The 113377-nt window shown below is 66.2% G+C and carries 100 protein-coding genes, 8 tRNA genes and 2 pseudogenes (1 of these 110 running past the window's edge); 70 read left to right on the forward strand and 40 right to left on the reverse strand.

What is annotated here, in order from left to right; all coding sequences use genetic code 11:
- Positions 1–12 precede the first annotated feature (12 nt).
- Together fdx and iscX are read left to right on the forward strand one after the other, a co-directional pair.
- Complete coding sequence (gene fdx, locus DIE11_RS06365) at positions 13–354, forward strand: ISC system 2Fe-2S type ferredoxin (protein WP_059464189.1); 342 nt, start codon at positions 13–15, stop codon at positions 352–354.
- A gap of 44 nt (positions 355–398) precedes the next feature.
- The gene (gene iscX, locus DIE11_RS06370) at positions 399–608 is read left to right on the forward strand and encodes a Fe-S cluster assembly protein IscX (RefSeq protein ID WP_059608404.1); all 210 of its coding nucleotides are present in this window, start codon (positions 399–401) and stop codon (positions 606–608) included.
- A gap of 128 nt (positions 609–736) precedes the next feature.
- Here the strand turns inward: iscX and DIE11_RS06375 are convergent, their stop codons facing one another.
- The 5 genes from DIE11_RS06375 to DIE11_RS06395 all read right to left on the reverse strand — a co-directional run bounded on the left by DIE11_RS06375 (position 737) and on the right by DIE11_RS06395 (position 7475).
- Entirely contained in the window at positions 737–1480 is a 744-nt protein-coding gene (locus tag DIE11_RS06375) for a glycine zipper 2TM domain-containing protein (RefSeq protein ID WP_124622326.1), read from the reverse strand.
- Between the two features lie 340 nt (positions 1481–1820).
- Positions 1821–3347, reverse strand: coding sequence for a lysine--tRNA ligase (lysS, locus tag DIE11_RS06380; protein ID WP_124622328.1), 1527 nt, complete (start codon positions 3345–3347; stop codon positions 1821–1823).
- 75 nt (positions 3348–3422) lie between these two features.
- Positions 3423–4527 (reverse strand): peptide chain release factor 2 gene (prfB, locus tag DIE11_RS06385; RefSeq protein ID WP_105787638.1). Its coding sequence is split into 2 segments (ribosomal slippage): positions 3423–4445 and positions 4447–4527, totalling 1104 coding nucleotides; the frame shifts between segments, so codons are not numbered across the junction.
- Positions 4528–4690: 163 nt separating this feature from the next.
- A complete protein-coding gene (gene recJ, locus DIE11_RS06390) occupies positions 4691–6388 on the reverse strand; it encodes a single-stranded-DNA-specific exonuclease RecJ (RefSeq protein WP_059608402.1) in 1698 nt (565 codons plus the stop codon).
- A 10-nt stretch (positions 6389–6398) separates the two neighbouring features.
- Complete coding sequence (locus DIE11_RS06395) at positions 6399–7475, reverse strand: regulator (protein WP_185633730.1); 1077 nt, start codon at positions 7473–7475, stop codon at positions 6399–6401.
- A 152-nt stretch (positions 7476–7627) separates the two neighbouring features.
- On the opposite strand from DIE11_RS06395, the gene DIE11_RS06400 reads away from it, so the two are divergent.
- The 9 genes from DIE11_RS06400 (at position 7628) to ftsB (ending at position 18545) form a co-directional block, all read left to right on the forward strand.
- Entirely contained in the window at positions 7628–8881 is a 1254-nt protein-coding gene (locus DIE11_RS06400; protein WP_059608400.1) for a lipoprotein-releasing ABC transporter permease subunit, read from the forward strand.
- A 55-nt stretch (positions 8882–8936) separates the two neighbouring features.
- Positions 8937–9632: a lipoprotein-releasing ABC transporter ATP-binding protein LolD gene (lolD, locus tag DIE11_RS06405; protein WP_059608399.1), complete on the forward strand. Its 696-nt coding sequence runs from the start codon at positions 8937–8939 to the stop codon at positions 9630–9632.
- Between the two features lie 64 nt (positions 9633–9696).
- A complete protein-coding gene (locus DIE11_RS06410) occupies positions 9697–10485 on the forward strand; it encodes a TatD family hydrolase (RefSeq protein ID WP_059608398.1) in 789 nt (262 codons plus the stop codon).
- Positions 10486–10539: 54 nt separating this feature from the next.
- A complete protein-coding gene (locus DIE11_RS06415) occupies positions 10540–13032 on the forward strand; it encodes a DNA internalization-related competence protein ComEC/Rec2 (protein ID WP_124622332.1) in 2493 nt (830 codons plus the stop codon).
- Between the two features lie 85 nt (positions 13033–13117).
- Complete coding sequence (locus DIE11_RS06420) at positions 13118–13963, forward strand: alpha/beta fold hydrolase (protein WP_124622334.1); 846 nt, start codon at positions 13118–13120, stop codon at positions 13961–13963.
- A 174-nt stretch (positions 13964–14137) separates the two neighbouring features.
- Entirely contained in the window at positions 14138–15796 is a 1659-nt protein-coding gene (locus DIE11_RS06425; protein ID WP_059464180.1) for a CTP synthase, read from the forward strand.
- Entirely contained in the window at positions 15793–16647 is an 855-nt protein-coding gene (gene kdsA, locus DIE11_RS06430) for a 3-deoxy-8-phosphooctulonate synthase (RefSeq protein WP_044848177.1), read from the forward strand. Before DIE11_RS06425 ends, kdsA begins: the two co-directional genes overlap by 4 nt.
- A 106-nt stretch (positions 16648–16753) precedes the next feature.
- Positions 16754–18037, forward strand: a complete 1284-nt coding sequence (gene eno, locus DIE11_RS06435) for a phosphopyruvate hydratase (RefSeq protein ID WP_011885396.1) — start codon at positions 16754–16756, stop codon at positions 18035–18037.
- 82 nt (positions 18038–18119) lie between these two features.
- Entirely contained in the window at positions 18120–18545 is a 426-nt protein-coding gene (ftsB, locus tag DIE11_RS06440; protein WP_124622336.1) for a cell division protein FtsB, read from the forward strand.
- 95 nt (positions 18546–18640) lie between these two features.
- Here ftsB and DIE11_RS06445 read toward each other — a convergent pair whose 3' ends face one another.
- The 3 genes from DIE11_RS06445 to DIE11_RS06455 all read right to left on the reverse strand — a co-directional run bounded on the left by DIE11_RS06445 (position 18641) and on the right by DIE11_RS06455 (position 20640).
- The gene (locus DIE11_RS06445; protein ID WP_059817823.1) at positions 18641–19000 is read right to left on the reverse strand and encodes a hypothetical protein; all 360 of its coding nucleotides are present in this window, start codon (positions 18998–19000) and stop codon (positions 18641–18643) included.
- Positions 19001–19139: 139 nt separating this feature from the next.
- Entirely contained in the window at positions 19140–20090 is a 951-nt protein-coding gene (hslO, locus tag DIE11_RS06450) for an Hsp33 family molecular chaperone HslO (RefSeq protein ID WP_124622338.1), read from the reverse strand.
- Positions 20091–20115: 25 nt separating this feature from the next.
- Positions 20116–20640 (reverse strand): gamma carbonic anhydrase family protein, encoded by a 525-nt coding sequence (locus DIE11_RS06455; RefSeq protein ID WP_059608392.1) that lies wholly within the window; start codon positions 20638–20640, stop codon positions 20116–20118.
- Between the two features lie 130 nt (positions 20641–20770).
- On the opposite strand from DIE11_RS06455, the gene DIE11_RS06460 reads away from it, so the two are divergent.
- The 10 genes from DIE11_RS06460 to DIE11_RS06505 all read left to right on the forward strand — a co-directional run bounded on the left by DIE11_RS06460 (position 20771) and on the right by DIE11_RS06505 (position 29856).
- Positions 20771–21628: a ferritin-like domain-containing protein gene (locus tag DIE11_RS06460; protein WP_124622340.1), complete on the forward strand. Its 858-nt coding sequence runs from the start codon at positions 20771–20773 to the stop codon at positions 21626–21628.
- A gap of 202 nt (positions 21629–21830) precedes the next feature.
- Positions 21831–22721: an alpha/beta fold hydrolase gene (locus DIE11_RS06465; RefSeq protein ID WP_124622342.1), complete on the forward strand. Its 891-nt coding sequence runs from the start codon at positions 21831–21833 to the stop codon at positions 22719–22721.
- An 80-nt stretch (positions 22722–22801) separates the two neighbouring features.
- On the forward strand, positions 22802–23632 hold the full coding sequence (locus tag DIE11_RS06470; RefSeq protein WP_059608389.1) for a 3',5'-nucleoside bisphosphate phosphatase: 831 nt from the start codon (positions 22802–22804) through the stop codon (positions 23630–23632).
- A 72-nt stretch (positions 23633–23704) separates the two neighbouring features.
- Complete coding sequence (locus tag DIE11_RS06475) at positions 23705–24337, forward strand: L-threonylcarbamoyladenylate synthase (protein WP_059535812.1); 633 nt, start codon at positions 23705–23707, stop codon at positions 24335–24337.
- A gap of 45 nt (positions 24338–24382) precedes the next feature.
- Entirely contained in the window at positions 24383–25045 is a 663-nt protein-coding gene (locus tag DIE11_RS06480) for a site-2 protease family protein (RefSeq protein WP_059608387.1), read from the forward strand.
- An 8-nt stretch (positions 25046–25053) separates the two neighbouring features.
- Positions 25054–26256, forward strand: a complete 1203-nt coding sequence (locus DIE11_RS06485) for a tryptophan--tRNA ligase (protein WP_124622344.1) — start codon at positions 25054–25056, stop codon at positions 26254–26256.
- A gap of 9 nt (positions 26257–26265) precedes the next feature.
- Positions 26266–26868 (forward strand): bifunctional 2-polyprenyl-6-hydroxyphenol methylase/3-demethylubiquinol 3-O-methyltransferase UbiG, encoded by a 603-nt coding sequence (locus tag DIE11_RS06490; RefSeq protein WP_059608386.1) that lies wholly within the window; start codon positions 26266–26268, stop codon positions 26866–26868.
- 47 nt (positions 26869–26915) lie between these two features.
- Complete coding sequence (dapA, locus tag DIE11_RS06495; RefSeq protein WP_124622346.1) at positions 26916–27818, forward strand: 4-hydroxy-tetrahydrodipicolinate synthase; 903 nt, start codon at positions 26916–26918, stop codon at positions 27816–27818.
- A gap of 111 nt (positions 27819–27929) precedes the next feature.
- The gene (gene bamC / locus DIE11_RS06500) at positions 27930–29075 is read left to right on the forward strand and encodes an outer membrane protein assembly factor BamC (protein ID WP_124622348.1); all 1146 of its coding nucleotides are present in this window, start codon (positions 27930–27932) and stop codon (positions 29073–29075) included.
- 4 nt (positions 29076–29079) lie between these two features.
- Positions 29080–29856 carry an MBL fold metallo-hydrolase gene (locus DIE11_RS06505; RefSeq protein ID WP_059608383.1) on the forward strand — a complete coding sequence of 259 codons (777 nt, stop codon included), beginning with the start codon at positions 29080–29082 and terminating at the stop codon, positions 29854–29856.
- Between the two features lie 319 nt (positions 29857–30175).
- Here DIE11_RS06505 and DIE11_RS37510 read toward each other — a convergent pair whose 3' ends face one another.
- Both DIE11_RS37510 and DIE11_RS06520 read right to left on the reverse strand, forming a co-directional pair.
- Positions 30176–30421 carry a hypothetical protein gene (locus DIE11_RS37510; RefSeq protein WP_011657350.1) on the reverse strand — a complete coding sequence of 82 codons (246 nt, stop codon included), beginning with the start codon at positions 30419–30421 and terminating at the stop codon, positions 30176–30178.
- Positions 30422–30475: 54 nt separating this feature from the next.
- Entirely contained in the window at positions 30476–31696 is a 1221-nt protein-coding gene (locus DIE11_RS06520) for a cupin domain-containing protein (RefSeq protein WP_124622350.1), read from the reverse strand.
- 32 nt (positions 31697–31728) lie between these two features.
- On the opposite strand from DIE11_RS06520, the gene DIE11_RS06525 reads away from it, so the two are divergent.
- Complete coding sequence (locus DIE11_RS06525) at positions 31729–32277, forward strand: peptidylprolyl isomerase (protein ID WP_059608381.1); 549 nt, start codon at positions 31729–31731, stop codon at positions 32275–32277.
- On the opposite strand, the gene DIE11_RS06530 is transcribed toward DIE11_RS06525, so the two are convergent.
- From DIE11_RS06530 to DIE11_RS06540, 3 genes are all read right to left on the reverse strand, one after another.
- Positions 32257–33528: a hypothetical protein gene (locus DIE11_RS06530; RefSeq protein ID WP_124622352.1), complete on the reverse strand. Its 1272-nt coding sequence runs from the start codon at positions 33526–33528 to the stop codon at positions 32257–32259. The two genes, DIE11_RS06525 and DIE11_RS06530, sit on opposite strands and share 21 nt — an antisense overlap.
- Entirely contained in the window at positions 33509–36166 is a 2658-nt protein-coding gene (gene mutS / locus DIE11_RS06535; RefSeq protein ID WP_124622354.1) for a DNA mismatch repair protein MutS, read from the reverse strand. The genes DIE11_RS06530 and mutS overlap by 20 nt, the downstream gene beginning before the upstream one ends.
- A gap of 236 nt (positions 36167–36402) precedes the next feature.
- Positions 36403–37320, reverse strand: coding sequence for a LysR family transcriptional regulator (locus tag DIE11_RS06540; RefSeq protein ID WP_124622355.1), 918 nt, complete (start codon positions 37318–37320; stop codon positions 36403–36405).
- A 141-nt stretch (positions 37321–37461) separates the two neighbouring features.
- Here DIE11_RS06540 and DIE11_RS06545 point away from each other — a divergent pair, with 141 nt between their 5' ends.
- The 4 genes from DIE11_RS06545 (at position 37462) to DIE11_RS06560 (ending at position 43029) form a co-directional block, all read left to right on the forward strand.
- Positions 37462–38226 carry an SDR family NAD(P)-dependent oxidoreductase gene (locus DIE11_RS06545; protein WP_124622357.1) on the forward strand — a complete coding sequence of 255 codons (765 nt, stop codon included), beginning with the start codon at positions 37462–37464 and terminating at the stop codon, positions 38224–38226.
- An 842-nt stretch (positions 38227–39068) separates the two neighbouring features.
- Positions 39069–39626, forward strand: coding sequence for a hypothetical protein (locus DIE11_RS06550; protein WP_124622359.1), 558 nt, complete (start codon positions 39069–39071; stop codon positions 39624–39626).
- A gap of 725 nt (positions 39627–40351) precedes the next feature.
- On the forward strand, positions 40352–41347 hold the full coding sequence (locus tag DIE11_RS06555; protein WP_124622361.1) for a hypothetical protein: 996 nt from the start codon (positions 40352–40354) through the stop codon (positions 41345–41347).
- Between the two features lie 791 nt (positions 41348–42138).
- Positions 42139–43029, forward strand: a complete 891-nt coding sequence (locus DIE11_RS06560) for an amino acid ABC transporter substrate-binding protein (RefSeq protein WP_124622363.1) — start codon at positions 42139–42141, stop codon at positions 43027–43029.
- Positions 43030–43145: 116 nt separating this feature from the next.
- Here DIE11_RS06560 and DIE11_RS06565 read toward each other — a convergent pair whose 3' ends face one another.
- From DIE11_RS06565 to DIE11_RS06575, 3 genes are all read right to left on the reverse strand, one after another.
- Entirely contained in the window at positions 43146–44051 is a 906-nt protein-coding gene (locus DIE11_RS06565; protein WP_124622364.1) for an AraC family transcriptional regulator, read from the reverse strand.
- Between the two features lie 237 nt (positions 44052–44288).
- Positions 44289–45911, reverse strand: a complete 1623-nt coding sequence (locus DIE11_RS06570) for an NAD(P)/FAD-dependent oxidoreductase (RefSeq protein WP_124622366.1) — start codon at positions 45909–45911, stop codon at positions 44289–44291.
- Positions 45912–46021: 110 nt separating this feature from the next.
- Positions 46022–46825 carry an inositol monophosphatase family protein gene (locus DIE11_RS06575; RefSeq protein WP_059607917.1) on the reverse strand — a complete coding sequence of 268 codons (804 nt, stop codon included), beginning with the start codon at positions 46823–46825 and terminating at the stop codon, positions 46022–46024.
- 279 nt (positions 46826–47104) lie between these two features.
- Between DIE11_RS06575 and DIE11_RS06580 the strand changes: the two genes are divergently transcribed.
- Positions 47105–47929, forward strand: coding sequence for an RNA methyltransferase (locus tag DIE11_RS06580; RefSeq protein WP_124622368.1), 825 nt, complete (start codon positions 47105–47107; stop codon positions 47927–47929).
- Positions 47930–48240: 311 nt separating this feature from the next.
- A complete protein-coding gene (gene cysE / locus DIE11_RS06585; RefSeq protein ID WP_124622370.1) occupies positions 48241–49014 on the forward strand; it encodes a serine O-acetyltransferase in 774 nt (257 codons plus the stop codon).
- A 39-nt stretch (positions 49015–49053) separates the two neighbouring features.
- Here the strand turns inward: cysE and DIE11_RS06590 are convergent, their stop codons facing one another.
- From DIE11_RS06590 to DIE11_RS06605, 4 genes are all read right to left on the reverse strand, one after another.
- Positions 49054–49854 (reverse strand): UDP-2,3-diacylglucosamine diphosphatase, encoded by an 801-nt coding sequence (locus DIE11_RS06590; protein ID WP_059607914.1) that lies wholly within the window; start codon positions 49852–49854, stop codon positions 49054–49056.
- Positions 49855–49881: 27 nt separating this feature from the next.
- Complete coding sequence (locus DIE11_RS06595; protein ID WP_006483987.1) at positions 49882–50373, reverse strand: peptidylprolyl isomerase; 492 nt, start codon at positions 50371–50373, stop codon at positions 49882–49884.
- A gap of 89 nt (positions 50374–50462) precedes the next feature.
- On the reverse strand, positions 50463–51038 hold the full coding sequence (locus DIE11_RS06600) for a peptidylprolyl isomerase (RefSeq protein ID WP_012364186.1): 576 nt from the start codon (positions 51036–51038) through the stop codon (positions 50463–50465).
- Between the two features lie 39 nt (positions 51039–51077).
- A complete protein-coding gene (locus tag DIE11_RS06605; protein ID WP_170296462.1) occupies positions 51078–51800 on the reverse strand; it encodes a tetratricopeptide repeat protein in 723 nt (240 codons plus the stop codon).
- Positions 51801–52034: 234 nt separating this feature from the next.
- Here DIE11_RS06605 and cysS point away from each other — a divergent pair, with 234 nt between their 5' ends.
- From cysS to tilS, 4 genes are all read left to right on the forward strand, one after another.
- Complete coding sequence (gene cysS, locus DIE11_RS06615; RefSeq protein WP_124622372.1) at positions 52035–53432, forward strand: cysteine--tRNA ligase; 1398 nt, start codon at positions 52035–52037, stop codon at positions 53430–53432.
- 43 nt (positions 53433–53475) lie between these two features.
- Positions 53476–54345, forward strand: a complete 870-nt coding sequence (locus DIE11_RS06620) for a DNA-3-methyladenine glycosylase (protein ID WP_124622374.1) — start codon at positions 53476–53478, stop codon at positions 54343–54345.
- 99 nt (positions 54346–54444) lie between these two features.
- Complete coding sequence (locus DIE11_RS06625) at positions 54445–55416, forward strand: acetyl-CoA carboxylase carboxyltransferase subunit alpha (RefSeq protein WP_059607910.1); 972 nt, start codon at positions 54445–54447, stop codon at positions 55414–55416.
- Positions 55417–55459: 43 nt separating this feature from the next.
- Positions 55460–56866, forward strand: a complete 1407-nt coding sequence (tilS, locus tag DIE11_RS06630) for a tRNA lysidine(34) synthetase TilS (RefSeq protein ID WP_124622375.1) — start codon at positions 55460–55462, stop codon at positions 56864–56866.
- Positions 56867–56988: 122 nt separating this feature from the next.
- On the opposite strand, the pseudogene DIE11_RS37515 reads toward tilS, so the two are convergent.
- Positions 56989–57226, reverse strand: a pseudogene (locus DIE11_RS37515) (hypothetical protein); the annotation flags it as partial.
- Here DIE11_RS37515 and DIE11_RS06635 point away from each other — a divergent pair.
- From DIE11_RS06635 to DIE11_RS06645, 3 genes are all read left to right on the forward strand, one after another.
- Positions 57209–58462, forward strand: a complete 1254-nt coding sequence (locus DIE11_RS06635) for an aspartate kinase (protein ID WP_040144529.1) — start codon at positions 57209–57211, stop codon at positions 58460–58462. The pseudogene DIE11_RS37515 and the gene DIE11_RS06635 overlap by 18 nt on opposite strands.
- Positions 58463–58572: 110 nt before the next feature.
- A tRNA-Ser gene (locus tag DIE11_RS06640) sits at positions 58573–58666 on the forward strand.
- A 185-nt stretch (positions 58667–58851) separates the two neighbouring features.
- The gene (locus DIE11_RS06645) at positions 58852–60225 is read left to right on the forward strand and encodes a hypothetical protein (RefSeq protein WP_124622377.1); all 1374 of its coding nucleotides are present in this window, start codon (positions 58852–58854) and stop codon (positions 60223–60225) included.
- A gap of 217 nt (positions 60226–60442) precedes the next feature.
- On the opposite strand, the gene DIE11_RS06650 is transcribed toward DIE11_RS06645, so the two are convergent.
- Entirely contained in the window at positions 60443–60676 is a 234-nt protein-coding gene (locus tag DIE11_RS06650) for a hypothetical protein (protein ID WP_124622379.1), read from the reverse strand.
- Here DIE11_RS06650 and DIE11_RS06655 point away from each other — a divergent pair.
- The gene (locus DIE11_RS06655; protein ID WP_124622381.1) at positions 60675–62201 is read left to right on the forward strand and encodes an NADH-quinone oxidoreductase subunit M; all 1527 of its coding nucleotides are present in this window, start codon (positions 60675–60677) and stop codon (positions 62199–62201) included. The two genes, DIE11_RS06650 and DIE11_RS06655, sit on opposite strands and share 2 nt — an antisense overlap.
- 229 nt (positions 62202–62430) lie before the next feature.
- Here the strand turns inward: DIE11_RS06655 and DIE11_RS36825 are convergent, their stop codons facing one another.
- Positions 62431–62634 carry a hypothetical protein gene (locus DIE11_RS36825; protein WP_260437097.1) on the reverse strand — a complete coding sequence of 68 codons (204 nt, stop codon included), beginning with the start codon at positions 62632–62634 and terminating at the stop codon, positions 62431–62433.
- Here DIE11_RS36825 and cyoA point away from each other — a divergent pair.
- Genes cyoA through cyoD form a run of 4 tightly spaced genes read left to right on the forward strand, consistent with a single transcriptional unit; the run spans position 62534 to position 66291 of the window.
- On the forward strand, positions 62534–63340 hold the full coding sequence (cyoA, locus tag DIE11_RS06660) for a ubiquinol oxidase subunit II (RefSeq protein ID WP_260437095.1): 807 nt from the start codon (positions 62534–62536) through the stop codon (positions 63338–63340). The two genes, DIE11_RS36825 and cyoA, sit on opposite strands and share 101 nt — an antisense overlap.
- Positions 63341–63343: 3 nt before the next feature.
- Positions 63344–65350, forward strand: coding sequence for a cytochrome o ubiquinol oxidase subunit I (gene cyoB, locus DIE11_RS06665; protein WP_124622385.1), 2007 nt, complete (start codon positions 63344–63346; stop codon positions 65348–65350).
- Positions 65350–65958, forward strand: coding sequence for a cytochrome o ubiquinol oxidase subunit III (cyoC, locus tag DIE11_RS06670; protein ID WP_059599484.1), 609 nt, complete (start codon positions 65350–65352; stop codon positions 65956–65958). Before cyoB ends, cyoC begins: the two co-directional genes overlap by 1 nt.
- Positions 65959–66291, forward strand: coding sequence for a cytochrome o ubiquinol oxidase subunit IV (cyoD, locus tag DIE11_RS06675; protein WP_006759069.1), 333 nt, complete (start codon positions 65959–65961; stop codon positions 66289–66291).
- A 179-nt stretch (positions 66292–66470) separates the two neighbouring features.
- On the opposite strand, the pseudogene DIE11_RS37520 reads toward cyoD, so the two are convergent.
- Positions 66471–66599 (reverse strand): annotated as a pseudogene (locus tag DIE11_RS37520) (efflux RND transporter permease subunit); the annotation flags it as partial.
- A gap of 250 nt (positions 66600–66849) precedes the next feature.
- On the opposite strand from DIE11_RS37520, the gene DIE11_RS06685 reads away from it, so the two are divergent.
- From DIE11_RS06685 to DIE11_RS06710, 6 genes are all read left to right on the forward strand, one after another.
- Positions 66850–67212: a hypothetical protein gene (locus DIE11_RS06685; protein WP_059599493.1), complete on the forward strand. Its 363-nt coding sequence runs from the start codon at positions 66850–66852 to the stop codon at positions 67210–67212.
- A 181-nt stretch (positions 67213–67393) separates the two neighbouring features.
- On the forward strand, positions 67394–69277 hold the full coding sequence (locus DIE11_RS06690; protein WP_124622390.1) for an extracellular solute-binding protein: 1884 nt from the start codon (positions 67394–67396) through the stop codon (positions 69275–69277).
- 54 nt (positions 69278–69331) lie between these two features.
- Entirely contained in the window at positions 69332–70375 is a 1044-nt protein-coding gene (locus DIE11_RS06695; RefSeq protein WP_124622392.1) for a microcin C ABC transporter permease YejB, read from the forward strand.
- 75 nt (positions 70376–70450) lie between these two features.
- Complete coding sequence (locus DIE11_RS06700) at positions 70451–71548, forward strand: ABC transporter permease (protein WP_059599480.1); 1098 nt, start codon at positions 70451–70453, stop codon at positions 71546–71548.
- Positions 71545–73167, forward strand: a complete 1623-nt coding sequence (locus DIE11_RS06705; protein WP_059599479.1) for an ABC transporter ATP-binding protein — start codon at positions 71545–71547, stop codon at positions 73165–73167. The genes DIE11_RS06700 and DIE11_RS06705 overlap by 4 nt, the downstream gene beginning before the upstream one ends.
- Before the next feature lie 128 nt (positions 73168–73295).
- On the forward strand, positions 73296–73970 hold the full coding sequence (locus DIE11_RS06710) for a C40 family peptidase (protein WP_124622394.1): 675 nt from the start codon (positions 73296–73298) through the stop codon (positions 73968–73970).
- A gap of 143 nt (positions 73971–74113) precedes the next feature.
- Here the strand turns inward: DIE11_RS06710 and DIE11_RS06715 are convergent, their stop codons facing one another.
- On the reverse strand, positions 74114–75040 hold the full coding sequence (locus DIE11_RS06715) for a patatin-like phospholipase family protein (protein ID WP_059679314.1): 927 nt from the start codon (positions 75038–75040) through the stop codon (positions 74114–74116).
- Positions 75041–75320: 280 nt separating this feature from the next.
- Between DIE11_RS06715 and gltX the strand changes: the two genes are divergently transcribed.
- The 9 genes from gltX to DIE11_RS06760 all read left to right on the forward strand — a co-directional run bounded on the left by gltX (position 75321) and on the right by DIE11_RS06760 (position 78684).
- On the forward strand, positions 75321–76730 hold the full coding sequence (gene gltX, locus DIE11_RS06720; protein WP_124622396.1) for a glutamate--tRNA ligase: 1410 nt from the start codon (positions 75321–75323) through the stop codon (positions 76728–76730).
- A 127-nt stretch (positions 76731–76857) separates the two neighbouring features.
- Positions 76858–76933, forward strand: a tRNA-Ala gene (locus DIE11_RS06725).
- 137 nt (positions 76934–77070) lie between these two features.
- Positions 77071–77146 (forward strand) — tRNA-Glu (locus DIE11_RS06730).
- 82 nt (positions 77147–77228) lie between these two features.
- Positions 77229–77305: transfer RNA gene (locus DIE11_RS06735), tRNA-Asp, on the forward strand.
- Between the two features lie 63 nt (positions 77306–77368).
- Positions 77369–77444: transfer RNA gene (locus DIE11_RS06740), tRNA-Glu, on the forward strand.
- Positions 77445–77526: 82 nt separating this feature from the next.
- Positions 77527–77603, forward strand: a tRNA-Asp gene (locus DIE11_RS06745).
- 65 nt (positions 77604–77668) lie between these two features.
- A tRNA-Glu gene (locus tag DIE11_RS06750) sits at positions 77669–77744 on the forward strand.
- Between the two features lie 82 nt (positions 77745–77826).
- A tRNA-Asp gene (locus tag DIE11_RS06755) sits at positions 77827–77903 on the forward strand.
- Positions 77904–78219: 316 nt separating this feature from the next.
- The gene (locus DIE11_RS06760; protein ID WP_124622689.1) at positions 78220–78684 is read left to right on the forward strand and encodes an N-acetyltransferase; all 465 of its coding nucleotides are present in this window, start codon (positions 78220–78222) and stop codon (positions 78682–78684) included.
- Between the two features lie 39 nt (positions 78685–78723).
- Here DIE11_RS06760 and DIE11_RS06765 read toward each other — a convergent pair whose 3' ends face one another.
- Complete coding sequence (locus DIE11_RS06765) at positions 78724–79602, reverse strand: helix-turn-helix domain-containing protein (RefSeq protein WP_124622398.1); 879 nt, start codon at positions 79600–79602, stop codon at positions 78724–78726.
- Positions 79603–79918: 316 nt separating this feature from the next.
- On the opposite strand from DIE11_RS06765, the gene DIE11_RS06770 reads away from it, so the two are divergent.
- The gene (locus tag DIE11_RS06770) at positions 79919–80332 is read left to right on the forward strand and encodes a gamma-glutamylcyclotransferase (RefSeq protein ID WP_124622400.1); all 414 of its coding nucleotides are present in this window, start codon (positions 79919–79921) and stop codon (positions 80330–80332) included.
- Between the two features lie 128 nt (positions 80333–80460).
- Here DIE11_RS06770 and aceB read toward each other — a convergent pair whose 3' ends face one another.
- Positions 80461–82053, reverse strand: a complete 1593-nt coding sequence (gene aceB / locus DIE11_RS06775) for a malate synthase A (RefSeq protein ID WP_124622402.1) — start codon at positions 82051–82053, stop codon at positions 80461–80463.
- A gap of 67 nt (positions 82054–82120) precedes the next feature.
- On the reverse strand, positions 82121–82882 hold the full coding sequence (locus DIE11_RS06780; RefSeq protein ID WP_124622404.1) for a haloacid dehalogenase type II: 762 nt from the start codon (positions 82880–82882) through the stop codon (positions 82121–82123).
- A 153-nt stretch (positions 82883–83035) separates the two neighbouring features.
- Between DIE11_RS06780 and DIE11_RS06785 the strand changes: the two genes are divergently transcribed.
- On the forward strand, positions 83036–83941 hold the full coding sequence (locus DIE11_RS06785; RefSeq protein ID WP_124622406.1) for a LysR family transcriptional regulator: 906 nt from the start codon (positions 83036–83038) through the stop codon (positions 83939–83941).
- A 159-nt stretch (positions 83942–84100) separates the two neighbouring features.
- Entirely contained in the window at positions 84101–84535 is a 435-nt protein-coding gene (locus DIE11_RS06790) for a universal stress protein (protein ID WP_057929788.1), read from the forward strand.
- A 222-nt stretch (positions 84536–84757) separates the two neighbouring features.
- Here the strand turns inward: DIE11_RS06790 and aceA are convergent, their stop codons facing one another.
- The 3 genes from aceA to DIE11_RS06805 form a co-directional block, all read right to left on the reverse strand.
- The gene (gene aceA, locus DIE11_RS06795) at positions 84758–86065 is read right to left on the reverse strand and encodes an isocitrate lyase (protein ID WP_059599902.1); all 1308 of its coding nucleotides are present in this window, start codon (positions 86063–86065) and stop codon (positions 84758–84760) included.
- A gap of 379 nt (positions 86066–86444) precedes the next feature.
- Entirely contained in the window at positions 86445–87986 is a 1542-nt protein-coding gene (locus tag DIE11_RS06800; RefSeq protein WP_124622408.1) for a DEAD/DEAH box helicase, read from the reverse strand.
- A 359-nt stretch (positions 87987–88345) separates the two neighbouring features.
- Positions 88346–88615 (reverse strand): acyl-CoA-binding protein, encoded by a 270-nt coding sequence (locus DIE11_RS06805; protein WP_124622410.1) that lies wholly within the window; start codon positions 88613–88615, stop codon positions 88346–88348.
- A gap of 147 nt (positions 88616–88762) precedes the next feature.
- On the opposite strand from DIE11_RS06805, the gene tsaB reads away from it, so the two are divergent.
- Genes tsaB through DIE11_RS06825 form a run of 4 tightly spaced genes read left to right on the forward strand, consistent with a single transcriptional unit; the run spans position 88763 to position 92016 of the window.
- Positions 88763–89530 carry a tRNA (adenosine(37)-N6)-threonylcarbamoyltransferase complex dimerization subunit type 1 TsaB gene (gene tsaB / locus DIE11_RS06810; RefSeq protein WP_124622412.1) on the forward strand — a complete coding sequence of 256 codons (768 nt, stop codon included), beginning with the start codon at positions 88763–88765 and terminating at the stop codon, positions 89528–89530.
- Complete coding sequence (gene rimI, locus DIE11_RS06815; RefSeq protein ID WP_059681917.1) at positions 89527–90027, forward strand: ribosomal protein S18-alanine N-acetyltransferase; 501 nt, start codon at positions 89527–89529, stop codon at positions 90025–90027. Before tsaB ends, rimI begins: the two co-directional genes overlap by 4 nt.
- Complete coding sequence (locus tag DIE11_RS06820) at positions 90014–91060, forward strand: uracil-DNA glycosylase (RefSeq protein ID WP_124622414.1); 1047 nt, start codon at positions 90014–90016, stop codon at positions 91058–91060. The genes rimI and DIE11_RS06820 overlap by 14 nt, the downstream gene beginning before the upstream one ends.
- Positions 91057–92016, forward strand: coding sequence for a DUF1853 family protein (locus DIE11_RS06825; RefSeq protein ID WP_124622416.1), 960 nt, complete (start codon positions 91057–91059; stop codon positions 92014–92016). Before DIE11_RS06820 ends, DIE11_RS06825 begins: the two co-directional genes overlap by 4 nt.
- 18 nt (positions 92017–92034) lie before the next feature.
- Here DIE11_RS06825 and thiD read toward each other — a convergent pair whose 3' ends face one another.
- Together thiD and lplT are read right to left on the reverse strand one after the other, a co-directional pair.
- On the reverse strand, positions 92035–92844 hold the full coding sequence (gene thiD / locus DIE11_RS06830; protein WP_059599908.1) for a bifunctional hydroxymethylpyrimidine kinase/phosphomethylpyrimidine kinase: 810 nt from the start codon (positions 92842–92844) through the stop codon (positions 92035–92037).
- Between the two features lie 58 nt (positions 92845–92902).
- Positions 92903–94210 carry a lysophospholipid transporter LplT gene (gene lplT, locus DIE11_RS06835; RefSeq protein ID WP_124622418.1) on the reverse strand — a complete coding sequence of 436 codons (1308 nt, stop codon included), beginning with the start codon at positions 94208–94210 and terminating at the stop codon, positions 92903–92905.
- 218 nt (positions 94211–94428) lie between these two features.
- Here lplT and alr point away from each other — a divergent pair, with 218 nt between their 5' ends.
- The 3 genes from alr to DIE11_RS06850 all read left to right on the forward strand — a co-directional run bounded on the left by alr (position 94429) and on the right by DIE11_RS06850 (position 97303).
- Positions 94429–95499, forward strand: coding sequence for an alanine racemase (gene alr / locus DIE11_RS06840; RefSeq protein ID WP_124622420.1), 1071 nt, complete (start codon positions 94429–94431; stop codon positions 95497–95499).
- A gap of 11 nt (positions 95500–95510) precedes the next feature.
- Positions 95511–96887, forward strand: coding sequence for a DNA repair protein RadA (gene radA / locus DIE11_RS06845; protein ID WP_124622422.1), 1377 nt, complete (start codon positions 95511–95513; stop codon positions 96885–96887).
- A gap of 149 nt (positions 96888–97036) precedes the next feature.
- On the forward strand, positions 97037–97303 hold the full coding sequence (locus DIE11_RS06850) for a DUF2866 domain-containing protein (protein WP_059599911.1): 267 nt from the start codon (positions 97037–97039) through the stop codon (positions 97301–97303).
- A 202-nt stretch (positions 97304–97505) separates the two neighbouring features.
- On the opposite strand, the gene DIE11_RS06855 is transcribed toward DIE11_RS06850, so the two are convergent.
- Positions 97506–99437 (reverse strand): ATP-binding cassette domain-containing protein, encoded by a 1932-nt coding sequence (locus DIE11_RS06855; protein WP_124622424.1) that lies wholly within the window; start codon positions 99435–99437, stop codon positions 97506–97508.
- Positions 99438–99573: 136 nt separating this feature from the next.
- Here DIE11_RS06855 and DIE11_RS06860 point away from each other — a divergent pair, with 136 nt between their 5' ends.
- On the forward strand, positions 99574–100053 hold the full coding sequence (locus DIE11_RS06860; protein WP_124622425.1) for a glutathione peroxidase: 480 nt from the start codon (positions 99574–99576) through the stop codon (positions 100051–100053).
- A 120-nt stretch (positions 100054–100173) separates the two neighbouring features.
- Here the strand turns inward: DIE11_RS06860 and cls are convergent, their stop codons facing one another.
- The 6 genes from cls to dapC all read right to left on the reverse strand — a co-directional run bounded on the left by cls (position 100174) and on the right by dapC (position 106347).
- Positions 100174–101613, reverse strand: a complete 1440-nt coding sequence (cls, locus tag DIE11_RS06865) for a cardiolipin synthase (protein WP_124622427.1) — start codon at positions 101611–101613, stop codon at positions 100174–100176.
- A gap of 113 nt (positions 101614–101726) precedes the next feature.
- Entirely contained in the window at positions 101727–102635 is a 909-nt protein-coding gene (gene prmB, locus DIE11_RS06870) for a 50S ribosomal protein L3 N(5)-glutamine methyltransferase (RefSeq protein ID WP_124622429.1), read from the reverse strand.
- A gap of 11 nt (positions 102636–102646) precedes the next feature.
- Complete coding sequence (gene dapE, locus DIE11_RS06875; RefSeq protein WP_059529300.1) at positions 102647–103786, reverse strand: succinyl-diaminopimelate desuccinylase; 1140 nt, start codon at positions 103784–103786, stop codon at positions 102647–102649.
- 88 nt (positions 103787–103874) lie between these two features.
- On the reverse strand, positions 103875–104243 hold the full coding sequence (locus DIE11_RS06880) for an ArsC family reductase (protein ID WP_044847939.1): 369 nt from the start codon (positions 104241–104243) through the stop codon (positions 103875–103877).
- On the reverse strand, positions 104243–105070 hold the full coding sequence (gene dapD, locus DIE11_RS06885; RefSeq protein WP_006478479.1) for a 2,3,4,5-tetrahydropyridine-2,6-dicarboxylate N-succinyltransferase: 828 nt from the start codon (positions 105068–105070) through the stop codon (positions 104243–104245). The genes DIE11_RS06880 and dapD overlap by 1 nt, the downstream gene beginning before the upstream one ends.
- A 44-nt stretch (positions 105071–105114) precedes the next feature.
- On the reverse strand, positions 105115–106347 hold the full coding sequence (dapC, locus tag DIE11_RS06890; RefSeq protein WP_124622430.1) for a succinyldiaminopimelate transaminase: 1233 nt from the start codon (positions 106345–106347) through the stop codon (positions 105115–105117).
- 157 nt (positions 106348–106504) lie between these two features.
- Here dapC and DIE11_RS06895 point away from each other — a divergent pair, with 157 nt between their 5' ends.
- From DIE11_RS06895 to ligA, 4 genes are all read left to right on the forward strand, one after another.
- Positions 106505–107446 carry a DMT family transporter gene (locus tag DIE11_RS06895; protein ID WP_124622432.1) on the forward strand — a complete coding sequence of 314 codons (942 nt, stop codon included), beginning with the start codon at positions 106505–106507 and terminating at the stop codon, positions 107444–107446.
- Positions 107447–107585: 139 nt separating this feature from the next.
- A complete protein-coding gene (smc, locus tag DIE11_RS06900) occupies positions 107586–111098 on the forward strand; it encodes a chromosome segregation protein SMC (protein WP_124622434.1) in 3513 nt (1170 codons plus the stop codon).
- An 85-nt stretch (positions 111099–111183) separates the two neighbouring features.
- Positions 111184–112479 (forward strand): cell division protein ZipA C-terminal FtsZ-binding domain-containing protein, encoded by a 1296-nt coding sequence (locus tag DIE11_RS06905; RefSeq protein ID WP_124622436.1) that lies wholly within the window; start codon positions 111184–111186, stop codon positions 112477–112479.
- Positions 112480–112650: 171 nt separating this feature from the next.
- Positions 112651–113377, forward strand: partial view of an NAD-dependent DNA ligase LigA gene (gene ligA, locus DIE11_RS06910; protein WP_124622438.1) — the beginning only. It continues 1349 nt past the right edge of the window; only the first 727 of its 2076 coding nucleotides appear in the window; its start codon is at positions 112651–112653; its stop codon lies off the right edge, out of view.

Here is a 113377-nt window from a genome sequence, read left to right on the forward strand (position 1 = left end):
GACGGAACGGACATGCCTCAACTGGTGGTGCTGCCTCACGTCGAACTGTGCCCGGACGGCGCAGTGATCGACGCGACGCCCGGCAAGAGTATTTGCGACAACCTGCTCGACAACGGGATCGAGATCGAGCATGCATGCGAGAAGTCGTGCGCATGCACGACCTGCCACGTGGTGATCCGCGAGGGCTTCAACGATCTCGATCCGTCCGACGAGGACGAAGACGACCTGCTCGACAAGGCATGGGGCCTCGAGCCGACGTCGCGCCTGTCGTGCCAGGCAATCGTGAAGGAAGATTCGGACCTGGTGGTCGAGATCCCGAAGTACTCGATCAACCACGCTAAGGAAAATCACTGACGGACCGGCGGGCCGGACTCGCCGCGTACACGGGAGAGCAAGTCATGAAATGGACCGATTCGCGCGAAATTGCCATCGCGCTGGCAGACAAGCATCCGGACGTCGATCCGCAGAAGATCAATTTCGTCGACCTGCGCCAATGGGTCATCGATCTGGATGGCTTCACCGACGACCCGGCGCACTCGGGCGAGAAGATCCTCGAAGCGATCCAGGCCCACTGGATCGATGAATCCGACTTCGACGACGAAGACTGAGGTTCGCGCTGGCGCTCCGCGCCATGTGGCTCCGGCAAGGCTCCCGCAAAAAGAAAAGGCTCGTGATGCTTCACGAGCCTTTTTCATTTCCGGCACGGTGCAAGGGCTGTCCGGCGATGCGTCGGGCGTCAAGCGCCGACCAGCGTCCCGTTCTCGATCCGCACGCGCTGACCCTGGCCGAACGGCGGCGGGTTGTGGTACGTGAACGTGCGCGTCGCGCCGCTTTCCATCTGGACCTGTACCTGGTAGTCGGTTTCCGCGCGCACCTGCTTCTCGACCTGGTTGCCGGCGAGACCGCCGCCGAGCGCGCCGATGATCGTCATCGCGGTGCGGCCGTTGCCGTGACCGAACTGGTTGCCGAGCAGGCCGCCGGCCGCTGCGCCGCCGACCGCACCGATCCCCGAACTCTGACCCGGCGTACGCGTCTGCGTGATCGCGACGACCGTGCCGCAGGTCTGGCAATAGGCCGGCTGTGCGGGCGCGGACGGCTGCTGCGCGTATTGCGGCGGTTGCGGCGCCGGCGTATGGCGGCGGTGCGTGGCTGCCGGGCGCGGCGCGGGCTTCGGTTCGACCTGGGCTGCCGCTGCCTTCTCGGCAGCCGCCTTCTGCTGCGCGGCCTGTTCGGCTGCCTGCTGTTGCGCCTGCGCGGCGAGCGCGGCGCTGGCTGCAGCGGCCGTATCGACGGCCGGCTGCGACGCGATCAGCGCGGCCTGGGTCTGGCCGTTCTGCGCGTTATTGCTGTTGGCCTTCGGGAAGATACCCGTGATCGCTGCGGTGGCCGCGAGGCTCGCGACGATCACGGCGCCTGCCGCGGTCGCGATAAGCGGGTGGAGGCGTTGCTTTTGCGGGGTGGTTTGATTCTGGTTGTCCATTTTGTTCTCCGGTGTCGACCCGGCTTCGCACGTTGGCGCTGGCCGGATCCCACGCTCGGGAGCGAGCAGACTTGGCGTTCCGGCGCCGTGTTCTGGTCCCGTGGTCATGCGTGGTGACGCAACAGGAGTGTCGTCCACGGGCGAGGGTCGCACCGTATCAAGGTGTAACGAATTGCAGCGGGAAGCGGGCGGGCGTTATCGGGAAAACCCGGAGAGGGCCGTCGCGACGAGGGGATAAAACGGGGGAGGATCGAAAGCCGACGAACGCCGGCGTGCGGGATTTACGCGTGGTTACAAAGCTGACGCGTGCGCCGCGGGGCGCGGCGCACGCGGGGGGCCGTCAGTCTTCGCGGCGCAGGTGCGGGAACAGCAGCACGTCGCGAATCGTCGGGCTGTCGGTCAGCAGCATCACGAGACGGTCGATGCCAATCCCGCAACCACCCGTCGGCGGCATTCCGTGTTCGAGCGCGCGGATGTAGTCGGCGTCGAAGAACATCGCTTCCTCGTCGCCTGCATCCTTCTGCTCGACCTGCTTCTTGAAGCGCGCGGCCTGGTCTTCCGGATCGTTCAGCTCCGAGAAGCCGTTCGCGATCTCGCGGCCGGTCATGAACAGTTCGAAACGCTCGGTAATGCCCGGCACCGTATCCGATGCGCGTGCGAGCGGCGACACCTCGACCGGGTAGTCGATGATGTAGGTCGGCTCCCACAGCTGCGATTCGGCGGTTTCCTCGAACAGCGCGAGCTGCAGCGCGCCGATGCCGGCGTTCAGGAAGGCCGGCTGCGACACGTCCACGCCGAGGCGCTTCAGTTCGGAGCGCAGGAACGCGTCGTCCGACAGCTGGCCGTCGGTGTACTGCGGCGCGTACTTCTGGATCGCCTGCGTGATCGTCAGGCGGTGGAACGGCTTCGCGAGGTCGAGCTCGCGCCCCTGGTACTGGATCGTCGCGGTGCCGAGCGCATCGATCGCCGCCTGGCGGATCAACTGCTCGGTGAAGTCCATCAGCCAGCGGTAGTCGGTGTACGCGGCGTAGAACTCCATCATCGTGAATTCCGGGTTGTGGCGCGGCGACACGCCTTCATTCCGGAAGTTGCGGTTGATCTCGAACACGCGCTCGAAGCCGCCGACGATCAGGCGCTTCAGGTACAGCTCCGGCGCGATACGCAGGAACATCTGCATGTCGAGCGCGTTGTGGTGCGTGACGAACGGCTTCGCCGCGGCACCGCCCGGGATCGGGTGCAGCATCGGCGTTTCGACTTCCATGAAGTCGGCGTTGTCCATGAACTTGCGGATCGACGCAATGGTCTTGGTGCGCGCACGGAACGTGTCGCGCGTTTCCGGCGTGACGATCAGGTCGACGTAGCGCTGGCGGTAGCGCATTTCCTGGTCGGCGAGGCCGTGGAACTTGTCCGGCAGCGGACGCAGCGCCTTCGACAGCAGGCGCAGCTCCTTGCACTGGACCGACAGCTCGCCCTTGTTGGTGCGGAACAGCACGCCGCGTGCGGCGACGATGTCGCCGAGGTCCCACTTCTTGAATGCGTCGTAGGTTTCCGTTCCGACGTCGTTCGGCGTCACGAAGAACTGGATCTGGCCCGAACCGTCCTGCACCGTCGCGAAGCTCGCCTTGCCCATCACGCGCTTGAGCATCATGCGGCCGGCGACCGACACCTCGACCGGGTTCGCCTCGAGCGCGGCCTTGTCCGAGTCGGCGAATTTCGCCTGGAGATCGGCGGCGTGATGCGTCGGCCGGAAATCGTTCGGATAGGCGACGCCTTGCTCGCGCAATGCGCGCAGCTTCTCGCGGCGCTCGGCGATGATCTGGTTTTCGTCCGCCGCGACGGCGGGCTGCGTTTGGGTCGGTTCGGTCATGATGGTCGGAATTCGGAGTGGGTGCGGCAACGCAACGGGAAGGGCGGCGCGACCGGAGAGGCCGCGCCGCGGCGCTTACACGCCCTGTTTGAGGCTCGCGCTGATGAAGTCGTCGAGATCGCCGTCGAGCACGGCTCGCGTGTTGCTCATTTCGACGTTCGTACGGAGGTCCTTCACGCGGCTCTGGTCGAGCACGTACGAGCGGATCTGGTGGCCCCAGCCCACATCGGTCTTGCTCGATTCGAGCTTGTCCTGCTCGGCCTGGCGCTTGCGCATTTCGGCTTCGTACAGGCGCGACTTCAGCATGGCCATCGCTTCGGCACGGTTGCGGTGCTGCGAGCGGTCGTTCTGGCACTGCACGACAATGCCGGTCGGCATGTGCGTGATCCGCACGGCCGAGTCGGTCTTGTTGATGTGCTGGCCGCCGGCGCCCGAGGCGCGGTACGTGTCGATGCGCAGGTCGGCCGGGTTGACTTCGACTTCGATCGAGTCGTCGATTTCCGGATACACGAACACCGACGAGAACGACGTGTGGCGGCCGCCCGACGAGTCGAACGGCGACTTGCGCACGAGGCGGTGAATGCCCGTTTCGGTGCGCAGGAAGCCGTATGCGTATTCGCCCGTGACCTTGACCGTCGCGTTTTTGATGCCGGCGACGTCGCCGTCGGATTCTTCGAGCACTTCGGCCTTGAAGCCCTTGCGCTCGCAGTAGCGCAGGTACTGGCGCAGCAGCATCGAAGCCCAGTCGCACGCCTCGGTGCCGCCGGCGCCGGCCTGGATGTCGATGAAGCAGTTGTTCGGGTCGGCCGGGTTCGAGAACATCCGGCGGAATTCGATGTCGCCGACGCGCGCTTCGAGCTTCTTCGCGTCGTCTTCGGATGCGATGAGGGTGTCTTCGTCGCCTTCCTCGCGTGCCAGCTCGAACAGGTCGAGCGCATCGCGCAGGTCGCTATCGAGTGCCGTCAGCGTCGTGACGACGCCTTCGAGCAGCTTCTTCTCGCGGCCGAGTGCCTGGGCGTTCTTCGAATCGTTCCAGACGTTCGGGTCTTCGAGTTCCTTGTTGACTTCGGTCAGACGCGCAGATTTGGCGTCGTAGTCAAAGATACCCCCGAAGCTCGCCCGCGCGCGTGCGCAGGTCGAGCAGGGAGCTTTCGATCGCGTTGAGACGTTCCGCTTCCATGATCGTTCGCTATTCTTGCTTCGTAAAAAAGCGGAATTATAGCCGATCGGCGGGGTTTCCCGGTGACGCGGAACGTGCTTGCATGTGCGCCGCAGCCGCGCGTTCGGCGCGGCGCGCATGCGGCCCGCGAGTGCCGCGGGCCGGTTGGCCGGGCGGGCGGCGTTCAGCCGGCCGCGTGTTCGACGATCAGCTGGACGCGCGTCACGCCGTTCCACGTGTCGGCCACGAGGCGGTACGCGATCAGCGCGCTCGCCGGCAGCGGCTCGGTGTGATTGAACCAGATCGCGTTGAAGCGCTGGCGGCCGCGCGCCAACTGCAGCTTCAGGTGCTTTTCCTTCACGAGCGACTGCGACACGACGTCGAATTCCCCGGAGAAAAGCGGGGCCGGAAAACCCTGGCCCCAGACGGCTTCGTCGAGCAGCCCGACGAACTGCGGCGTGAAATACGCTTCCTCGAGTTCGCCGTCGGTCTCGATCACGCGCGCCAGCGCGTCGTCGGACAACCACTCGCGCGCGACGGCCTCGAACGCGGCCGCGAAGCGCGGCACGTTGCCGGTGTCGAGCGTGAGGCCGGCCGCCATCGCGTGGCCGCCGAACGCGACGATCAGGTCGGGTTCGCGCTTCGACACCAGGTCGAGTGCATCGCGCAGGTGGAAGCCGGGAATCGAGCGGCCCGAACCTTTGACCCGCGTGCCGGCTTCGTCCGCATGCGCGAACGTGAACGACGGGCGATGGAACTTCTCCTTGAGCCGCCCGGCGACGATGCCGATCACGCCCTGGTGCCATTCGGGATTGAACAGCGTGATCGTGCATGCGTCGGCCGGATCAACGTCGGCGAGATCGGCGAGCGCCTGCTGCTGCATACCGGCCTCGATCTCGCGGCGCTCGCGGTTCATCGTGTCGAGCTGTTGCGCGAGGTCCCATGCGCGGCCGATGTCGTCGGTGATCAGGCACTCGATGCCGAGCGACATGTCCGACAGCCGCCCGGCGGCGTTCAGGCGCGGGCCGAGGCCAAAGCCGAGGTCGAAGCCCGACGCGGTGCGCGCCTCGCGGCCGGCCGCGCGGAACAGCGCGGCGATGCCCGGCTGCATGCGGCCGTTGCGGATGCGCTGCAGCCCCTGCGCGACGAGCACGCGGTTGTTGCCGTCGAGCCGCACCACGTCGGCGACGGTGCCGAGCGCGACGAGGTCGAGCAGTCCGTCGAGGCGGGGTTCGGCCTCCTTGCTCGCGAACGCGCCGCGGCGGCGCAGCTCGGCGCGCAGCGCGAGCAGCACGTAGAACATCACGCCGACGCCGGCGATGTGCTTGCTCGGGAACGCGCAGCCGGGCTGGTTCGGGTTGACGATCGCGCGCGCGGCGGGCAGCGCGTCGCCGGGCAGATGGTGGTCGGTGACGAGCACATCGATGCCGCGCGCGTTCGCGGCTTCGACACCCGCGACGCTCGCGATCCCGTTGTCGACGGTGATCAGCAGGTCGGGCTTGCGCGCGGCCGCGAGTTCGACGATTTCAGGCGTGAGCCCGTAGCCGTATTCGAAGCGGTTCGGCACCAGGTAGTCGATCTGCGCGCCGAACATCCGCAGGCCACGCACCGCGACTGCGCAGGCGGTTGCGCCGTCGCAGTCGTAGTCGGCGACGACCAGCAGGCGCCGCTTGTCGGCAATCGCGTCGGCGAGCAGCGCCGCGGCGTCCGCGCAGCCTTTCAGTTCGGTGGGCGGGACGAGGCGCGCGAGGGCCGTCTCGATGTCGGTCGGGGACTGCACGCCGCGCGACGCATACAGTCGTGCGAGGACGGGATGCAGTCCGTGGCGCGCGAGCGCTTCGGCGTCGGCGGGCGCGACGGGGCGGGTAACGATCCGGGTCATACAGGTCGGGTTATTCGAACAGGGATACCAGCGCGCGGCGGCGCCAGAACTTGCGCAGGTCGCCGCGCGTCGCGTGCAGCGTCACGGAGCTGGTGTCGCCGCACAGCGTGAAATCGACGCCGGCCAGCTCGCCGTTCTGCAGCGCGGCAAGGGACGGCGCGAACCAGTCGCGCTCGAGCGCGGCGAGCGCATCGTGCCAGCGTGACCAGTCCTGCTCGATGTACGGGGCGGACAGCGTGGGCAGCTCGACGAGCGACGCGCCGGCGGCGGCGGGCAGTGCGTCGAATGCGGCCGGCACGGCGCCGGCTTCGGTTTGCGCCGCGCGTGCGAGGCCGAGCGCCGCGGGCGACGCGGACAGCACGCGCGCGAACGGCTTGCCGACCGGCTTCAGCGTGCCTTGCGCATGGAACCAGATCGAATTGACGGCGGGCAACCCGCGCGCTTCGCGCGCTTCGTTCACCGGATGCTGGAACCATGCCATCTGCACTTCGTTCTGCAGCTTCATCCACATCCGCGAGCGTTCGCCGGTGTGCGCCTCGTGCGGCAGCCAGATCTCGATGTTGCGGCCGCTCGCGCGCAGCGGCGCTGCGCCGGCGAGGCGGGCGAACTGCTCGCTGGACAGGTACCAGCGCGCTGGCTGCGGCGCCTCCAGTCGCACGCCGAGCTCCTCGATCAGCGGGCGCGCGACTGCCAGCAAGGCAGCTGCGTCGCCGTCGTCGAGCGCGAGGCTCGCCGGGTCGACGAGCACAAGGTGATCGTGCGCGATTTCGACATGGACGGGCTCGACGCACGCCCAGGCCTGGGTACCCGGGTCGCCGCCGTCCGCCAGCAGCATGTAGGGTGCGAGCGGCGCCTCGTCGGCGGCGTTGCCCTGGGTCGCGCCGAACTGGCGGGCCAGCCAGCGCTCGTGCGGCAGCGTGCGCTGGAAGTCCTCGCCTGCCACGCGCTCGACGAGGTTGGCGCGGGCGAGCAACTTTTCGAGCGCGGGGCTGTCCAGCGTGTGCAGGGACGAGGCCGCATCGGCCGCCGACGGCAGCGCGAACGGAACGAGAAAATGGAGGCGTCGGTCGTGCATGATGGTGCGCATTGTATGGCAAACTGCGCGCGTGATCGGGCCGGCGGACGGCCCGATTGCGTCCGGCGACCGTTTTTTCGGCCGTGCCCGGGCGGCCGGCCGCCGCCGGACGGCGCTCCGGCCACGGGCCGCCATCCCCGCCGTAACCAGCAGAAAGGATTCGCTTGAAACTTCCGTACGAATGGCAGATCGGCTGGCGCTACACGCGCGCCGGCAAACGCACGACCGGCAACGGCTTCATTTCCTTCATCGCACTGGTGTCGATGCTCGGGATCGCGCTTGGCGTCGCGGCGCTGATCGTCGTGCTGTCCGTGATGAACGGCTTCCAGAAGGAAGTGCGCGACCGCATGCTGTCGGTGCTCGCGCACGTCGAGGTGTTCTCGCCGACCGGCTCGATGCCCGACTGGCAACTGACCGCGCAGGAAGCGCGGCGCAATACTTCGGTGGTCGGCGCGGCGCCGTACGTCGACGCGCAGGCGCTGCTCACGCGCCAGGACGCGGTGAGTGGCGTGATGCTGCGCGGCGTCGAGCCGTCGCTCGAACCGCAGGTGTCGGACATCGGCAAGGACATGAAGGCAGGCCAGCTCGCCGCGCTCGTGCCCGGCCAGTTCGGCATCGTGCTCGGCGACGCGCTCGCCGGCAACCTCGGCGTGACGGTCGGCGACAAGGTCACGCTTGTCGCGCCCGAAGGGACGATCACGCCGGCCGGGATGATGCCGCGACTCAAGCAGTTCACGGTGGTCGGCGTGTTCGAGTCGGGCCACTACGAATACGACAGCACGCTCGCGATGATCAACATCCGCGACGCGGAGGCACTGTTCCGGATGTCCGCGCCGACCGGCGTGCGGCTGCGGCTCACCGACATGCAGAAGGCGCCGCAGGTCGCGGTCGAGCTGTCGCATACGCTGTCGGGCAGCCTGTACATTCGCGACTGGACCCAGCAGAACAAGACATGGTTCTCGGCCGTGCAGATCGAGAAGCGGATGATGTTCATCATCCTCACGCTGATCATCGCGGTGGCCGCATTCAACCTCGTGTCGTCGCTGGTGATGACGGTGACCAACAAGCAGGCCGACATCGCGATCCTGCGCACGCTCGGCGCGCAGCCCGGCTCGATCATGAAGATCTTCGTCGTGCAGGGCGTGACGATCGGCTTCGTCGGCACCGCGTCGGGCGTCGCGCTCGGCTGCCTGATCGCGTGGAGCATTCCGTGGCTGATCCCGATGATCGAGCATCTGTTCGGCGTGCAGTTCCTGCCGCCGTCGGTGTACTTCATCAGCGAGCTGCCGTCGGAGCTCGTCGCGGGCGACGTCATCAAGATCGGCCTGATCGCGTTCGTGCTGTCGGCGGTCGCCACGCTCTATCCGAGCTGGCGCGGCGCAAAGGTGAAGCCGGCGGAGGCGCTGCGCTATGAATGATCGCGCGACCGCATTGGCGGATTCACGACAACCCCTCAGACAGGATTCGGCAGGTATGCAGGAATACGTGCTTCAGGCGCGCGGGATCACAAAGGCGTTCGTGCAGGGCGGCTTCAACGTGCAGGTGCTCAACAACGCCGAATTGACGGTGCGGCGCGGCGAGAAGCTCGCGATCGTCGGCGCGTCGGGCTCCGGCAAGAGCACGCTGCTGCACGTGCTGGGCGGCCTCGACGAACCGAGCGCGGGCGAAGTGTCGCTGCTCGGCAAGCCGTTTACGCAACTCGCCGAGCGCGAACGCAACGAGCTGCGCAATCGCGCGCTCGGCTTCGTCTACCAGTTCCATCACCTGCTGCCGGAATTCACCGCGCTCGACAACGTCGCGATGCCGCTGCGCATCCGCCGGATGACGACCGAGGACGCGCGCGCGCAGGCACAGGCGATGCTCGAACGCGTCGGTCTCGGCCCGCGTGCGAAGCACCGGCCGGGCGAGCTGTCGGGCGGCGAGCGGCAACGCGTGGCGATCGCGCGCGCGCTGGTGACGAAGCCCGCGTGCGTACTCGCCGACGAGCCGACCGGCAACCTCGACGGCACGACCGCCGACACGGTGTTCAACCTGATGCTCGAACTGTCCGAGACGCTCGAAACGAGCTTCGTGATCGTCACGCACGATCCCGAGCTCGCGGCGCGCTGCGACCGCATCATGCGCCTGCGCGACGGCGTGCTGCATGAGGAGCCGGCGCTGCCGGTGTGAACGAACGCCCCGCCGTGCCGCCGGGCGAGTCCCGGTACGGCGGCGAGGGCGCAGGAAAGCCGCCATGTGGATCGATACGCATTGCCATCTCGATGCTGCCGAGTTCGACACCGACCGCGACGTCGTCGTGCATGCGGCGCGCGCGGCCGGCGTGTCGCGCATCGTGATCCCAAGCGTCGGGCGCGACAATTTCACGACCGTGCGCGAACTGGCCCAGCGCACGCCAGGTGCGGTCTATGCGCTCGGCATCCATCCGATGTATACGCCGCACGCGCGCGACGAGGATCTCGACCGCCTGCGCATGGAGATCGAGGCGAGCCTCGATGATCCGCGCTTCGTCGCGATCGGCGAGATCGGTCTCGACTACTTCGTGCCGGGGCTCGACGAGGACCGCCAGCAATTCTTCTATCAGGGGCAGCTCAAGCTCGCGCGCGAATTCGACCTGCCGGTGCTGTGCCACGTGCGCAAGTCGCAGGACCGCGTGCTCGCCGGGCTGCGCCGCTTCGGCGTGCGGCGCGGCATCGCACATGCGTTCAACGGCAGTTTCCAGCAGGCCGACGCGTATCTCGCACAGGGGCTGCATCTCGGTTTCGGCGGCAACGTGACGTTCGGACGGGCGTTGCAGATCCGGCGGCTCGCCGCACAGTTGCCGCTCGACGCGATCGTCGTCGAGACGGATGCGCCCGACATCGCACCCGAGTGGGCGTACAAGTCCCGCAACGCGCCCGACCAGGTGCCGCGCATCGGCGGCGTGCTCGCCGAACTGCGCGGGATCGACGCGCACGCGCTGTCCCTATCCACAACGGCTAACGCGCTCGCCGCGCTGCCGCGCCTCGCACTTTCGTCCGCATAATCGTTGCCGGAGGGTGCCGCATCGACGGCGGCGCCAGGTCGACGAGGAGGTGCGATGCGCGTGTGGTGGATCGCGTTTGCGCTCGGCGTCGTCGTGCTGCAGCGGCAGGCGGCGTTGCCGGGCATGGGCGGCTGGGTAGGCGGCGCGGTCGTGCTGGCCGGTTGCGGTGCGCTGCTCGCATGGTGTGCACGGCGCCGTCGAACCCGCTCGATCGTCGCGCTCCGGTGGATGCTGTGCGCCTGCGCCGCCTGCGCGATCGGATTCGGCTATGCGGCCGCACGCGCGGAATGGCGGCTGCGTGACGGCCTGCCTGTCGAGCGGGAAGGGCGCGACATCGTCGTCACGGGCGTGATCAGCGGGTTGCCGGTGATCGACGACACCGGCGCGCGACTGCTGTTGGCCGTCGAATCGAACGATGCGGGGCTGGCCCGTTTCCCTCCGCTGATCCGGTTGTCGTGGCGCACCTACGGCGCGCCCGCCGCACGCAACGCGATGCCCGATTTGCGCGCCGCGCAGCGCTGGCGCCTCGTCGTGCGCCTGAAACGCCCGCATGCCGAGGCGAATCCCGGCGTGCGCGACAGCGAGGCGGCGTGGCTCGCCGCGGGCATTCGTGCGATCGGCTATGTGGTCGCGCCCGAGCGGGCGGAACTGCTCGACGCACGTGCATCGGGGTGGCGCGCGTCGATCGATCGGCTGCGCGACGCGCTGCGCAACGGTATCGGTGACGCGCTCGGCAGCGACGCGCGCCATCGCGGCATCGTGACCGCGCTCGCGGTCGGCGATCAATCCGGCATCGGCGACGACGCGTGGCGCGTGCTGCGCAATACGGGTACGAGTCATCTGGTCGCGATTTCGGGCCTGCACGTCGGACTCGTCGGCGCGATCGCGGGCGGGATCGTATCGTGGGTCTGGCGACGTCTGCGCTGGCGCGGACATGCCGCGGCGCTCGTGATGCCGGCGCCCTATGCGGCTTCGATGGCGGCGCTGACGGCCGCCGCCGGCTACGCGTCGCTTGCCGGCTTCAACGTGCCGGCGCAGCGCGCGTGGTGGATGATCGCGGCCGGGGCGGCTGCCTGTCTTGCCGGACGCAGCGTGCCGACGTCCGCCGTGTTGTGCGCGGCGCTCGGCGGCGTGCTGCTTGTCGATCCGTGGGCGGTGGTGTCGGCCGGGTTCTGGCTGTCTTTTGGCGCGGTCGCCGTAATCCTGATGTCCGTGGCGGGCTGGGGCGCGGTGCGCGAATTCGACGGCGGTGACGACCGTGGGACGGACGGTACTGCCCCGGTCGACCGCCGCCGCAGGCTGCGCGCTTGGTGCAAGCGTGCCGGGCACCGTGTCGCGCAGGCGACGCGCGTGCAGTACGCGGTGACGATCGGTCTTGCGCCGCTGACGGCCGCGTGGTTCGCTCAGATCTCGGTATCGGGCCCGTTCGGCAATGCGTTTGCGATCCCGTGGGTCAGCGCCGTCGTGACGCCGATCGTGCTCGCCGGGATCGGGTTGCCCGCGCCGCTGGACGCGTATGCGTTCCGGCTCGCGCATGCGGCGCTCGAACCGATGATGGCGCTGCTCCGGCACCTCGCCGACTGGCCGGCCGGCGTGTTCTGGCTGCGCATGCCCGACTGGCCGGTTCTGGCGCTTGCGTGCGTGGGTGTCGCATGGGTCTTGATGCCGCGCGGCTGGCCGCTGCGCTGGGCGGCGCCGATGACATGGCTGCCGCTGGTCGCGCCGGCACCCGATGCGCCGCCGCCTGGCGGCTTCCGGCTGACCGTGCTCGATGTCGGGCAGGGCGCGTCGGTGCTGGTGGAGACCGCGCGCCGGACCTTGCTGTTCGATGCGGGGCCGGGCGCGGAGTCGACCCATGCCGGTGCGCGGATCGTCGCACCGGCATTGCGTGCCCGCGGAATCCGTACCGTCGATTCGCTCGTCCTGAGTCATGCGGACGCCGATCACGCGGGCGGCGCGGCGGCCGTCTATGCGGCCGCCGAGGTCCGCCAGCTGCTCGCCGGCATTGCGCCGCAGCACCGGCTGTGGCGTGACGCGCGGGCGGCCGGCGTGGCCGATCGGCTGCCGTGCGCGGCCGGGCAGCGGTGGACCTGGGACGGCGTCGTATTCACGATGTTGTGGCCGCCGGGTGTTGCCGGCGCTGGTTCCTCGAACGAACAATCGTGCGTGCTGCGCATCGACGCGGGCGACACGTCGGCGCTGCTGACGGGCGACATCGAGGCACGCGCCGAGCGCCGGCTGGTGGACGATGCGCGCGACGCGCTGGCCGCGCAGATCCTCGTTGTGCCGCACCACGGCAGCCGCACGTCGTCGGTCGAGCCTTTCCTCGATTCGGTCGGGCCGCGCGTCGCGGTATTTCCTGTAGGCTATCGCAATCGATTCGGACATCCGCACCGGACGGTCCTTGCGCGCTACGAAATGCGCGGGATTCCGCTGCCGCGCACCGATCGCGACGGGGCCGTGAGGTTCGACGTCGCCCCGACGGGCGGCGGTTTCGCGTTTGAGCGTCATCGCGATGCGCAGCGGCGGTACTGGATGGACCGGTGAGCGTCGCGATGGCGCGGGTCAAGAATGAGGAGGCCGGAGGAAGTGCTGAAGCACTGACTCCCGCCGGCAAAGGAGACATCGGCGTTTGAAGGACATCCTCCATTTCTCGCATGCGAACGGTTTTCCGGCATCGACGTACCGGACGATCTTCGCCGAGCTGGCAGACGACTACGAGCTGCGCTACATCGAGCGCATCGGTCACGACCGCCGCTACCCGGTGACGCGCGACTGGCCGCATCTCGTCGAGCAACTGCTCGACGACATTGGCAGCCGCTACGAGCGCCCGGTCTGGCTCGTCGGCCATTCGCTCGGCGGCTACCTGTCGCTGATGGCTGCGCTGAAGAAGCCGCACTGGGTGCGCGGCGTGGTGATGATCGATTCGCCGATCATCGCGGGATGGCGCGCCGGCGCATTGCGCGCGAGCCAGTGGGCCGGGCTCGACGAGCGGCTGTCGCCGGCGGCCGCGACGCGCAATCGGCGTACGCGCTGGGTGAGCCGCGACGAAGCCTGGCGGCACTTTCACGAGAAACCCGCGTTCGCGCGCTGGGACGAGCGGATGCTGTCCGACTACATCGACTACGGCATTCCGCAGGCGGGCGCCGACGGCGAACGCGTCCTCGCGTTCGACCGGCAGGTCGAATACCTGATCTACCGGACGCTGCCGCATACGCTCGGCCCGCGGCTCGCGCACGGCGCGCCGGTGCCGCTCGGCTTTCTCGCCGGTACGCGCTCGCGCGAAGTGCGGCAGGTCGGGCTCGATGCGACGCGTCGCGCGGCGCGCGGGCGCATCGAATGGCTCGAGGGTAGCCACCTGTTCCCGATGGAGCGGCCGATCGAGACGGCCCGCGCATTGCAGCGGATGCTGAGTTCGCTGAAGATGGCGGAGGGTGGCGTGCCGCGCGACAGTGCGGCGCTCGCGAAAAGCGCCTGACGCATCGGTCCGGTGCACCGCGCCGGCGTGCGCGGTTGCACCGACCGGCCGGCCGGTTCGCCCCGGCGCGCACGGTTGGCGCGGCACAGCGCGAAAGGGCAGGATCATCGCGTCAATTGCTGAGAGAAGGGCGGGCTTTACGGTATAATCCGTTTTTCCCGCGAGCATTCAGCGATGACCAAATATGTTTTCGTCACCGGCGGCGTAGTTTCTTCCCTCGGCAAGGGTATTGCCGCCGCCTCCCTCGCCGCGATCCTCGAATCGCGCGGTCTGAAAGTCACCCTCCTCAAACTCGATCCCTACATCAACGTCGACCCCGGCACGATGAGCCCGTTCCAGCACGGCGAAGTGTTCGTGACGGAAGACGGAGCGGAGACCGACCTCGACCTCGGCCACTATGAGCGCTTCATCAGCACGAAGATGCGCAAGGCCAACAACTTCACGACCGGCCAGATCTACGAATCGGTGATCCGCAAGGAACGCCGCGGCGACTATCTCGGCAAGACCGTGCAGGTGATTCCGCACATCACGAACGAAATCCAGGCGTTCATCGAGCGCGGGGCGGCATCTGCCACCTGCGGCGAGCCGGACGTCGCGATCGTCGAGATCGGCGGCACGGTCGGCGACATCGAGTCGCTGCCGTTCCTCGAGGCCGCGCGCCAGATGAGCCTGCGCCTCGGCCGCAACAGCGCGTGCTTCGTGCACCTGACGCTCGTGCCGTACGTCGCGACGGCCGGCGAGCTGAAGACGAAGCCGACCCAGCACAGCGTGCAGAAGCTGCGCGAGATCGGCATCCTGCCGCACGTGCTGCTGTGCCGTGCGGATCGCCGCATCCCCGACGACGAATCGAAGAAGATCTCGATGTTCTCGAACGTGCCGGAAGACGCCGTGATCTCGGTGTGGGACGCCGACAGCATCTACAAGATTCCGCAGATGCTGCACGACCAGGGCCTCGACCGGATCATCTGCGAAGAGCTGAAGCTGTCGCCGAAGGACGCCGACCTGAGCATGTGGTCGGCGCTCGTCGAGAAGCTGGAAAACCCGAAGCACGAAGTCACGATCGGCATGGTCGGCAAGTATGTCGACCTGACCGAGTCGTACAAGTCGCTGATCGAGGCGCTGCGCCACGCATCGCTGCACACGTCGACCAAGGTCAACATCGAGTACATCGACTCGGAAGAGATCGAGACGAATGGTGTCGATAGCCTGAAGCATCTCGACGCCGTGCTGGTGCCGGGCGGTTTCGGCCGTCGTGGCACGGAAGGCAAGATCGCGGCGATCCGCTACGCGCGCGAGTCGAAGGTGCCGTACCTCGGCATCTGCCTCGGCATGCAGCTTGCGGTGATCGAATTCGCACGCGACGTCGTCGGCCTGAAGCAGGCGAACAGCACGGAATTCGATCCGGATACGCCGGAACGCGTGGTCGCGCTGATTACCGAGTGGTACGACCGCGAAGGCAAGGTCGAGACGCGCACCGAGGAATCCGATCTCGGCGGCACGATGCGCCTCGGCTCGCAACGTTGCCCGATCAAGCCCGGCACGATGGCCGAAGAGATCTATGGCAAGGACGTGAACGAGCGTCACCGCCACCGTTATGAAGTCAATAACCGCTTCGTGCCCCAGCTCGAAGCCGGCGGCCTTATCATCAGCGCCCGTACCCCGAGCGAGGATCTGCCGGAAATGATGGAGCTGCCGCGTTCGATGCACCCGTGGTTCGTCGGCGTCCAGTTCCACCCGGAATTCACGTCCACGCCGCGTGACGGTCATCCCCTGTTCAAGTCGTTCGTCGAAGCCGCGCTCGCCAACAAGCAAGCGCGTGGAGTGCAAGCATGAAGCTGTGCGATTTCGAGGTCGGTCTCGACCAGCCTTTCTTCCTGATCGCGGGTACCTGCGTCGTCGAATCGGAGCAAATGACGATCGACACGGCGGGCCGCCTGAAGGAGATCTGCGAGAAGCTGAACGTTCCGTTCATCTACAAGTCGTCCTACGACAAGGCGAATCGCAGCTCGGGCAAGTCGTTTCGCGGTCTCGGAATGGACGAAGGGCTGCGGATCCTCGGCGAGGTGAAGCGTCAGCTCGGCCTGCCGGTGCTGACCGACGTGCATTCGATCGAAGAGATCGAGCAGGTCGCGTCGGTCGTCGACGTGCTGCAAACGCCCGCATTCCTGTGCCGCCAGACCGACTTCATCCACGCGTGCGCGCGCTCGGGCAAGCCCGTCAACATCAAGAAGGGTCAGTTCCTCGCGCCGCACGACATGAAGAACGTGATCGACAAGGCGCGCGACGCGGCGCGTGAAGCCGGTCTGTCGGAAGACCGCTTCATGGCGTGCGAGCGTGGAGTCTCGTTCGGCTACAACAACCTTGTGTCCGACATGCGTTCGCTCGCGATCATGCGCGAGACGAACGCGCCGGTCGTGTTCGACGCGACCCACTCGGTGCAGCTGCCGGGCGGGCAGGGCACGAGCTCGGGCGGCCAGCGCGAATTCGTGCCGGTGCTCGCGCGTGCGGCGGTCGCGACGGGCGTCGCGGGTCTCTTCATGGAGACGCACCCGAATCCGGCCGAGGCGAAGTCGGACGGCCCGAACGCGGTGCCGCTGAACCGGATGGGTGCGCTGCTGGAGACGCTCGTCACGCTCGATCAGGCGGTGAAGCGCAATCCGTTCCTGGAAAACGATTTCAATTAAAGATCGAATGAACCTTGTGACGGCTTCGCGCGTCAGTAGCGAAAGCGGTTCAGGCGCGCGCGCCGTCGCAGTTTGAAGAATCCATCGTCATTCTCAGAGGAAACCCATGAGTGCAATCGTAGATATCATCGGCCGCGAGATTCTGGATTCGCGCGGCAACCCCACCGTCGAATGCGACGTGCTGCTCGAATCGGGCACGATGGGCCGCGCGGCGGTGCCGTCGGGCGCGTCCACCGGCTCGCGTGAAGCGATCGAACTGCGCGACGGCGAAGCCGGCCGCTACAACGGCAAGGGCGTGCTGAAGGCAGTCGAGCACATCAACACCGAAATCTCCGAAGCCATCATGGGCCTCGACGCGTCGGAACAGGCGTTCCTCGACAAGACGCTGCTCGAGCTGGACGGCACCGACAACAAGTCGCGCCTCGGCGCGAACGCGATGCTGGCCGTGTCGATGGCCGTCGCGAAGGCAGCCGCTGAAGAAGCCGGCCTGCCGCTGTACCGCTACTTCGGCGGCTCGGGCGCGATGCAGCTGCCCGTCCCGATGATGAACATCGTCAACGGCGGCGCGCACGCGAACAACAGCCTCGACATCCAGGAATTCATGATCGTCCCGGTGAGCCAGCCGACGTTCCGTGAAGCTCTGCGTTGCGGCGCGGAAGTGTTCCACGCACTGAAGAAGATCCTGAGCGACCGCGGCATGAGCACGGCAGTCGGCGACGAAGGCGGCTTCGCGCCGAACTTCGGCAGCAACGACGAGTGCCTGTCGACGATCCTGCAGGCGATCGAGAAGGCCGGCTACCGTGCGGGCGAAGACGTGCTGCTCGCGCTCGACTGCGCGGCATCCGAGTTCTACCACGACGGCAAGTACCAGCTCGCGGGCGAAGGCCTGCAACTGTCGTCGGCCGAATTCACCGACTACCTCGCGACGCTCGCCGACAAGTTCCCGATCGTGTCGATCGAGGACGGCATGCACGAAGGCGACTGGGACGGCTGGAAGCTGTTGACCGAGCGCCTCGGCAAGAAGGTGCAGCTCGTCGGTGACGACCTGTTCGTCACGAACACGCGCATCCTGAAGGAAGGCATCGAGAAGGGTATCGCGAACTCGATCCTCATCAAGATCAACCAGATCGGTACGCTGACCGAAACGTTCGCGGCAATCGAAATGGCGAAGCGCGCGGGCTACACGGCCGTGATCTCGCACCGCTCGGGCGAAACGGAAGATTCGACGATCGCGGACATCGCGGTCGGCTTGAACGCCGGTCAGATCAAGACGGGTTCGCTGTCGCGCAGCGACCGCATCTCGAAGTACAACCAGCTGCTGCGCATCGAGGAAGACCTCGGCGATATCGCGAGCTACCCGGGCAAATCGGCTTTCTATAACCTGCGCTAACGCGCTACTATCGGGTTCGTCATCTCGACGCCGCTCTGTGCATGTCGCGCGGAGCGGCGCTTCTTATATCTGCGTCTTCTACATGCGGCTTGTCACTGTCGTCCTGATTGCCTTGCTGGCGCTCATTCAGTACCCCCTATGGTGGGGACACGGCGGCTGGTTGCGGGTGCATGAATTGCGCCAGCAACTCGGCGATCAACTGCAGAAGAACGCGGACGAGAAGCTGCGCAATGAACGGATCGCGGGCGAAGTGCAGGATCTGCAGGGCGGTACCGCGGCCATCGAGGAGCGCGCGCGCTACGAGATGGGCATGGTGAAGGACGGCGAAGTATTCGTGCAGTTCGTGTCGCCGAATGCGCCGGCGGCGCCGCTGAACAACGCGCCTTCGAGCATGTCGACGCGCGGTACCGTTTCCGCCGCGCCCGTGCGTGTCGTGCCGAACCCGCAGTCGATCGCGAAGCCGTCGCGGCATCATGGCGGCGAGAAGGGCAAGGCCGCGCATCACTGAGCGCGGGAGTCCGAACCATTGAAAAAGCGCGGGAAATGCCGCGCTTTTTTATTTCCTGTCAGTCGTCAATCGAATCGGTCGACGCGGATCACGCATCACCACCACCAGCCCGGGTAACCGTAGCCATATCCGATGCCGGTGCCCCACCGGTTTCCCCAACCGCCGCCGTAATAGCCGCCGTAGACGGTCACGGGGGGCGGCGAGTAATACGCCCACGCGCGCGCGGCGGCCTCCGCCGCCATCGCGTCGTTCTGCTCGCGCAGCACTTGCCGGTCGATCTCGTCGTAGCGTTTGCGCTCCGCGCTCGACAGTGCGGGCGGCTGGCCGCCCGAAGCGCCCGGTTCGGGCAGGCGGCTCAGGATCGTCGACGAAGGCGGCTGCACCGCGCAGCCGGCGAGGGCCAGTGTGCCGGCTGCGACACTGGTCAGGACGAGAGTGCGGAACGGGCGATTCATGTGTTTCTCCAGCAGCGCGCCGACAGCGGAAAGCGGTTTGTGCCGAAGGCGGACCTCCGGCGCCTGGGCCGTTGCGTGCGACGCTCGTGCGTCATTATGCACCCGCGCCGTGCATGGCCGGCACGGGCGCGCCGCTCGCTCAGTGACGCTGATCGGTCGCGGGCGTGATGCCGGTCGCGAGTTCCGGCGCGGCGAACAGCTGCGCGACGTCGACGGGATCGAACTCGTAGCGCTGGTTGCAGAACTCGCAGTGGATCTCGACGTGACCGCGCTCGACGATCACGCTCTCGACTTCGTCGCGCCCGAGCATGCGCAGCATCGCGCCGACCTTCTCGCGCGAGCACGAGCACTGGAAGCGCGTACCGGCCGGGTCGAAGTGCTGCACGTTTTCCTGCCAGAAGAGCCGACGGAACACGACTTCCGGTTCGACCTCGAGCAATTCCTTCGCGGACAGCGTGCCGCCGAGCGTGCAGACGCGCTCCCACGTGTCGGCGTCGGTCTCGGCGTTGCGCGGCACGATGCCGCCGTCGCCCGGCAGCTTCTGCAGCAGCATGCCGACCGCGCGGTCGCGATCGGCCGCGAGCCACAGCCGCGTGTCGAGCTGCTCCGAGTGATGCATGTAATGCTCGAGCACTTGCGATACCGATTCGAGCGGACCGTCGACGCCGTTCAGCGGCACGATGCCTTGGTACGGCTGCTGGCCCGGCAGCTTCTCGGCCGGGTCGAGCGTGATCACGCATCGGCCGTGGCCGCTCGCGTTGACGAGCGACGCGAAGTGCGTGTCGTCGCCGATCGTCTGCGCGACGTCGCCGGCGAACTTGGCCGTGGCGCGCATCGACAGGTCCGAGCCGCACTGGACGACCAGCATCTGGACCGGCCCGTCGCCGAAGATCTGCATGATCAGGGTGCCGTGAAATTTCAGGTTCGCGGACAGCAGCGCACACGCAGCCATCATCTCGCCGAGCACCGTGCGCACCGGGGCAGGGTAGTCACGGCGGGAAAGCACCTCTTGCCACGTGTTGCGCAGCGACACGATCTCGCCGCGCACGGGTGCCGAATTGAACATGAATTTCTGTAACTGGTCGCTCACTCTTCTTCCTTGAAATCCGCGCGAATCAGCCGATCCGCACGAGTTGCTCCTTGAAATGCGCGCGTCGTTCGACGTACGTCTTCGCATTTGCGCGCAGCCGCGCGATGTCGTCTGCCGACAGCTCGCGCACGACTTTCGCCGGGGCGCCGAGAATCAGCGAGTTGTCCGGGAACGTCTTGCCTTCTGTCACGACCGCGCCGGCACCAACCAGACAGTTGCGGCCGATGACCGCTCCATTCAAGACCACCGCCTGAATCCCGATCAGCGAACCTTCCCCGATCGTGCATCCGTGCAGCATCGCCTGGTGCCCGATCGTCACGTTTTCGGCAATCGTCAGAGGAAATCCGGGGTCCGTATGCAGGACCGCGCCTTCCTGGACGTTGCTGCCGGCACCGACCGAGATCGTCTCGTTGTCGCCGCGAATCGTCGCACCGAACCATACGCTCGCGTTTTCCTCGAGCACGACCTTGCCGATGATGGCCGCCGTATCGGCGACGAATACGCTTTCGTGGATCGTCGGGGCCGTCTCGCCCAGTTTGTAGATCGTCACGGAGTCTCCTGGTCTCTTCGATGATGGGCGCCGGTAGAATGGCGCGTCTGGCGTGCCGGGTGCATTGCGTGACGGCACAAACGTACATTGTAAACCGTCGCGTGCATGCGCACTGGCGGTGCCCAGTTTGATGAACATGGAGCCTTCTTCTTTCATGGCTGCGCCACACTGCGTGCGTCGCGCCGCGCTGGACGCCCTGCGGATGTCCGAGCCGGCCGCGAAGGCCGCTCGGGTCCGCGCGCTGCATGACGCGCTGCTGGCCGGGCAGGCCACGATCGCACCGACGCTCGATCTGGACGAACCGACCGACCTGCCCGGCCGTCCGGCTCGCCCGCCGCTCGTCGAGCCGCGCGAGCTCGAGCGCCGCAGCATGCGCTCGCCCGCGGGGCGCGCGGTGCTGCTGCACGCCCTCGCGCATATCGAATTCAACGCGATCAACCTCGCGCTCGACGCCGTGTGGCGCTTCGCCGGGATGCCCGACGCATTCTATGCGGACTGGCTGAAGGTCGCGGCCGAGGAGGCTCATCACTTCACGCTGTTGTCCGGGCGGCTCGCCGAGTTCGGGCATGCGTACGGGGATTTTCCCGCGCACAACGGGCTGTGGGAGATGTGCGAGCGGACCAAGGCCGATCCGCTCGCGCGGATGGCGCTCGTGCCGCGCACGCTCGAGGCGCGCGGACTCGACGCGTCGCCGTCGATCCGGGCGCGGCTCGTGCAGGCGGGCGACGATGCGTCCGCGGCGATCCTCGACGTGATCCTGCGCGACGAGATCGGCCACGTCGCGATCGGGAATCGCTGGTTCCGGTATCTGTGCGACGAGGCCGGCCGCGATCCGGTGCCGGCCTATCGCGAGCTCGCCGAGCAGTACCATGCGCCGCGGCTGCGCGGCCCGTTCAATTTCGACGCGCGCCGCACCGCGGGATTCGAGCAGGCGGAGCTGGACGAGCTCGCCGCGCAGGACGCGGCGGACGGCAACGCGGCCGGTTAGCACGTCCGGGCGCCGCCGGCTCCCGGCGGGCGGGCGAAGGCTGTCGCTGCGTCGGCCTCGCGGATCGTTCGGCGGCATGTCCGCGGCGTCCGACAGGCCGATTCCGCACGCCGCGTCGCTAGAGAGCCGCCTCGACTGCCAGGCGCCGGAATGGAGGCGTCATCGCTATAATCGAACGATCATTCTTTTTTTGGCGGCTGCAATGAGTGCCTCGAGTTCTGTTTCCGATTTCGTCACGGTGCGCGGCGTCAAGCTGCATGTGGGGCGCTGGGGCCGGCCCGATGCGCCGACGCTGTTCATGCTGCATGGCTGGATGGACGTCGCGGCATCGTTCCAGTTCGTCGTCGACGCGCTCGCGGGCGACTGGCAGGTGATCGCGCCGGATGCACGCGGCTTCGGCCTGTCCGACTGGCCGGTCGCGAGGCAGGGCGGCGGTCATTACTGGTTCCACGAGTACCTGGGCGACCTCGATGCGCTCGTCGATCACTATGCACCCACCGGCGAAGTCAATCTGGTCGGGCACAGCATGGGGGCCAACGTCGTGTGCCTGTACGCGGGCGCGCGCCCGGAGCGCGTGCGGCGCGTGGTCGACCTCGAAGGGTTCGGGCTCGCCCCCGCGCGGGCCGAGCAGGCGCCGCGCCGGCTGCGCGGCTGGCTCGACGAGCTGCGCGAGCCGCCGGTGTTGCGCCCGTATGCGTCGCTCGACGACGTGGCGGCCCGGCTGATCAAGACCAATCCGCGGCTCGATCCGCACCGCGCCGCGTTCCTCGCCGCGCACTGGTCGAAGCGTGGCGATGACGGCCTCTACCACCTGCTGGCGGACCCCGCGCACAAGATGGCGGGCCCGCAGCTGTACCGGCTCGACGAGGTGATGGCCGTCTGGAAGCAGGTGCGCGCGAAGGTGCTGCACGTCGAGGCCGTCAATTCGCCGACGCTCGCGTATCTCGCCGGCGACATCCCGCTGCCGGAGTTCAAGGCGCGCTTCGGCGCGTTCCCCGACTGGCGCGAAAAGCTCGTCGAGGATGCCGGCCACATGGTTCATCACGACCAGCCGGAGCAGATCGCGGCGCTGATCGAGGCGTTCTGCGCGTAGGCTGGCGGCGGCGCGGGAGGCAGGCGGGCGGCGCAATTGCCGCATTGCAGTAGAATGAAGCTTCACCTGCCATATCGACAATGAACGCTGATCTCCACTGCCATTCGAATGTTTCCGACGGGTTGCTGTCGCCTGCCGACGTCGCGCGCCGCGCCCATGCCGGCGGCGTGACCCTGTGGGCGCTGACCGACCACGACGAGATCGGCGGCCAGGCGGCGGCACGCAGCGAGGCGGAGGCGCTGGGGATGCGCTACCTGAGCGGCGTCGAGATTTCGGTCACGTGGGCGTCGCGCACCGTGCACATCGTCGGGCTGAACATCGATCCGTCGAACCCGACGCTCGTCGATGGCCTCTACCGCACGCGCCACGGCCGCGCCGCGCGTGCGCGGGCGATTGCCGCGCAGCTCGAGACGCTCGGCATTCCCGGCGCGTACGAAGGCGCGCTGAAGTACGTATCGAATCCCGACCTGATCTCGCGCACCCACTTCGCGCGCTTCCTGGTCGAGAACGGCCATGCCGAATCGACCTCCGATGTGTTCGACCGCCTGCTCGGCGACGGCAAGCCCGGGTTCGTCCCGCACCGCTGGGCGACGTTGTCCGACGCCGTTGCATGGATTCGCGCGGCGGGCGGCGAGGCCGTGGTCGCGCACCCGGGCCGCTACCGCTACACGCCGGTCGAATTCGATGCGTTTTTCGGTGAATTCATCGATCTCGGCGGCCGCGCGATCGAGGTCATTACGGGCAGCCACACGCCCGACCAGTACCGCGAATACGCGGACGTCGCGCGCCGCTTCGGCTTCGAGGTGTCGCGCGGCTCGGATTTCCATGCGCCGGGCGAGGGTCGCATCGAGCTCGGCAGCCTGCCGCCTTTGCCGCCCGACCTGAAACCGCTCTGGGAGCGCTGGCTCTGACGTACCGCGGCCGCTTGCCGCTGGCGCTGCCGCCGAGGCGCGCATCCGACTTCTCCCTCTTTACGTGTCCCCATGTCCCAGTTCTTCAGGATTCATCCGGATAATCCGCAGCCGCGCCTGATCAAGCAGGCCGCGGACATCGTCAGCAAGGGCGGCGTGATCGCGATGCCGACCGATTCGAGCTACGCGCTCGCGTGCCACCTCGATGACAAGGATGCAGTCGAGCGCGTGCGCCGCATCCGCGGCCTCGACGAGAAGCAGCACCTGTCGCTGCTCGTGCGCGACCTGTCGGAACTGGCCAACTTCGCGATGGTGGACAATCGTCAGTATCGGCAGATCAAGTCGGTGACGCCGGGCCCGTACGTGTTCATCCTGCAGGCGACGAAGGAAGTGCCGCGTCGTCTGTCGCACCCGTCGCGCAAGACGATCGGGCTGCGCGTGCCCGATCACGCGATCACGCTCGCGCTGCTCGAATCGCTCGGCCAGCCGCTGCTTGGCACGACGCTGATCCTGCCGCCGGACGACGAGCCGCTCAACGATCCCGACGACATCCGCGCGCGGCTCGAGAAGCAGGTCGATCTCGTGATCGACGGTGGTGCGTGTCCGCGCGAACCGTCGACGGTGATCGATCTGACGGGCGACGAGCCGCAGCTCGTGCGTGCCGGGCGCGGTGCGCTCGAACCGTTCGGGCTTTCGGCCGCGTAAGCGCCATTCATTTTTGCGCGAGTGCGCTTGTTACAATAACGCGATATGGACGCTTCCCTGATACAGACCATCGCCGTCTACGCACTGCCCGTGATCTTCGCGATCACGTTGCACGAGGCTGCGCACGGCTATGCCGCGCGCCTGCTCGGCGACAACACCGCCTACATGATGGGGCGCGTGTCGTTCAACCCGATGCGCCACATCGATCCGCTCGGCACGATCGCGATCCCGCTCGCGATGTATTTCCTGACGGGCGGCGCGTTCCTGTTTGGCTATGCGAAACCGGTGCCGGTATCGTTCGGCAACCTGCGCGATCCGCGCTGGGGCAGCCTGTGGGTGTCGCTGGCTGGCCCGGCCTGCAACTTCGTGCAGGCACTGATCTGGGGCGTGCTGACCATCGTACTGCCCGCTGCCGGCATCGACGAGCCGTTCTTCACGCGGATGGCCTACGCAGGCGTCAGCGCGAACCTGGTGCTCGGCGTGCTGAACCTGTTTCCGCTGCCGCCGCTCGACGGCGGCCGCATCCTGGCGGCGCTGCTGCCGCCGAAGCAATCGATCGCGCTGTCGCGAATCGAGCCGTACGGTTTCATCATCGTCCTCGTGCTGGTCTCGACGGGCGTGCTGACGAACTTCTGGCTGCGGCCGCTCGTGAATGCCGCGGCCGGCGTGCTGAGCGCCATCCTGTCTCCCTTCGCCTCGCTTTTCTAACGACAATCATGTTCCCAGATCGTATTTTCTCCGGCATGCGACCCACCGGGTCGCTGCACCTCGGCCACTACCACGGCGTGCTGAAAAACTGGGTGAAGCTGCAGTCCGAGTACCCGTGCTTCTTCTGCGTGGTTGACTGGCATGCGCTGACGACGCACTACGAAACACCCGAGGTCATCGAGAAGAACGTGTGGGACGTGCTGATCGACTGGCTCGCGTCGGGTATCGATCCGGCGCAGGCGACGCTGTTCATCCAGAGCAAGGTGCCCGAACATGCGGAACTCGCGTTGCTGCTCGGCATGAGCACGCCGCTCGGCTGGCTCGAACGCGTGCCGACCTACAAGGAGCAGATGGAGAAGCTGAAGGACAAGGACCTGTCGACTTACGGCTTCCTCGGCTACCCGGTGCTGATGGCGGCCGACATCCTGCTGTACCGCGGCTCGCTCGTGCCGGTCGGCGAGGATCAGGTGCCGCACGTCGAGATGACGCGCGAGATCGCACGCCGCTTCAACTACTTGTACGGCCGCGAGCCGAGCTTCGAGGAGAAGGCGCTCGAAGCCGCGAAGAAGCTCGGCGGCAAGCGCGCGAAGCTTTATCACGAGCTGCGCAACGCGTACCAGCAGGAAGGCGACGACGAGGCGCTCGAACAGGCGCGCGCGATGCTGCAGGAATCGCAGAGCCTGTCGATGAGCGACCGCGAGCGCCTGTTCGGCTATCTCGAAGGCGCGCGCAAGATCATCCTGGTCGAGCCGCAGGCGCTTTTGACCGAAGCGTCCCGGATGCCGGGTCTCGACGGCCAGAAGATGTCGAAGTCGTACGGCAATACGATCGGCCTGCGCGAGGACGCGGAGACGATCACGAAGAAGGTCCGCACGATGCCGACCGATCCGGCACGCGTGCGCCGCACCGATCCGGGCGATCCGGACAAGTGCCCGGTGTGGCAGCTGCATCAGGTCTATACGGACGAAGCGACGCACCAGTGGGTGCAGAGCGGCTGCCGCTCGGCGGGCATCGGCTGCCTCGACTGCAAGCAGCCGGTCGTTGAAGGGATCCTGCGCGAACAGCAGCCGATGCTCGAGCGCGCACAGAAGTACATGGACGATCCGTCGCTGCTGCGCGCGATCGTCGCGGACGGCTGCGACAAGGCGCGCAAGCACGCGGTCGAGACGATGCGCGACGTGCGCGAGGCGATGGGCCTGTCGTACACCTGACCTGACGGCATGCGCGAACCTGTCATTGCCGCCGCGGGCGGCCACGTGGCCCAGACCGAACCGTCGCGCTGGGTCGCCCGCTGGTCGCGGCTCGTCCCGGCGAGCGGCACGGTGCTCGACGTCGCCGCGGGCGGTGGTCGCCATGCACGCTGGTTTGCGTCGCACGGGCATCCAGTCGTCGCGCTCGACCGCGATGCGGCCGCGCTGGCCGCTTTGCGCGCGATTCCTGGTGTCGATGTGCGCGACGCCGATCTCGAGGGCGCGCCCTGGCCGCTGCCGGCCGGTGCGTCGTTCGCGGCGGTGATCGTCACCCATTATCTGCATCGCCCGCTCTGGCCCCGACTGCTCGATGCGGTGGCGCCGGGCGGCGTGCTGATCTACGAAACCTTCGCGCAAGGAAACGAAACGGTCGGCAAGCCGTCCAATCCTGCGTTCCTGCTCGCCCCGGGCGAGTTGCTGGACGCGGTGCGCGGCCGCCTGCGGGTGGTTGCGTACGAGGACGGATTTGTCGCCGCGCCGCGCGAGGCGTTCGTGCAGCGCATCTGCGCGGTACGCGAGGGCGCGACCCCGACAGCGGGGGCGGGAATTCCACGTTACGAACTGCCCGGCTAATCCGCTACAATCTCAACGTTTACCGGTACAACAATCAATCGCGTTTCATGGCTAACGGCACCCAAGACGGCATTCAAATCCGCGGCAGCATCCCCGCGATCGTCACCCCGATGCTCGAAGACGGCAGTCTTGACCTGCCGGCGTTTCGCAAACTGATCGACTGGCACATCGCGGAAGGCACCGACGCACTCGTCGTGGTCGGCACGAGCGGCGAGTCGGCAACGCTCAACGTCGAAGAGCACATCCTGATGATCCGCACGGCGGTCGAGCATGCGGCGAAGCGCATCCCGATCATCGCGGGCGCGGGCGGCAACTCGACCGCCGAAGCGATCGAACTGACGAAGCATGCGAAGGCCGTCGGCGCCGACGCGACGCTGCAGGTCGTGCCGTACTACAACAAGCCGACGCAGGAAGGGATGTACCGGCACTTCAAGGCGATCGCCGAGGCGGTCGACCTGCCGGTGATTCTGTACAACGTGCCCGGCCGTACGGTCGCGGACATGGCGCACGAGACGACGCTGCGCCTCGCTCAGGTGCCGGGCATCATCGGTGTGAAGGACGCGACCGGCAACATCGATCGCGCCGCGCACCTGATCAAGGCCGCGCCGAAGCATTTCGCGATCTACAGCGGTGACGATCCGACCGCGATCGCGCTGATGCTGCTCGGCGGCCACGGCAACATCTCGGTGACGGCGAACGTCGCGCCGCGCGCGATGAGCGACCTGTGCCGCGCGGCGCTGGCCGGCGACGTCGCAACGGCGCGCGAGCTGCACATGAAGCTGCTGTCGCTGCACAAGAACCTGTTTGTCGAGGCGAACCCGATTCCGGTGAAGTGGGCGCTGCAGGCGATGGGCAAGATGCAGGGCGGCATCCGCCTGCCGCTCACGCCGCTCGACGAGCGCTGTCACGACGTCGTGCGTTCGGCCCTCGTCGAGGCCGGCGTCCTCTGATGCTCAGGCGGCCGCGTCCTGCGGCCGCCGGCTCGACCCCTCATCAACCCGCACCGGCCGGCTCCGTCCGGCGCCGCTCCTGACGAGCGTTCTAGCAAGACGAAGGATTTCATGAAACGTTTCGCCTTTTCCTCTCGCGCCATCCAGGTTTCGGTGGTGGCGCTGGCGCTGGGCGCGCTCGCCGGCTGCGATACGCTGAACGATTATCTGGCTCCAGACCGGGTCAACTACAAGAACACGGGTTCGGCGCCGCCGCTCGCGGTGCCGAGCGACCTGAAGCCGGTGCCGACGACCCAGCAGTTCGTCGCGCCGCCGAGCAACGCTGGTCTCGGCACGCTGCCGCCGCGGGCGACGACGGCCGCCGGCAACGCGACCGACGGTGTCCCGAGCGCGCAGGATCCGCTCGGCATGCATATCGAGCGCGACGGCGACCGCCGCTGGCTCGTCGTGGACGGGCGCACGCCCGAGCAGCTGTGGCCGATCCTGAAGGAATTCTGGCAGGAGAACGGCTTCTCGCTGAAGACTGACGCACCGTCGACCGGCATCATGGCCACCGACTGGGCCGAGAACCGCGCGAACATTCCCGATGACTGGTTCCGCCGCACGATCGGCAAGGTCATCGACTTCGCGTACTCGTCGGGCACGCGCGACCGTTTCCGCACGCTCGTAAACCGTACGCCGGACGGCAACACTGACATCTCGATCACGCACAGCGCGATGGAGGAAATAATGGTCGGCCCGCAGGGCGGCACGTCGTCGCGCTGGGAAGAGCGTCCGCGCAATCCGGTGCTCGAGGCTGTGTTCCTGACGAAGCTGATGCAGAAGTTCGGCCTGAGCGACGCGCAGGCGAAGCAGCTGCTGACCGATGCGCGTCCCGCGACGGCGCCGGCGCAGGTGAGCGATACGAGCAGCGGTGCCGCGACGCTGCAACTGGCGGAATCGTTCGACCGTGCGTGGCTGCGCGTCGGTCTCGCGCTCGACCGCACCAACTTCGCGGTCGACAATCGCGACCGCGAGAAGGGCCTGTACACGGTCCGTTACGCGAACACGATGGAAGAGCTCAAGCGCGACGGGCTGTTCGGCAAGCTGTTCTACGGCGGCCCGTCGGCGGCCAAGCCGGGCAAGGAATACTTGGTCAACGTGCGCGCGCAGGGCAGTGGCGGCACGCAGGTCGCGGTGGTCGACGCGACCGGCAAGGTCGACAACTCGTCGGACGCGCAGCGGATCATTTCGCTGCTGCACGCCCAGTTGAACTGATCGCGTGCGCTTCGCCAGCCTCGGTAGCGGCAGCGAAGGCAACGCGCTGGTCGTCGAGGTCGCAAGCGGCACGACGACCACCCGCGTGCTGCTCGACTGCGGTTTTTCAGCGAAGGAGGTCGAGCGCCGCCTCGGCCGCCTGAATCTCGGCATCGACGATCTCGATGCGATCCTCATCACCCACGAACACAGTGACCACGTCGGCAGCGCGCTGACGCTCGCGCGGCGCGGGTCGCTGCCGCTCTACATGAGCTGGGGCACGGCACGCGCGGTGGGCGCGGACGAAGCCGATGTCGATCTCCACGTGTTGTGGGGCGACGAGACAGCCGCGATTCGCGATCTGGCCGTGATGCCATATACGGTGCCCCATGACGCGCGGGAACCGCTCCAGTTCGTCTTCATGGACGGTTGCCGCCGGCTCGGCGTGCTGACCGACGTCGGGATGGCCACGCCGCACATCACGGCCGTTCTGAGCGGTTGTGACGCGCTGGTGCTCGAATCCAACCACGATACCGAGATGCTCGCCGGGAGCCGCTATCCGCAGTCGCTGAAGGCGCGGATCGGTGGCAATCATGGCCACCTGAGCAACGCCGCCGCCGCGGGCATCCTCGCATCGCTCGAACGCAGCCGCCTCCAGCACCTCGTCGCGGCGCACCTGAGCCAGCAGAACAACCGGCCCGAGCTGGCCCGCCAGGCATTGGCCGGCGTGCTGGGAACGGACGGGGAGGAAGTGGTCGTGGCCACGCAGGACGCGGGCTTCGACTGGCTGACGCTCGGCTGAGCAGGCGCAGGATCGGACGCCCGGGACGGCTCTTGGCCGATCTTGCTGCCGGATACCATGCGCGCAACCGACAGACGTAAAAAAACCGGCCCGAAGGGCCGGTTTTTTTTCAGCTGATGCTGAGGCTTACTGGCTTGCGCCCGAAGCCGGAGCAGCCGTCGCTGCCGAAGCAGCCGACGCCACAGCAGCAGCTGCGTCGCTCGCAGCAGCCGTAGCCGACGAAGCAGCAGCAGCTGCGTCGCTCGCAGCACCAGCAACTGCCGAAGCAGCCGACGAAGCAGCAGCCGATGCGTCGCTAGCAGCCGACGAAGCAGCTTGATCAGCGCTCTTGTTGCAAGCAGCCAGTGCAACAGCAGCCAACAGGGAAGCTACGAGGAGGGATTTCTTCATGATCACGTCCTTTTATGGTTAAAGGTAAGCAACAGCGCGAAACAATACCGGTAATGTGCTCCAACACCGACCTGGGCCGCTGGTGGAGACGCACTTCTAGAGCGTGAATCTTCCCTACGGCTTGGGCGGAAATTATATGCACTTTCCTATCGACCGTCGACAAATGCGGGGTCAATACGTTGTCTTTCCCATACAGAATTTGATCTGCACGGGCATACGGGGCGGCTCACTAAATCCGGTTTCCGACCCGTATCCAGCCCGCACAATACCACTCGTGCAGCAAGGCTGTCATTGAGGGAACCCGGGATAGTGTTACAAACCGTTTCGCCTCCATGTGGCGCAGATTGGCCAGTTCGGGCAGCCATGCGCCGGCCTGCTCGAGCGGTTCTTCCTCGCCATTAATGAAGTACGAGCGCGCGTTATACATCAATGCGGCCCGTCTGTCGAGATACACGCCCCGGCGCGACGCCTGCGCGACGAACGCGGCCTCGGACAGCGGGCGCGCCGGCGGCTCGAATACGACGTTCGATTTGGGTTCGCTCAGGTAGCAACCGAGGAATTCGGCGACGTCACGCTTGCGCCAGCGGATCGCATCGACGATCTCGGCGACGCGCTCGACCATCGCCGGCGGCAGTTGCGCCGGGGTGTCGACCGCCGGCTGCCTCGGGTCGCGGTAAAGCGCGTCGCCACGCTCGTCGCGCAGGCCGCCGCGCTCCGCGAGGTAATACAGGAATTGCGCGCCCAGCTCCCCGGCGGACGGCGCCCGAAAGCCGATCGAGCAGGTCATGCATTCGCCTTCGGCCACGCCGTCGTGCGCGATGTGCGGCGGCAGGTACAGCATGTCGCCCGGCTCCAGCACCCACTCGTCGCTCGGCTCAAAATGCTCGAGGATCTTCAACGGGACGTCCGGCTGCAGCGACAGGTCCTTCTGAGCACCGATGCGCCAACGGCGCCGGCCCTCGACCTGTAGCAGGAATACGTCGTACGAGTCGAAGTGCGGGCCGACGCCGCCTCCGTCGGTCGCGTACGAAATCATCAGGTCGTCGAGGCGTGCGTCCGGGATGAAGCGGAAGCGGTCGAGCAGCGCGCGTGCCGCGTCCACGTGCAGGTCGAGCCCCTGCACGAGCAAGGACCAGGACTTTCGCGAGACGGCAGGCAGCGCGCCCGGCTCGAAGGGACCGTGGGCCAGTTGCCACTTGTTACGAAAATGGGTGATCAGTCGCGATTCGGCGTCATAGTCGGCTGCCAGCTCGAACAGTGCGTCGCGCGTCACCGGCGGCTTCACGCCGGGGATCGCCTGGCGGATCAGCAGCGGCTTCTTCTGCCAGTAGCGGCGCATGAATTGCGCCGGCGAGAGGCCGCCGAGCAGCGGTGTGGGAAGATCGGAAGGCGGCGCGCCGAGCGGGGCGGCAGCGGCATCCCGCGGTTCGGCTTGAGACCGGTTGCGCATCGTATAATGAGACTTGTATTTGGGAGAATTGGATGAAAATCGCAAAAAACACCGTCGTGTCGGTCGCTTACAAGCTGTCGGATGCGCAAGGCAATCTGATCGAGGAAAGCGACGAGCCGATGGTTTATCTGCACGGCGGCTATGATGGCACGTTCCCCAAGATCGAGGAACAGCTCGACGGCCAGGAGCCCGGTTACCAGGCGCAGATTCAGCTCGAGCCGCAGGACGCGTTCGGCGACTACGATCCCGAACTCGTGAAGATCGAGCCGCGCGATCGTTTTCCCGAGCCGATCGAAGTGGGCATGCAGTTCGAAGGCACGCCGGAAGACGGCGACGAGGAAGTGGATTCGCTGATCTACACGGTCACGGACATCGCCGAGGACAAGGTCGTGCTCGACGGCAACCACCCGCTTGCGGGCATGGCGCTGCGTTTCGCACTGACGGTCAAGGACGTTCGCGAAGCGACCGAAGACGAGATCGAGCATGAGCACGCGCATGGCGCGGAAGGCCTCGAAATCGTCGACGAGGACGAAGACGAGGACGAGGAAGGCGACGCACCGTCAGGGCGTACCCTGCACTGAGCTGGCAGGCAGGCTGGGCGCCGGCCCTGAAGCAGGGCGCGGCGCGGGCCACGAAGCGCCGTCCGGTGTCGTGCCGTCGCCTTGAAGCGGCGGCGCGACCGACGACGAGTCGGGCAATGCCGGCAAGGCCGGGATCTCCGGCATCTGCGGCAGCGGGACGTTATCGCGCGGCACGACCGGCAGCGCGGGCGGGGTCGGCAGATTCTTCGGGACGTCCTGCACGCTCACGTTGAAGATCGTCTGCCGTGCCGGTGACACGTTGACCTTCACCCATTGATTCGCCGGATGACGCGGTCCGATCGCGACACGCGTCACATTTCCCACCAGCACGCCGTCGTCCGCATGCAGCGGGCGATCGATCAGGAAGCCGTTCGCAAGCGGCTCGCTGCTCGCGTGCACCACCAGGATCGGGCCGCGGAATACCGCCGCCGCCTTCACCAGTGTTCGTTTCAGTTCACGAAAACCGTCGCGGACGCGCGGCCGGTTGAAACGCAACCACGCAAAGCGTTCGGCACGCTCATAGCGATCGAACTGCGGATCGCCTTCGAAAATCACCACGATCGCGCGCGCTTCGTGCCGCTTCGCATATTCGGCCGCGTGGTCGATCCAGAAGCCGTTCGCGATGATGCGGTCCTCGAATTCGCCGTTCCGCCCGCCGGCCGTCAGATAGTGGTTGTTCGGTGCCGGTGCGTTCAGCGCGACATAGACGACATCGTCATGCAGCCAGCGCGCGTTTTCGCGATAGGGCCGGAACCGGGCGACCTCACTTTCGCGCGTGATCTGCAGCGCGCCGGGGTCGGGCAGCGCCGCGTCGGCCAGCAGCGTCTGACGCAGGAAGTCCAGACGTTCGACCGGGTCGTAGTTGCCGCCGGCCGCCGTGTTGCACGTTACCCAGTCGTCGTGGCCGGGAATGAACACGAGCGGCACGCGAGATGCGTCGAGGATCGCGCCGCGCTGCGTATACAGCGAGTCGCGGCACGCTTCCTTTGCGCCCTTGATGTTGCCTGCATAGACGACGAAGGCCAGATTGCGCTCGCGCGCGATCGATTCGAACAGCCGTTGCGCGGCTGGCTCGTCGGCCGGCGTATCGATGACGCCCGACACGACCGCGAACGAGTAGGGGGCGGCGGCACGTTTGGGCGGCGCGGCCAGCGCGCCGGCCTGCGCCAGCGCGAGCACCGCCGCGACCAGCGCAGCGGTGGCGCGGGCCGGCCAACCCGACGGGGTGCGCTTATGCGTGCCCGTCGGCATCGTGCGAGCGGACGAGCGTGCGCAGTTCGTACAGCAGATCGAGCGCGTCGCGCGGCTTGAGGTCGTCGGGATCGATGTCGCGCAGCCTTTCGAGTGCCGGATGCGGGATGTTGGACGGTGGAGGCGCATCCGCGCATTCGAGTTCGTCGGTCACGGCGGGCGGCGCGCTGAACAGGTCGAGCTGCGGCGTATGCTGCGTGGCCGACTGTTGTTCGAGATACGCGAGATGCTTGCGCGCGGCGCGGATCACCGGTGCCGGCACGCCCGCGAGTTGTGCAACCTGCAGTCCGTAGCTCTGGTTCGCCGGGCCTTCGTTGACCGCGTGCAGGAACACGATGCCGTGACCGTGCTCCACGGCCGACAGGTGGACGTTGGCCGCTTGGGGGAATTCGGCGGGCAGTTGCGTCAACTCGAAGTAATGCGTCGCGAACAGCGTGTAGCAGCCGTTTTGCGCCAGCAGATGACGCGCGATGGCCCATGCGAGCGCGAGGCCGTCGAACGTCGACGTGCCGCGGCCGATTTCGTCCATCAGCACGAGGCTCTGCGGTGTCGCGTCGTTCAGGATCGCAGCCGCTTCGGTCATCTCGACCATGAAGGTCGAGCGGCCGCCGGCGAGGTCGTCGGCCGCGCCGATTCGCGTGAATATCCGGTCGATCGGGCCGAAGCAGGCCGACTTCGCCGGCACGTAGCTGCCGACGTATGCGATCAGCGCGATCAGCGCCGTCTGCCGCATGAAGGTCGACTTACCGCCCATGTTCGGGCCGGTGATCAGCAGCAGTTTGCGCTCGGCGCCGAACCGGCAGTCGTTCGCGATGAACTGCTCGACCTGCGCTTCGACGACGGGGTGACGCCCCTGTTCGATTTCGATGCCGATTTCGTCGGTGAAGGCGGGTGCGACCCAGTCGAGCGTGCGGGCGCGCTCGGCGAACGCGGCGAGCACGTCGAGCTCCGCGAGCGCCGACGCGACGCGCTGACACTCGGCAATGAACGGCAGCAGTGCCTGCAGCACGCCGTCGTACAGCGCGCGCTCGCGAGCCAGCGCGCGTTCCTGCGCGGACAGCGCCTTGTCCTCGAAAGTCTTCAGTTCGGGCGTGATGTAGCGCTCGGCATTCTTCAGCGTCTGGCGGCGGCGATAGTCGTCGGGCACCTTGTCGGTCTGGCCGCGCGTGACCTCGATGTAGAAGCCGTGCACCTTGTTGTATTCGACGCGCAGGTTCGCGATGCCCGTGCGGATACGCTCACGCGCCTCGAGATCGATCAGGAATTGCCCGCAGTTTTCGGAGATGTCGCGCAGCTCGTCGAGCTCCGCATCGTAGCCGCGCGCGATCACGCCGCCGTCGCGCACCATTGCGGCAGGCTCTGGGGCGATCGCGCTCGTCAGCAGGTCGAGACATTCGGCGGGCGGCTCGAGCGCCGCGTCGATGCGCGTGAGCGCATCCGCGTTCGCGACGATCGCGCCGATGCGTTCGCGCAGCGCGGGCAGCGCGGCGAACGTGTCGCGCAGGCTCGACAGATCGCGCGGGCGCGCGGACATCAGCGCGAGACGCCCGGTGATCCGTTCGACGTCCGCAATCTGGCGCAGTGCGGTTCGCAGGGCGTCGAGGCTCGCGTTCACGGGCGCTTCGAGCAGTGCGCCGATCGCTTGCTGGCGTGACTGTGCGGCGACGGACGCGCGCGGCGGGTGATGCAGCCAGTGACGCAGCAGGCGGCTGCCCATCGTCGTGCAGCATGTGTCGAGCAGCGAGTATAGCGTTGGCGATTCGGTGCCGCGCAGCGTTTCGGTCAGTTCGAGGTTGCGGCGCGTAGCCGGATCGAGCCCGATGTATTCGGTTTCGTTCTCGACCTTCAGGCTGCGCACGTGACGCAGCTGCTGACCCTGCGTGGCGGCCGCGTACAGCAGCAGTGCGCCGGCAGCTCCGCATGCGCTCGTCAGCGAATGCGCGCCGAAGCCGTCGAGGCCCGCGACGTCGAGCTGGTCGCACAGGCGCTGCGTGCCCGACGCGATATCGAAATGCCATGCCGGCACACGCTTGATCGCACCGGCGCCGGCGGGCACGGCGTCGGTCGTGCCGTCCGCCGTGAGGATCTCGGCCGGCCGGATGCGTTCGAGCGCGGCGCCGAGCTGCTCGGGTTCGATTTCGGCGAGCCGTAGCGCGCCGCTTGCGAGGTTCAGCCACGCGAGGCCGATGTTGACCGCCACGCCACGCTTGTTGTGGCCCGCGCACATCGCGAGCAGGTAGACGTCGTTCTTGTCGGACAGCAGCGCGGCGTCGGTCAGCGTGCCGGGCGTGACGACACGCACGACCTTGCGCTCGACCGGCCCCTTCGACGTCGCAGGGTCGCCGATCTGCTCGCAGATCGCGACCGATTCGCCCATCTTCACGAGCTTCGCCAGATACTGTTCGACCGCGTGATGCGGGACGCCGGCCATCTTGATCGGCGTGCCGGCCGATGCGCCGCGCTGCGTGAGGGTTAGATCGAGCAGACGCGCCGCTTTCTCCGCATCCTCGAAGAACAGTTCGTAGAAGTCGCCCATCCGGTAGAAGACGAGCGTGTCGGGGTGATCGGCCTTGATGCGCAGGTACTGCTGCATCATTGGAGTGACGGTTGCAGGTGCGGCCGTGGGTGGCGTGCTCATGTGATCGGGAAAAGTTGCTTTGGTTGCCCAAGTTTACCAGCGGCCCGAACCGGACACCTCGAAGTTCGCCATTCGGCCAGTTGTCGCCGATAACCTTTGACATGATGTCGTCCAGTGAGTGGGAAGGACGATACGGGGCGCGCGATATTTGCGAAATGGAATTGCTTGAGATCCATCATTGCGGCAATGCAATGATGCTCGCCCATCCAGAGAGTGGGCTCATCCTCGCCACTGCGTTACTTCGGCCATCGCCATGACGGCTCCGAGAGATGCTCCGCAAAATAATCGGACAGCACCGCCACCTTCGCCGGACGTGCACGCGCCGATGGCGTGACGAAGTAAAGGCCGCCCTTCGTCAGCGACCAGTCGGTGAGGATCGCCTCAAGGCGGCCATCGGCCAGATATTCGCCGGCGATGAATTCGGGCAACTCGGCGATTGCGAGGCCGTCGAGCAGCGTGGGCAGCAGCGCATCGGAACTCGTCACGCGCAACGGGCCGGTCGGCTTGACCGGCTCCTCCTCGCCTGCAGCGTTCGTGAAGCGCCACAAATCGCTGCGCGCGCGATACGCGTATGAAAGGCATGGCCGGTCCGCCAGGTCGCGCGGATGCGCGGGCCGCCCTTCGCGCTTCAGGTACGCGGGCGACGCCACCACGAATTGTGTGACCGGGCACAGGCGTCGTGCCACCAGCGACGAATCAGGCAGCGCGGCAATGCGCAGTGCGGCGTCAAACCCATCGGCAACCAGATCGACTGACGCATCCGAAAGGTGCAGGTCGATCGACACCTCCGGATACGCGCGAAAGAACGCGGGCAGCAGCGGCGCGACCCAGCGCAGCCCGAACGACATCGGTACAGCCAGGCGCACCAGTCCGCGCGGCTGCACCGACATTTCGCGCGCGGCGCTTTCTGCTTCTTCGGCCTGACGGTAGATCTCTCCGGCCTTATCGCAGATCGTCCGGCCGAACTCGGTGAGCGAGAGTTGGCGCGACGTGCGGTTGACGAGCCGCGCGCCCAACCGGTCTTCGAGACGGGCGACGCCCCGCGAGACCGTCGCCACCGACACGCCCATCGCGCGCGCCGCGGCCGCGAACGATCCTTCCTCCGCGACCTTCGCGAACATAGCAAGTCCTTCGAAATCAGGCAGCTTCGCCATTTCCCCTCATCTTTTCATTTTTGCAACGTTTGATTGCAATCAATTCTATTTCGATAAGCCTTGGGCGTCGATATTCTCCTCACATCGCAGCACGAAACACCGAACGCAGTCATCCACTTACCGAACGAAAGGAGAAGCACCATGGCACGCAAGCTCGACAACAAGATTGCACTCGTTACCGGCGCAACCAGCGGCATCGGCCTCGCCACCGCACAGCGTTTCGCGGCAGAAGGCGCGCACGTCTACCTCACCGGCCGCCGTCAGGCTGAACTAGATGCCGCAGTGAAGGGCATCCGCGAAGCGGGCGGCAACGCGACGGGGGTACGTGTCGATTCCACAAAGCTGGGTGAGCTCGACGCGCTGTATGCGCAGATCAAGGAAGAACAGGGGCATCTCGACGTGCTGTTCGCCAACGCCGGCGGCGGTTCGATGCTGCCGCTTGGCAGCATCACCGAAGAACACTACGACGACACCTTCGATCGCAATGTGAAGGGCGTGCTCTTCACGGTGCAAAAAGCGTTGCCGCTGCTCGCCGAGGGGGCGTCGGTGATTCTTACCGGTTCAACGGCAGGCAGCGCGGGCACGGCTGCATTCAGCGTGTATTCGGCATCGAAAGCCGCGGTGCGCGCCTTCGTACGCAGCTGGATTCTCGATCTGAAGGATCGCCGCGTCCGGGTTAATACAATCAGCCCGGGTGCGACGCGCACGCCCGGCTTGCTCGACCTCGCCGGTGACGATGCAGTCCAACGCCAGGGTCTTGCCGATTACCTGGCTGCCCAGATCCCGATGGGGCGCCTCGGCGAGCCCGGAGAGATCGCAAGCGCTGCGTTGTTCCTTGCGTCGGACGACGCGAGCTTCGTGAACGGCATCGAGCTGTTCGTCGATGGCGGGCAGCAGCAGATCTAAGCGCCCGCTGGATGTCTGTGATCGGTGGGTAACGGTCGATCCTCGAAAGAGCCAGCGTAGGTCGTCGCGTAGGTTCGTGCGCCGAGCCTTATCAGGTAAGGCGCAGATGCTGCTGCATCATTCGGGTGACGGGTGCAGGCGCTGCGGTGGGGCGCCTGCTCATGTGACCGGGAAAAGTTGCTTTGGCTGCCCGAGTTTACCAGCGGGCAGGACGCGCCTGCGCGAAGTTCGCCCATCGGCCGGTTGCAGGCGTTGAGAATTGGCAGCGACTTGTGCTCCTGCCTAAATTGGTGGGCTTAGCGTTGCGGGCACAACAGAGACCTAGTGCTAACCCCGACAGGCCGATTGCGGCCGACAGTCTAGATTGTGACCGTATGGGTTCGTTGATTGCCGGGGAGACATCGGGCTGTGATCGGCGTCGTTTCTCGGCATCGTCGACCGCGCAGTACGCGATCGTCAGGATCACACTAAGACGGGGGGCGGCAATGCGACTGCGCACGAAGGCGATACTTTTCTACTTGGCAGCAACGGTCATACCACTTGGCGTTGCTGCGCCCCTTTCCATTGCCTTGCCGACGTCAGCCAAAGCCTTGGCTGCGGTCGTTGGACTTGGAATTGCAATGTTTTTTGGGGTGGCCCAGCTTGTTCTCCTAGTTTGTCCACATTGCCAATCGCTTGCCATTCGAGCGTCAAGTGGTGCATGGACTCCCTGGGTTGGTTCTAAGTGCCGCTACTGTCACAAGTCGTATTAGAGGTGTCTAAGCTGCGCAGAGTTCGAGTCTGGTCGAGTGCAGGCATGTGCTCGTAAGAGGGTGGGGCGGGCCATTGAGAACAGGTGCGAAATGAAATATTTGCACGTTTTGGCGGAAAAATACCAAATAAAATTGGAGCGCTTCAACCAACTTCTGATCGCCTCGACGGCAACGCCATGCGACGTCAACGTTGACGTTGGTTTTGGTCGAAGCGATCATCGCAAATCGATCATTTTTTCCCACCACGACATAGGCGCGGGCGTTTATGTCTACGGATTTGGGGCCAAGGAATTGTCAGTTCGCCTTCGGGAAATCGATCGCCTGGCAGAAACGCTAAGGCATCTATTTTCTGAGTATGCATTCGCTATTGAGTGGGATGGAAGAGATCTGACAGCGAGAATCAATATGTACTATTACAGTCCTTATAAGGATGAGATGCTGGCGGCAACACTTTTCTCAGAACTGCGTGACGTTTCTGGATATCTGAAATCGGTGGCATCATCGGTCAGTTTTCGGCCGGAAAGTGCCCGATGCAAAATCGGACCCCGTTGGGTTAGAACGGCAACAAACACGGCCGCGTTTCTTTTTCCCTTTCTGCTCTTGTTTTCGATGGGGGCCTTCGTTTACACCAAATTGAAGGGACTGTAATACTGCTAAGCCGGTGTCCGCGGCGGTAGGCGCATGGGCGCTTTGGGTCAATAACTACCGATCCGGGATAAGCGTAAGCGTAGGACTTGGCGTAAGTTTGTGTGCTAAGCCTTGTCAAATAAGGCGCAGGTACTGCTGCATCATTGGAGTGACGAGTGCAGGTGCTGCCGCGGGTTGCGTGCTCATGTGACCGGGAAAAGTTGCTATGCAGCCCGAGTTTGCTAGTGGCCTGAACGGGACCGCTCGAAGTTCGCCATCCGGCCAGTTGTCGGCGATGGCGAGTGGCAGCTACGGTTGACCGCTCCCGGTCGTTCAGAGTCTTTTGCTGACGAGCCGATCGGTGCGTGAGTTGACAACTTTATTGCCGAAGTTGTGACAGCTTTTTTCCTGTACGGCACCGGCCTCCATGATTCCCAGTGCAATGTATGGTCTGCGGGCGCCGACCTACCTCAATCGGCACTGATATCTGACAGTCTTTGACCATGAAGCATGGTCGGTCGCTGTAGCCTTAGAGATGGATTCGCAAAGGTCGTTCGACGCCGTAACCGCGATCGGCGTGGCGCAATACCCGGTCTCGGTTGTTCCTGTGCCTTGGCTTATGCGAGCAACGAAAGTTGCAGCCCCACGAGGCCCTTGTGAAGCCGTCTCGTATACATGCTCTGCGAGTGCAAGCATCCCTGTGCCGTACGCACCGGTGCCGTCCTGTTCATAAAAAGGTGATCCCCGTGAGGACCATTGCATTGATCGTGTTGACCTGTCTGGCACTGACCGCTTGTGGGGGCGACGATAGTTCCTCTTCCCCGGCGCAGGCCGGGAACGGAGCAGAGTCCACCAACAACGGTCGCATCGGGGGTAGCGACGGCTCTGGCAACAGTACGCTGACGCTGCGCTACGATGCACTGCCGACTGCGGCGGATCAGGCAAGCTTCCTGACGCTGATCAACAACGAAGGCGCAAAGGGCTATCGCTACCTCGGCGACTACTTCTACGACGCTAGCAATGGCGGTTCGCAATCGATCTTCGTGAACGACGGCGCCGCGCAGACATACACCTACCAGTTGCAGGCGACGCCGACCAGCATGACGGGCTTCGTCAGCCAGGCCAACGCGCAAGGCACGAGCGGCTACCGGTTCGAAGGGCCGCTCACGTACGGTTATCTCTATCGCAAGGACGGCGGCTCGTCGGCCACCTACACATACACGACAACGGACCTGTCGACGGACCCGGACGCGTTCGTCGCGCAGGCGAACGGCGAGGGGCAGTCGGGCTACTGGTTCCTGGGCCCGATGGTCGCGGGATCGGAACAGGCGAACGTGTACATGAAGGACAACGCGTCGAACGCGACCTACACATATGATGTAGTGATGCCGACGTCGACCGTCGGCGACTTCATCACGCAGGCCAACAGCGAGGGTGCGAAGGGCTATCGATCGAAGGGCAAGATGCAGTTCGGCCCTTTGCAACCGACTGGCGCGATTAATCTCTCGTGGATCTACATGAAGGACCAGACTCAGTCGGCGACTTTCACGTACCAGTCGGCCGCGGTCCAGGCGACCGGCGCGAGCTTCGTCCAGCAGTTGAATACGTTCGGCGCGCAGGGCAATGCGTATCTCGGCGATCTTCCTCTCGGCATGCCGTCGCCGACGGCATCTTTCTACTTCGAGGCCAGCAACTGCACGGGTTTCCTGTGCACAACGCTGAATCCGCTCACGCAGAACTAAGCAATCGCGGCGGCTGCGTTGAGCGGCCGCTTGTTTTTTCGCAGCTGGGCGAGTGTTGACGATTCAGTATCCGCCTCGAGTTGGAGATCTCCGAATCTAGTGTGACCAACTAAAAATGGGCCGCAGGTCAAGATTCGCTTCTAACGACAATGTGACTGTCTGCTTTCGCCTTCGGCGACTGACGCCTCCGGGTCGATAACGGCCCATCCCCAAAAGCATGAGCGTAGGTCTTGGCGTAGGTTGTACGCTGGGCCTCGTCAGATAAGGCGCAAGTACTGCCGCATCATCGGAGTGCGGCCAGCAAAGGCCTCGGGCGACAGCGTGGTCATAGATCCGGCATGAAGTTGTTGCTTGAGTTGCCCAAGTTTGCCAGCGGCTTTGACGAATACGGTCGAAGTTGGCCGATAGGCCAGCTGATCGCGCGATACGACTCCGTGTCCGGCAACAATTCTGGCTCGTGCGGCTTGGCCGGTCGGCTGGCCCCAAGGGATAGCGCCGGTGCTTGTCTTGCCGGCATGACACTTATCGATCAGCCAAGGCGGGCAGGCGGCCTGTCGACCAACCGGATCTCGATACGGGTTGCGGCGTCGTGCTGAAACTCCGTCCCGGCACTTGTTCCGAGGCCGCTGCGCCGTTGACCTGAGTCAAGCGGGGGCGATCGACTCCGCTTAAAGTGAATTCACGTCGGAATTGATGGACGCGCGGCAAGGGATACGTCGTGCGGTCCGCTACTGACGGAGCCGGCTCGGCAAATCGAGCTTCTGCAGGGAAGACGTCGTGAAAGAGGCATCATGAGATCCCCATCCTTTGCCATGCTTGCCGCATTATTCGCGGGGTGTGCCGCGTCGATGACCGCCAATGCGCAGACGTTGGACAAAATCTCCCGGTCCAATCAAATCGTTGTTTCGTACAGGGAAGCCGCCGTGCCGTTCAGCTACCTGCTGACACCGCATAAAGCCGTCGGCTTTTCGATGGACGTAACGGAAGCAATCGTCGACGACGTTCGCAAGGTACTTCGCAGACCGGATCTGAAGGTCGCTTACGTGCCGGTCACCGGTCAAAATCGAATTCCGCTGCTCGTCAATGGCACCTACGATCTGGAGTGCGGGTCGACGACAAACACCTCGGCGCGCGGCAAGGACGTCGCGTTTTCGATCAATTACTTTTATGCCGGTACGCGGCTGATGGCAAAACGGGCGTCGCGCATTGGCGACTATGCCGACCTCGCGCATAAGGCTGTCGTGACAGTCGGCGGGAGTACGAACGAAAAAACGCTGCGACGCCAACTCGAAGCGCAGCACATCGATGCCGAAGTCGTGCTGACAAAGGACTACGCCGACGCACTAAAGATCGTCGCGGACGACAAAGCGGCAGCGCTCGCCCTCGATGACGTTCTGCTTTATGGGCTCAGGGCCAACGCGGACGACCCGAGTACGTGGGCCGTGGCGGGAGACGCGTTGCAGGTGGAGCCATACGCATGCATGGTGCGCAAAGACGATCCGGCGTTCAAGCGACTCGTCGATGGCACGCTCACTCGGCTCATGAAGAATGGCGAATTCAGTCGCCTGTACGCGAAATGGTTTGAATCACCTATTCCGCCACATGGCGCGAATCTTGACATGCCGATGAGCGCGGCACTAAAGGGAAATCTGGTCACGCGCAGCGATCGACCTGCACAGTGACGATCGATCGGCGTGGCGCAGGTCTTGGCGTAGCTTCGTGCGCCAAGACTTGTCGGATCATGCCGGACAAGAAAGAGATGCCCGCTTGCGAAAGCGAGGCGTCGCTCATGCGGCCCTCAAACGTTGTCCGTGCGCCAACGACGCGGTGTAACGCCGGTGACGCGCGTAAATGTTCTCGTGAAGTGGCTCTGGTCGGCGAAGCCGCATGCATCCGAGATCATTTGCAGGGGCATGGACGACGTGCGCATGTACATCATTGCTTGCTCGATGCGCTGATTGATCAGCCAGCGATGGGGCGGCAACCCGGTGGTCTGATGAAAGGCTTTGACGAAATGGCCGCGAGACAGGCCGCATGCTTTCGCCACATCGGCAATCGATATGTTCCCGGTTAGGCGTTCGAGAAGAAGTCCTTTCGCCATTCGCTCCTGCCACGCAGTGAGTTTGCAGGTCGACTTCTCCCGGCGCTCGCTGACGCCGCCATACAGGCGCGCGACATGCGCCTGGAAGGCGAGCGCGACATGGTCGATAAAAAGCTGAGATGCATGCTCGGGCTGCGCTAAAGCGGGGAGCAGAGCGTGGCCCAGCCGATGGATGATCGGATCCGTCGCACTCAAATGCGGCGGCAAGTAAAGCTGTGGTCGCTGCCTGCCTCCGATTTCATCGACCGTCTCCTCCAGCGTTCGGCGAGGGAGGTGAAAATGGATGCAGTCGAACGCCCCCTTCAGGTCGGAAACCCATCTGCGATCGAGATCATGAATCGTGACGGTCCCTGCGTCATAGGGGACAAAGCGGGCAACGCGTCCGTCAAGCCACAATTCCTGTTCGCCGAACGCACGCAATTGCAACACGATGAGATCGGCGTCTTCAAGTTCATATGGCGCAGTTCGGCCAATGTTTCTACGAGATGTCTTCAGTCGGCTGATGCCGACCTGGGAATGCGGCAACGTCTGCGTAATCACGCTTTGCCTGAGGTCAGCCGGCATGAAATCAGATGACGCGTTGTCTGACTGTGCAGCGGCCATGGATGCGTGGAAACGTAGAGAACCTGGGCGCCAAGTGTACCAAAGCGAAATCAGGCCCGGCGTCAGTCGTGTTCGGCATATCGGCCTCTGAATGGCCGCGGCGCATCGCAAAGGCCGGAGATCACGGTCGGAGACTGTCGGTCCGATGCGGCGATTGGAGCTCGCCCCGGGCAAGCATTGAAAATGCAGGCTTGACTCGGCGCATGGGCATACGTGCGCCGAGTCCGGCCTGCAATATCAGGACGTGTGCGACGACATCAGATCGAGCGCCACCGCCTGCGCGACTTCGATACCGTCGATCGCCGCCGAATAGATGCCGCCTGCATACCCGGCGCCTTCGCCGGCCGGATACAGCCCTTCGACGTTCACGCTCTGGTAATCGTCCTTGCGCCGGATCCGGATCGGGGACGACGTGCGCGTCTCGACGCCGGTGAGCACCGCGTCGTGCATCGCGAAGCCGGCGATCTTCTTGTCGATTTGCGGCAGCGCTTCACGAATGGCCTCGATCACGTAGTCGGGCAGCGCGGTGCTGAGATCGGTCGGGCGCACGCCCGGTTTGTACGACGGCACCACGGAGCCGAGCGACGTCGACGGCCGGCCCGCGATGAAATCGCCGACCAACTGGCCCGGGGCGCTGTAATCGCCGCCACCGAGCTCGAACGCGCGTTCTTCCCATTTGCGCTGGAACGCGATGCCCGCAAGCGGTCCGCCCGGATAGTCTTCCGGCGTGATGCCGACGACGATGCCCGCATTCGCGTTGCGCTCGGCGCGGGAATACTGGCTCATGCCGTTAGTGACCACGCGGCCCGGCTCGGAGGTCGCCGCGACCACCGTGCCGCCGGGGCACATGCAGAAGCTGTAGACCGCGCGTCCGTTGCTGCAGTGATGGACGACCTTGTAGTCGGCCGCGCCGAGTTGCTTGTGACCCGCGAACTTGCCGAAGCGGCTGCGATCGATCAGCCCCTGCGGATGTTCGATCCGGAAACCCAGCGAGAACGGCTTCGCTTCGACGTACACGCCGCGCTCGTGCAGCATCTGGAACGTGTCTCGCGCGCTGTGGCCCACGGCCAGCACCACGTGATCGCACCGGAGCGTTTCGCCGTTCGACAGCGTCAGCGAGCGCACCTTGCCCTGGTCGATTTCGATGTCCTCGACCCGGGTTTCGAAGCGCACTTCACCACCCAGTTCGTGGATGGTCGCGCGCATCTTTTCCACCATGCTGACGAGGCGGAACGTGCCGATGTGCGGCCGGCTCAGGTACAGGATGTCTTCCGGCGCGCCGGCCTTGACGAATTCGTCGAGCACCTTGCGGCCGTAGTGGTGGGGATCCTTGATCTGGCTGTAAAGCTTGCCGTCGGAAAACGTCCCGGCCCCGCCTTCGCCAAACTGCACGTTGGACTCGGGATTGAGGATGCTCTTGCGCCACAGGCCGAAGGTGTCCTTGGTGCGCTCGCGCACGGCCTTGCCGCGCTCGAGGATGATGGGGCGGAAACCCATCTGCGCGAGGATCAGGCCGGCAAACAGGCCGCACGGCCCCATGCCGATGACGACCGGGCGCAGGAAGTTGGCGTGCTCGGGCGCCTTCGTGACGAAGTGGTACGCCATGTCGGGCGTCACGCCGCAATGCGGCGTGCCGGCGAGTCGCGGAAGCACGGCCGCTTCGTCCTTGACTTCGACGTCGACGATATACGTGAGCTTGATGTCGGCGCGCTTGCGCGCATCGTGCGCACGGCGGAACACCGTGTAACGGAGGAGCCCGTCTGCCGGCACGCCAAGCTCCGCGAGGCGCGCACGGATCGCGGCCTCGAGGGCGCTCTCGGGGTGGTCGAGCGGGAGTTTAAGTTCGCTTAGCCGTAACATGAGTATTCGGATACGGTCGCCACGAAGTCGTGGCGGTGTTGAGACGGGCGGGGCGGCGTGCCGGCGGCAGCGGTGCTGCGTCAGACGCGCCGCGCGGGCGCGGCCCGGATTTACTCCGCTGCCGGATGCACGCGGCTGTAGCGGTTCAGGATCGGGATCATCTGCGCGTAGATCTTCGGGTTCGCCGCGACGATCTCATGACGATGCAGGAAGTCGGCGTCGCCCGTGTAGTTGCCGACGAGGCCGCCGGCTTCGGTGATCAGCAGGCTGCCCGCCGCCATGTCCCACACGTTGATGCCCTGCTCGAAGAACGCATCGAGACGGCCGGCCGCGACGTTCGCGAGGTCGAGCGCGGCCGCGCCCGGACGGCGCAGCCCCGTGCACGCCTGTGTCATTTCGGTGAACAGGCGCGCATATGCGTCGAGGCCGTCCTTTTCGCGGAACGGGAAGCCGGTCCCCACCAGCGCGTCCGCCAGGCGGTCGCGACGGCCGACGCGGATGCGGCGGTCGTTCAGGTACGCGCCGCGGCCGCGGGTGGCCGTGAACAGGTCGTTCTTGTTCGGATCGTAGATGACGGCCTGCGTGACGACGCCCTTGTGCTCGAGCGCGATCGACACGCAGTAGTACGGGAAGCCGTGGATGAAGTTGGTCGTGCCGTCGAGCGGATCGATGATCCACTTGAATTCGGATTCGTTCTCGGATTCGCCCGATTCCTCCGCGAGGATCGCGTGGTCGGGGTAGGCGGTCTTCAGCGTCTCGATGATCGCCTCTTCGGCGGCCTTGTCCACTTCGGTGACGAAGTCATTCTGTTGCTTCTTGCGGATCTCGATCAGGTCGAGGTCGAGGGAGGCACGGTTGATGATCTGTCCGGCGCGGCGCGCAGCCTTGACAGCGATGTTGAGCATGGGATGCATGAGCCTGGATCCTGTAGCCGGCGGCACGGGCCGCCACGAAGTGGAACACACCGCCCGGAACGGCGCAAACGGGCCGGGCGAGATGAGACGCGAATTGACAAAGAGCAGGGTACGACCCGCGTCGCACGGGATGCGACACGTAAACGCATGATTTTACCCGATTTTCGAGAGTTTCAGGTGGTCGGAATGCGGGGAAACCCCACTGGCCGTCCGGACGAGTGGGTTTGCCGGGGCGATGGCGATACCATACTGCCATTCTGATGAACCGAGTCGTATGTAGTGGAAACCCCGCAGAACCCCGCCGCGCCGTCCGAATCGGGCACGGCCTCGCCCCTGCCGCCGTCCGGCGGCTTCACGTCCACCCGTTTCGTGCTCGTCGAGCCGAGCCATCCCGGCAATGTCGGGGCGGCCGCCCGCGCGCTGAAGACGATGGGTTTCTCCAGGCTCGTACTGGTTGCGCCGCGCGTGCCGCATGTGCAGAGCGACCCCGAAGCGATTGCGATGGCGAGCGGCGCGGATGACGTCCTCGCGTCCGCGCATGTCGTGCCCACGCTCGGCGACGCACTGTCCGGCGTCCACTGGTCGATCGCGCTGACTGCCCGCACGCGCGAATACGGGCCGCCGCGCCTTGCGCCGCGCGCGGCCGCCGAACAGGCGTGCACGCAGGTCGGCACCGGAGACGTCGCGTTCGTGTTCGGCAACGAGCGCACGGGTCTCGCGAACGAGCACGTCGAACAGTGCAGCGCGCTCGCGCACATCCCGGCGAATCCGGCTTACAGCTCGCTGAACCTCGCGCAGGCCGTGCAGGTGCTCGCGTATGAACTGCGCGTCGCGCTCCTGGAGCAGGGGGGCGAGCCGTCGCACCAGGCGCCGGCGGAAGCCGGCACGCTCGCGCAGAGCGATGAGATCGAGCGGATGTATGCGCACCTCGAGAACGCGCTGATCGCGCTCGATTTTCTCGATCCGCGCAATCCGAAGAAGCTGATGCCGCGGCTGCGGCGCCTGTTCGCACGCACCGGTCTCGAGCGCGAGGAAGTCAACATCCTGCGCGGCATCGCGAAGCACATCCTGCTGAAATCCGGCACGCCCGACGGCGACGCGTAAGCAGTCCGGCACGCCGGCTGCCGGGCGCTCGCGCGCCGGGCGGCTGCGTTCCCGCCGCGAACGCCGCATTGCATCGGCCGCTCGATGTCGGTGACCTGGTTGGCGCCGATCCACCGGATGGCCTCGTCGACAAGCTGCGACGGGCGTTCCGCACGAATACCCGTGCCGCCGGCGGGGTGAACGCGCGACGCCGTGCGGCCGCGCGCGAGTGGCCCTACAATCGGCGGACGTCATAAGCAAATTACCCGGTGCGATAACGGCCGGCCATTGCCGGCGGGGCACGCCGGCCTTTTCCCAGCCCAGACCAGATCATGTTCACTAGACTGCGCGAAGACGTTGCGACGATTCGCGAGCGGGATCCCGCCGCTCGCAGTGCCTGGGAAGTGCTGACCTGTTACCCGGGGCTGCACGCGCTCGTGCTGCATCGCTTCGCGCATGCATGCTGGCGCGCGAAACGCTACTGGCTCGCACGCTTCGCGTCGCAGGCCGGGCGCTTCCTGACGGGTATCGAGATTCACCCGGGCGCGACGATCGGCCGGCGCGTGTTCATCGATCACGGGATGGGTGTCGTGATCGGCGAAACCGCGATCGTCGGTGACGACTGCACGATCTATCAGGGCGTGACGCTCGGCGGCACCTCGCTCACGCGCGGCGCGAAGCGCCACCCGACGCTCGAGGCCGGCGTGATCGTCGGCGCGGGCGCGAAGGTGCTCGGCGGTTTCACGGTCGGCGCGGGTGCGAAGATCGGTTCGAACGCGGTCGTCGTGAAGCCGGTGCCGGCAGGTGGCACCGCGGTCGGCAATCCGGCGCGCATCGTGATGCCGGCGCAATCGAAGCCGCAGCCCGAGCGCGCCGCATTCTGCGCGTACGGGATCACGCCGAACGCGGACGACCCGATGTCACTCGCGATTCACGGCCTGATCGACCACGCGGCGAAGGAAAGCCGGCGCGTGGACGAGATCGTCGCGGCGCTCGATCAACTCGGCGCGCATCTGGAAACGCTGCAGGGCGCGGACGCAGCGCGTCTCGATCTGCGCAGGCTGTCGGCGGTGCTGGAAGGCAAGGGGCTCGAGCGCCAGTCGTAACGCGGTGCACGCCGGCGGCCACCGGCAGCGCCTATCCCGTCAGTCGAGCGGCATCGCGTGGATGCCTTCGGCGTCGACGCGCAGATAGCCGCCGCGCGGCTTGCCGTGGTCGAGATCCCAGTCCGGCAGTACCCAGCGAATCCCGCCCGGTTCGGCGTGACTTGCGGGGCGATGCGTGTGGCCGTGAATGATTACGCTCGCGCGGCTCTTCCGGAACAGCGCGGCGATGCCTTCACGCGTGACGTCGTAGCGCGGCGAAGCGGGGCGCATCCGTCCCGCTTCGCTGTTCGAGCGCATCCGTTGCGCGAGCGCGCAACGCCAGCGGAACGGCCACGCGAGAAACAGTGCTTGCGCGATGCCATTGCGGGCAAACCGCCGAAATATCTGGTAGCCGCGATCGGCCGTGCATTGCGCGTCGCCGTGCGCGAGCACGATGCGCTGGCCGAACGACGTGATCAGCGCCGGGTCCGGCAGCAGCATCGCGCCGGCCGCCTTCATGAAGCGCCGGCCGAGCAGGAAATCGCGATTGCCGTGCATCACGTATAGAGCGATCCCGCGTTCCGAGAACGTATGCATTAGCGCGGCCATGCGCGCCGCGAACGGATCGTGGTCGAGCACGTCGTCGCCGATCCAGTATTCGAACAGGTCGCCGAGGATGAACACCGAGTCGGCGCTGTCGGCCGTGTATTTCACGAAATGCTCGAACGCGGCGACCGTCTTCGGAATCGCCTCGCTCAAGTGCAGATCGGAGAGAAACAGGAACGGGCGTGCGGCTTGCGCGTATTCGCGCTCGCCCGGCACGCCCGCGGAGACGCTTCGCGGCGGACTCTCCTGCAACATCGAAGTGCCTCCGTAACGGACTATGCGTCAGACCACCACGGCCTTTTCGATCACGACGTCGTCGGTCGGGACGTCCTGGTGGAAGCCCGCGTTGCCCGTCTTGACGCCCTTGATCTTGTCGACCACGTCCTGGCCTTCGACGACCTTGCCGAACACCGCGTAACCCCAGCCCTGCGGCGTCGGCGACGAGTGGTTCAGGAAGTCGTTGTCGTTCACGTTGATGAAGAACTGGGCGGTCGCCGAGTGCGGATCGTTCGTGCGCGCCATCGCGATCGTGTAGTTGTCGTTCTTCAGGCCGTTGTTCGCTTCGTTGTCGATCGGCGCGTCGGTCGGCTTCTGCTTCAGGCCCGGCTCGAAGCCGCCGCCTTGAATCATGAAGCCGTTGATCACGCGGTGGAACACCGTGCCGTCATAGTGACCCTTCTTCACGTAGTTGAGGAAGTTCTCGACCGTCTTCGGTGCCTTGGCGGCGTCCAGCTCGAGCTTGATCACGCCGTGGTTCGTGTGCAGTTCAACCATGATGAATTCCCTTCGGTAAGGCGGTTTAAATGGCACGCGGCCGGTCGTGCGACGCGGCCGCGTGTGGCGCCGGACGTGCCGGCAGGTGCTTATTTCGAGACGATGCTGGCCGACTCGATCAGGACCGGCTGGGCCGGCACGTCCTGCATCGGGCCGCGCGAGGTCGTCGCCACGCCTTCGATCTTCTTCACGACGTCGAGGCCCGACACGACCTTGCCGAACACCGCATAGCCGTTGCCGTCCGGGTTCGGGTAGTCGAGGCCGCTGTTGTCGACCGTGTTGATGAAGAACTGCGCGGTGGCCGAATTCGGATCGCTGGTACGCGCCATCGCGATCGTGCCCGTCAGGTTCTTCAGACCATTGCGGCTTTCCAGCGGGATCGGCGCGCGGGTCGGCTTCTCCTCGAAGTTGGTCTTGTAGCCGCCGCCCTGGATCATGAAGCCCTTGATCACGCGATGGAAGATCGTGCCGTTGTACTGGCCGGCCTTCACGTAATCGAGGAAGTTGGCGACCGTCTTCGGCGCCTTCTCCGGATAGAGCTCGACGCGGATGTCGCCCTGCGAGGTCTTCAGCTGCACGACGGGGTGCGCGGTGGCCGATTGCGCGAACGCGGGCGCGGTCGCGAGAAGGGCGGCGCCGCCAAGCGCCAGCAACAGACGTTTCATTGCGATCCTCAGATTGGGAGGGAAGGAAGGTTGCGCCGCTTACTGCGACGGCGCGACGTACGGCGCTGTCAGCGCACCGGACGGACCATTGAACTGGAACGTCGGCGACATCGGCAGCGTAGTGGTGCTCACGTTCGCGGCGGCGCGATCGGTGTACGCGCGCGTGGCGGGCGTGACGGCGCGCGCGTTCGCTGCCGCCTTCGGCGGCGACACGATCTTCTGCAGGTCGGCGAGGCGTTGCGCAGTCGCGCCGCTCGTGCGGCCGAGCGATTGCGCGCGCTTGTACGATTCGGCCGCGAGGCGCAGATAAAGGTCGCCGAGGTTCTCGTACGCGAGCGAGTAGCTCGGGTTCGATTGCGTCGCGGTGACGAGTGCGCTGCGCGCTTCGTCGTAGCGGCCGTGCTTCGCGTAGAGCGCGGCGAGGTTGTTGTACGGTTCGGGCAGTTCGGGGTAGGCCTGCGTGATCGCGACGAACTGCTGGATCGCGTCGTCGTCGCGGTTCAGGCGGGCGAGCACGGTGCCGCGCTTGAACTGCGCCTGCACGTCGTGCGGGTTCGACGCGATGCGCGCGTCGAGCTGCGCGAGCGCCTGTTTCCACTGCTTGCCGGCGATCGACGCGTCGATTTCGGGGGTGCCGTCGGCGACCGCAGGGGCCTTCTGCGCATGCGCCGCGGGAGCCGCGAAAAGCGTCAGCGCGACGCTCATGACGGTGGTCGCGACGAGGGTCGCAGCGCTCGGCGCGCGGCCGCGATGAGGTTTCATAGGCGTAAATCGGAATGTTATACTCCGAGCCATTCTAACAAAACGTCTGCGCGTTCCGGCGAGCGGCAGACAGTCTTTCTTAGCCTCTCGTGGCCGTCACCGCTGTGCTTGCAGCCTGACCGCCCCATGTGATATCGAGGACGCGCGGCCTGGTGCCGCGGCAGATGGTCCGTCCGTTTCGCATGCTGGGCGAGCTTCGCCAGGGCGGTTTCCTTCGGCTCACGGTTCATCTCTATGGAATCACTGCGCATCTACAACACGCTCGCGCGTGACAAGCAAGTTTTCGTGCCGCGCCAGCCCGGCGAAGTGCGGATGTACGTATGCGGAATCACCGTCTACGACTATTGTCACGTGGGCCACGCGCGCATGCTGGTCGTGTTCGACCTCGTCCAGCGCTGGCTGCGTGCGATCGGCTATCGGGTCACGTACGTGCGCAACGTCACCGACATCGAGGACAAGATCATCCGCCGCGCGGTCGAGAACGGCGAGACGATCAAGTCGCTGACCGACCGGTTCATCAACGCGATGCACGAGGATGAAGCTGCGCTCGGCATCCAGCGGCCCGACGTCGAGCCGCGCGCGACGCAGTTCATCCCGCAGATGCTCGGCATGATCGAGGCGCTCGAGGCGAACGGCTACGCGTACCAGGCGACCGACGGCGACGTCAATTACTCGGTGCGCAAGTTCGCTAACTACGGGAAGCTGTCGGGCAAGTCGCTCGACGACCTCCGCGCGGGCGAACGCGTCGCCGCGAACGACGCGAAGCAGGATCCGCTCGATTTCGTGCTGTGGAAGCGCGCGAAGGACGACGAGCCGGAGGGCGCGTCGTGGGCGTCGAAGTACGGGACGGGCCGCCCGGGCTGGCACATCGAGTGCTCGGCGATGGGTTGCTCGCTGCTCGGCAACCATTTCGACATCCACGGCGGCGGGCAGGATCTGCAATTCCCGCACCACGAGAACGAGATCGCGCAGAGCGAAGGCGCGACCGGCGAGACGTTTGTCAACTACTGGATGCACAACGGCTTCGTGCAGGTCGACAACGAGAAGATGTCGAAGTCGCTCGGCAACTTCTTCACGATCCGCGAAGTGCTCGAGCGCTACGACGCCGAGGTCATGCGCTTCTTCATCGTGCGCACGCACTACCGGTCGCCGCTCAACTACAGCGATGTGCATCTCGACGATGCGCGTGCGTCGCTCACGCGCCTGTATACGGCGCTGAAGGATGTCGAGCCGGACGCGCTCGCGCTCGACTGGAACGAGCCGCATGCGCAGCGTTTCGCGGCCGCGATGAACGACGACATCAACACGCCGGTCGCGGTGGCGACGCTGTTCGAGCTGGCGGGCGAAGTCAACCGCACGCGCGATGCCTCGCTCGCGCGGCAACTGAAACAGCTGGCGGGCCTGCTGGGCCTGCTTGGCCGCGAACCGCGCGCGTTCCTGCAGCAGGGCACTGGTGCCGCACAGGCAGGCGGGGTCGCAGCCGACGAAATCGAAGCGAAGATCGCCGCGCGTGTCGCGGCGAAGCAAGCGAAGGACTATGCCGAAGCGGACCGGATTCGGGCGGAACTGCTCGACGCCGGCATCGCACTTGAAGACAAACCGGGCGGATCGACCGAATGGCGTCGCGTATGAGCGCGGTGCGTTCCACTGACCGATCCGTCAGGTAGGAGGCAAGATGGCAACGGCCAGAAAAGCGCCGGTCAGGCGCGCGACTCCGCTCGCCGCGCGTCCGGCGGCCAAGCGCGCGCCAGCGGCGAAGGCGGACGCGACGCGCGCCGTGCCGAACGGCGCGCTCAACGGTCATGCGAGGCCAGCGCGCGGGAAGGGCGCGGATGCGGCGCAGCCGGAGGTCGCGATGGCGGCCGCCGACGGGGCCCGCAAGGTGCGTGCAGCCGATGCGGCAGTCGACGGCGCCGACGGTGCCGTGCGTCCCGCATACTGGGACAAGGCGTGCGCCGATCTCGTCAAGCGCGACCGCATCCTGAAGAAGCTGATCCCGAAGTTCGGCCCCGCACACCTCGTGAAGCGCGGCGACCCGTTCGTCACGCTCGCGCGTTCGGTCGTCGGCCAACAGATCTCGGTGCCGTCCGCACAGGCGCTGTGGGCGCGCATCGAGGATGCGTGTCCGAAACTCGCACCGCAGCCGGTCATCCGGCTCGGCGCGGACAAGCTGATCGCGTGCGGATTGTCGAAGCGCAAGACGGAATATATTCTCGATCTCGCGCAACACTTCGTGTCCGGTGCGCTGCACGTCGACAAATGGACGTCGATGGACGACGAGGACGTGATCGCCGAACTCACGCAGATCCGCGGCATCAGTCGCTGGACGGCCGAGATGTTCCTGATCTTCAACCTGTCGCGGCCGGACGTGCTGCCGCTCGACGATCCGGGCCTGATCCGCGCGATCAGCGTCAATTATTTCAGCGGGGAGCCCGTCACGCGCAGCGAGGCGCGTGAAGTGGCCGCCAACTGGGAGCCGTGGCGTACCGTCGCGACCTGGTACATGTGGCGCAGTCTCGACACGCCGGACGCCGGCGCCGATTGACGGCTATCGGGTTTTAAACATCAATAGTTGAGAACCGGTCTTGCACGTCGCCCGCGCGGGTAGAATACGCGCTGCTGCAAGACCCAAGGATTCGAACACATGAAGACCACGTTTCTGGATTTCGAACAGCCGATCGCCGAACTCGAGGCCAAGATCGAAGAGCTGCGATTCGTGCAGGACGACTCGGCTGTCGATATTTCGGAAGAAATCGAGCGGCTGTCGAAGAAGAGCCAGCAACTGACGAAGGACCTCTACGCGAATCTGTCCCCGTGGCAGGTCTCGCAGATCGCGCGGCATCCGCAGCGTCCGTACACGCTCGATTACGTTGCGGAACTGTTTACCGATTTTCACGAACTGCATGGCGACCGCGCATTCGCAGACGATATTTCGATCGTCGGCGGTCTCGCGCGCTTCGGCGGCCATCCGTGCATGGTGATCGGCCATCAGAAGGGCCGCGACACGAAGGAACGCGCCGCGCGCAACTTCGGGATGCCCCGTCCGGAAGGCTATCGCAAGGCCGAACGCCTGATGCGTCTTGCCGAGAAGTTCGGGCTGCCGATCTTCACGTTCGTCGACACGCCGGGCGCGTATCCGGGCATCGGCGCGGAAGAGCGCGGCCAGTCGGAGGCGATCGGTCGCAACCTGTACGTGATGGCCGAACTGAAGACGCCGATCATCACGACCGTGATCGGCGAGGGCGGTTCGGGCGGCGCGCTCGCGATCGCCGTGGCCGACACCGTGATGATGCTGCAGTTCTCGACCTACTCGGTGATCTCGCCGGAAGGCTGCGCATCGATCCTGTGGAAGAGCGCCGCGAAGGCACCCGAGGCTGCGGAAGCGCTGGGCCTGACCGCGCATCGCCTGAAGGCGCTCGGCCTGATCGACAAGATCATCAACGAGCCGCTCGGCGGCGCGCATCGCGATCCGAAGGGCATGGCCGCGCTGCTGCGCCGTGCGCTCGCCGATTCGCTGCGCCAGTTCCAGGGCATGAGCATCGATGCGCTGCGCGAGCGCCGCTTCGAGCGCCTGATGGCCTACGGCAAGTTCAAGGAAACCACGCCCGGCGCATGACCGGCGTGTTCGCATCGCGCGCCGTCCGGCGCGCGTCCGTCTCGTGATCCCCTCGACCGAATTCTCCGCCGACCGCGTCGTTCTCGACGCAGTCGGCGTTGCGCTTGCCGATCTGCCGGCCAATGCGCGCATCGCGATCGCGTACAGCGGCGGCCTCGACTCGACCGTGCTGCTCGACGCGGCCGTGCGCGTGGCGGGCGCATCGCGCTGCGTCGCGCTGCACGTGCATCACGGCCTGAGTGCGAACGCCGACGCATGGGTCGCGCATGCGCAGGAGACGGCCGAGCGACTCGGCGTCGCGTTCGAATCGGAGCGTGTCGACGTGCCGCGCGACAGCGGCCTCGGTGTCGAGGCGACCGCGCGTGAGCGCCGCTATGCGGCGCTCGACGCGATGTGCGAACGTCATGGCGTGGCCGCGCTCTGGGTCGCGCAGCATGCCGACGACCAGGCGGAGACCGTGCTGCTGCAGTTGCTGCGCGGCGCGGGGATTGCGGGCCTGGCCGCGATGGCACCGCGTTATCGCCCTGACGGTACGAGCGTCGAGCGCGTGCGACCGCTGCTGCGATTGTTGCGCGCGCAACTGGAGCGCTACGCGGCGCAGCGCGAGCTGACGTGGATCGACGACGAATCGAACGGCGATACGCGCTATGCGCGCAATGCGCTGCGCCTTGACGTGCTGCCGTCGCTCGCCGTGCATTTCCCGGGTTTTCGCGATGCGCTGGGCCGCGCGGCCCAGCATGCGGCCGCTGCGCAACGGCTGCTCGACGATCTCGCCGAACTGGATTTCGCCGGCGCCGCGCGCGACGAGGGCCACGCGCTGTCGCGCGATGCGCTGGTCGCGTTTGACGACACGCGCGGCGCGAACCTGCTGCGTTTCTGGATGCGCCGGCTCGGCTTGCCCGGCGCATCGGCAGGGCGGCTCGCGAACATGATGCGGCAACTGCGCGCCGCGCACGACTCGCATGCGTTGCGGATCGATCACGCGGGGCAGTGTTTGCGACTCTATCGCGACACCGTGTACTGGGAGGCGGGCGACAGCGCCGAGCCGGCCGACGACGGTGCCGGAACGCCGCACCCCGAATCCTCGCTTGCGTGGGACGGCCAGGAAGTCTGGCACGTACCGGCATGGCGCGGCACGTTCGTATTCGCGCCGGCCGAAGCCGGCAGCGACGGCGCGGTGCCTGAGGCGCTGCTGCGAAGCGCCGTGCTCACCGCGCGCGCCCGCGCGGGCGGCGAGCGGCTGCGTACGTCGCCCGGCGGCCCGGGCCGCACGCTGAAGAACCTGTTCCAGGAGCGCGGTGTGCCGGCCTGGCAGCGTGACGTGCCGCTGCTGTTCGCGGGCGACCGGCTCGTCTACGTGCCGCGGCTCGGCGTGAATCATGGCGACGGGCTGTCCGGCGACGGCGGGTGGCGCCGGATCGAGTGGCGTCCCGACCTGCTGATCGCGTAGCGCCGGCACGCTTCCGGCCGCGCGATCGAGCGCCGGTTTTCACCATTTGGTAAACAGCGCCGGAACGCTTGCCAAACCGGCGGGCGGCTTGTCAAGCGGGCCTCTATCGGGTACGCTCGGTCGTTTGCTCGGCTCGATTTTTGAGCGATTTGTGCAGGTTTTCCGCGTGACGTACCCGGTTTGCGCGGCCTGATCGGCCTTCCGGGCAAAATCCGTCACGCTTGCGTGTTGCGTCCCAGCCGTCCCCCTCGTCGTCCGTCCACAGCCACAAGCCGCGTGACCGAACGGCAACGCGGCCTGCCCAGCGCGCCCGTGCGGCTTCTCCTTCAGTTCAGAACGACAATGGCACTCATCGTACACAAATACGGCGGCACTTCGATGGGCTCGGTCGAGCGCATCAAGAACGTCGCGAAACGCGTCGCAAAATGGCATCAGGCCGGGCACCAGATGGTGGTCGTGCCGTCCGCGATGTCCGGCGAAACCAACCGTCTGCTCGGGCTCGCGAAAGAGATTTCGAGCCAGCCGAGCCCGCGTGAGCTCGACATGATCGCGTCGACCGGCGAGCAGGTCAGCGTCGGCCTGCTGTCGATCGCCCTGCAGGAAATCGGCGTCGAGGCCGTGAGCTACGCCGGCTGGCAAGTGCCGATCAAGACCGACAGCGCGTTCACGAAAGCGCGTATCCACTCGATCGACGACGAGCGCGTGAAGGCCGATCTGAACGCCGGCAAGGTCGTGATCATCACGGGCTTCCAGGGCGTCGATCCGGATGGCCATATCACGACGCTGGGCCGCGGCGGCTCGGACACGTCGGCGGTGGCGGTCGCGGCCGCGCTGGATGCCGAAGAGTGCCTGATCTATACGGACGTCGACGGCGTCTACACGACCGACCCGCGCGTGGTCGAAGAGGCGCGACGCCTTGATCGCGTGACGTTCGAGGAAATGCTGGAAATGGCCAGCCTCGGCTCGAAGGTCTTGCAGATCCGCTCGGTCGAATTCGCCGGCAAATACCAGGTGAAGACGCGCGTGCTGTCGAGCCTGACCGATCCGCTGATTGCGCTCGACGAAGAAATGCGCTCGGGTACCCTGATTACTTTTGAAGAAGACGAGACCATGGAAAAGGCAGTCATTTCCGGCATCGCGTTCCAGCGCGACGAAGCACGCATTGCGGTGATGGGCGTGCCCGACAAGCCGGGCATCGCGTATCAGATCCTCGGCCCGGTTGCCGACGCGAACGTCGACGTCGACATGATCATCCAGAACCAGAGCGTCGAAGGCAAGACGGACTTCACGTTCACGGTCGGCCGCGGCGACTACCAGAAGGCAATGGACATCCTCACCAACCAGGTGCAGGGCCATGTGAGCGCCGAGCGCGTGCAGGGCGACCCGAAGGTGTCGAAAGTGTCGGTCGTCGGCGTCGGCATGCGTTCGCACGTGGGCGTCGCGAGCAAGATGTTCCGCACGCTGTCGGAAGAGGGCATCAACATCCAGATGATCTCGACGTCCGAAATCAAGATTTCGGTGCTGATCGACGAGAAATACATGGAGCTGGCTGTTCGCGCGCTGCACAAGGCATTCGAACTTGATCAGGCCGCGTGAATTTTTTGTGATGCATTGAAGAAAATGCATCATAGAAATTGACCAACGGCTCCAAACCCTATATGATCTTTTTCTCGTCGCACTGCCTCCCTGGTGCGAGCGAAGGTTTGGGAGACGTGGCCGAGAGGTCGAAGGCACTCCCCTGCTAAGGGAGCATCTGGGCCAAAACCTGGATCGAGGGTTCGAATCCCTCCGTCTCCGCCAAAAGCGGTGACAAAGCCCCGCAAGTTTTCGGACTTGCGGGGCTTTTTCTTTTCCGCTCCGCTGACGGGCTCGCCGCCCGTCGCCACGCTGTCGTCCGGATAGCCAATCAAAGCTCGACTTGAGCGGCGCTCATGCGCTAAATAGGCGTATCGCCTCGCGCGGCTCAATCCGGAGTTCCGGCACGCATGCATTCCGTACTGACCATCCTTTCGCATCGACCCGTCGACGGGCTTGTCGACAATCACGGACGTTACGCGCGGGGCTGCGGCTACCGGCACGCGATCGTCGACGGCACGCACGTATACGGCGAGCGTCAGCAGGTGCTCCACAAGTACCACGCGATCATCGCGCAGCTCGTCGCGATGGAGCAGGGTGCGTTGCTGCTCGTGCTCGATCCGTTCTCGGTAGTGTTCGGCCAGCATGCGTTGCCGGATGTCGCGAACGGTTATGACGCGATCGTCACGACGCAGACGTCGAAGTCGCCGTTGCCCGCCGCAAGTGGCATGATCTTTCGCAACGTGCCCGACGTGCGCGAGCGCTTGCGCAAGCTGGTGGTCGAGCTCGGCAAGTGGGCGATGCGCCTGCCCGAGCGGCAGCATGCGTGCGAGGCAACGCTGCTTGCCGAGCACTTCCCGCCGCTGCCGTTTGATCAGCCGCTCGCGACCGGCTATTTCGCGTCGGCCCAGACAGTGTGGGGCGACGGGCTGGCGATCGACGGCGTCGTCGGTGCGCATCCGCTCGTGGCGCACCACGCGCCGGAATGGCAGCAGATCGATGGCGTATGGGCGCCGACGCCCGACTACGACTTTCGCTACGTGCTCGCGCTCGTCGACGATGCGGCGCGCGTTCAGCGGGGCGAGCAGCCGCGCGCGATGGACGACTGGCGCGCCGCGCAGCAACGAACGCGCGAGCCGGCCCGGCACCTGAACCCGCATGCAGACATCGCGCTCGTGAGTCTGCACACGTCGCACATCGCCGGTTACGGCGATCTCCACGAAGAGAACTTCGTTCGCTATTGCGCGCGACACGGCTATGCGTACCACGCGTATCGCGAACCGCCCGCGTTCCTGCCGGCCGGGGTCGATGCGAACTGGGCGAAGCTGCACCTGATTCGCGAACATCTGCCGGATCACGCGTTCGTGTTCTGGGTCGACGCCGACATCCTCGCGATCGACCAGCGGCAGACGGTCGACAGCGTGATCGACGGCCGCGATTTCGTGATCGGCACCGATCACACGGCCTGGGCGATCAACTCGTGCATGATCGGCGTGCGCAACGTCGCGCCGATGCGCGAACTGGTCGAGCGCATATGCGCGCGCATCGAGAATATCGGCGATCGGTCGTCGGTCTATGCGAGCGGCGGCGATCAGCAGGCGATCTATGTCGAACTGTTGGAGGCGGGCATGATCGACGCGCGCTACATCGTCGATGCGACGTCGCTCGCGTCGTCGCCGGTCTATGCGACGCGCGACAGCCGTTTCGTCCATTTCCCCGCGCAACACAACCACTATCGAGCGGTGACGATGCGCGTGTGGGACAGGCTGAGCCATCAGCGCTAACGGAATGCGCCGCGACTTCCGGTGTTCCGGATCGCGCCGATCGGCCGTCATTGAAGTGAAAATGAAAGTATCGATGTAAGGATTGAATCGGTCTCATTCATCCTTCCCCGCATTCACCGCCTGCACCCCGAAGAATCGGTCTTCAGACAAAAATGCGGCATCGCACCGATTCACACGATCGACGCTGCGTCGCATTACAAAAAATTACTCATAAAAATCAGCGGCGTATCTGGGCATCGTGAAACGAAGCTTTGCTGCGATGCAAAAAATAATCAATCGCCTTATGCTGGTTAACCCGATTGCGCTTGAGCGGCGTCAACCTTTGCGCTGATTCCGCTTTACATTTTGCCAACAATGGCGATCCACGAAATCTATCTGTCGATTTGATTTCGTTCCCTTCGTCGCGCCTGTTCCCAATGCAGTGCGCGACCTTCTCAAGGCCTGTTGACATGCTTGATTTCCCCTTTCTGAGCCTGGCGATCTGGGTTCCGATCCTGTTCGGCGCGTGCCTGCTGCGTGCCGGTTCCGACCGTCATCTGCAGCGCACGCGACTGATTGCGCTCGTCGGCGCGTTGGCGGGGCTGGCCGCCGTCGTGCCGCTTGTCGCCGGTTTCGATTCGCAGTCGGCCGCGATGCAGTTCGCCGAAACCCGCAACTGGCTGGCGGCCTTCAACGCCGGCTGGCGCGTCGGGATCGATGGCGCATCGCTGTGGCTCGTCGTGCTGACCGCCTTCACGACGCTCGTCGTCGTGATCGCGTCGTGGGAGTCGGTGACGGTGCGCGTCGCGCAGTACTACGCGTCGTTCCTGATCCTGTCGGGGCTGATGGTCGGCGTGTTCGTCGCGCAGGACGGGCTGCTGTTCTTCATCTTCTTCGAGGCGACGCTGATTCCGCTGTACCTGCTGATCGGTACGTGGGGCAGGGAGCACCGCGTCTACGCGGCCGTGAAGTTCTTCTTCATCTCGTTCGCGGGTTCGCTGTTGCTGTTGATGGCGATGCTGTACCTGTACGCGAAGTCGCATACGTTCGACATGAACGCATGGCGCACGCTGCAGCTCGGCTTCGCACCTCAGTTGCTGGTGTTCCTCGGTTTCTTCGCCGCGTTCGCGGTCAAGGTGCCGATGTGGCCGGTGCATACGTGGCTGCGCGACGTCTACACGGACGGCCCGACGGGCGCGGCGCTGATGCTCGCGATGCTCAAGCTCGGCGGCTACGGCTTCCTGCGCTTCGCGCTGCCGATCACGCCGGACGCGAGCCACTTCTTCGCGCCGGCCGTGATCGCGCTGTCGCTGTTCGCGATCGTCTACGCGAGCCTGATCGCGCTCGCGCAGACTGATCTCGGCAAGCTTCTCGCATATTCGACTGTCGCGCACATGGGGATCGTCACGCTCGGGCTGTTTCTGTTCAACCAGATCGGCGTCGAGGGTGCGATCGTGCAGCTCGTGTCGTACGGCTTCGTCGCGGGCGCGATGCTGCTGTGCGTGAGCGTGCTGGTCGATCGCACGAACCAGCGCGAGATCGCCGCGTATGGCGGCGTGGCGGGTGTCATGCCGCGCTTCGCGACGTTCGCGCTGCTGTTCGCGATGGCCAACGTCGGCCTGCCGGGCACGTCGGGCTTCGTCGGCGAGTTCATGGTCATCATGGGCGCGATTCGCGTCAACTTCTGGATCGGCGCGATCGCGGCGCTCACGCTGATCCTCAGCGCGTCGTACACGCTGTGGATGGTCAAGCGCGTCGTGTTCGGCAAGATCGCGAGCGCGCGCATTGCGAAGCTCGCCGACCTCAGCCGCCGCGAGATCGTGATGTTCGCGTCGCTCGCGCTGATCGTGCTGATGGTCGGCGTCGATCCGAAGCCGTTCACCGACGCGATCGATCCGACCGTTGCGCGGCTGATCGACGACGCCAGCCACTCGAAGCTGCCGGCCGGGGACGGTGGCGCGCCCGCGCAGGCGTACATGGCAGCGACGCACGGCTGATGGCCTGACGGCGCGGTCGTTGTGCGCACATCCATTTGGGCTGGCGCGGGCGGCGTCTGGCCGGCTCGCGTTCGCCTTCCGGCTGCGTGAAATTGCCCCGCGACAATCTGTCTCACGGCAGATTTTGCAATGATGATTTGTCGCATCCACCGGTTTTTCGTCGCACCCGCGCGACGTATGATTCGGCCACTTTCGTGGATCGAATGCGCATCGGGCATACGCAACGGATTCAATGACCCTCGGGCTGTGTGATGAAAAGAAAAGCTTCAAGAGGCTGGACGGCGCTGATATCGATCGGCGCGGCGCTGAGCCTGTCAGGCTGTAATTTAGATATACTAAATCCGAAAGGAAGCGTCGGCGCCTCGGAAAAGGCGCTGATCGCGACGTCGACATGGGCGATGCTGATCGTCGTCGTGCCGGTGATCCTGCTCACGTTGTGGTTCGCGTGGCGTTACCGCGCATCGAACCGCAACGCCGCCTACGCGCCGAACTGGTCGCACTCGACCGCGATCGAGGTCGTGATCTGGACGGTGCCGACGCTGATCATCCTGTTTCTCGGCGTGCTCACGTGGAAAACCACGCATGAACTCGATCCGTACAAGCCGCTCGAGTCGTCGGTGAAGCCGATCGACGTCGAGGTCGTCGCGCTCGACTGGAAGTGGCTGTTCATCTATCCGGAACTCGGCATCGCGTCGGTGAACCAGCTCGCGATTCCGGTCGGCACTCCGGTGAACTTCCGCATCACGTCGGATTCGGTGATGAACTCGTTCTTCATTCCGCAGCTCGGTGGCCAGGTGTACGCGATGGCCGGCATGCAGACGCGTCTGCATCTGATCGCCGACGAAGCCGGCGACTACGCGGGCACGTCCGCCAACTTCAGCGGTCGCGGTTTCTCCGACATGAAGTTCCGCACGCTCGCCGAGCCGCGCGAGCAGTTCGACGCCTGGGTGCAGAAGGTGAAGGCTTCGCCCGACCGGCTCGACGCGACCGTTTACGGCACCGTCGCGCAGCCAAGCGAGAAGGCGCCCGTGCGCTACTTCTCGTCGGTCGATCCGCGGCTCTTCCACAACATCATCGCGAAATACAACGATGGCCACGTCCTCGACCTGAAGGACGCCGCCTGCGGCACGAAGGGGTAACGCATGTTCGGCAAACTCACACTATCGGCGATCCCGTTCGATCAGCCCATCATCATGGTGGCCGGCGCCTTCATGGGGCTGGCCGTGCTGGGCATTCTCGCCGCGCTGACGATCACCGGCCGCTGGAAGTGGCTGTGGACGGAGTGGCTGACGACCGTCGACCACAAGAAACTCGGCGTGATGTACATCATCGTCGCGCTGATCATGCTGCTGCGCGGCTTCGCCGACGCGATCATGATGCGCATGCAGCTCGCGCTCGCTTACAACGCGCCCGGCTACCTGCCGCCGCACCACTATGACCAGATCTTCACGGCACACGGCGTGATCATGATCTTCTTCATGGCGATGGTGTTCATGGTCGGCCTGATGAACCTGATCGTGCCGCTGCAGATCGGCGCGCGCGACGTCGCGTTTCCGTTCATCAACTCGCTGTCCTTCTGGATGACCGCGGTCAGCGCGATCCTGATCAACGTGTCGCTCGTGATCGGCGAGTTCGCGCAGACGGGCTGGCTCGCGTATCCGCCGCTGTCGGAGCTGCAGTTCAGTCCGGGGGTAGGGGTCGACTACTACCTGTGGGCGCTGCAGATCTCGGGTGTCGGCACGCTGCTGACCGGCGTGAACTTCTTCGTGACGATCATCAAGATGCGCGCGCCCGGCATGACGCTGATGAAGATGCCGGTGTTCACGTGGACGGTCCTCTGCACGAACGTGCTGATCATGGCGTCGTTCCCGATCCTGACCGCGACGCTCGCGTTGCTCGGTCTCGACCGTTACCTCGGCATGCACTTCTTCACGAACGAAGCCGGCGGCAACGCGATGCTGTACCTGAACCTGATCTGGGCGTGGGGCCATCCGGAGGTGTACATCCTGATCCTGCCGGCTTTCGGCATCTTCTCGGAAGTCATCGCGACGTTCTCGAAGAAGCCGCTGTTCGGCTACAAGACGATGGTGTACGCGACCTGCGCGATCATGGTGCTGTCGTTCCTCGTGTGGCTGCATCACTTCTTCACGATGGGCTCGGGTGCGAACGTGAATGCGTTCTTCGGCATCATGACGATGATCATCGCGATCCCGACCGGCGTGAAGGTGTTCAACTGGCTGTTTACGATGTACCGCGGCCGGATCGAATTCACGACGCCCGTGCTGTGGACGATCGGCTTCATGGTCACGTTCACGCTCGGCGGCATGACCGGCGTGATGATGGCGATTCCGGGCGCGGACTTCGTGCTGCACAACAGCCTGTTCCTGATTGCGCACTTCCACAACGTGATCATCGGCGGCGTGCTGTTCGGGTACCTCGCTGGCTTCAACTACTGGTTCCCGAAGGCGTTCGGCTTCAAGCTGAACGAGAAGCTCGGCAAGGCCGCGTTCTGGTTCTGGCAGGTCGGCTTCTACGTCGCGTTCGTGCCGCTCTACGTGCTCGGCTTCATGGGCATGACGCGCCGTCTGAACCACTACGACAACCCGGCGTGGCATCCGTGGCTGCTGGTCGCCGCGTTCGGCGCCGTGCTGATCGCGATCGGCATCGCATGCCAGCTGCTGCAACTGGTCGTCAGCATCCGCAACCGCAACCTGCCGGCTTACCGCGACACCACGGGCGATCCGTGGGGCGGCCGCACGCTGGAATGGGCGACCTCGTCGCCGCCAGCCGAATACAACTTCGCGGTGATCCCGCAAGTGCGCACGCTCGACGCGTATGCCGACATGAAGGCACGCGGCGACGGCCGGCCGAACCCGGCGACGATCCGCGACATCCACATGCCGTCGAATACGTGTGCGGGCCTCGTGGTCGCGATTTTCAGCCTGGTGCTGGGCTTCGCGCTCGTGTGGCACATCTGGTGGATGGCCATCGGCGGCCTGGTCGGCATCGTCGCGACGCTGGTGATCTACAGCTCGCGTGACAACGATGGCTACTACATCCCGGCATCGAAGGTGCGCAGGATCGAAGAGAAGCAACCTGCGGCACGCGTGGCCACGCATGTCGACGACGTGGAACTGGAGGCCAACTGATGTTGCAGAAAACCTTGAGCGCAACCCTGCTCGAGCACGACGACCATCCGCCGTCGCACTCGGTGTTCGGCTTCTGGCTGTACCTGATGACCGACTGCGTGATCTTCGCGGCGCTGTTCGCGACGTTCGCGGTGCTCGGCAACCAGTATGCGGGCGGTCCGACCGCGAAGGACCTGTTTGACATTCCGGGCGTCGCGGTCGAAACCGCCGCGCTGCTGCTGTCGAGCATCACCTACGGTTTCGCGATGCTGGCCGCGTACAAGCAGCGGCGCGGCGCGCTGCTCGCGTGGCTCGCGGTAACGTTCGTGCTCGGCGCGGCGTTCCTCGCGATGGAACTACGTGAGTTCTCGCACCTGATCGCGGACGGCGCGGGCCCGCAGCGCAGCGCGTTCCTGTCGGCGTTCTTCACGCTGGTCGGCACGCACGGGCTGCACGTGACGGCCGGCCTGCTGTGGATGATCGTGCTCGCCGGGCAGATCGTATTGCGCGGCGGCGACCTGACCGATCGCGACCTGCGGCGCCTGACGTGCCTGAGCCTCTTCTGGCACTTCCTCGACATCGTGTGGATCTGCGTGTTTTCCTTTGTCTATCTCGCGAGCGTGATCTAAATGGCTCATTCGCATTCGTCTCAACTCGAAGAAGGGCACGGCAGTGTCGGCGGCTATGTCGCCGGCTTCATCCTGTCGGTTCTGCTCACCGCCGCGTCGTTCGGCCTCGTGATGGGCGGCGTGCTGTCGCCGCACGCGTCGCTGATCGCGCTGGCCGCGCTCGCGTTCGTGCAGATCGTCGTGCACCTCGTGTACTTCCTGCACATGAACGGTTCGTCCGGCCAGCGCTGGAACGTGATGGCGTTCAGCTACACCGTGCTGACGGCGGCGATCCTGATCGTCGGCACGCTGTGGGTGATGCACAACGTCAGCATGAACATGATGTCACGCTGAACGGCATCGCGGCGCAGCGGACGATCTCCATGCGCTTCATGCAAAAAAGGCGGCACGCGAGTGCCGCCTTTTTCTCATTTCGGCCGTGCAATGCACACCGGTCGTCAGTGCGTGCTCGTGCCCGCGTCAGCCGTCAGCGCAGGCGAGCAGTCCGTGCGGTACTCCGCGGCGAGCCGATGCTTCGCGCCGTCGAGGACCGCGCCGCGGACGCCCTTGGCCTGTTCGAGGTGCCAGTTTACGTTCTCGATAGTGACGGTCGCATCGTCGACGAGAATGCCGACCGCGAGCGCGGGTCCGCCGAGCGTCAAAGCTGCGCCGCTTGACGCCGGGCGCGGGCCAGGATGAAAGATGTTCTAGGAAGGGCGGAACGGGCCCTCGGCCGGCACCGCAAGGCGGGCCGGGCAGGCGGGCGCGACGGCCGGGCGCCAATTGTTACAAGACGTTAGCGGGCGCTTCCCGTTGCGACGCTGCGCATCAGTTCTTACAAACTTGAAATATGCCGGGACGGCGCTTGTCGCTATAGTCGAATCACACATGAAACAACTCGAAGAGGAATCCATGAAGACTTTGCGTATTGCCTCGCTCTTGACCGGTATGACGGCCTTGCTCGTGTCGGGCGCAGCAATGGCGGGAGTCAATGTCGGGATCAACGTCGGCGTGCCGGCTCCAGTCTACGTCGCGCCCGCGCCCGTGTATGCGCCGCCGCCTCCGCCGGTCGTCTACCAGCCGGCGCCCGTGTATGCACCGGCGCCCGTCTACGCGCCGGCACCGGCGATCGTGATCGGCTGGCACGGCGATCGTTACTGGGACGGCCGCCGCTACTGGGGCCGCGACGAGTGGTATCGCCATCATGGCCGCGGCTGGGGCGGCGATCGCGGTCACGGTCATTGGGATAACGGCCGCCACAACGGCTGGCGTTGATCGACATGCGCGCATGAGATGAAGACCGCCCGCGTGGCGGTTTTCTTTTGCCTGCGCGGGCCGCGCGCGGCGGTCGCGATGCGTTGGCGCCACGCGCGAAAAGGCGCACGCTGGCTCGACGTCGAATTGAATGGGTAGAATCGACCCACGTTCCATCCCTCAATCGACCGACAGGGCCTCTATGACGAAGGGTTCGCCCCGGGCCGCCGCCACGCGCACCCGCTTCGGCGCCGCGCGTGCAGTACGTGCCGCCGGCCGCACGGCGGCAGCATGGATAATACAGGCGGTACTCGCCGCGACGGCCGCGCACGCGGCCCATGCGATCGCGCAGTACGGCGAGCCGAAATATCCGCCGGGCTTCAAGCATTTCGACTACGTGAACCCGGACGCGCCCAAGGGCGGCACGCTCGTGCTCGCGAACCCGAACCGGCTGACGTCGTTCGACAAGTTCAATCCGTTCACGATGCGCGGCAACCCTGCGCCGGGCATCGACATGTTGTTCGAGAGCCTGGCGACCGGCAGCATGGACGAACCGTCATCCGCCTACGGGCTGCTCGCCGACGACATCGCGATCGCGCCGGACCGCCGCTCGGTCACGTTCCACCTGAATCCGCGCGCGCGCTTCTCGAACGGCGATCCGGTCACGGCCGAGGACGTCCGGTTCTCGTTCGACACGCTCAAGAGCAAGCTGGCCGCACCGCAGTTCGGCGCATATTTCGCTGAAATCGCGAAGGCCGTGGTGGTCGACCCCGCGACCGTGCGCTTCGAATTCCGCAGCGCGAACCGCGAGCTGCCGCTGATCGCCGGCGGCGTGCCGGTGTTCTCGCGCAAGTGGGGGCTGCGCGCGGACGGTTCGCGGATTCCGTTCGACCAGCTCGCGTTCGAACAGCCGATCGGCAGCGGCCCGTACCTGATCGAGCGCTACGACAACGGCCGCACCATTACGTACCGGCGCAATCCCGCGTACTGGGGCGCCGATCTGCCGGTGCGGATCGGCACCGACAACTTCGAGCGGATCGTCTACAAGCTGTACGGCGACGGCGTCGCGCGGCTCGAGGCGTTCAAGGCCGGCGAGTACGACGTGCTGGTCGAATACATCGCGCGCAACTGGACGCGACGCGACGTCGGCAAGCGCTTCGACAGCGGCGAGCTCGTCAAGCGTGAATTCCGCCAGCACAACGGCGCGGGCATGCAGGGCTTCTTCATGAACCTGCGCCGCCCGCAGTTTCGCGACGTGCGCGTGCGCCAGGCGCTCGATCTCGCGTTCGACTTCGAATGGCTGAACCGCCAGCTGTTCTATAGCGCGTACACGCGCCTCGACAGCTATTTCGCCGATACCGACCTGCAGGCGACCGGTACGCCGGGCCCGGGCGAGCTGAAACTGCTGGAGCCGTTGCGCGCGCAGCTCGACCCGGCCGTGTTCGGGCCGATGGTCACGCAACCGAACACAAACCCGCCGGGCTCGCTGCGCGCGAATCTGCTGAAGGCGCGCGCGCTGCTCGCGCAGGCCGGCTGGACCTACCGCGACGGCGCGTTGCGCAACGCGCAGGGCGAGCCGTTCACGTTCGAGATTCTCGACGATTCGGGCGCGGCGATGGAAGGCGTCGTGACCGCCTACCAGCGCAATCTCGCGAAGCTCGGCATCGACGCGCGCTTTCGCACGGCCGATTACGCGCTGCTGCAGAAGCGGCTCGACGCGTTCGACTACGACATGACGACGGTCCGCCTGCCGGGCGTACAGGTGCCGGGCGCGGAGCAGTTCTCGCGCTACGCCAGCAAGTTCGCCGACGAGCCGGGCTCCGACAATATCATCGGCCTGAAGTCGCCGGCCGTCGACACGCTGCTGCATGCGCTCGGCGCCGCGCAGACGCGCGACGACCTGCTCGACGCGACGCATGCGCTCGATCGCGTGCTGATGCATGGCTATTACGCGGTCCCGCAGTGGTACAGCACCACGCACCGGATCGCCTACAAGCGCACGCTCGGCTATCCGCAGACGCTGCCGCTGTACTATTCGGCCGAGGGCTGGGTCGTGTCGACCTGGTGGGCCAAGCCCGATCACTGAGAAGCCTGCCGGCCCTTCGTTCAACCCAGCCTATCGATCGCGAGTCGACGCCCTATGTGGAGCTACATCCTCAAACGCCTGCTGCTGATGATCCCGACGCTCGTCGGCGTGCTCACGCTCACGTTCGCGGTGATCCAGTTCGTGCCGGGCGGCCCGGTCGAACAGGCCGTGCAGGAACTGCGCAAGGGCGCGACGGAACAGGGCGCGGCGCCGTTCGGGATGCGTGCGCATACCGGCGTCGACGCGCAGCAGCTCGCGCAGCTCAAGGCGCTGTACGGCTTCGACAAGCCGCCGCTCGAGCGTTACTGGCTGATGCTGAAACGCTTCGCGCGCTTCGATCTCGGCGATAGCTACTTCCGCCACCAGAGCGTGTGGTCGCTGATCGTGCAGAAGCTGCCGGTGTCGATCAGCATCGGGTTGTGGACGTTCTTCGTCACCTATCTGATCTCCGTGCCGCTCGGCATCGCGAAGGCCGTGCGCAACGGTTCGCCGTTCGATGTCGCGACGAGCCTCATCGTGCTGGTCGGCTATGCGATTCCGGGCTTCGTGCTCGGCGTGCTGCTGCTCGTGCTGTTCGGTGGCGGGTCGTTCTGGCAGTTGTTCCCGCTGCGCGGGCTGACATCGGACAACTTTTCCCAGCTGTCGCTCGCCGGCAAGGTGCTCGACTATCTGTGGCACATCGCGCTGCCGATCACCGCATCGGTCGTCGGCAGTTTCGCGGTCATCACGATGCTCACGAAGAACGCGTTCCTCGACGAAATCCGCAAGCAGTACGTGCTGACCGCGCGCGCGAAAGGGCTCGCCGAGCGCACCGTGCTGTGGAAGCACGTGTTCCGCAACGCGATGCTGCCGCTGATCGTCGGGTTTCCAGCCGCGTTCATCGGCGCATTCTTCACGGGCAGCCTGCTGATCGAGACGCTGTTCTCGCTCGACGGCCTCGGGCTGCTGTCGTACGAGTCGGTCGTGCGGCGCGACTATCCGGTCGTGCTCGGCACGCTGTACCTGTTCACGCTGATCGGGCTCGCGACCAAGCTGATCTCCGACCTCTGCTACGTGTGGGTCGACCCGCGCATTCAATTCGACAATCTGGAGCGCTGACATGAAACCGTCCGCCAGCACGCCGTTCGTCGGCGCGCCTATCCGCCTGCCCGCGCTCGCCGGGCGAGGTGCGCGATGAACCGGGCCGTCGTGTCGTCCCGCATCGACGCGGCGCGCGCGCGCGTGTCACCTTCGCCCGCGCGCCGCGTCTGGCAGCGCTTTCGCCAGCAGCGCCTCGGCTACTGGAGCTTCGTCATCTTTGCGGTCGCGTTCGCCGCGAGCCTCGCGGCACCGCTATGGTCGAACGACAAGCCGCTCGTCGTGCGCTACGACGGCCAGACCTATTTCCCGATGTTCCATGCGTATCCGGAGACGACCTTCGGCGGCGACTTCCCGACGCCGGCCGACTATCTCGATCCGTATGTCCGCAAGCGGCTCGAGGCGCCGGGCAACTTCGTCGTCTATCCGCCGAACCGCTATTACTACGACACGCTGAATTACTTTTCGACCGTGCCGAACCCGGCGCCGCCGTCGCGCGCGAACTGGCTCGGCACCGACGCGCAGGGGCGCGACCTGCTCGCGCGGCTCGTGTACGGGTTCCGCGTGTCGGTCGAGTTCGGGCTGATCCTGACCGCGATCGGCACGTTGCTCGGGATCGCCGCTGGCGCAGTGCAGGGCTTCTTCGGAGGACGCATCGACATCGTGGGGCAACGGCTGATCGAGATCTGGAGTTCGCTGCCCGAGCTGTACCTGCTGATCATCTTCGCATCGATCTTCGAGCCGAGCTTCCTGCTGCTGATCGTGCTGCTGTCGCTGTTCGGCTGGATCGGCCTGGCCGACTACGTACGTGCCGAGTTCCTGCGCAACCGCACGCAGGACTACGTGCGGGCGGCCCGCGCGATGGGGCTCACGAACTGGCAGATCATCTGGCGCCACGTGCTGCCGAACAGCATGACGCCCGTGATCACGTTCCTGCCGTTCCGGATGAGCGGTGCAATCCTCGCGCTCACGAGCCTCGACTTCCTCGGGCTTGGCGTGCCACCACCGACGCCGAGCCTCGGCGAGCTGCTCGCGCAGGGCAAGGGCAATCTCGACGCGTGGTGGATCTCGCTGTCGACGTTCGGCGTGCTGGTCGCGACGCTGCTGTTGCTGACCTTCATGGGCGACGCGCTGCGCAACGCGCTCGACACGCGGATCGCCGACTCGGTGCGCGCGGCAGGAGGCCAGCGATGAGCGACACGGTCGTATCGAACGCGGGCGAACCGCTGCTGTCGCTCGAGCATCTGCACGTGCGCTTCGGCGACACGGTGGCCGTCGACGACGTGACGCTCGCGATCGGCCGCGGCGAGCGCGTCGCGCTCGTCGGCGAGTCGGGGTCGGGCAAGAGCGTGACCGCGCTGTCGATCCTGCGGCTGCTGCGCGACGCCGACGTGAGCGGCACGATCCGCTTCGCCGGGCACGACCTCGCCGGCAAGAGCGAGCGCGAGATGCGCGGGCTGCGCGGCTCGGCCATCGCGATGATCTTCCAGGAGCCGATGACCGCGCTCAACCCGCTGTACACGATCGGCGCGCAGATCGGCGAGACGATCGTGCTGCACGACGGCGTGACGGCGGGGGAGGCGCGCAAGCGCGCGATCGCGCTGCTCGCCCGCACCGGCATCGCGGAGCCGGAGAAGCGCGTCGACAGTTACCCGCATCAGCTGTCGGGTGGCCAGCGGCAGCGCGCGATGATCGCGATGGCGCTCGCGTGCCGGCCGCGGCTCTTGCTCGCGGACGAGCCGACCACGGCGCTCGACGTGACGATCCGCGCGCAGATCGTCGATCTGCTGCTCGAGTTGCAGCGCGAGGAGGCGGAAAAACGCGGGATGGCGATCCTGCTGATCACGCACGACCTTAACCTCGTGCGGCACTTCGCCGAGCGGGTCGCGGTGATGGAGCGCGGCAAGCTGGTCGAAAGCGGGTCGGTCGAGCGGATCTTCGCGGAGCCGGAGCATCCGTATACCCGGCGGCTGCTGAATAGCCGGCCGCAGCGCACGGTCGCGCCGGTGCTGCCGATCGCGCCCGTCGTGCTCGAAGCGCGCCACGTCAGCGTGCAGTTCGCGCGCAAGCGGCCGGGCTTCGCGGGCTGGTTCGGCACGATGCCCGTGACGGCGGTGGCGGACGTGTCCGTGTCGGTGCGGCAGGGCGAGACGCTCGGGATCGTCGGCGAATCCGGTTCAGGGAAGTCGACGCTCGCGATGGCGCTGCTCGGGCTGCAACGGACGGTGCACGGCGAGATCGAATTCCAGGGGCGCGCGCTGTCGACCTACCGTGGCCGCGAACAGACCGCGCTGCGCTCGAACATGCAGGTCGTCTTTCAGGATCCATTCAGCTCGCTGTCGCCGCGTCACACGATCGAGCGGATCGTAGGCGAGGGGCTCGAACTGCATCGCCCGGAGCTGACGCCGGACGCGCGCCGCGCGAAGTCGCTGGCTGTGCTGCGCGAAGTCGGCCTCGACCGCACGGTGCTGCATCGCTATCCGCACGAATTCTCGGGCGGGCAGCGCCAGCGGATCGCAATCGCGCGCGCGCTCGTGCTGGAGCCGCGCATCCTGATCCTCGACGAACCGACTTCCGCGCTCGACGTGTCGATCCAGCAGCAGGTGCTGAAACTGCTCGCGAATTTGCAACAGAAATACAACCTCGGTTATGTATTCATCAGCCACGATCTGGAGGTGATCGGCGCGATGGCGCATCGGGTCGCGGTGATGCAGGGCGGGGCGATCGTCGAGTCCGGGGACGTGGCCGATATCTTCACGAAACCGTCACATCCTTACACACAAAAGCTGTTGAAAGCGGTCTGGAAAGCGTGATAGGCGTCCAATGGTCTGACTATCTCGATTGTATTTTTTAATTTGTTTTGACAAACGATTACGCGCTGGCTAGTATCGACCGAAATTTTCCGCCAATCAGCTGATTTTTAAGCACATTCCATCGACCAATGCAGCATCGATCCCTGACCCAGGCATGCGCGCGCACCCTCGCCGGGCTGTTCATCGGCGCCCTGTTCGCAGCAGCTCCCGTCGCGTTCGCCGACGAAGTCAGCAGTTTTAACCAGAATGTCACGAATTCGACTCAAATCGGGTCGAATTCGTCCCTCCAGCAGACCAGCGCGCAGCCGTCGAGCGGCGGCGCGAAGTCGTTCCTCGCCGGCATGGCCGGCAAGGCAGGCGACGTGGTCGTCGGCGCGCTGAACATGATCGGCGTGCGCTACCGCTGGGGCGGCAACTCGCCGGATTCCGGCCTCGATTGCAGTGGCTTCGTGCGCTACGTGTTCCAGGACACGCTCGGCATGTCGCTGCCGCGTCGCGCGGAAGAGATGAGCCGCGTCGGCGAGAAGGTCAGCATGAGCAACCTGAAGCCGGGCGACCTCGTGTTCTTCAACACGATGCGCCGTACGTTCTCGCACGTCGGCATCTACATCGGCGACAACAAGTTCGTGCATTCGCCGTCGACGGGCAGCACGGTTCGCGTCGACGATCTCGACAGCGGCTACTGGGAAAAGCGTTTCACCGGTGCGCGCCGGATCGAATCGGCGTTCCCGATGAAGGCCGACGACCTGCGCCAACGCGTGCGCGCGACGATCGGCGACGACGCGGCGAACGGCAGCAACTGACGCACGCCGGCGATCGGCCGGATGAAAAAACCCTGTCACCGAAAGGCGGCAGGGTTTTTTGCTTTGGGGGCGCGGAAGCGGCGGGTTGGGGGCGTCGGCGCCGGTGGCGCCCCGTTACACGCCGTGCCCCGCGATGCGTCCGCTTATGCCGCTGCTGCCCCGCGGGCTGCCGCAAGCTTGCGCTGCAACTCGGGCATGATGCGCGCGACCGCTTCTTCGCCCGCGAGGATGGCCGCGTTGCGCTGGTTGAAGTCGCTGCCACCCATCGCCGCGAGGTTCGGGCGAATCACGACGTCCGCGTATTTGTCGAGCTCGTAGGTCTTGATCGTCTGACCCATGATCGTGAAGGTCTGCAGCAGCATCTCGATCGGGTTGCTGGTCGCCGCGCCGTCCGGTCGCGACGAGATGTCGACCGCGATCACGAAGTTCGCGCCCATCTTGCGCGCGAACGACGCGGGCACCGGGCTCACGAGACCGCCGTCGACGTATTCGCGGTTGCCGATCTTCACGGGCTCGAACACCGACGGCACGCTGCACGACGCGCGCACCGCAAGCCCCGTATTGCCCTGCTGGAACAGAATCGGCTGGCCGTTCTGCAGGTCGGTCGCGACGACGCCGAGCGGCTTCGCCATCTTTTCGATCGGCCGGTTGTTGAGCGTCTTGTTCAGGAAGTTCTGCAGCGCGATGCCCTGCAGCAGCCCGCGCGAGCGGAACGGCAGCGCCCAGTCGCTGATCGCCGCCTGATCCATGTCGAGCGCGATCTTGTTGATTTGCAGCCCGCTCATCCCCGACGCGTACAGTGCCCCGACCACCGAGCCCGCGCTCGTGCCGGCGACGATCTCGACCGGGATGCCGCGCGCCTCCAGCGCTTTCAGCACGCCGATGTGCGAGAAGCCGCGGGCGGCGCCGCCGCCGAGCGCGATGCCGATCTTCACGGGCTTCTCGCGCGACTGCGCGGGATTCGCGGCGTTGTCGGGGCGGGACTTGTCGCCGAACGACGTGCAAGCGGCGAGGCTGGCGGATGCGCATGCGATCGTGAAGTGACGGCGCGACAGGCGAGGGGACGACATCGTGTGGTTCTCCGGCGGCTTGGCGGCGGGCCGGGCGGCCCGCGGCGGCGATAGGTTCCGAGCGGCCGTGCGGCAGAAACCGGGCGGCCGGCGCGGCGCCGGCTGGCGGCCGCGGCGCGCACATCATAAAGCAAGCGGCGCGCTTGGCGCGAAGACCGGCGCGAGTATAATTCCGGCTTCTTTCCCGTTCCGGGCGCGGCCGGCCCCATTGCTGTCCGGGCTGTCGCCGTCGATCCCGCGTCGAATCATTCATGCGCCCCAGGCGTTCGAGTTACCGTTTATGACCCGTCCTGTCCGTACCCGCTTCGCGCCGAGTCCCACCGGCTTCATCCACCTCGGCAACATCCGCTCCGCGCTCTATCCGTGGGCGTTCGCGCGCAAGATGAAAGGCACGTTCGTGCTGCGTATCGAGGATACCGACGTCGAGCGCTCGTCGCAGGAAGCCGTCGACGCGATCCTCGAGGGGATGCAGTGGCTCGGCCTGGATTTCGACGAAGGCCCGATCTACCAGATGCAGCGGATGGACCGCTATCGCGCGGTGCTCGCGCAGATGCTCGAGCAGGGGCTCGCGTACCCGTGCTACATGTCGGCTGAGGAACTCGACGCGCTGCGCGAACGCCAGCGCGAGGCTGGCCTCAAGCCGCGCTACGACGGCACGTGGCGTCCGGAGCCGGGCAAGGTCCTGCCCGAGCCGCCGGCCGGTGTGAAGCCCGTGCTGCGGTTCCGCAACCCGCTGACCGGCACGGTCGTGTGGGACGACGCGGTGAAGGGGCGTGTCGAGATCTCGAACGAGGAACTCGACGACCTCGTGATCGCGCGTCCGGACGGCACGCCGATCTACAACTTCTGCGTGGTCGTGGACGACATGGACATGAACATCACGCACGTGATCCGTGGCGACGACCATGTGAACAACACGCCGCGCCAGATCAACATCCTGCGCGCGCTCGGCGGCGAGCCGCCCGTCTATGCGCACCTGCCGACCGTGCTGAACGAGCAGGGCGAGAAGATGAGCAAGCGGCATGGCGCGATGAGCGTGATGGCGTATCGCGACGCGGGCTTCCTGCCGGAGGCGGTCGTCAACTACCTCGCGCGTCTCGGCTGGTCGCACGGCGACGCCGAAATCTTCTCGCGCGAGCAGTTCGTCGAATGGTTCGACCTCGAGCATCTCGGCAAGTCGCCCGCGCAATACGATCACAGCAAGCTGAGCTGGCTGAACGCCCATTACATCAAGGAAGCGGACAACGCGCGCCTCGCCGCGCTGGCGAAACCGTTCATCTCGGCGCTCGGCATCGACGACGCGGCGATTGCGACGGGCCCGGCGCTCGACGCGGTGGTCGGCCTGATGAAGGATCGCGCGACGACGGTCAAGGAGATCGCCGAAGGCGCCGCGATGTTCTACCGCGTGCCGGCTCCGGACGCCGACGCGCTTGCGCAGCACGTGACCGATGCGGTGCGCCCGGCGCTGGCCGATCTCGTCGCTGCGCTGAAGGCAGCCGAGTGGACGAAGGAGGCGGTGTCCGCCGCGTTGAAGGCGACGCTCGGCGCGCACAAGCTGAAGATGCCGCAGCTCGCGATGCCGGTGCGCCTGCTGGTGGCGGGCACGACGCATACGCCGTCGATCGACGCGGTGCTCGTACTGTTCGGTCGCGACATCGTGGTGTCGCGCATCGAGGGTGCGCTGGCCTGAGGTTGGGGCGGGGCGAAGCCGCCCGTGCATGACATCGCGGCGGCTTCGCAAAAAAATTCGCTCGAATCGCAAAAAGGGTATTTACAAGTTCAAATTCGGTCCATATAATCTCATTTCTGTTCTGCAAGGGGGTATAGCTCAGCTGGGAGAGCGCTTGCATGGCATGCAAGAGGTCAGCGGTTCGATCCCGCTTACCTCCACCATCAGAGCAGAATGGATTGATTTGCGAAGCAGTGGTAGTAATAAATGCTTCACAAAATGATTTAAAGCAGTTAAAATTTCGGCCTTCGCTGTTGATGATGAGTGAATAGCGAAAGTCAGACAGATCTGAAAAGATTATGTCCCCTTCGTCTAGAGGCCTAGGACATCACCCTTTCACGGTGAGTACAGGGGTTCGAATCCCCTAGGGGACGCCAGATTCAGCGGCGTTTCGTAGTAGAAGTGTCGCGAGGCTTGCAGAACGTAACCGACGTCCTGCAGGTAACGGTGCAGAAAGTTGGAGCGGTAGTTCAGTCGGTTAGAATACCGGCCTGTCACGCCGGGGGTCGCGGGTTCGAGTCCCGTCCGCTCCGCCAGAACGAAGCCCGTTCAAGACGTTTTTGAGCGGGCTTTTGTATTAAAGATGTAAGCAGTACGTTGTCCCCTTCGTCTAGAGGCCTAGGACATCACCCTTTCACGGTGAGTACAGGGGTTCGAATCCCCTAGGGGACGCCAGATTCAGCGGCGTTTCGTAGTAGAAGTGTCGCAACGCTTGCAGGACGTGAACGAGGTTCTGCAGGTGAGAGTGAAGTAAGCTGGAGCGGTAGTTCAGTTGGTTAGAATACCGGCCTGTCACGCCGGGGGTCGCGGGTTCGAGCCCCGTCCGCTCCGCCAGAACAAGGCCCGTTCAAATGGACGTTTTGAACGGGCTTTTGCATTAAAGATGTAAGCAGTACGTTGTCCCCTTCGTCTAGAGGCCTAGGACATCACCCTTTCACGGTGAGTACAGGGGTTCGAATCCCCTAGGGGACGCCAGATTCAGCGGCGTTTCGTAGTAGAAGTGTCGCAACGCTTGCAGGACGTGAACGAGGTTCTGCAGGTGAGAGTGAAGGAAGCTGGAGCGGTAGTTCAGTCGGTTAGAATACCGGCCTGTCACGCCGGGGGTCGCGGGTTCGAGTCCCGTCCGCTCCGCCAGAAAATGAAAAAGCCCGCCTCGTGCGGGCTTTTTCATTTGCGTTTCCGTTCGTGCCCGCTTGCGGGCGCGTGATTGCGGAGTGGAGGAAGCCGCCTGCGCGGCTTCCGGCGGGACTCGAAGGGCTGCGCGTGCACGCGCAGCCGCGGCCTGCGGGATGTAGGCGAGTCCCGTCCGCTCCGCCAGAAAATGAAAAAGCCCGCCTCGCGCGGGCTTTTTCATTTGCATCGCCGATCCGCGCGTCGCTACGAGAAATTCGCGATTGCATCCGCCCGCGACTGCGCTATCGTGGCGGGATGCGTACTTGACCCCCGCGCGATGCTCGATCCGACCGACCTGCGATTGCTGTATCAGCTCCGGCCAGCGGAGCCTGGCGATTTTCCCTTTGCCGAGGCGCTCACGCACGGCAACATGGGCGGCTATTACAAGCGCCATGGCCTCGTCTGGCGCAGCGATCTGTTCTATGCGAGCTGGCGCGAATCCGAAAACTTCATCCTGGAAGCCGACGGTCAACGCATCGGCGTGCTGCGCGTGACCGAGGAGGGCGATTCGCTGCACATCCGCGACGTGCAGATCGCAGCCGGCCATCGCGGGCAGGGTGCAGGCACCTACATGCTCGACATGTCGCATCGTTGGGCGCGCGCCCGCGGGCTGCACGAACTGCAGTTGCGCGTGTTCGTCGACAATCCGGCCGCGAAACTCTACCAGCGCATGGGGTACCGCGTCACCGGGCCCAGGCTGGCGCAGCTCGGATCGATCCGGCATATGGTGCGCGCAGTCTGAATGCGCAACGGCGCAAGGCCGGAGGCAACCTGGCGACGGTCAGCGTGCAGTGCCGATCGCGTCGTCGTCGGGGATGTCGTCGGTGGCGATGCCGTCTTCCGAGCCGCGATGCTCATAGCCGCGCAGCATGAATGCGCGCGGGCTTTCGCCGAACGCGCGCCGGAACATCGCCGAAAACGCGCTCTGACTCTGGTAGCCGAGCTCACGCGCGATATGTGACAGAGGACGCCCCTGGTTCAACAGTGGAATCGCGCGCGCGAGCAGCGCCTGCTGCCGCCACTGCGAAAAACTCACGCCCAGTTCCTGCTTGAACAGCCGCGAAATCGTGCGCGTGCTTGCGCCGACCTCACCCGCCCAGTGTTCGAGCGATTCCGCATGCGCGGGTTGCGCGAGCACCGACTCGCACAGCAGGCGCAGCCGCTTCTCGTCGGGCATCGGCACCGCGAGCGGCAGCGGTTCGGCGCGGCTCAGTTCGTCGAGCACGAGCCCGCACAGCAGCCGTTCGCGTTCGCTGCTCAGGTCGCGCGCGTCGAGTGCGACGATCAGTTCGCGCAGCAGGCCGGTCACTTCGACGACCCGGCATGCGTCGAGCCCGTCCGGCACGACCGACTCGTCGATATACAGCGTGCGCAAGTACGCTTCCTCGACGATCACGACCTCGTGCGTGACGTGCGGCGGCACCCAGATCGCTCGGGAAGGCGGCACCATCCAGGTCGTCCCGGTCGTCGCGACGCGCAGCACGCCGCGAGACGCATACGCAAGTTGCGCCCACGCGTGCGTGTGCAGCGGGATCCGGCGGCCGGCATCCACCTGCCGCGCCCTTACGCGCATCGGATGGACGCGGGTCGGCGCGAACTCGGGCGGGATGTCGATGACGTCGTAGGGATTCGATGCGTCGGCTTGGGCAGGCGGATTCATGGACGATTCGGTCGGCTCGGCGGCGATGCCGTTATTTTAGAAGGCGCCGCGCAGGCGCATGCGGCGGTTTTTCGGCCGATAATGCACCGTTCAAATGAACTTTGTATGGGGCCGCACGCGTTCCGGCCGACGCAATCCGGGTGCCGGGCCAGTGCGCCCCATCGTGCCGAAAAGAACCATCGGGTCGCCGGCGCGGTCTATCGAGGCGGCCGCGTCCTCGCGCGAGCGGCGCCCCGGCGCCCCGGCGACGCCGGCGCCCGCGGCGCGGCCGCGACGGCCCGGCACGGCAACACCTGAATCGAAGAGGAGAACCACAATGCGCTACGTATTCGTCTACGGCACGTTGAGAGCGGGAGAGGCCAATGACATCGGCCATGCGGCCGCGCGGCACGGGATCGCCGCGCCGACGCTGCTCGGTGCGGCCGCGCTGCCGGGCGAACTGTACGATTTCGGCACGTATCCGGGCATGGTCGCCGGGCCGGCCGGCCAGTCGCTCGTATGGGGCGACGTCTACGAGATCGACGAACAACTGGTGCCCGTGCTCGACGAGATCGAGCGCGTCTATCCGGGCGTCGACACGCTGTTCCGGCAGGAGCCGGTGATCGTCGAGCTCGGCGGCCGTGCGTATGCGTGCGTCTACTATCCGGTCGCCGCGCATGCGGCAGCCGACCGACCGCGCATTGCGTCGGGCGACTGGGTTCAGCACCGGCGCGAGCGGGAAGCCGCCTGAGCGTCCGCGCGGCGAACGGCGGCACGGCAAAAATAAAAAGCGCCCCGCAGGGCGCTTTTTTCATGCCGCCGTGTCGCGCGACCGGCGGCGGGCAGGTCGGGGCGAGCAGGTCGACCCGGTCCGCGTCGTCAGATTTCCTCGTACAGCGGCAGCGTCAGGAATTCGGTGAAGCCTTCCGACGTCGACATCTGCTCGAAGATCGCCGCGGCACGCTCGTACGGCTCCGTGTTGCCGCCGACCGAACGCTTCACGTTCTCAAGCTCGGCCTTCGCGAATTCGCGTACGAGCTCGGCCGTGACCTTGCGGCCGTCGTCGAGCACGCCCTTCGGCGAGCGGATCCATTGCCATACCTGCGAGCGGGAGATCTCGGCGGTCGCCGCGTCTTCCATCAGATTGTGGATCGGCACGCAGCCGTTGCCGTCGAGCCAGGCGCCGAGATAATGGATGCCGACGTTGATGTTGTTGCGCAGGCCGGCTTCGGTGATCGGTGCTTCAGGCTGGAAGTCGAGCAGGTTCCTGCCTTCGATCTGGACGTCGTCACGCTGCTTCGCGATCTGGTTCGGCCGGTCGCCGAGCACCTTGACGAATTCTTCCATCGCGATCGGCACGAGGCCCGGGTGCGCGACCCAGCCCCCGTCGTAGCCGTCGGTCGCGTCGCGCTGCTTGTCCGAGCGCACGCCGCCCATCGCCTTGTCGTTCGCTTCCGGATCGTTCTTGATCGGAATCAGCGCGCTCATCCCGCCGATCGCCGGCGCGTTGCGCTTGTGACAGGTCTTCAGCAGCAGCAGCGCGTAAGCACGCATGAACGGCACCGTCATCGTGATCTTCGAGCGGTCGGCCAGGCAGAAGTCGCGGTCGTTCTTGAACTTCTTGATCGCCGAGAAGATGTAGTCCCAGCGGCCGGCGTTCAGGCCCGAGCTGTGTTCGCGCAGTTCGTACAGGATCTCGTCCATCTCGAATGCCGCGAGGATCGTTTCGATCAGCACCGTCGCGCGGATCGTGCCGCGCGGCACGCCGACTGCCTCCTGGGCGGCGACGAAGATGTCGTTCCACAGGCGCGCCTCGAGATGGCTTTCCATCTTCGGCAGGTAGAAGTACGGGCCCGAGCCGCGTGCGATCAGTTCTTTCGCGTTGTGGAACAGGAACAGCGCGAAATCGAAGATGCCGCCGGACACGCGCTGGCCGTCGACCGTCACGTGCTTCTCGTCGAGGTGCCAGCCGCGCGGACGCACGATCAGCGTCGCGACCTTGTCGTTCAGCCGGTACGACTTGCCGTTCTGCTCGAGCGAAATCGTGCGGCGCACGGCGTCCTTCAGGTTGATCTGGCCGTCGATCTGGTTCGTCCAGCTCGGCGCGTTCGAATCCTCGAAGTCCGTCATGTACGAATCGGCGCCGGAGTTCAGCGCGTTGATGATCATCTTGCGCTCGACGGGGCCGGTGATCTCGACGCGGCGGCATTGCAGGTCGGCCGGCAGCGGCGCGACCGTCCAGTCGCCTTCGCGGATCGCCTTCGTATCGGCCAGGAAATCGGGGCGTTCGCCGGCGTCGAGGCGCTTGGTGCGCTCGACGCGGGCCTGCAGCAGTGCCTGGCGGCGCGGCTCGAACGCGCGGTGCAGCGCCGCGACGAGTGCGAGCGCTTCAGGCGTCAGGATCGCTTCGTAACCCGGCTTGATTTCGCCGGTGATCGCCATGCCTTGCGGCAGCGTGATCGGGGTGCTCATGAGTCTCATCTCCTTGGTCGGTCAGTTGCGGTTTCGGTGAAGGGGGAAGGCGGCAGCGCCGCGAACGTCATGCGCCCGGGCCGGGGCGCGCGCGATTCGCGGGTCTGCCGGACGGAGCCGGGGTGGCGAGGAATGCGAGCAGGTCGGCCATGCCGCTGCCGGTGCCGTCGGGCGGTACGCCGAGTTCCTCGGCGGGCGCGCCCGTGCGGTTGAGCCAGAACGTCGTGTAGCCGAACCAGCCGGCCCCCGCGACGTCCCAGGCGTTCGACGACACGAACACGATGTCGCGCGGATTCGCGCCGAACGCGGCGGTGCCAAGCGCATACGCGACCGGGCTCGGCTTGTACGCGCGCACCGCGTCGGCCGACAGCACGCGATCGAACAGGCCGGTCATGCCGGCGCTCTTGATCGCGATGTCGAGCATCTCCGGGTTGCCGTTCGACAGGATCGCGAGCGGCGGGCGCGGTTCGAGCGCGCGCAGCTTGCGCAGCGCGGGCACCGTGTCGGGATAGGTGGACAGGCACGCGTATTCGTCCATCAGCCGCTTCTCGGCCGCGCTGTTCAGCGCGAGGCCGAGCACGCGCGCGGCGAACCGCAGCGCGTCGAGCGTGATGTCGCGGAACGGGCGATAGCGGGCGCCGGACGGATCGGCGAGCGTGCGCAACTGCGAGTATTCGATTTGCTTGCGTCGCCACTGCTGCGACAACCGCTCCCCGTGACCGGGAAACATCTGCTCTGCCGCGGCCACGACCGCATGCACGTCGAACAACGTACCGAATGCGTCGAAGAGGATTGCGTCGGGAGAGGAGAGTGTCGTTGTGGCCGACATAGCCTTGCGCTCCAGTTTCAGAGGTCGGGTCGATTCTATTCGTGATGGCAGATGCTAAAAAAGACGCTAATCATCACTTGATCTTTTACTTTTATATACATAATCTTGACCGCTCAAGCTATTTGAAGGGCGGGAGCACCACCCTGGCGAGTCATGGACCGGTTCAAACAGATCGAAACGTTCGCCGCGGTCGCGACGAAGGGCAGCCTGTCGGCGGCGGCGCATGCGGAAGGCGTCGCACCGGCGATCATCGGCCGCCGCCTCGACGCGCTCGAGGAGCGGCTCGGCGTCAAGCTGCTGGTGCGCACGACCCGCAAGCTCACACTGACCTTCGAGGGGTCGGCCTTCCTCGAGGATTGCCAGCGGATCATCAACGACATGCAGAACGCGGAGGCGAGCGTGTCCGCTGGCGGCGTGAAGGCGAGCGGCCACCTGCGCATTTCCGCGCCGGCCGGTTTCGGCCGCCGCCACGTCGCGCCGCTCGTGCCCGAATTCAGTGGCGCGCATCCGGACGTGTCGGTCACGCTCGACCTCTCCGACCGGATGGTCGATCTCGTCAACGAAGGGTTCGATTGCGCGGTGCGGCTCGGCGAGTTGCCCGATTCGTCGCTGGTGTCGCTGAAGCTCGGCGAGAACCGGCGCGTGTGCGTCGCGTCCCCCGCGTATCTCGCGCGACGCGGCACGCCGGCCACGCTCGCGGAACTCGCGCGCCACAACTGCCTCGCGCTGGCCGCGAACGCCAACCAGCAACGCGGCTGGGTGTTCCAGGAGGACGACAAGGTCGTGTCGATCCGCGTGAACGGCACGATGGAATGCTCGGACGGCGCGGTGCTGCACGAATGGTGTCTTGCCGGCCACGGCCTGGCATGGCGATCGTGGTGGGAGGTCGGCGAAGACATCGCGGCCGGCCGCCTCGTCAGCGTGCTCGACGCGTTCGCGGCGCCGCCGATCGGCATCCACGCGGTGTTTCCGCAGCGCCGCCACCTGCCGCTGCGCGTGCGCCTGTTTCTCGATTACCTGAAACATACTTACGAACGGCCCGGGTATTGGGGCGAGTAGGGCGCGCCCGTCCGCGCGTTTCCGATATGAGGGCGAACCCGCTGCCGGCGCCGGTCGCCCGGTTTCGCGCACTACAATCGAAACTGGCATGCGCGACGCGCCCGGGCCGGCCCGCATGGGTTCGCGGCGCGCGCGGTGCGTCTGACGCAGGAGGGCGCGATGTTCCGGCACATCCTCGTTCCAACCGACGGTTCCGAGCTGTCGCAGAAGGCGATCGACGGCGCGATCGATCTGGCGCGTGCGGTCGGCGCGCAGGTCACGGCCTATGCGTGCCTGCCGCAGTATCCGTACTCGCCGTTTTCCGAAGTGATCATCGAGCCGCCCGCCGATTTCCGGGCACGCAGCGAGCGCGAGGCGCGCGCACACCTGGACGACGTGCAGGCGGCCGCGAAAGCAGCTGGCGTCGTCTGCGACAGCTGGACCAGCGTGCACCCCTCGCCGTACCTCGGCATCATCGAGGCGGCCGAACGCGGCGGCTGCGACGTGATCTTCATGGCGTCGCACGGACGCCGCGGGCTCGGCAGTCTGCTGATCGGCAGCGAAACGCAGCGCGTGCTGACCCATACGAAAATTCCAGTGATCGTCTATCGGTAGACGCGGCGCCGTGTATGGCCGCGGGCGGCGGCACGGCAGCGCCGCCGAAAAAAGGCGCGCCGGACGAAGCCGGCGCGCGTCGTTGCTGGCGGCCGCAGGCCGCGCGGCGGGTCGCACGGGTCACCGCGCGCCTGCCGTCTCCTCCCTGATTGTTGTCCCGTGCAGCCGATGCCGCGCCGTCGCGTGACGGGCGGGCAACGGCGTGACGCTTTCTTTCGCGCGTTATGCGACCTTCTTGCCGTCGAAGAACTGTTCGTCTTCGGTCGAGCCGTGCAGCGCGGTCGTCGAGGCTTCGCGCTCGACCGTCTGCGTAACGGCGTCGAAGTAGCCAGTGCCGACTTCGCGCTGGTGCTTGACGGCCGTGAAGCCCTTGTCCGCCGCCGCGAACTCGGCCTGCTGCAGTTCGACGAACGCGCTCATCTGCGTGCGGGCATAGCCGTGCGCGAGGTTGAACATCGAGTAGTTCAGCGCATGGAAGCCGGCCAGCGTGATGAACTGGAACTTGTAGCCCATCGCGCCGAGCTCCTTCTGGAACTTCGCGATCGTCGCGTCGTCGAGGTTCTTCTTCCAGTTGAACGACGGCGAACAGTTGTACGACAGCATCTTGCCCGGGAACTGCTTGTGGATCGCTTCCGCGAATTTCTTCGCGTACTCGAGATCCGGCTTGCCCGTTTCGCACCAGACGAGGTCGGCGTACGGCGCATACGCGAGGCCGCGCGAGATCGCCTGCCCGATGCCCGGCTTCGTGCGGAAGAAGCCTTCGACCGTGCGCTCGCCCGTCAGGAACGGCTTGTCGTTGTCGTCGATGTCGGACGTGATCAGGTCCGCCGCTTCCGCGTCGGTCCGCGCGACCAGCACGGTCGGCGTGCCCATCACGTCCGCCGCGAGACGCGCCGCCGTGAGCTTTGCGACCGCTTCGCGCGTCGGCACGAGCACCTTGCCGCCCATGTGGCCGCACTTCTTCACCGACGCGAGCTGGTCCTCGAAGTGGACGCCCGATGCGCCTGCCTCGATCATCGCCTTCATCAGTTCGAACGCGTTCAGCACGCCGCCGAAGCCGGCCTCCGCATCGGCAACGATCGGCGCGAAGAAGTCCACGTAGCCTTCGTCGCCCGGGTTCTTGCCTTCGGACCACTGGATCTGGTCGGCACGCGTCAGCGTGTTGTTGATGCGCTTGACGACGAGCGGCACCGAGTTCGCCGGGTACAGCGACTGGTCCGGGTACATTTCACCCGCGACGTTCGCGTCGCCGGCCACCTGCCAGCCGGACAGGTAGATTGCCTTCAGGCCGGCCTTCACCTGCTGCATCGCCTGATTGCCGGTCAGCGCACCGAGCGCGTTGACGAACGGCTCTTCGTTGATGAGGCTCCACAGCTTTTCCGCGCCGCGCTTGGCCAGCGTGTGCTCGACGGCGATCGAGCCGCGCAGGCGAACCACGTCCTCAGCCGTGTAGCTGCGCTTGATGCCCTTCCAGCGCGGATCGGTTTCCCATTGCGTTTGCAGTTCCTGTGTCTGTTGCTGTCGCGACATGATGAGCTCCTTGATGCGGTGTGTTGCCAGATCGTCGAATCGGAAGGTACTGATGCCGTTCTCGAAACGGGGGCAGGGTGCGTGCCGTTCCTGGAAGTCTTGTATAAGAGTGTAGGCAAACCGATCGGAGCGAAACAGAGGTTGGCTCAAGAAGCACTAAACTTTTTAATTGTTATTAATCAATGATTTGTGAGTTCAATTTCGCAATGAGAAACGATTTTTCCCATCTCGCAATTGTAAGGTTGTGCTGCGCAGCATGATTTTTTACGACGCAAAAAAATTTTTCGTATCGTGAAATTTGGCGCCGGACGAAAAAAAACCGGCGCGGGTGCGCCGGTCTGCCGGATGGGCGGGGCGGCGCAGGGCCGCCCGGGCGTGCTTACGACGCCGAATTGCTGCGACGCGGGCCGCTGCTGCGCTGGCCGTCGCGACGCGGGCCGCCGTCACGGCTGCCGCCGGGCTTGCCGCTCCAGCCGCCGCCATTGCCGCCGCCGTAGCTGCGACCGTTGCCGCCATGACCGCCGCCCGGCTTGCCGCCGAAACGACGACCGCCGTTACCGCCGCCCGGACGGCCGCGGCCGCCAGTGCCGCGATCGTTGCGCAGGGGTGCCTTGCGCGGCTCGAAGCCTTCGATCACGTTGACCGGCAGCGGCGAGCGCACGAAGCGCTCGATGCGCTTGAGCGCGCCCTGTTCGGCGTGGTGCACGAGGCTCACCGCGGTGCCCGAACGGCCGGCACGGCCCGTACGGCCGATACGGTGCACGTAGTCTTCCGCGAACTTCGGCAGGTCGTAGTTGAACACGTGCGTGATGCCAGGGATGTCGATGCCGCGGGCCGCGACGTCGGTCGCGACCAGCACGCGCACGCGGCGCTCGCGCAGCGCACGGATCGTGCGGTTACGCGCGCCCTGCGGCAGGTCGCCGTGCAGCGCGGCCGATTCGAAGCCAGCGTCGGCGAGACGGCCGGCGAGCTGGTCGGCGTCGATCTTGGTTGCCGTGAAGATGATCGCCTGGTCGAGCGCGTCGTCGCGCAGCAGGTGATCGAGCAGGCGATCCTTGTGGTCGCGGTCGTCGACGTAGTGCACGGTCTGCGCGATGTTCGCGCGCGACTCGAGGCGCTGCTGGATCTCGATGCGCTCGGGGTCCTTCAGCAGGCGGCTCGTCAGCGAACCGATCTTGCCGTCGAGCGTGGCCGAGAACAGCATCGTCTGGCGCGACGCGGGCGTCGCGGCGACGATCGTCTCGATGTCGTCGATGAAGCCCATGTCGAGCATGCGATCGGCTTCGTCGAGCACGAGCATCTTCAGCTCGGACAGGTCGATACGGCCGCGCTCGAGGTGGTCGAGCAGGCGGCCCGGCGTGGCGACCAGGATTTCGGGGTTCTTCGCGAGCAGCATCAGCTGCTGGCCGTAGGCGACGCCGCCGAGGATGCTGACCGTGCGCAGGCGCTTCAGGTGCTTGCCGTAGGTCGATGCGGCCGTGGTGACCTGCATCGCGAGTTCACGGGTCGGCGTCAGCACGAGCAGGCCCGGGCGCGCGACGGGTTGCGGGCGGCGCGCACGGCGGTCGCCCTGGTTCGGTTCGCGCGGCGCGCGCGGTTGCTGCGCCAGCGTCTTCTGGAGCTGCGCGAAGCGTTCGATCGCGGGCAGCATGAATGCGGCCGTCTTGCCCGAACCGGTCGGGCTCGACACCAGCAGGTCGCGGCCGGCGATGCCGGCCGGAATCGCGCGCTGCTGGACCGGCGTCGGCTTCACATAGCCGGCGGCCTGCAGCGCGGAGACGATCTCCGGCGACAACCCGAGCGACGCGAAGCTCGGCTCGTCCGACGCCGGTTCGACCGCGGCCGGTACGGCGTCGTCGTCGAGACCGAGCGCCTGGTCGGCGATCGCGTTGAGCGGGCTGGAGTTGATGCTCGAAGTCATAACAATCCTTGAAACACAGTGGGTGAAACGTCGGCGCCAATCGCGCATACCCAAGTCGTCGGATTCAGCGAGCAAATCGGGAAACGGGTGCAATCCGCCGAACAGTCGGCGGATGAGGCATTAGAAGCTGTTTTGGGTGCGGCGCGCTTCTGGAGCGGGGCCGCCAGCCTGATAAGTGACGACCGCGAGGGTCGAAGCAGGAGGGGACAGGTTCTAAACCGGATTGGAGCTTAACGCTACGAGGCGTCGGGCCGGAACGGCATGCGAGCCGAGCGCGGGGATGACGCAGGCCGCATTATAAAGACTTTTGCTGCGCTGCGCCACTGATTTGATTGCTTATTGCGACGGGCGAGGTTCGGTCAGGAAGCCGTGCCGTTCTTCAGCGATTCGACGAGTTCGATGTACTGCTGCCTCGCCGCATCCTGGGTCGTGCCTTTCAGCGCTTCCCACGCGTCGTACTTGTACTTGCCGACGATGTCGGTGAAGCCCGGCTTGTCGCCGTGTGCGTCGCCGTCAGTTGCCTGCTTGAAGAGCGCATACAGGCGCAGCAGGGTCAGGTTGCCCGGCCGTTCCGTCAGTTGCTTGACGTCGATCTGGGCCTGGTCGAATTGGGCGGTGAGTTCGCTCATCGGGTGTCTCCGTAAGGGTTTCAGGTCGGGCGATCTTAACAAGCGGACCGCCGCGCGGGGTCGAGCGATCCTTCCAAACCGCCGCCGGCGCCGAACGCGCGCACAGATCGGGCCCGATCGCCCGTGGGAACGGGGCGCCGCATTACAATGTCGGCCATGACGCAAACAGTGCTCCTCGCCATCGATACGTCGACCGAATACTGCTCGGTCGCGCTGCTGCGCTCGGCTCCGGCCGATGACGCCGTTTCCACCCCGCAAACTTGGGTCCGCCACGAGCTGACGGGCGCCGTGTCGAGCACGCGCGTGCTGCCGGCCATCCAGGCGCTCTTCGCCGAATCGGGCCTCACGCTCGCCGATTGCGACGCGATCGCATTCGGCGCGGGCCCCGGCTCGTTTACCGGGCTGCGTACCGCGACCGGCATTACCCAGGGTCTCGCGTTCGGGTGCGGGCTGCCGGTCGTGCCGGTCAGCACGCTGCTCGCGTGCGCCGAGCATGCGCGGCTGCGCGCGCCCGGCACGACGCGCGTGCTGGCCGCGCTCGATGCGCGAATGGACGAAGCATACTGGGCCGACTTCGCGTGGGACGACCAGGCGGGCGACTGGCGCACGGTGCATCCTGCGTCGCTCGATGCGCCGGGCGCCGTCGGCGTGCCCGACGCGCCGTTCACGCTCGCTGGCAATGCGGCGGCCGCATTCGGCACGCAGTTGCCGGCCGCGGCCGCCGCGGCCGTGGTCGACGGGGAAGCGTTGCCCCATGCGCTGGCGGTCGCGCATGCCGCGCTGCGGGCGTTCCGCGCCGGCCGTACGGTGCCGGCCGACCAGGCGGCACCGGAGTACGTGCGCGACAAGGTCGCGCAGACCACCGCCGAGCGCATCGCGGCCCGCGCCGCGCAGACGGGCGGAGAGAAAGGATGACGGGCGTATTGTTGAGCGACCGCTATCTGTCGCCGATGACGGATACCGATCTCGACGAAGTCGTCGCGATCGAGCAGGTCGCGTACGAATTCCCGTGGAGCCGCGGCAATTTCGAGGATTCGCTGCGCAACGGCTATTTCGGCGTGTGCCTGCGGCACGTGACGGGCGCGCTCGTCGGCTATTGCGTGCTGATGCCGGTCATCGACGAGATGCACCTGCTGAACCTGTGCGTCGCCCCGGCGGCCCAGCAGTCGGGCGCGGGCCTCGCGCTGCTGCGCGAAGCCGTGCGTATCTCGCGCGCCGAACGGCTCGACGGCGTGCTGCTCGAGGTGCGGCCGTCCAATCTGCGCGCGATCCATCTGTACGAGCGCTTCGGCTTCGTGACGATCGGCCGGCGCAAGAACTACTATCCGGCGCGGCATCGCAGCCGGGAGGACGCGATCGTGATGCGTCTGACGCTGAACAAGGACGAAGGGGACGCGCATGGCGTGGGCTGAAGCAGCGCTCGAGGAAATGGGGCTCGCGCAAATATGGGTGCGGCGCGGGCAGCGTGCGGAAAGCGATGAAGCGGGCGCAACGCCGACGGCCGCGTCCGGCGCGGCGGGCAACGTCTCCGCCGTTGCGACCGCAACCGTCGCGGCAACGCCCCGGCCGGTCGCGGAGCAGTCTCGCGACACGCAGCCGCCTGTGACGCGTGCACTCGCACGTGACGATACGCCGCCGGTCGGCGCAACCGCACGCGATGCGGCACCGGCGGACGAAGCCGGTTCGGCCGCACGTGTCGCGAGCGATGACGACCGCGCGTCCACCAAGCCCGCACCGGCCGCTGCCGCGGACGACATGCCGCCCGTGACCGAAGATGATTTCGCCTGGTTCGACGCGGCGCCCCCCGGCGATCCGCTGCCGCCGGACGAAGCACGTCCCGCCGCACCCCCGGTGGCGATGCTCGACTGGGATGCGCTGGCCGCACGCGTCGCCGGTTGCACGAGCTGCCGCCTGTGCGAGAAGCGCACCAATACCGTATTCGGTGTGGGCGATCGAGAAGCGGACTGGATGCTGATCGGCGAGGCGCCCGGCGAAAACGAGGACAAGCAGGGCGAGCCGTTCGTCGGCCAGGCAGGCAAGCTGCTCGACAACATGCTGCAGTCGCTCGCGCTCAAGCGCGGCGATAACGTCTACATCGCGAACGTGATCAAGTGCCGCCCGCCGGGCAACCGTAATCCGGAACCGGACGAGGTCGCGCGCTGCGAGCCGTACCTGCAGCGCCAGGTCGCGCTCGTGAAGCCGAAGCTGATCGTCGCGCTCGGCCGCTTCGCCGCGCAGACGCTGCTGAAGACGGACGCGAGCATTGCCTCGCTGCGCGGCCGCGTGCACACGTATGAAGGCGTGCCGGTGATCGTTACCTATCACCCTGCGTACCTGCTGCGCAGCCTGCAGGACAAGTCGAAGGCGTGGGCCGACCTGTGCCTGGCGCGCGATACGTTCCGGCAGGCGGAGGGTGCCGACGCGAACGGACCGGCCGGACAATGACGCGCGGTGCGGCGTTCGCGTTCGTCGATACGCTGCACGATGCCGCGGTCCGCGATCTGGGCTGGCTCCTCGCGAGCCCGAGCCTGCTTACCGCGGCGCCCGGCGCGCCGCTCGCGCATCCGTGGTCGGACGCGGTCGAGCGGGTGGCCGTCGAAGCGTGGCTCGTCGCGCTCGATGCCGCGCCGGAGCCGCTGCACCGCGTGCTCGACGGGCTACGACCCGTGCGACTCGGCCGCTATGCCGAATGCCTGCTCGAGTATTTCCTCACGCACGGGCCGTCGCTGCGGCTCGTCGCCGCCAATCTGCCGCTGCGCAGCAACGGCAAGACGCTCGGCGAAGTCGATTTTCTCGTCGATGCGCCGGGCGGGCAGCGCCTGCACTGGGAACTCGCGGTGAAGTGCTATCTATGCGCGCCGGTGGACGGCGACGCATCGCTCGCGGATTTCGTCGGGCCGAATCTCGTCGATCGCCTCGACCGCAAGCGCAGCCGGTTGCTCGAGCATCAGTTGCGGCTGAGCGATCGCCACGGGTTCGCACTGCTCGGCTACGGCGCGCCGTCCGATGCGCAGATGTTCATCAAGGGCTGGCTGTTCTATCCGCACGGCGTGCCGCTGCCGCCGGTGGCCGCGGAAATCGCGGCCGATCATCCGCGTGGGTTCTGGCTCACGCATGCGCAGTGGCCGGCCTGGGCCGCCGCGCAACCCGACGGCGCGGCGTGGAACGTGCTGCCGCGGCTGGCGTGGCTCGCGCCGCGGCGGTTGGCGCCCGACGCCGCGCCCGAACCGCTGGCGCACTCGCTCGAGCTGCCGTCCGTATTGACGGCGCGCCAGGCGCCTGCGCTGATCGGCGTGCATCGACAGGACGGCGGCGGCGCATGGCGGGAGACGGCGCGCGGCTTCATCGTCCCGGACGACTGGCCGGCGCGTGCGCGGGCGTTCGCCGCGCAGGACCACTGACGCTGCGTCAGCCGGCGCTTACCACCAGCGATGGAAGTGATGGACGGGGCCGACGCCGTGGCCGACGTCGAGCTGGCCGCTCGCGGCAATTGCGCCGGTCAGATAGACCTTCGCTTCGCGCACCGCGCTCTCGAGATCGGGCTGTTGCGGCAGCAACGCGGCGATCGCCGACGACAGCGTGCACCCGGTGCCGTGCGTGTTGCTGACCGGCACGCGTGCGCCCTCGAGCCGCACGGTGCGTGTCGCTTCGACGAGCCAGTCAGGGCTCGCGGCCGCGTCAGGCAGGTGGCCGCCTTTCATCAGCACGGCGCGCGCGCCCGTCTGCAGCAAGGCCCGGCCTTGCCGGACCATGTCGTTTTCGGTGGTTGCGGGCACATCGTTCAGCAGCGCGGCCGCCTCGGGCAGGTTCGGCGTCACGACCGTCGCGAGCGGCAGCAGCACATCGCGCAACGCGTCGACGGCATCGGGCGCGAGCAGCGCGTGCGAGCTCTTCGAGATCATCACCGTGTCGAGCACGACGAAGCGCGGTGCGTAACGGCGCAGCGCGTCGGCGACCGCGTGCACGATCGCCGCGTTCGCGAGCATCCCGATCTTGACCGCATCGATGCGGATATCGCCGAACACCGCGTCGAGCTGCGCGGTCACGAACGCTGCGTCCGGTGTGTGCACGCCGGTCACGCCGCGCGTGTTCTGGGCGGTCAGCGCCGTGATCACGCTCGCGCCATACGCGCCGAGCGCGGAAAAGGTCTTCAGGTCGGCCTGGATGCCTGCGCCGCCGCCCGAATCGGAGCCGGCGATCGTCAGGATGTTGGGTATCGGGTGCGTCATCGGGGCAACGCGCCGGTTCGAAGACCGGCGCCGGCGGACGGAAACGGGAAGTGTAGCGTCAGTGCCGCGATTCGCCGATCAGCGCGACCGAGTCGAACTGGCGCTGGTTCGCCTGGTGGCGGCGCATCACGAGCCACATCGTCAGGCACACGAACGTGCCGAACAGCACGATCACGACGCCGACCGGCACGTCGAGCCACACGAGCACCGCATACAGGCACAGCATCACGAGCACGGACAGGTTCTCGTTGAAGTTCTGCACCGCGATCGAGTGGCCGGCCGACAGCAGCACGTGGCCGCGATGTTGCAGCAACGCGTTCATCGGAACGACGAAGTAGCCGGACAACGCACCGACTCCGATCAGGAAGATGTACGCGACGATCAGGTACACGGGCAGGCGCAGATGGCCGAAGTGCACGGCCCAGTGCGGCGGGAACAGGTCGCGTGTGTAGAACGCCATCAACATCACCGCGATGCCCATGATGATGCCGACGGGCAGCACGGTCAGCGACTTCTTCAGCGGGATCCGGGCGGCGGCGGCGATGGCGCCGGCCGCGACGCCGACCGCGACCACGGCCTGCAGGATTGCGCCTTCCGAAAGCGACATGCCGAGCGACACTTCAGCCCACTTCAGCACGATGAACTGCAGCGTCGCGCCGGCGCCCCAGAACAGCGTCGTGACCGCCAGCGAGATCTGGCCGAGCTTGTCGCGCCACAGCACCATGAAGCAGTCGGCGAAATCCGTGAGGAGCTTGACCGGGCCGCGTTCCTGCTTCGGGTAGCGGGCGCCGGTATCGGGAATGCGCAGGTTGAACAGCGCGGCGATCACGTAGATTGCCATGATGATCGCCATCGCCGCTTCGGCAGGGGTGGTGATCCAGGCTGGCGTGTGCGCGATCACGTGCGATGCGATGTGCGGGCTGATCAGCGCGCCGCCGAGCACGGTGCCGAGGATGATCGAGCTGACGGTCGTGCCTTCGATCCAGCCGTTCGCGGCGACGAGCCTGTCGGCCGGCAGCAGCTCGGTCAGAATGCCGTATTTCGCGGGTGAGTAGGCCGCGGCGCCGAATCCGACGATCCCGTACGCGATCAGCGGATGAGCGCCGAACAGCATGATCAGGCAGCCGACCACCTTGATCGAGTTGGTGATGAACATCACGCGGCCCTTCGGGCGCGAGTCGGCGAACGCACCGACATACGCCGCCAGCACCACGTAGGACAACACGAAGAACAGCTTGAGCAGCGGTGTCATCCAGTTGGGGGCGTGGAGGTCTTTCAGCAGGGCGATGGCGGCGATGAGAAGCGCATTGTCGGCCAGCGACGAGAAAAACTGCGCGGCCATGATGGTGTAAAAACCTTTTTTCATCTGATGCGATGCTTTCGTCGCTGCGGCAGGGCCGCGTAGGCCGCCTGGTATGCGATCGGCTTATTCCGTTCGAAATGGGTTGTGCGCACGGCTTTATAACACGAAAATACGGCAATTCGGACTAGCAAGATTCCCCGATCGTTCCGCAAATTGTCGGCTTCGGTGCTCAAAAGGCGCGGTAAGCTGATGATTCGCAAGCGTCTTTACGTAAATTTCCCATGCCGCGCCCGATCTCCGCCACCATCCATACCGCCGCTCTCGCGAGCAATCTCTCTGTCGTCCGCCGATTTGCCGGCCCGTCCAAGGTCTGGGCGGTCGTCAAGGCCAACGCGTACGGCCACGGTCTCGCGCGCGTGTTTCCCGGCCTGCGCGGCACCGACGGCTTCGGCCTGCTCGACCTCGACGAGGCCGTGAAACTGCGCGAGCTCGGCTGGGCCGGCCCGATCTTGCTGCTCGAAGGGTTCTTCCGCTCGACCGACATCGACGTGATCGATCGCTACAGCCTGACGACCACCGTCCACAACGACGAGCAGATGCGGATGCTGGAGACGGCGCGGCTGTCGAAGCCCGTCAACGTGCAGCTCAAGATGAACAGCGGGATGAACCGGCTGGGTTACACGCCGGAGAAATACCGCGCCGCGTGGGAGCGCGCCCGTGCGTGCCCCGGCATCGGCCAGATCACGTTGATGACCCATTTTTCGGACGCCGACAACGAGCGTGGCGTCGCCGAGCAGCTCGCGACGTTCGAGCGCGGCGCGGAAAACATCGCCGGTGCGCGCAGCCTCGCGAATTCGGCGGCCGTGCTGTGGCATCCGGATACGCACTTCGACTGGGTGCGGCCGGGGATCGTCCTGTATGGCGCATCGCCGTCGGGGCTGTCGGCCGACATTGCCGACGCGGGCCTGAAGCCTGCGATGACGCTCGCGTCCGAGTTGATCGCCGTGCAGACGATCGCGAAGGGGCAGGCGATCGGCTACGGCTCGACGTTCTCCGCGCAGGCGCCGATGCGCATCGGCGTCGTCGCCTGCGGCTATGCCGACGGCTATCCGCGCGTCGCGCCCGAGGGCACGCCGGTGATCGTCGACGGGATCCGCACACGCATCGTCGGCCGCGTGTCGATGGACATGATTACCGTCGACCTGACGCCGTGCCCGCAGGCAGGCGTCGGTGCGCGGGTCGAGCTGTGGGGCAACGCGCTGCCGATCGACGACGTCGCGCGCCATTGCGGGACCATCGGCTATGAACTGATGTGCGCGGTCGCCGGCCGCGTGCCGGTGCGCGCGGAATAAGGGCAGCACGCGTGGCCAAACAGAAGACCGTATACGTCTGCAGCGAGTGCGGCGGACAAACCCCGAAGTGGCAGGGGCAATGCCCGTCTTGCCAGGCCTGGAACACGCTCGTCGAATCGGTCGCCGAGTCGCCGGCAGCCCATCGCTTCCAGTCGCTCGCGAAGCGGGCGCCCGTGCAGCGGCTCGTCGACATCGAGGCGGCCGACGTGCCGCGCTTCTCCACCGGCATCGGCGAATTCGACCGCGTGCTGGGCGGCGGGCTGGTGCCGGGCGGCGTCGTGCTGATCGGCGGCGATCCGGGCATCGGCAAGTCGACGCTATTGCTGCAGTCACTCGCGGACATCGCCAGCGAGCGTCGTGCACTCTACATCAGCGGCGAGGAATCGGCTGCGCAGATCGCGTTGCGTGCGCAACGGCTCGCGCTGCTCGACGGCGGCGCGCCGGCGGCCGAGCTGAAGCTGCTCGCCGAAATCCAGCTCGAGAAGATCCAAGCCGCGATCGACGTGGAACGGCCGGACGTCGCCGTCATCGACTCGATCCAGACCGTCTATTCCGAAGCGCTGACGTCTGCGCCCGGTTCGGTGGCCCAGGTGCGCGAGTGCGCGGCGCAGCTCACGCGCATCGCGAAGCAGTCCGGTACCGCGATCATCATGGTCGGGCACGTGACGAAGGAGGGCAACCTCGCCGGCCCGCGCGTGCTCGAGCACATCGTCGATACGGTGCTGTACTTCGAGGGCGACACCCATTCGTCGTTCCGGCTCGTGCGCGCGTTCAAGAACCGCTTCGGCGCGGTCAACGAACTCGGCGTGTTCGCGATGACCGAGCGCGGGCTGCGCGGTGTCGCGAACCCGTCCGCGCTGTTCCTGTCGCAGCACGAGCAGGTCGTGCCGGGTTCCTGCGTGCTCGTCACGCAGGAGGGCACGCGCCCGCTGCTCGTCGAAATCCAGGCGCTCGTCGATACGGCCCACGTGCCGAACCCGCGCCGGCTCGCGGTCGGCCTCGAACAGAACCGGCTCGCGATGCTGCTCGCGGTGCTGCATCGGCACGCGGGCATCGCGTGTTTCGATCAGGACGTATTCCTGAACGCGGTGGGTGGCGTGAAGATCACCGAACCGGCCGCCGATCTCGCGGTGCTGCTTGCGATCCATTCGTCGATGCGCAACAAGGCGCTGCCGAAGGGCCTGATCGTGTTCGGCGAAGTGGGGCTGGCGGGCGAGATCCGGCCGTCTCCGCGCGGGCAGGAGCGGCTGCGCGAGGCGGCGAAGCTCGGTTTCACCGCGGCGCTGATCCCGAAGGCGAATGCGCCGAAACAGCCGATCGAAGGGCTGAACGTGACGGCCGTCGAGCGGATCGAGCAGGCCATCGACCGCGTGCGCGATCTCGAATGACCGTGCGTGGCTGGCACCCGCGCGTGCCGGCCGACCGCGATCTGTCGCGTAATTCGTTGTAAAGAATATGTAGGCTGATGTAACCCGCCGGACATCGCTTTTCCCTATCCTTTGCCGGATTGTCGAACCGCGCAATGCGAAGGGAACCTATGTTCAAACAGTATGGGGAAACGTCGGGCGGACGCAGTTACAACCTGCGGGGCTGCCGCGTGTCGGAGCCGATCGTTCAGCCGTGGGGCGGTGGATGTCGGATCGTCGAGTGGATCGACGATGAAGGGCGCCTCGCGCGCCGGGTCGTGTCCGAGGACGTAACGGAAGCGGAGGTCGCTGCGGCGATCCGCCGGCCGACCGAAGGGCGACGTCATCTGATGGACGACGACGAGCAGATGCCGCGCGATACGTTGCCGCGGCGTTGAGCGGGCGGCGGGGCCGACGGACGGCCGACGGACGGCCGACGCAACAACGGCGAACGCGACAATGACGACAAGGCCGGGCCCGGGCGCCCGGCCTTGTCGTTTCCGGGCCCGGCGCAACAGGGCGGGTGCGTCGGGCATTGACGCTCCCGCGGAGGCCGCGCGTGGCCGATGAAGCGATCGGCCGGCGGCGCCCGGGCTGTGGTCAGCCGATCTGCTCGAGCTCTTCCTGCACGGCGAGCCAGTCCGCCTCGACCGTTTCGAGCCGGGTATTGACCTCGCCGAGCTTGCGGATCGCGTCGGTCAGTTCTGTCTTGCGCGCGGCCTCGTAGCTCGCCGGATCCGCGACGAACGCGTCGAGGCGCGCCTTCTCCGCGTGCAGCGTTTCCATTTCCTTTTCGAGCTTCGTGATGCGGTTCTGCAGCGGCTTCTTCAACTGCGACAGCCGCTGGCGCTCCTCGGCCGCCAGACGTTTCTGATCCTTGCGGTTGACACCCGGGTCCGCGCCCGCGGCCGCCGCGCTGTCGGCCTTTGCGGCCGCGCGCTGCTCGGCCGCATGCTGCAGCAGCCAGTCGCGGTAATCGTCGAGATCGCCGTCGAACGGCTGCAGACGGTGCTTCGCGACAAGCATGAACTGGTCGGTGGTCGCGCGCAGCAGGTGGCGGTCGTGCGAGACGAGGATCAGCGTGCCTTCGAACTGAGCGAGCGCCATCGTCAGCGCGTGACGCGTTTCGAGGTCGAGGTGGTTGGTCGGTTCGTCGAGCAGCAGCAGGTTCGGCTTCTGCCAGATGATCAGCGCGAGCGCGAGCCGCGCTTTCTCGCCGCCCGAGAACGGGCCGACCGAGCTCGTCGCCATGTCGCCCGAGAAATTGAAGCCGCCGAGGAAATCGCGCAGTTCCTGCTCTCGCGTATCGGGAGCGAGCCGTGCGAGATGCGCGAGCGGCGAATCGTCCTCGCGCAGCGTTTCGAGCTGGTGCTGCGCGAAATAGCCGATCGTCAGCCCCTTGCCGTCGCGCACGTGGCCCGACAGCGGCGCGAGCGTGCCGGCCAGCGTCTTGATCAGCGTCGACTTGCCCTGGCCGTTCGCGCCGAGCAGGCCGATGCGCTGGCCGTTCTGGATCGACAGCGCCACGCGTTCGACGATCGGGATGTCCGTGCCGTCGTCGGCATGGTAGCCGCAGCGGACATCCTCCATCACCATCATCGGATTCGGCGCGGCATCAGGCGTACGGAACTCGAAGGTGAACGGCGATGCGATGTGCGCGGGCGCGATCAGCTCCATCTTCTCGAGCGCCTTCATCCGGCTTTGCGCCTGCTTGGCCTTGGTCGCCTTGGCCTTGAAGCGGTCGACGAAGCTCTGCAGGTGCTCGATCGTCTTCTGCTGCTTTTCATATGCGCTTTGCTGCAACGCCAGTTGCTGCGCACGCAGCACCTCGAACTGCGAGTAATTGCCGCCGTAGCGCTTCACCTGGCGATTTTCCAGATGCAGCGTGACGTTGCAGATCGAGTCGAGGAATTCGCGGTCGTGCGAAATCACGACGAGCGTGCCGGCGTAGCGATGCAGCCAGTCCTCGAGCCAGACGATCGCGTCGAGGTCGAGGTGGTTGGTCGGTTCGTCGAGCAGCAGCAGGTCGGAGCGGCACATCAGCGCCTGTGCGAGGTTCAGCCGCATGCGCCAGCCGCCGGAGAAGCTGGCGACCGACTCGCGCGTCTGCGCGAGCGTGAAGCCGAGGCCGAGCAGCAGCGCTTCGGCGCGCGCCGGTGCGGTATAGCCGTCGGCGTCGGCGAAGGCCGCATGCGCATCGGCCTCGGCCGCGCCGTCATGCGCGGCCGAGGCGGCGGCGATGCGCGCTTCGATCTCGCGCAGCGCGGTGTCGCCATCGAGCGTGTAGTCGAGCGCCGAACGGTCGACGGCGGGCGTTTCCTGCGACACATGGGCGATCCGCCACGACGGCGGCATCGCGAAATCGCCGCCGTCGGAATGCAGCTCGCCGCGCAGGACCGAGAACAGCGTCGATTTGCCGGCGCCGTTCGCGCCGATCAGGCCGGCCTTTTCGCCGGGATTGAGCACGAACGAGGCCGATTCGAACAGCGGCTTGGTGCCGCGCGCAAGGCTGAACTGATTGAAACGAATCACGGCAGGAATGACTGACCAAAACCGCTATTCTAGACTGCGCGCGCGTCGCCCCGGATATCGGCCGTTCGGCAGGTGCCGCAACGGCGCGATTTGGCCTAGACTCCACATCGATCCGGTTTCGTAAAAGGAGTGCCCGATGTCCACCCTGTATTCGTTCAGCGCAGAGACGCTCGCCGGTGAACCGGCGTCGCTCGATGCGTACCGCGGCAAGGTGCTGCTGATCGTCAATACCGCAAGCGAGTGCGGTTTCACGCCGCAGTATGCGGGCCTGCAGAAGCTGTACGACCAGTACGCGGCGCGCGGTTTCTTCGTGCTCGGCTTCCCGTGCAACCAGTTCGGCAAGCAGGAGCCGGGCGACGCCACGCAGATCGGCGCATTCTGCGAGCGCAACTACGGCGTCACGTTTCCGATGTTCGCGAAGATTGACGTGAAGGGCGACCACGCGCATCCGCTGTACCGCTACCTGACCGACGAGGCGCCCGGCATCCTTGGCCTCAAGGCGATCAAGTGGAATTTCACGAAATTCCTGATCGACCGTGACGGGCGGATCGTCAAGCGCTACGCGCCGTCGACGAAGCCGGAGGAAATCGCGGCGGATATCGACAAGCTGTTGTAACGCAGTGAAGGGGCGACCGGGCTGTCCGGACCGAACGGGCAGTGGCCGTGGCGCCGAGCCGAACGCCGTGAAAGCGTGTGCCGTCATCCGGGCGGTGCACGTCCGGCGCTCGCGCGGCCGCTACAGGATCGGCGCGAACAGGCGCGCGACATGCATCGCGATGCGCCGCCACGCGGGCGAGTGCCGATACTCGTTCGCATCGACTTCGTAGGCCTGCGCGAAATCGGCGTCGAGCATCGCCTCGACCTCGTCGGCGAACGTGCGATCGACGGTCAGTACCATGATTTCGAAGTTGAGCCGGAACGAGCGGTTGTCGAGATTCGCGCTGCCGATCGCGGCGGCGACGCGGTCGATCAGCACGACCTTCTGGTGCAGGAAGCCGGGTCGGTACCGGAACACCTTGACGCCCGCGTCGACGAGATCGCGCGCATAGAGCCTCGACGCCTCGAACACGACGTAGTGGTCGCGCCGGCACGGGATCAGGATGCGCACGTCGACGCCGCGCATCACCGCGAGCTTCAGCGCGGCGATCACCGCTTCGTCGGGCACGAGATATGGCGTCGTGATCCAGACCCGTTCGCGCGCGGTGTTGATCGCCTCGACGAAGAACAGCGAGCCGGTTTCCTGTTTGTCGGCTGGCCCCATCGGCACGACGAGGCAATGCATCGCGTCGTCGGGCAGCGCCTCCGGCGGCGCTGCGAGCGGCGGCAGCGTCTGCGTGGCCCAGTGCCAGTCCTCGGCGAATACGTACTGAATGCTGGCCACCACCGGGCCGCGGATTTCGATATGGGTGTCGCGCCACGGCGACAGGCGGCGGTTCGCCCCGAGATATTCGACGCCGACGTTGAGGCCGCCGACGAATGCGCGATTGCCGTCGACGACGACGATCTTGCGATGGTTGCGAAAGTTGAGCTGGAAGCGGTTGACGAACTTGCGGTGGGTCGCGAACGGATGGACCTCGACGCCGCCGCGGCGCAACGTGTCGACGTAGCTGTGCGGCAGATCGAAGCTGCCGATGCTGTCGTACAGCAGGTAGCAGCGCACGCCGGCCGCGGCGCGGGCGAGCAGCGCGTCGCGCAGCGTCTGGCCGAGCGCGTCGTCGCGCACGATGAAGAACTGCACGACCACATAATCACGCGCGGCGTCGATCGCCGACAGGATCGCCGAGAAGGTTGCATCGCCGTTTACGAGCGTGCGCACCGCATTGCCGCCGACGAACGGCATTCCGCCCAGCCGCGTGAGCGCGAGCACGGCAGCCCGGCCGATCGCGTCGGCGGCCAGCCCGTCGGTTGCGTCCGCATCGTGCCACGGCGTGCGCGGCGTGTGCGTGCGCAGCGCTTCCATCTCGTGGCGCCGCGCGTCGACGTAGCCGGAGAACTTGCTGCGGCCGAGGAACAGGTAGGGGATGAGCGTCAGGTACGGCATCGCGGCGAGCGACACGGCCCACGCGATCGCGCCTTGCGACGTGCGCGTGTTCAAGATCGCGTGACACGCCGCGATGATCCCGAGCACGTGGATGGCCAGGATCAGGGTGCCGAGGTGTAGCCAGTCGAGGGTCATGGGCGCGTGACGGACTCCTGAAGTCGTGCGGCGCGACGGCCGCTTACGCGCATCTTACCGAACCGTGCGGAACAGCGGTGTGCCGTACCGCACGGTTCGGTCGCGGCGTGCCGTCAGGCCTTGCGCGGCAGGTCCGACGCCTGGATCAGGAACACGGCGTCGTCGCCCGCGCTGGTGGGCAGCCACGTGAGCTCGAGGCCGCCGAACGCGGCTTCGACATGCTCGCGCTCGTTGCCGATCTCGACGACGAGCACGCCGTCGTCGTGCAGCCACTTGTGCGCTTCGGCGATGATGCGCCGCACGATGTCCATGCCATCGTCGCCGCCCGCAAGCGCCATCTCCGGCTCGTGCCGGTATTCGGGCGGCAGGGCTGCCATCGACGTTGCGTTCACGTACGGCGGATTCGTCAGGATCACGTCGTAGCGCGTGTCGGGCTCGGCGCGGAACGCGGGCAGCGGCGCGTAGAGGTCGCCGTGATGCAGCTTGATGCGATCGTCGAGGCCGTAGTCGTGCACGTTGATCCCGGCGACTTCGAGTGCCTTCTCGGACAGGTCGACCGCGTCGATCTCGGCATTCGGGAACGCGCTGGCCGCGAGGATCGCGAGGCAGCCGGAGCCGGTGCACAGCTCGAGCACCGCGCCGACCTGTTCGGGATCGGCGACGTACGGCTGCAGCCCGTCGTCGAGCAGCTCGCCGATGAACGAGCGCGGCACGATCACGCGCTCGTCGACGTAAAAGCGGTGGCCGTGCATCCACGCTTCATGCGTGAGATACGCGGCCGGCACGCGATCGGTCGCGCGTCGTTCGATCACCGCGAGCACGGCCGCGATTTCGTCGGGCAGCAGGCGAGCGTCGAGGAACGGCTCGAGCGTGTCGAGCGGCAGGTCGAGCGTGTGCAGCACGAGGTAGGCGGCTTCATCGTACGCGTTGTCCGAGCCGTGGCCGAACGCGAGCTTCGCCTTCGAGAAGCGCGTGACCGCATAGCGCAGCAGGTCGCGAACGGTTGCAAAAGGTGTCGTCATGCGAGGCTCCATCAGGCAATCAGTTGTTCGAGCACGCGGCGGTACACGTTCTTCAGCGGGTCGACGAAGCGCACGTCGATGTGTTCGTCGATCTTGTGGATGCTGCCGTTCGGCGGGCCGAACTCGATCACCTGCGGGCAGATGCGCGCGATGAAGCGCCCGTCGGACGTGCCGCCCGTCGTCGACAGTTCGGTCGTGAGGCCGGTTTCGGCGCGGATCGCGTTCTCCAGCGCGTTCGACAGGTCGCCGCGCGGCGTGAGGAACGGCAGGCCGCTCACCGACCACTTCAGCGTGTACTCGAGGCCGTGCTTGTCGAGAATCGCATGCACGCGTGCCTGCAGGCCCTCGACGGTGCTCGCCGTCGAAAAGCGGAAGTTGAACATCAGGTCCGCGTGGCCGGGAATCACGTTGGTCGCGCCGGTGCCTGCATGCAGGTTCGACACCTGCCAGGTGGTCGGCGGGAAGTATTCATTGCCTTCGTCCCACTGTTCGGCGGCGAGCTCGGCGAGCGCCGGCGCGAGCAGGTGGATCGGGTTTTTCGCGAGGTGCGGGTATGCGATGTGGCCCTGCACGCCCTTGACGATCAGTTCGCCCGACATCGAGCCGCGTCGGCCGTTCTTCACGACGTCGCCGAGTTCGGCGGTCGACGTCGGCTCGCCGACGATGCAGTAGTCGAGGCGTTCGCCGCGTGCTTCGAGCAGCTCGACGACCTTCACGGTGCCGTCGGTGGCCGGGCCTTCCTCGTCGCTCGTGATCAGGAACGCGATCGCGCCGCGATGGCCGGGGTGGGCCGCGACGAATTCCTCGGAGGCGACGACGAACGCCGCGAGCGACGTCTTCATGTCGGCCGCGCCGCGGCCGTACAGCTTGCCGTCGCGATGTGCGGGAATAAACGGCGGCGAGGTCCACTGCTCGAGCGGGCCGGTCGGCACGACGTCGGTGTGACCCGCGAACGCGAGCAGCTTGCCGTCGCGGCCGTCGGTGCCGCGCTTGACGGCCCACAGGTTGGTCACGCCGTGCGACGCGATGGTCTCGCATTCGAAGCCGAGCGCGGCGAGGCGCTCGGTCATGATCTGCTGGCAATGCTGGTCGTCGGGCGTGACGGACGCGCGGGCGATCAGCTGTTCGGTAAGGGCTAGGGTGGCGGACATGGTTCGGACCACTTTCGATAAAAAATGCCGGCGCGGTGGCCGGCAGCGAGGGGACGTCGTGCGCGGCGCGGGCGCAGCGCGGGCGGCCCTAGGCGGCAAACAGCGCCGCGTACTGATCGGCCACGAAACCGAGCGATTTCACGCGGCCGTTGACGACGAGCACGGGGCGCTTGATGACCGACGGCTTGTGGATCATCAGCGCAACCGCGCCGGACTTCGTTTCCGCGGCAGCCTTCATCGCATCGTCCAGGCCGCGCCACGTCGTGCCGCGCTTGTTGACGAGCGCGTCGAGCGACACGTCCTTCAGCCAGTCCTCGACGAGCGGTGCGCTGACGCCGAGCTTCTTGAAGTCGTGGAACTCGAACTCGACGCCGTGATCGTCGAGCCACACGCGGGCCTTCTTCACGGTGTCGCAGTTCGGAATGCCGTAGACGACCACGGTGCGCGGCTTGGCCATCAGTCGCCTCGCAGCAGCTCGTTCAGGCCGACCTTGGCGCGAGTCTTCGCGTCGACCTTCTTCACGATCACCGCGCAGTACAGGCTGTGCGAGCCGTCCTTCGACGGCAGGTTGCCGGCGACGACGACCGAGCCGGCCGGGATGCGGCCATAGCTGACTTCACCCGTTTCGCGATCGTAGATCTTCGTGCTCTGGCCGAGGTACACGCCCATGGAGATCACGGAGTTTTCCTCGACGATCACGCCTTCGACGACTTCCGAGCGCGCGCCGATGAAGCAGTTGTCTTCGATGATGACGGGGTTCGCCTGCAGCGGCTCGAGCACGCCGCCGATGCCGACGCCGCCCGACAGGTGCACGTTCTTGCCGATCTGCGCGCACGAGCCGACCGTGGCCCACGTGTCGACCATCGTGCCTTCGTCGACGTACGCGCCGATGTTGGTGTACGACGGCATCAGCACGACGTTCTTCGCGATGAACGAGCCGCGGCGCGCGATGGCCGGCGGCACGACGCGGAAGCCGCCCGCGGCGAAGTCTTCGGCCGTGTAGTTCGCGAACTTCGACGGCACCTTGTCGTAGAACTGCGAGTAGCCGCCGGCCGGCATCGGTGCGTTGTCCTCCAGGCGGAACGACAGCAGCACGGCCTTCTTCAGCCACTGGTGCACGGTCCAGTTGCCGTCGATCTTCTCGGCGACGCGCAGCGCACCCTTGTCGAGTTGCTCGATCGCGTGCGCGACGGCCTCGCGGACGTCGGCGGGCGCGGCCTTCGGCGACAGCTCGGCGCGGTTTTCCCAGGCGGTATCGATGATTTGCTGAAGTTGTTGCGACATGTTCGTTTTCGCAGGAGATGAATGGAATTGATCGGGATGGACGATTACCGCGCGAGAGCCCGGCAGAAATCGACGATGCGTTGCGCGCCCTCGACGCATTCGGGGGTGCCCGCGACGAGCGCGATCCGGATGAAATCGCGGCCCGGATTCGTGCCGTGCGCATCGCGCGCCAGGTACGAGCCGGGCAGAACCGTCACATTATAGTCGGCGTACAGGCGGCGGGCGAACTCGGTGTCCGACAGCCCGGTGCGCGACACGTTGGCCCACAGGTAGAACGCGGCGTCGGGCAGCTTCACGTCGATCACGTCGGCCAGCATCGGCGTGACCGTGCTGAACTTCTGCAAATACAGCGCGCGGTTTTCGCGCACGTGCGCCTCGTCGTTCCACGCGGCGATGCTCGCGTGCTGCCAGACCGGCGACAGCGCGGCGCCGTGGTACGTGCGGTAGAGCAGGAATTTCTTCAGTAGCGCGGCGTCGCCGGCGACGAAGCCCGAGCGCATGCCCGGCACGTTCGAGCGCTTCGACAGGCTCGACAGCATCACGAGCCGCTCGAAGCTGCGACCGAGGCGGTGCGCGGCCTCGAGGCCGCCGAGCGGCGGCGCCGCTTCGTCGAAATAGATCTCCGAATAGCACTCGTCGGATGCGATCACGAAGCCGTGGCGGTCGGACAGCGCGAACAGCTCGCGCCAGTCGTCGAGCGTCAGCACGGCACCCGTCGGGTTGCCCGGCGAGCACACGTACAGCAGCTGAGTGCGCGCCCAGACTTCATCGGGCACGGCCGCGTAGTCGCACGCGAAGTTGCGCGCCGGGTCGCTGTTCGCGAAATAGGGTTCGGCACCGGCCAGCAGCGCCGCGCCTTCGTAAATTTGATAGAACGGATTCGGACAGAGTACGATCGCCTTCTTGCCGTCCGTGGTCGGGCGTGCGTCGATCACCGTTTGCGCGAGCGAGAACAACGCCTCGCGCGACCCCGACACGGGCAGCACCTGCGTGGCCGGGTCGATCGCCGGCAGCCCGTAGCGGCGTTCCAGCCAGTGTGCGATCGACGTGCGCAGCGCGTCCGAGCCCGCCGTGGCCGGATACGACGCGAGGCCGTCGAGTGAAGCAACCACGGCGTCGCGGATCAGCGCCGGAGTCGGGTGCTTGGGCTCGCCGATGCCGAAGCTGATCGGTTTCAGGCCGGCGGAGGGCGTCACGTCCTTGAACAGGGCGCGCAGCTTTTCGAAGGGATAGGGCTGGAGCGAGTCGAGTCGAGGGTTCACGGGCGAAGCGGCCATCGCGGCCGGTTGGAGCGAAAGGGGCGGCGCGGGTGCCGCACGGCAGCGAGCGGGCGCCTACGGCGCGCGGGTCGCAGCGGACGATTATAGCGTGATGCAATGCGGTCACGGCCCGCCGGAACGGCGGCCGGGCCGGTCGAATAAAGGGTATCGAACAATGAATAACGCGGTACGCGGCAGCCTGCCGACGCTGGCCATCCTGATCGGCGCGTCGGTATGGGGCCTGATCTGGTATCCGCTGCGGATCCTCGCGTCGCTCGGGCTCACCGGCACGCTGGCAAGCGCGCTGACGAGCGCCGTCGCTTTCCTGTTCGTGGTTGTCGTGCGGTGCCGCACGATCGCCACGCTGCGCTGGCACTGGGTGCTGCCAGGCATCGCGATCACGGCGGGCGTGACGAACCTCGGCTTCGTGTGGGGCACGATCCACGGCGAAGTGCTGCGCGTCATGCTGCTGTTCTACCTGACGCCCGCCTGGACCGCGATCTACGCGCATTTCCTGCTGCGCGAGCGGCTGACCTGGGCCGGCGTGGGGCTCGCGGCGCTGTCGATCGGCGGCGCCATGCTGATGCTGTGGTCGCCGAACCTCGGCATGCCGCTGCCGGCCAATCCGGCCGAATGGGCGGGGCTCGCGGCCGGCCTGAGTTTCGCGATGAGCAACGTGCTCGTGATCAAGGCGAGCCGCGAGCTGCCGGACATGCGCGCCGAAATGCGCACGGCGACGCTGTTCGGCGGCGCAGCGGTGTTCGGCGCGATCGCATCGCTGTTCGAGGGGCTGCCGGCCGCGCCTGCGGGTGGCCAGCTCGGCGTCGCCGCGCTGATCGTCGCCGCGATCGGCTTGACGATGGCGGCGAACAACCTGCTCGTGCAATATGGCCTCGCGCGCGTGCCGGCGAATCGCGCGTCGATCATCATGCTGTTCGAGATCGTGATCACCGCGCTGTCCGCGTGGGTGTTCGCGAACGAACTGCCGACGGCGCGCGAGTGGGCGGGCGGTGCGTGCATCGTGCTGGCGACGTTGCTGTCGAGCCGGGTCCATCGTGCCGCGCCAGCGTCGGGCAAACCCGGCGACGGGCGGGACGGCGCACGCGCGATGGTATGATGGAAGCCGTTTGCGGGGCCCAACGCTGGATGCGCGCGGCCCCGCTTTTGAATTCCGGGGCGCATCGCGCGCACGGGCCGTCCGGCCCCGCGCGTCGCGGCCCCGTCCGTTTCACACCTTCTTCACATCCGATACCGCCGTGCGTCTGAGCTCGATCAAACTCGCTGGCTTCAAATCCTTTGTCGATCCCACGCATTTCCAGGTTCCGGGCCAGCTTGTCGGCGTGGTAGGCCCGAACGGGTGCGGCAAGTCCAACATCATCGATGCCGTGCGCTGGGTGCTCGGCGAGTCGCGCGCGTCCGAGCTGCGCGGCGAGTCGATGCAGGACGTGATCTTCAACGGCTCGACCGCACGCAAGCCCGGCAGCCGGGCCAGCGTCGAACTGATCTTCGACAACTCCGACGGCCGCGCGGCCGGGCAGTGGGGCCAGTACGGCGAGATCGCCGTGAAGCGCGTGCTGACGCGCGACGGCACGTCGAGCTACTACATCAACAACCTGCCGGCGCGCCGCCGCGACATCCAGGACATCTTCCTCGGCACGGGCCTCGGCCCACGCGCGTACGCGATCATCGGCCAAGGCATGATCGCGCGGATCATCGAGGCGAAGCCGGAAGAGTTGCGCGTGTTCCTCGAGGAAGCCGCGGGCGTGTCGAAGTACAAGGAGCGCCGCCGCGAGACCGAGAACCGCCTGCACGACACGCGCGAGAACCTGACGCGCGTCGAGGACATCGTCCGCGAGCTCGGCGCCAACCTCGAGAAACTCGAGGCGCAGGCCGTCGTCGCGACCAAATACAAGGAACTCGTCGCCGACGGCGAGGAGAAGCAGCGCCTGTTGTGGCTGCTGCGCAAGAACGAGGCCGCGAGCGAGCAGCAGAAGCAGCAGCGCGCGATCGAGCAGGCGCAGATCGACCTCGAGGCGCAGACGGCGAAGCTGCGCGAGGTCGAGTCGCAGCTCGAGACGTTGCGGGTCGCGCATTATTCGGCGAGCGACGCGATGCAGGGCGCGCAGGGCGCGCTCTACGAGGCGAACGCCGAAGTGAGCCGCCTCGAGGCCGAGATCAAGTTCATCGTCGAATCTCGCAACCGCGTGCAGGCGCAGATCGCCGCGCTGAACGCGCAGCGCGAGCAATGGCGCGCGCAGGCCGAGAAGGCGCAGGACGAGCTCGAGGAAGCCGAAGAGGCGCGGGCGATGGCCGACGAGAAGGCCGCGCTCGCTGAAGACAACGCGGCCGCGAAGCACGACGCGCTGCCGGCGCTCGAGGCGAAATGGCGCGATGCGCAGGCGCAGCTCAACGACGAGCGCGCGCGGATCGCGCAGACCGAACAGTCGCTGAAGCTCGAGGCCGCGCACCAGCGCAATGCCGACCAGCAGCTCCAGCAGCTTCAGCAGCGCCATGAGCGCCTGAAGTCCGAGGCGGGCGGGCTCGACGCGCCGGACGAAGCGCAGCTCGAGGAGTTGCGCATGCAGCTCGCCGAGCAGGAAGAGATTCTCGCGGAAGCCCAGGCACGCCTGACCGATGCGCAGGACGCGCTGCCGCGCCTCGACGGCGACCGCCGTGCCGCGCAGGAGCGCGTGCAGGCCGAAAGCGCGCAGATCCACCAGCTCGAGGCGCGGCTCGCCGCGCTCAAGCAGCTGCAGGAGAACGTACAGACCGAAGGCAAGATCCAGCCGTGGCTCGACAAGCACGAGCTCGGCGCGCTGCCGCGTCTCTGGAAGAAGCTGCACGTCGAGGCTGGCTGGGAAGCCGCGCTCGAGGCCGTGCTGCGCGAGCGCCTGGCGGCGCTCGAAGTGTCGAATCTCGACTGGGTGAAGGCGTTCGCGACGGATGCGCCGCCCGCGAAGCTCGCGTTCTACGCGCCGCCCGCGGCAGGTGAGCCGGCGGCGGCCGCCGCCGGGCTGCGCCCGGTGCTGTCGCTCGTGCGCATCGACGATGCGGGCATCCGTGCGGTGCTGAACGACTGGCTCGGCAACGTGTACGTCGCCGACGACGTCGCGCAGGCGCTCGCGACGCGCGCGCAACTGCCGGCAGGCGGCGCGTTCGTCGTCAAGGCCGGCCACATCGTCACGCGTGTCGGCGTGCAGTTGTACGCGGCCGATTCGGAGCAGGCCGGGATGCTGGCCCGCCAGCAGGAAATCGAGAACCTGACGCGCCAGGTGCGCGCGCAGGCGCTGCTCGCCGACGAGGCCCGCACCGCCGCCGTGCGGGCGGAGGCCGCGCATACGCAGGCCACGCAGGCGCTCGGTGACGTGCGCGCGCAGGCCGAACGCGCGACGCAGCGCGTGCACGCACTGCAGATGGACGTGCTGAAGCTCGCGCAGGCGCATGAGCGCTACACGCAGCGCAGCACGCAGATCCGCGAGGAGCTCGAGGAAATCGGCGCGCAGATCGACGAGCAGCGCGCGCTGCGCGCGGAATCGGAAGCGAATTTCGAGCGTTTCGACGGCGAACTCGCCGAACTGCAGGCGCGCTTCGAGGACAACCAGCTCGCATTCGAGGCGCTCGACGAATCGCTGACGCAGGCGCGTCAGGAAGCGCGCGACCTCGAGCGCGGCGCGAACGACGCACGCTTTGCCGCGCGCAACGCGGTCACGCGGATCGACGAGCTCAAGCGCAGCATCCAGGTCGCGCACGAGCAGAGCGAGCGCGTCGCCGCGTCGCTGGAAGATGCGCGCGCCGAACTCGAAACGATCAACGAGCAGACCGCGCACACGGGCCTGCAGGATGCGCTCGAAATTCGCGCGGTGAAGGAAGAGGCGTTGCAGGCCGCGCGGATCGAACTCGACGACCTGACGGCAAAGCTGCGTGCCTCGGACGAGCAGCGTCTCGTCGCCGAGCGTTCGCTGCAGCCGCTGCGGGACCGCATCACCGAGCTGCAGCTGAAGGAGCAGGCCGCGCGCCTGTCCGTCGAGCAGTTCGCCGAGCAGCTCGCGGCGGCCGAGGTCGACGAGGAAGCGCTGCGCGAGAAGCTGACGCCGGACCTGAAGCCGTCGTATCTGCAGGGCGAGGTCACGCGCCTGAACAACGCGATCAACGCGCTGGGTCCGGTCAACATGGCCGCACTCGACGAGCTGAAGGCCGCGAGCGAGCGCAAGGTGTTCCTCGATGCGCAGTCGGCCGACCTGACCGACGCAATCACGACGCTCGAGGATGCGATCCACAAGATCGACCAGGAAACCCGCACGCTGCTGCAGGGCACCTTCGACGAGGTCAACCGTCACTTCAGCGATCTGTTCCCGCGCCTGTTCGGCGGCGGCCAGGCGAAGCTGATCATGACGGGCGACGAGATCCTCGATGCGGGCGTGCAGGTGATGGCGCAGCCGCCGGGCAAGAAGAACGCGACCATTCACCTGCTGTCGGGCGGCGAAAAGGCGCTGACCGCGACCGCGCTGGTGTTCGCGATGTTCCAGCTGAACCCGGCGCCGTTCTGTCTGCTCGACGAGGTCGACGCGCCGCTCGACGACGCGAACACCGAGCGTTTCGCGAATCTGGTGCGCGCGATGTCCGACAAGACGCAGTTCCTCTTCATCTCGCACAACAAGATCGCGATGGAGATGGCGCAGCAGCTGATCGGCGTCACGATGCAGGAGCAGGGCGTGTCGCGGATCGTCGCGGTGGACATGGAAACCGCCGCGGGTTTTGCCCAGAATTGACGTTTGACGAAACCGGACCGCGTTCGCGTGGCGCATGGGCGCCCGTTCGCGAGTCCGACGAACAAGAATTGCTGATGGAGCGTGCATGGACGAGTTGACACTCGGATTGATCGGCGCGGGCGCCGTCGTGGTGGGCGGCGTCGTGGTCTACAACGCCTGGCAGAGCGCGAAGGTGCGGCGCAGGATGCCTCGCCCGATGCCGGAAGAGACGGCCGAGGCGATGAATCGCCCCGAGCGCGACGAAGAGCTGCCGTTCATCGAGCCGGTGCGCCAGCCCGTGCGCCGCGAATCCGCGGCGCCGGCACCGGCCGCCGCTGCCGCGAGCGCGTCCGGCGAAGCCGCGCGCGTCGAGCCGACCTTCGGCGGCGTGGCGCCTGCCGACACACCGGCCGACCTGCAGGCCGAGGCCACCGGGGTCGACGCGCCGTCGGCGTCGACCGAGTCGGCCGAGCAGGCCGTCGACGAAGGTGCGGTCGCAGCCACGCAGGAAGCACCGGCCGCCGATGCGTCGAACGAACCGGTTGAACCCGTGCTGCCGGCCGCGACGACGATTTCGTCGGCGCCGCCCGCGATCGTCGACCGCCGGATCGACTGTATCGTGCCGATTCGCCTCGGCGCGCCGCTGCCGGGCGACAAGATCCTGCCGGTCGCGCAGCGGCTGCGCCGCGCGGGCAGCAAGCCCGTGCATATCGAAGGCAAGCCGGAAGGCGGCCAGTGGGAGCTGCTGCAGAACGGCGTGCGCTATGAAGAGCTGCGCGCGGCCGCGCAGCTCGCTAACCGTAGCGGTGCCCTCAACGAACTCGAATTCTCCGAATTCGTGACGGGCGTCCAGCAGTTCGCCGACGCGATCGACGGCGCACCGGAATTCCCGGACATGATGGAGACGGTCGCGATGGCGCGCGAGCTCGACGGCTTTGCCGCGCAGTGCGACGCGCAGTTGTCGATCAACGTGATGTCGGACGGCGCGCCGTGGTCGGCGAACTACGTGCAGGCCGTCGCTTCGCAGGACGGGCTGCTGCTCTCGCGTGACGGCACGCGCTTCGTGAAGCTCGACGCGAAGCAGAACCCCGTGTTCATGCTGCAGTTCGGCGACACGAACTTCCTGCGCGACGACCTGACCTACAAGGGCGGCAACATGATTACGCTGGTGCTCGACGTGCCTGTTGCCGAAGAGGACATCCTGCCGTTCCGGCTGATGTGCGACTACGCGAAGTCGCTGTCCGAGCGGATCGGCGCGCGAGTCGTCGACGATTCGCGCCGGCCGCTGCCGGAATCGACGCTGGTGGCGATCGACCAGCAACTCATGAAGCTGTACGCGAAGCTCGAGGAAGCGGGCATCCCGGCCGGTTCGCCGGTCACGCGCCGCCTCTTCAGCCAGTAACGCGTTTCACGGGCGACGGCTTGCGGTGCCGTCGCCCGTCGTCGTTGCAGCGCCGCACACACCGTCTGCGTGGACTGCAGCGGGCCTGCGCGGCACGCATCGCGTGCCCCCGCCGCGGCGTCAAACTGAGATAATCGAACATCCGATTTTTCAGAGCGAATTGCCGCCAGCATGGCCCGAACCCAAGCCGAACCGCCAGCCAGCCAGCCCGACGCGCGTGCCGCGTGGCTGCGCGATCAACTCGAGCGGGCGAATTACGCCTATTACGTGCTCGACCAGCCGGATCTGCCCGACGCCGAATACGACCGGCTCTTTGGCGAGCTGAAGCAGCTCGAAACCGAACATCCCGAACTCGTGACGCCCGATTCACCGACGCAGCGCGTCGGCGGCGAAGTGGCGAGCGGCTTCACGCCGGTCGTCCATGACGCGCCGATGCTGTCGTTGAACAACGGCTTCGCCGACGAGGACATCGTCGCGTTCGACAAGCGCGTCGCCGATGCGCTCGACAAGACGACCGATCTCGCCGGCTCGGTGACGGACCCGGTCGAATACGCATGCGAGCTGAAGTTCGACGGGCTCGCGATCTCGTTGCGCTACGAGCACGGCGTGTTCATGCAGGCATCGACCCGCGGCGACGGCACGACCGGCGAGGACGTGACGGAGAACGTCCGCACGATCCGTTCGATCCCGCTGAAGCTGAAGGGTAAGCACGTGCCTGCCGTGCTCGACGTGCGCGGCGAGGTGCTGATGTTCAAGCGCGATTTCGCACGCCTGAACGAACGCCAGCGCGCTGCCGAGCAGCGCGAATTCGCGAATCCGCGCAATGCGGCGGCCGGCAGCCTGCGCCAGCTCGATCCGAAGATCACCGCGCAGCGCCCGTTGTCGTTCTTCTCGTACG

This window comes from Burkholderia sp. Bp9012 (assembly GCF_003853825.1).
Lineage (GTDB): Bacteria > Pseudomonadota > Gammaproteobacteria > Burkholderiales > Burkholderiaceae > Burkholderia > Burkholderia diffusa.

What these genes read in the sequence shown, in the direction of transcription:
- DIE11_RS06530 (WP_124622352.1), bottom strand. Translation starts at nt 33,528, where the DNA reads ATGCCGACGGGCACGCATAAGCGCACCCCGTCGGGTTGGCCGGCCCGC.
- DIE11_RS06600 (WP_012364186.1), bottom strand. Translation starts at nt 51,038, where the DNA reads ATGAAACGTCTGTTGCTGGCGCTTGGCGGCGCCGCCCTTCTCGCGACC.
- dapA (WP_124622346.1), top strand. Translation starts at nt 26,916, where the DNA reads ATGGCTAACGGCACCCAAGACGGCATTCAAATCCGCGGCAGCATCCCC.
- DIE11_RS06590 (WP_059607914.1), bottom strand. Translation starts at nt 49,854, where the DNA reads ATGTTGCAGGAGAGTCCGCCGCGAAGCGTCTCCGCGGGCGTGCCGGGC.
- tsaB (WP_124622412.1), top strand. Translation starts at nt 88,763, where the DNA reads ATGTCGGCCATGACGCAAACAGTGCTCCTCGCCATCGATACGTCGACC.
- DIE11_RS06490 (WP_059608386.1), top strand. Translation starts at nt 26,266, where the DNA reads ATGCGCGAACCTGTCATTGCCGCCGCGGGCGGCCACGTGGCCCAGACC.
- DIE11_RS06410 (WP_059608398.1), top strand. Translation starts at nt 9,697, where the DNA reads ATGTGGATCGATACGCATTGCCATCTCGATGCTGCCGAGTTCGACACC.
- DIE11_RS06700 (WP_059599480.1), top strand. Translation starts at nt 70,451, where the DNA reads ATGAACCGGGCCGTCGTGTCGTCCCGCATCGACGCGGCGCGCGCGCGC.
- DIE11_RS06520 (WP_124622350.1), bottom strand. Translation starts at nt 31,696, where the DNA reads ATGCGCAACCGGTCTCAAGCCGAACCGCGGGATGCCGCTGCCGCCCCG.
- DIE11_RS06605 (WP_170296462.1), bottom strand. Translation starts at nt 51,800, where the DNA reads ATGAAACCTCATCGCGGCCGCGCGCCGAGCGCTGCGACCCTCGTCGCG.
- DIE11_RS06460 (WP_124622340.1), top strand. Translation starts at nt 20,771, where the DNA reads ATGAACATGGAGCCTTCTTCTTTCATGGCTGCGCCACACTGCGTGCGT.
- gltX (WP_124622396.1), top strand. Translation starts at nt 75,321, where the DNA reads ATGACCCGTCCTGTCCGTACCCGCTTCGCGCCGAGTCCCACCGGCTTC.
- DIE11_RS06760 (WP_124622689.1), top strand. Translation starts at nt 78,220, where the DNA reads ATGCTCGATCCGACCGACCTGCGATTGCTGTATCAGCTCCGGCCAGCG.
- DIE11_RS06770 (WP_124622400.1), top strand. Translation starts at nt 79,919, where the DNA reads ATGCGCTACGTATTCGTCTACGGCACGTTGAGAGCGGGAGAGGCCAAT.
- aceB (WP_124622402.1), bottom strand. Translation starts at nt 82,053, where the DNA reads ATGAGCACCCCGATCACGCTGCCGCAAGGCATGGCGATCACCGGCGAA.
- DIE11_RS06780 (WP_124622404.1), bottom strand. Translation starts at nt 82,882, where the DNA reads ATGTCGGCCACAACGACACTCTCCTCTCCCGACGCAATCCTCTTCGAC.
- DIE11_RS06565 (WP_124622364.1), bottom strand. Translation starts at nt 44,051, where the DNA reads ATGGCCGCTGCACAGTCAGACAACGCGTCATCTGATTTCATGCCGGCT.
- lplT (WP_124622418.1), bottom strand. Translation starts at nt 94,210, where the DNA reads ATGAAAAAAGGTTTTTACACCATCATGGCCGCGCAGTTTTTCTCGTCG.
- alr (WP_124622420.1), top strand. Translation starts at nt 94,429, where the DNA reads ATGCCGCGCCCGATCTCCGCCACCATCCATACCGCCGCTCTCGCGAGC.
- thiD (WP_059599908.1), bottom strand. Translation starts at nt 92,844, where the DNA reads ATGACGCACCCGATACCCAACATCCTGACGATCGCCGGCTCCGATTCG.
- DIE11_RS06465 (WP_124622342.1), top strand. Translation starts at nt 21,831, where the DNA reads ATGAGTGCCTCGAGTTCTGTTTCCGATTTCGTCACGGTGCGCGGCGTC.
- DIE11_RS06620 (WP_124622374.1), top strand. Translation starts at nt 53,476, where the DNA reads ATGGCAACGGCCAGAAAAGCGCCGGTCAGGCGCGCGACTCCGCTCGCC.
- dapD (WP_006478479.1), bottom strand. Translation starts at nt 105,070, where the DNA reads ATGTCGCAACAACTTCAGCAAATCATCGATACCGCCTGGGAAAACCGC.
- DIE11_RS06545 (WP_124622357.1), top strand. Translation starts at nt 37,462, where the DNA reads ATGGCACGCAAGCTCGACAACAAGATTGCACTCGTTACCGGCGCAACC.
- rimI (WP_059681917.1), top strand. Translation starts at nt 89,527, where the DNA reads ATGACGGGCGTATTGTTGAGCGACCGCTATCTGTCGCCGATGACGGAT.
- cyoD (WP_006759069.1), top strand. Translation starts at nt 65,959, where the DNA reads ATGGCTCATTCGCATTCGTCTCAACTCGAAGAAGGGCACGGCAGTGTC.
- DIE11_RS06715 (WP_059679314.1), bottom strand. Translation starts at nt 75,040, where the DNA reads ATGTCGTCCCCTCGCCTGTCGCGCCGTCACTTCACGATCGCATGCGCA.
- DIE11_RS06560 (WP_124622363.1), top strand. Translation starts at nt 42,139, where the DNA reads ATGAGATCCCCATCCTTTGCCATGCTTGCCGCATTATTCGCGGGGTGT.
- DIE11_RS06480 (WP_059608387.1), top strand. Translation starts at nt 24,383, where the DNA reads ATGGACGCTTCCCTGATACAGACCATCGCCGTCTACGCACTGCCCGTG.
- fdx (WP_059464189.1), top strand. Translation starts at nt 13, where the DNA reads ATGCCTCAACTGGTGGTGCTGCCTCACGTCGAACTGTGCCCGGACGGC.
- aceA (WP_059599902.1), bottom strand. Translation starts at nt 86,065, where the DNA reads ATGTCGCGACAGCAACAGACACAGGAACTGCAAACGCAATGGGAAACC.
- DIE11_RS06425 (WP_059464180.1), top strand. Translation starts at nt 14,138, where the DNA reads ATGACCAAATATGTTTTCGTCACCGGCGGCGTAGTTTCTTCCCTCGGC.
- lysS (WP_124622328.1), bottom strand. Translation starts at nt 3,347, where the DNA reads ATGACCGAACCGACCCAAACGCAGCCCGCCGTCGCGGCGGACGAAAAC.
- bamC (WP_124622348.1), top strand. Translation starts at nt 27,930, where the DNA reads ATGAAACGTTTCGCCTTTTCCTCTCGCGCCATCCAGGTTTCGGTGGTG.
- DIE11_RS06540 (WP_124622355.1), bottom strand. Translation starts at nt 37,320, where the DNA reads ATGGCGAAGCTGCCTGATTTCGAAGGACTTGCTATGTTCGCGAAGGTC.
- eno (WP_011885396.1), top strand. Translation starts at nt 16,754, where the DNA reads ATGAGTGCAATCGTAGATATCATCGGCCGCGAGATTCTGGATTCGCGC.
- dapE (WP_059529300.1), bottom strand. Translation starts at nt 103,786, where the DNA reads ATGTCCGCCACCCTAGCCCTTACCGAACAGCTGATCGCCCGCGCGTCC.
- DIE11_RS06785 (WP_124622406.1), top strand. Translation starts at nt 83,036, where the DNA reads ATGGACCGGTTCAAACAGATCGAAACGTTCGCCGCGGTCGCGACGAAG.
- DIE11_RS06470 (WP_059608389.1), top strand. Translation starts at nt 22,802, where the DNA reads ATGAACGCTGATCTCCACTGCCATTCGAATGTTTCCGACGGGTTGCTG.
- DIE11_RS06705 (WP_059599479.1), top strand. Translation starts at nt 71,545, where the DNA reads ATGAGCGACACGGTCGTATCGAACGCGGGCGAACCGCTGCTGTCGCTC.
- DIE11_RS06800 (WP_124622408.1), bottom strand. Translation starts at nt 87,986, where the DNA reads ATGACTTCGAGCATCAACTCCAGCCCGCTCAACGCGATCGCCGACCAG.
- kdsA (WP_044848177.1), top strand. Translation starts at nt 15,793, where the DNA reads ATGAAGCTGTGCGATTTCGAGGTCGGTCTCGACCAGCCTTTCTTCCTG.
- DIE11_RS06445 (WP_059817823.1), bottom strand. Translation starts at nt 19,000, where the DNA reads ATGAATCGCCCGTTCCGCACTCTCGTCCTGACCAGTGTCGCAGCCGGC.
- ftsB (WP_124622336.1), top strand. Translation starts at nt 18,120, where the DNA reads ATGCGGCTTGTCACTGTCGTCCTGATTGCCTTGCTGGCGCTCATTCAG.
- iscX (WP_059608404.1), top strand. Translation starts at nt 399, where the DNA reads ATGAAATGGACCGATTCGCGCGAAATTGCCATCGCGCTGGCAGACAAG.
- DIE11_RS06415 (WP_124622332.1), top strand. Translation starts at nt 10,540, where the DNA reads ATGCGCGTGTGGTGGATCGCGTTTGCGCTCGGCGTCGTCGTGCTGCAG.
- DIE11_RS06695 (WP_124622392.1), top strand. Translation starts at nt 69,332, where the DNA reads ATGTGGAGCTACATCCTCAAACGCCTGCTGCTGATGATCCCGACGCTC.
- DIE11_RS06765 (WP_124622398.1), bottom strand. Translation starts at nt 79,602, where the DNA reads ATGAATCCGCCTGCCCAAGCCGACGCATCGAATCCCTACGACGTCATC.
- cyoC (WP_059599484.1), top strand. Translation starts at nt 65,350, where the DNA reads ATGTTGCAGAAAACCTTGAGCGCAACCCTGCTCGAGCACGACGACCAT.
- DIE11_RS06525 (WP_059608381.1), top strand. Translation starts at nt 31,729, where the DNA reads ATGAAAATCGCAAAAAACACCGTCGTGTCGGTCGCTTACAAGCTGTCG.
- cysE (WP_124622370.1), top strand. Translation starts at nt 48,241, where the DNA reads ATGTTCACTAGACTGCGCGAAGACGTTGCGACGATTCGCGAGCGGGAT.
- DIE11_RS06685 (WP_059599493.1), top strand. Translation starts at nt 66,850, where the DNA reads ATGAAGACTTTGCGTATTGCCTCGCTCTTGACCGGTATGACGGCCTTG.
- DIE11_RS06595 (WP_006483987.1), bottom strand. Translation starts at nt 50,373, where the DNA reads ATGGTTGAACTGCACACGAACCACGGCGTGATCAAGCTCGAGCTGGAC.
- DIE11_RS06570 (WP_124622366.1), bottom strand. Translation starts at nt 45,911, where the DNA reads ATGTTACGGCTAAGCGAACTTAAACTCCCGCTCGACCACCCCGAGAGC.
- prmB (WP_124622429.1), bottom strand. Translation starts at nt 102,635, where the DNA reads ATGACGACACCTTTTGCAACCGTTCGCGACCTGCTGCGCTATGCGGTC.
- DIE11_RS06690 (WP_124622390.1), top strand. Translation starts at nt 67,394, where the DNA reads ATGACGAAGGGTTCGCCCCGGGCCGCCGCCACGCGCACCCGCTTCGGC.
- DIE11_RS06635 (WP_040144529.1), top strand. Translation starts at nt 57,209, where the DNA reads ATGGCACTCATCGTACACAAATACGGCGGCACTTCGATGGGCTCGGTC.
- DIE11_RS06905 (WP_124622436.1), top strand. Translation starts at nt 111,184, where the DNA reads ATGGACGAGTTGACACTCGGATTGATCGGCGCGGGCGCCGTCGTGGTG.
- DIE11_RS06895 (WP_124622432.1), top strand. Translation starts at nt 106,505, where the DNA reads ATGAATAACGCGGTACGCGGCAGCCTGCCGACGCTGGCCATCCTGATC.
- DIE11_RS06550 (WP_124622359.1), top strand. Translation starts at nt 39,069, where the DNA reads ATGAAATATTTGCACGTTTTGGCGGAAAAATACCAAATAAAATTGGAG.
- DIE11_RS06790 (WP_057929788.1), top strand. Translation starts at nt 84,101, where the DNA reads ATGTTCCGGCACATCCTCGTTCCAACCGACGGTTCCGAGCTGTCGCAG.
- DIE11_RS06475 (WP_059535812.1), top strand. Translation starts at nt 23,705, where the DNA reads ATGTCCCAGTTCTTCAGGATTCATCCGGATAATCCGCAGCCGCGCCTG.
- cls (WP_124622427.1), bottom strand. Translation starts at nt 101,613, where the DNA reads ATGACCCTCGACTGGCTACACCTCGGCACCCTGATCCTGGCCATCCAC.
- DIE11_RS06805 (WP_124622410.1), bottom strand. Translation starts at nt 88,615, where the DNA reads ATGAGCGAACTCACCGCCCAATTCGACCAGGCCCAGATCGACGTCAAG.
- DIE11_RS06655 (WP_124622381.1), top strand. Translation starts at nt 60,675, where the DNA reads ATGCTTGATTTCCCCTTTCTGAGCCTGGCGATCTGGGTTCCGATCCTG.
- cysS (WP_124622372.1), top strand. Translation starts at nt 52,035, where the DNA reads ATGGAATCACTGCGCATCTACAACACGCTCGCGCGTGACAAGCAAGTT.
- DIE11_RS06880 (WP_044847939.1), bottom strand. Translation starts at nt 104,243, where the DNA reads ATGGCCAAGCCGCGCACCGTGGTCGTCTACGGCATTCCGAACTGCGAC.
- lolD (WP_059608399.1), top strand. Translation starts at nt 8,937, where the DNA reads ATGCAGGAATACGTGCTTCAGGCGCGCGGGATCACAAAGGCGTTCGTG.
- DIE11_RS06820 (WP_124622414.1), top strand. Translation starts at nt 90,014, where the DNA reads ATGGCGTGGGCTGAAGCAGCGCTCGAGGAAATGGGGCTCGCGCAAATA.
- recJ (WP_059608402.1), bottom strand. Translation starts at nt 6,388, where the DNA reads ATGACCCGGATCGTTACCCGCCCCGTCGCGCCCGCCGACGCCGAAGCG.
- DIE11_RS06375 (WP_124622326.1), bottom strand. Translation starts at nt 1,480, where the DNA reads ATGGACAACCAGAATCAAACCACCCCGCAAAAGCAACGCCTCCACCCG.
- DIE11_RS06710 (WP_124622394.1), top strand. Translation starts at nt 73,296, where the DNA reads ATGCAGCATCGATCCCTGACCCAGGCATGCGCGCGCACCCTCGCCGGG.
- DIE11_RS06860 (WP_124622425.1), top strand. Translation starts at nt 99,574, where the DNA reads ATGTCCACCCTGTATTCGTTCAGCGCAGAGACGCTCGCCGGTGAACCG.
- DIE11_RS06650 (WP_124622379.1), bottom strand. Translation starts at nt 60,676, where the DNA reads ATGTCAACAGGCCTTGAGAAGGTCGCGCACTGCATTGGGAACAGGCGC.
- DIE11_RS06625 (WP_059607910.1), top strand. Translation starts at nt 54,445, where the DNA reads ATGAAGACCACGTTTCTGGATTTCGAACAGCCGATCGCCGAACTCGAG.
- DIE11_RS06485 (WP_124622344.1), top strand. Translation starts at nt 25,054, where the DNA reads ATGTTCCCAGATCGTATTTTCTCCGGCATGCGACCCACCGGGTCGCTG.
- cyoB (WP_124622385.1), top strand. Translation starts at nt 63,344, where the DNA reads ATGTTCGGCAAACTCACACTATCGGCGATCCCGTTCGATCAGCCCATC.
- DIE11_RS06395 (WP_185633730.1), bottom strand. Translation starts at nt 7,475, where the DNA reads ATGCGCACCATCATGCACGACCGACGCCTCCATTTTCTCGTTCCGTTC.
- DIE11_RS06645 (WP_124622377.1), top strand. Translation starts at nt 58,852, where the DNA reads ATGCATTCCGTACTGACCATCCTTTCGCATCGACCCGTCGACGGGCTT.
- DIE11_RS06825 (WP_124622416.1), top strand. Translation starts at nt 91,057, where the DNA reads ATGACGCGCGGTGCGGCGTTCGCGTTCGTCGATACGCTGCACGATGCC.
- dapC (WP_124622430.1), bottom strand. Translation starts at nt 106,347, where the DNA reads ATGGCCGCTTCGCCCGTGAACCCTCGACTCGACTCGCTCCAGCCCTAT.
- mutS (WP_124622354.1), bottom strand. Translation starts at nt 36,166, where the DNA reads ATGAGCACGCCACCCACGGCCGCACCTGCAACCGTCACTCCAATGATG.
- DIE11_RS06575 (WP_059607917.1), bottom strand. Translation starts at nt 46,825, where the DNA reads ATGCATCCCATGCTCAACATCGCTGTCAAGGCTGCGCGCCGCGCCGGA.
- DIE11_RS06850 (WP_059599911.1), top strand. Translation starts at nt 97,037, where the DNA reads ATGTTCAAACAGTATGGGGAAACGTCGGGCGGACGCAGTTACAACCTG.